Here is a 114043-nt window from a genome sequence, read left to right on the forward strand (position 1 = left end):
CAGCGCGTCCAGCTCGGGCGAGCAGAAGTGGTCCAGGCCGAACCCGCCGCGGCAGCTGAAGTCGCTGGCCAGGTGGGCGGCGGCGTCGGGCACGTCGACGAGCTGGTTGCGCGAGTACACCGCGGCGTCGAGCTCCCCGGACAGGATCCGCGGCTCGATGCTCCCGGCCGGTTCCTGCACGATCCGCACCGCGAACCCGGCGCGGCCGAGCTCGTCGGCGACGACGGTGGTCAGCGCGGGCAGCTCGGGCCGGTCCGGGTAGGTGCCGATGGTGATCGGGATCGGCGCGCCGCCGCCGACCTCGGTGACCGCCCGGCGCGCGGCGGCCGGGTCGGGCGCGGGCGGCGGGTGCTGGGAGCTCCACGGCACGGCGGGGCCGAAGTAGCGGCTCGCGGCGACGCCCTGGCCTTGCAGGACGCCGCTGACCAGTCCGGCCCGGTCGATGGCGGCGCGGGCGGCGGCGCGCAGCCGCGGATCCGCGAACGGGCCGCCCGCGGTGTTCAGGTGCAGCGCCGTGGTGCGCGGCAGGTCCACCGCGTCGGCCCGCAGCGCCGGGTCGGCGCGGATCTCGCCGAGCTGCGCGACCGGCACCTTGTCGATCAGGTCGAACTCGCCGCTGCGCAGCCCGTTGACCCGGGCGGAGGCGTCGGGGACGAAGCGCACCTCGACGCGGGCGAGCTTCGCCGGTCCGCCGCGGTGGCCGTCGTAGCGGCGCAGCTGCGCGCTCCGGTCGCCGTCGACGGCGGTGATCTCGAACGGGCCGGTGCCCACGCCCTTCGCGGGATCGACCGAGCCGTCGGGGCGGATCGCGGCGGGCGCGAGCACGGCGGCGTTCGCGGCGCCCAGCCGCTGCGGCAGGATCGGGTCGGGGCCGGTGGTGCGGACCGCCAGGGTGCGCTCGTCGAGCGCGGTGGCGCGTTCGACGGTGCCGTTCAGCGCGCGCGGCGGCGCGGGGGCGTGCACGACGCGTTCGATCGAGTCGGCGGCGGCCTGCGCGGTCACCGGCTCACCGGACTGGAAACGCAGGCCCGCGGCGAGGGTGAACCGCCACTCGGTCGGCGCGGTGCGTTGCCAGCTCTCCGCGAGCCCGGGGCGGGCGCCGCCGTCGGCTCCGGCGTGCACGAGGGTTTCGGTGACGCCGAGGCGCTGCAGCAGCAGCGCGTCGTCGGAGGCGGGCGACCAGGCCGCCCGGGGCGGGATCGTCACCGCCACCTCCAGCGCGTCCTCGTCCGCGCCGCCTCCGGTGAAACCGCACCCGCCCAGCAGCAGCGCGAGCCCGAGCACCAGGAATCCACCAGCACTTCGCAACAGCAAGCTCCTTGCAACAGACCGCTGCGGATCTTTGCACGGACAACGGCGCCGGAACCACGCCGGGCGGCCCGAACGTGTTCTCCGCCTCCCGGTGCGCCGGGGGAGGACTGCTCCGCGCGGTGGAGCGGAACTCGGCGACCGGCCGAGCCGCCGCCACGCGCGGTCGCGCCCGGGATCGGGGGAAATTCCCACTTGTCCGGTGCCTCCGCGGTCCTGACCAGGGCAGCGGGGGTGCGCGCCCGCTCCCGCCGGCGTCCGCGGCTTGACCCCCTCGGCAGGTCCCGGTTGGCTCATCGGTGCCGGTGAGCCCCCCCGACGCTCACCGGCACCGAACCCCGAGAAGGAGCCGAGGACATGGCCACCACCGCGAAGCCGCTGCTCCGGCTGCTGGTCGCCACCGGTGTCGCCGCGGGCGCCCTGGGCGCCACCGCGCTGCCCGCGCTGTCGGCGGCTCCCGCGGCGGCCCCGGCGACCGCTCCCGCGGTGCTGCGGGCCGCGCCCGCCGCCGACGGCGACCTCGCCGACCCGCGCACCAAGGACATCGCGATGCAGCTGGTGTCGAGCGCGGAGAACTCCTCGCTGGACTGGCGCGCCCAGTTCGGCTACATCGAGGACATCGGCGACGGCCGCGGCTACACCGCCGGGATCATCGGCTTCTGCTCCGGCACCGGTGACATGCTCGCGCTCGTCGAGGCCTACACCGCGGCGAAGCCGGACAACCCGCTGGCCGAGTACCTGCCCGCGCTGCGCGCGGTCGACGGCACCGACTCGCTCGAAGGGCTGGACCCCGGGTTCACCGACGCCTGGGCGGAGGCCGCGGAGGACCCCGACTTCCAGCAGGCGCAGGAGTCCGAGCGCGACCGGGTGTACTTCGACCCGGCCGTGCGGCAGGCGAAGGAGGACGGGCTCGGCGCGCTCGGCCAGTTCGCCTACTACGACGCGATCGTGATGCACGGCCCCGGCCAGGACTGGCCGAGCTTCGGCGCCATCCGCCAGGCCGCCCTGGACCGCGCGACCCCGCCGTCCGGCGGCGGCGACGAGACCGCGTACCTGCACGCGTTCCTGGACGCCCGCGTGGAGGCGATGAACGAGGAGGAGGCGCACAGCGACACCAGCCGCGTCGACACCGCGCAGCGCCGCTTCCTCGACGAGGGCAACCTGGCGCTGACCACGCCGCTGCACTGGGCCGTCTACGGCCAGGACTTCAGCATCGAGGAGTGAGGACCGGCCCCGGCGGCCACCGGACCAGCCGATCGGGCGCGAACCGGACCAGGAGCGCGGGGCGTCGCGGCACTAGCGTCGGAGGCATGTCCTACGAACCCGAGCACACCCCGCGGCTGAACCTGGCCGAACTCGTCCCCGACGTCTACAAGAGCATGCTCCGGCTCGACGCCGCGGCCCGGAAGGGCCTCGACCCGACGCTGCTGGAACTGGTCAAGATCCGCGCCTCGCAGCTCAACCACTGCGCGTTCTGCCTGGACATGCACAGCAAGGACGCGCTGGCCGCGGGCGAATCGGTGCAGCGGATCATCCAGCTCTCGGCGTGGGAGGAATCGCGGCACTTCTACACCGCGCGGGAGATCGCCGCGATCGAGCTCACCGAGGCGATCACCGTGCTCACCGACGGCTTCGTGCCCGACGAGGTGTACGGGCGGGCCGCCGCGCAGTTCGACGAGACCGAGCTGGCGCACCTCATCGCCGCCATCACCGTGATCAACGCGTGGAACCGGTTCGCGGTCACCAGCCGCAACGTGCCCGGGCACCACACCCCGGGCTCGCACTGATCGTGCGCCGCCGCCCGGTCCCGGGCGGCGGCGTCACGCGACCGGTCTCGACTTCACGTGCATCCGCTCGCCCTGCGGCCCGAACAGCACCAGCAGCTCCACCGGGTCGCCGGTGGCGGGGCCGAACCAGTGCGGCACCCGGGTGTCGAACTCGGCGGCCTCCCCGGCCCGCAAGGTCAGGTCCTGGTCGCCCAGCACCAGCCGCACCGCGCCGTTGAGCACGTAGAACCACTCGTAGCCCTCGTGGGTCTGCGGGTCCGGTTCGGCGCGCGGCCCGCCCGGGATGATCATCTTGAACGCCTGGACGCCGCCGGGACGCCTGGTCAGCGGGATGAAGGTCCGGCCGTGGCGCACGATCGGCTTCGCGTGGATCCGCGGATCCCCGGTGGCGGGCGCGCCGACCAGCTCGTCCAGCTGCACCTGGTGCGCCTTCGCCAGCGGCAGCAGCAGTTCGAGGCTGGGGCGGCGGCTGCCGGATTCGAGCCGGGACAGCGTGCTCACCGAGATGCCGGTGGTCTCGGACAGCGCGGCCAGCGTCAGGCGGCCGCGCTTGCGCAGCGCCCGCAGCCGCGGACCCACCTGGGCCAGCGTCGCGTTCATCTCCGCGGACGGGGTTTCGGTCATCCCGCCATTGCAGGATCGGCAACGGGAGTTGTCAACGCGGCGGCCGAACACACCCGTGCGCAGGCTCGGCCCGGACCACCTCGGCCAAGTAGGGTCACCGCTCGGGAGGGGCACCTACAGAAGGAGGAAGCGATGATCGGCAACATCATCGGCTGGATCGTGCTCGGCCTGATCGCCGGGTTCATCGCCAGGGCGGTCGTGCCCGGCAAGGACGACATCGGGGTGCTGCGGACGATCGTGCTCGGCATCGTGGGGTCCGTCGTGGGCGGCTTCTTGCTCGGGGCGCTGACCTTCGGCCTCCGCGGGTTCCAGCCCCTCGGCTGGATCGGCTCCGTCATCGGCGCGATCATCGTGCTGGTCATCTACAACAAGGTCACCGGCCGCAAGAGCAAGCAGCACGACTGACGCACCGGTCGCGCGGGTCGTTCCGGCCCGCGCCCCGGCTCCCCACCCGCGGGCGGTTGGCGGGTGGGTCGAGCTCGTGGCACCGGCTCGTCGGACCGGCCGCGTCCCCGCCTGATGTCGCCCCAACGGGCGACGCCGCGGCGCGCCCGGTAGACGTGTGGCATGCCTGCTGAGCCCGGACCGCTCTCCGCCCGGCCCGATTCCGCCGCGCAGCTCGCCAAGGCCGCGGTGCTGCCGCTGATCGCGTGCGCGCTGGTCCTGGCGCTGCTCGTGCTCGGCGCCCTCGTCCCCGCGGTGCCGGTGGTGGGCGCGCTCGGTTCGCGGTACGTCGGCCAGTGGGCGCTGCGGTTCGTGCTGCTGGGGCTGCTGTGCTGCCTGCTCGCGGTGCTCGCCCGGCGGTGCGGGTCGCGGCGCGGGGCGACGGCCCTCGGCGGTGGCGGCGCGTTCGCGCTGCTCGGTTCGCTGGTGGTGCTGGGCGCGCAGCTGTCCTTCGCGCACGACCGCGGGGCGGACCTCGGCCCCGCCGAGCTCATCGGCACCGGCACGCCCGCCGCACCACCGGACCGCACCGAGGTGTACGCCGAGGTGGGCGGGACCCCGCTGCGGGCCTCGATCTGGTCCCCGCCGACTCCGGGGGCCGACCGGCCCGCCGTGCTGTGGGTGCACGGGGGCGGGTTCATCACGGGCAGCCGCTACGAGCAGCGCGCCCTCTACCGGAACCTCGCCGACCACGGCTACCCGGTGATCTCCATCGACTACCGGCTGGCGCCGCCGGTGCGCTGGCGCGACGCGACCTCGGACGTGGTGTGCGCGCTGAACTGGGTCACCGGGCACGCCGGGGAGCTCGGCGTCGACCCGTCCCGCGTGGTGCTGGCGGGCGGATCCGCCGGGGGCAGCCTCAGCATCAACGCCGGCTACGCGCTGGCCGACCACGACGCGGTGAGCAGCTGCGGGGGAGCGCCGCCCGCGCCGCCGATCGCCGTGGCCGGTTTCTACCCGGCCGTGGACCTCGCGGGCGCCTACGACGACAACGGGGTCGCCGGGTACGCGCGGCGGGTGGCGATCAGCTACCTCGGCGGCTCCCCGGAGCGGTACCCGCAGCGCTACGAGTACGCCTCGGCGCTGGACCGGGTGCGGCCGGGGCTGATGCCGACGTTGCTGGTCACCGGTACCTCCGACCACCTGATCTTCGAGGACCGGGTGCACGGCTTCGCCGAGCGGCTGCGCGCGGCGGGCGACCAGGTGGTGTACGCGGCGTTCCCGTTCGGCGAGCACGCCTTCGACGCCGACTTCCACAGCATCGGTGGCGCGGTGAGCCGCGCGGAACTGCTGCGCTTCCTGGACGAGCACGCTCCGTTGCGGTGAACCGGCCGACACGCCGCGATCCGTGATCGCGCCGGAGGTCGCCCCGTGTCGGGTGGGCGCAACCCCTCTGTGGGCAGCGACATCGGACGCGGTGTCCGAATTGGTCTGAATAGGTGCTTTGTGTCGACTGTCCGGCGTGCCGCGTGCAAGGGTCGGGGACGTGAGCGAGGGAGATCGCCGTCCGCGCAGCGGGAGCTGCGGCCGGACCAGGTACGGGGAGCGCGGCACCGCCGCACCCCGCCGCGACTGACACCACTTCCCCCGCAGTGGACCGAGATCCGTCGACCCGCGCGCCCCGCGGGCGATGACCCCTGGGCCGCCCCGGTGACCGGCGCGGCGAGCCGAGGCCGGCGCACGCAGGCCATTCCCGTGAGGAACGACCGATGAACCTGGGCCAGAACTCCGCCGAGCCGCCGTTGTCCGAAGCCGAACTGGGCATCTGGATCGCCGAACGCGCCGCGACCGGCACCCGCTCCCGGTACCTGTGGGGCGAGTGCACCGACCTCACCGGGCCGCTGGACGCGGAGCTGCTGGCGGCGGCGGTGCGCCGCGCCGCGGGTGAGGTGAGCGCGCTGCGCGCGACGTTCACCGCCGACGCCGACGGGCTGCCGCGCCGCCGGTCGCAGGCCGTCGACTTCGCGGTTCCGGTGCTCGACCTGCGCGCTGAGCCCGACCCGTCCGCCGCCGCGGCGGCGTGGACGCGCGCCGAGCTGGACCGGCCGGTGGACCTGGGTGCCGGGCCGCTGTTCGGTGCCGCGGTGCTGCGCGTCGCCGACGACCGGCACCTGCTGTTCCAGCGGGTGCACCACATCGCGCTGGACGGGGTCGGGATGACCCTGCTGTCGCAGCGGATCGCGCAGGTCTACGGGCACCTCGTCGCCGCGGAGCCGGTCCCGGAGCACGGCTGGTCGGAGCCGGACGCGCTGCGGTCCGAAGAGGACGGTTACCGCGGTTCGGCCGAGTTCGAGGCCGATCGCCGGTGGTGGCTGGAGAACCTCGCGGGCGGGCCCGGGTTCCTGAGCATGGCGGCGCGACCGGAGGCCGCGGCGGAACGGTCGCTGCGGCTGACCTCCACTGTGGACGAATCGGGGTTCGCGGAGTTGCGGGCCGGTGCCGACCGGCTGGGGCAGCGCTGGTCCCGGCTGGTCGTGGCCGCCGCCGCGCTGCACGCGCACGCCGTCACCGGGAGCCGGGACGTGGTGCTGAGCCTGCCGGTTCCCGGCCGCACCACCGAGCTCGCCCGCAGCACGCCGTCGATGTCGGCGAACGTGCTGCCGCTGCGGGTGCGGGTGGACCCGGCCACCACCACCGGCGAGTTCACCGCGCACGTCGCCGCCGCGATCGCCGAGGTGCAGCGCCACCAGCGGTACCGCGGCGAGCGGCTGCGCCGCGAACTGGACTACCCGGAGGACGGGCGGGCCTTCTTCGGGCCGGTGGTGAACGTGCAGAAGTTCGCCTACGGACTGGAGTTCGGCGCGTGCACCGCGACCGTGCACAACCTGCAGGCGCCGCCGTCCGAGGACTTCTCGGTCGTGGCCTACGACCGCGGCGACGGTGGGCTGCGGTTCGACTTCGACGCCAACCCCGCCAACCACGACGAACCGCTGCTGGCGGCCGCGCGGGACCGTTACCTGCGGTTGTTGCGGCAGCTGGCGGCCGCCCCGGCGGAGCTGCCGCTGGCGCGGCTGGACCCGCTGTCCGAGGGGCAGCGCGCGCAGGTCGCGGCCGCGGGCGCCGGAGCACCGCCTGCGGCGCCGATCGAGGACGTGCTGGACGTGTTCGCCGCGCGGGTGCGCAGCGCCCCGGACGCGATCGCGGTGCGCGAGGCGGCCACCGGCCGGGCGTTGACCTACCGCGAACTGGACGCGCGCGCCGCCGGGCTCGCGACGCGCCTGGTCGAAGCCGGGGCGGGCGTGGCGACGCCGGTGGGGCTGCTGCTGGAGCGCTCGGCGGACCTGGTGGTGGCGGTGCTGGCCGTGGTGCGGGCGGGTGCGCTGTACGTGCCGCTGCACCGCGGTGACGCGCCCGGCCGGTTGCGGGGCATCGCGGAGCGGGCGGGCCTGGCGGTGCTCGTCGCCGACGCCGCGGACGAGTTCTCCGCGTGGTTCCGGGACATCGGCCCGGTGCTCGCCCCGGGCTCCGGCGCGACCGGCGCCGAACCGCCGAGGCTGGAACCCACCAGGCTGGAACCCCTCAGGCTGGAACCGGAGCACCTGGCCTGCGTCATGTTCACCTCCGGCTCGACCGGGCAGCCGAAGGGCGTCGCGATCACCCGCGGCGACCTGGTGCGGCTGGCCGCGGACCGCTGGTGGGCGGAAGGCGCGGCGCGGCGGGTGCTGCTGCACTCCCCGCACGCGTTCGACGCGCTCACCCTGGAGCTGTGGGTGCCGCTGCTCACCGGCGGGGAAGTGGTCACCGCGCCACCCGGCACCACCGACCTCGGCGTGCTGGCCGAGACGATCGCCGCGCATCGCATCACCGGGTTGTGGCTCACCGCGGGCCTGTTCGGCGCGCTCGCCGCGGAGAACCCGGGCTGCCTGAACGGGGTGCGGCAGGTGTGGACCGGCGGCGACGTCGTCTCGCCGGAGGCGGCGCGGCGGGTGCGGCAGGCGGTGCCCGGCCTGACCGTGATCAACGGGTACGGGCCGACCGAGACCACCGTGTTCGCCACCCGCTACCCGGTGCCCGCCGATCCGCCCGCGGTGCTGCCGATCGGTGCGCCGCTGGACGGCAAGCGGGTGCACCTGCTCGACGACGCGTTGCGCCCGGTTCCACCCGGTGTGGTCGGTGAGATCTACCTGAGCGGTGCCGGGCTGGCCCGCGGCTACGTCGGCGATCCGGCGGGGACGGCGCACCGGTTCGTGGCCTGCCCGGCGGGCAAGCCGGGGGAGCGGATGTACCGCACCGGGGATCTGGCGCGGTGGAACGCGGACGGGCTGCTGGAGTTCGCGGGCCGCGCGGACGGGCAGGTGAAGCTGCGCGGATTCCGCATCGAGCTCGGCGAGGTCGAGGCCGCGCTGCTCGCCGCGCCCCGGGTGCGGCGAGCGGCGGCGGTGCTGCGCGAGGACCGGCCCGGCAGGCGGCGGCTGGTGGGCTACGTCGTGGGCGCGGAGCCGGACGCGGCCGAGGTCGCCGCCCGCGCGGCCGAGCTGCTGCCGCCGTTCATGGTTCCCGCGGTGGTCGTGCCGGTTCCGGAGTTGCCGTTGACCCGCAACGGGAAGCTGGACCGGGCCGCGCTGCCCGCACCGCCGGACGTGGTCCCGGTTCCGTCCGAGCCCGTGGCGCCGGACGAGTCGGCGGGGCGGGTGCTGCGCGGCCTGCTCGGCGACGTCCTCGGGGTGGCGGAGGTGCCGCCGGACGCCGACTTCTTCGCGCTCGGCGGCGACAGCATCACCGCGATCCAGTTCGCCAGCCGCGCCCGCCGCGCCGGGTTCGAGCTCGGCACCGCCGACGTGTTCCGCCACCCGTCCGTCGCGGAGCTCGCGCGGCACGCGGGAGCTCCGGCAGCGGCACCCGCACCGGCGCGCCCGGCCGCGGAGCGCGGGCCGCTGCCGCTGACACCGATCATGCACTGGTTCCGGGAGCTGGGCGGTGCGGTCGCCGGGTTCGCGCAGTGCGCGGTGCTGCGCACCCCGGCCGGGCTCGACGAGCAGCGGCTGCGGGCCGTGCTGGACGCGGTGCTCGCCCGGCACGAAGCGCTGGGCATGCGGCTGTCCACAACGGACGGGATCTGGTCGTGGGAGGTCGACGGCCCGGCCCGGTGCGAGCCGCGGCGCGTGGACGTGCGAGAGCTCCCCGCATCGGAGCGGACCGCGCTCGCCGTGGAGAACTCCGCTGCGGTGCAACGAGAACTCGACCCCGAGTCCGGCATCGCGGTGCGTGCGGTGTGGCTCGACGCCGGTGCGGAACCCGGTACCCTCGTGCTCGCCGCGCACCACCTGGCGGTGGACGGCGTGTCCTGGCGCATCCTGCTCGACGACCTGCGCGCGGCGGGAACCGCGCTCGCCGCGGGCCGGGAACCGGAGGTCGCACCGGTAGGCACCTCGTTCGCCGACTGGGCGCACGCGCTGGAACGCCGCGCCCGGCATCCCGAGGTGCAGGCGGAATTCCCGCTGTGGCGGGAGATCGCGTCCACCGCGCAACCGCTGCCGCTGCGGCTGGACGCGGAACGGGACCGGGAATCCACCCGGGCGCACCGCTCGCACGCGTTGCCGGTCGAGGTCACCGGGGAGCTGGTGCGCCACGCCGCCACCGCCTTCGGCTGCCCGCTGGACACCCTGCTGCTGGCGGCGTTCGCGCAGGCCGCGGCCGGGCTCGGCGGCGACGGGCCGGTGCTGGTCGACGTCGAGCGGCACGGGCGCGAGGAGTTCGAACCCGGGCAGGACCTGGCGCGCACCGTCGGCTGGTTCACCACCGCGTTCCCGCTGCGCCTCGACGTGCGCGGCGCCGGACTCGACGAGCTGCCGGACCGGGTGCGCGCGGCACTGGACCGGGTGCCGCGCAACGGGATCGGGCACGGGCTGCTGCGGTACCTGAACCCGCAGACCGCGCCGGTGCTGGCCGCCGGCACCCGGCCGCTGCTCGGGTTCAACTACCTCGGCCGGTTCGACACCGCGGGCGACCGGGACTGGGCGCCGCGCCCCGAAGCGGGCGTGCTGGGGTCCGCGATGCCCGCCGACCTGCCGCTGAGCCACGCCGTCGAACTGGACGCGCTGATCACCGACGGGGACGGCGGACCGGAGCTGACCGCGAACTGGTCGTGGGCGGGCGAACTCGTGCCGCGGCGGCAGGTGGCGGAGCTCGCGGACCGGTGGTGCGCGCTGCTCGCCGAGTTCGCCGCCGAATCCCGCCGGCGCCGCGAGCAGGACGGCGGCGAGCTGCTGCCGGTGCCGCCGCTGGCGCAGGGGCTGCTGTTCCACTCGCTGTTCGACCGCGCGGGCACCGACCCGTACCTGGTGCAGTTCGCCTTCGAGCTCACCGGTGCGCTGGACGCGGCGGCGCTGCGCGGTGCGGTGCACGCGCTGCTGCGCAGGCACCCGCAGCTCAGCGCCGGTTTCCGGCACGGGGCCGACGGCGTCCCGGTGCAGCTGTGGCCGCACCGGTTCGAGGTCGGCTGGACGGAGCGGGACGCGCCCGCCGAAGCCGACGTCACCCGCTACCTGGAAGCCGACCGGGTGCGCCGCTTCGACCTGGCCGAGCCGCCGCTGCTGCGGGCCGCGCTGCTGCGCACCGGGCCGGACCGGCACGTGTTCGTGCTGACCACGCACCACGTGCTGCTCGACGGCTGGTCGATGCCGGTGCTGATCCGCGACCTGTTCGCGCTGTACGCGGGCGAGCCGCTGCCGGAACCGGTGCCGTACCGCGACTTCCTCGACTGGTTGTCCGCCCAGGACTTGGACGCCCACGAAGCGACCTGGCGAACCTTGCTGTCCGATGTGGACGAACCGGCGCTGGTCGCCGCACCCGGCCCGAGCACCGCGCCGCACCGGCGGACGCACCGCGAACTGGACGAAGCCGCCACCGAACGGCTCCGCGCGACCGCCCGCGCCCACGGCGTCACCACCAACGCGCTGGTCCAACTCGGCTGGGGCGTGCTGCTGGGCGCGCTGACCGGACGGGACGACGTGGTCTTCGGCGCCACCGTCTCCGGCAGGCCCGCCGAACTGCCCGGCGTGGAGGAGATCGTCGGACTGCTGATCAACACGGTGCCGGTGCGGGTGCGGCTCGACCCGCGCCGCGGCACCGCCGACGCGCTCGCCGCGCTGCGCGCGCAGCAGTCGGACGTACTGGCGCACCAGCACGTGGACCTCACCCGGCTGCAGGCCATCGCCGGGCGCGGCGAACTGTTCGACACCGTCGTCGTGTTCGAGAACTACCCGCCGGAACGGGAGGACGCGCCGCACGGGCCGCGGATCACCGGGATGCGGGTGCACGACGGCACGCACTACCCGCTGTCGCTGATCGTGTTGCCCGGCGAGCGGCTCGGGTTCCGGCTGGACCACCGCACCGACGTCGCCGACGAGGCGGCGGCGCGGCTGCTGCTGGACCGGCTCGCCGCGGTGCTGGACCGGATCTGCGCCGCGCCGGACGCGCCGCTCGGCACCGTGGACCTGCTGCTGCCCGGCGAGCGCGGCATCCCGGCGCCGCTGCCGGACCACGGTGCCGGGACCCTAACGGAGCTGTTCGAGCGGCACGCCGCGGCCCGGCCCGGCGCCCCGGCGGTGTCCTGCGGCGAGCAGCGCCTCAGCTACGGCGAGCTGAACGCGCGGGCCAACCGGCTGGCCCGGCTGCTGGCCGATCGAGGTGCCGGGCGCGGGCGGGTGGTGGCCCTGGCACTGCCTCGCGGCATCGACCAGGTGGTGGCGCTGCTGGCGGTGCTCAAGACCGGCGCGGCCTACCTGCCGCTGGACCCCGACCACCCGGCCGAACGGCACCGCGAGGTGCTCGCGGACGCGGCACCGGCCCTGGTGGTCGCCTCCCGAGCCACGGCGCCCGCCGGGGACCTCGCGGTGCTGGTGCTCGACGACGTCGACGACGCGGAGTTCTCCGGCGCCGACCTGGGCGTGCCGATCCGCCCCGGCGACCCGGCCTACGCGATCTACACCTCCGGTTCCACCGGCAGGCCGAAGGGCGTGCTGGTCGCGCACGACAACGTGCACCGGTTGCTGGCCGCGGGCGACCGGCACTTCGGGTTCGGGCCGGACGACGTGCACGCGCTGTTCCACTCCTGCGCCTTCGACATGTCGGTGTGGGAGCTGTGGACCGCGCTCGGGCGCGGCGGGCGGCTCGTCGTGGTCCCGTTCGACGTGAGCCGGTCGCCCCGCGAGTTCCGCGAGCTGCTGCGGCGCGAGCGGGTCACCGCGCTGTCCCAGACGCCCTCGGCCTACTACCAGCTGGTCGAGGCCGGGGCCGAACCGCCGTCGGTGCGCAGCGTCGTGCTCGGCGGCGAACCGCTCGACCCGGCGCGCATCGCCGGGCGCATCGCCACCGACGGTCTCCGCGTCATCAACATGTACGGGATCACCGAGACCACCGTGCACAGCACGTTCGCCGAGCTCACCGACCCGGCGGAGACCCGCGGCGTCGTCGGCGCCGGGTTGGACGACGTGCGGCTGCACCTGCTGGACCACGCGCTGCGCCCGGTGCCACCGGGCTGCCCCGGCGAGATCTACGTGGCCGGGCGCGGCGTGGCGCTCGGCTACCTGGACCGGCCGGGGTTGAGCGCGAGCCGGTTCGTCGCCGATCCGTTCGGCCCGCCAGGTTCCCGGATGTACCGCTCCGGCGACCTGGGCCGGGAGCTGCCGGACGGGTCGCTGGAGCACCTCGGCCGCACCGACCAGCAGGTGCAGGTGCGCGGTTTCCGCATCGAGCCGGCCGAGGTCGAGCACGTGCTGGAACGCCACGACGCCGTGGAGCGCGCCGTCGTGCTGCCGCAGGCCGGCCCCGGCGGTCCGCGGCTGGTGGCCTACGTCCGGCTCGCCGGCGACGCGGCGCCGAACGAGCTGCTGGCGCACACCGCCGCCGCGCTGCCCCGCTACATGGTGCCGTCGTTCCTGCTGCCGGTCGACGAGATCCCGTTGACCCCCAACGGGAAGCTGGATCGGCGGGTGCTGCCCGCCCCGGAGTCCGGCCGCGCACCGGGGCGGGCTCCGGCCACCCCCGTCGAGCGGTTCCTGCGGGAGGCGTTCGCGGCGGTGCTGGACGTGCCGGAGATCGGGGTGGACGAGAGCTTCTTCGACTGCGGCGGGCATTCGCTGCTGGCCACCCAGCTGATCAACCGGGTGCGCTCCGGGCTGGGCGTGGAGCTCGACGTGCGGACCCTGTTCGACGTGCCCACCGTCGAGGGCATCGCCCGGCACCTCGCCGAGCGCGGCGAGACCGCCCGGCCCCGGTTGCGCCCGGGACGCCGCCCCGAGCGGGTGCCGCTGTCGCCCGCGCAGCGCCGGTTGTGGTTCACCAGCGGCTTCGACGAGTTCGACGACACCTACAACCTGCGGTTCGCGCACCGGCTGCGCGGACGGCTCGACGTGGCGGCGCTGCGCGCGGCCTGGCAGGACGTGGTGACCCGCCACGAGGTGCTGCGCACCACGATCGCCGAGGCGGACGACGGCCCGTGGCAGCACGTCCTGCCGCCCGGTGCGGTGCACTTCGAGCACGTCCGGCTGTCCGAAGTAGACATTCGCGAGCGGATGGCCGCGGACGCGGCGCACCGCTTCGACCTGGCCGCCGAGGCACCGCTGCGCGTCACCCTGTACGAGACCGGGCCCGAGCAGCACGCGCTGCTGGTGCTGCTGCACCACATCGCCGCCGACGGCTGGTCCTTCGCACCGCTGAGTCGCGACCTGTCCACCGCCTACCGCGCCCGGCTCGGCGGTCGGGCTCCGCAGTGGGACCGCGAACCAGTGCAGTACGCGGACTTCGCGGTGTGGCAACGAGAACTCGACACCGACTCCGACCTGGAGCACTGGACCGAGGCGCTGCGCGGCGCACCGCAGCTGCTGCCGCTGCCCACCGACCACCCGCGCCCCGCGGTCTCCGCGCACCGCGGCGAGACCATCGAGGCCGAGTTCGCCGCCACGACGCACCAGGCCGCCGCCCGGCTCGCCCGCGACCACGACGTCAGCCCTTTCATGGTGCTGCACGCCGCGCTCGCCGCCCTGCTGCACCGGCACGGCGCCGGCGCGGACATCCCCATCGGGACCCCCGTCGCCGGGCGCGGGGACGCCGCGCTGCACGACGCGGTCGGCTGCTTCGTGAACACCGTCGTGCTGCGCACCGACCTGACCGGGCGGCCCACCTTCCGCGACCTGCTGCGGCGGGTCCGGGCGGTCGACCTGGACGCCTTCGACCACCAGGACCTGCCGTTCGAGCGGCTCGTCGAAGCGCTGCGGCCGCCGCGCTCGCTGGCCCACCACCCGCTGTTCCAGGTGATGCTCGCCTTCCAGGACACCCCGCCCGCCGAGTTCGACCTGCCCGGCGCCGAGGTCGCACCGCTGGACCTGCACGGCGGTTCCTCGCGGATGGACCTGCTGTTCAGCCTGCGCACCCGGCACGACGCGGCGGGTGATCCCGCGGGCATCGGCGGCGTGCTCGAGTACGACACCGAGCTGTTCACCCCGGACACCGCGCGAGCGCTCATCGGCAGGCTGGAACGGCTGCTGCTGTCCGCCGCGGCCGACCCGGGGCAGGAGGTCGCTGCGCTCGCCGTGCTCGCCGAACCGGAACGCGCCGCCCTGCTGCGCACCGGCGCAGGGCCGGGTGGCGAAGCGCTGCGAGCGGCGGCGCACGAGCTGTTCGCCGAGCACACCGCCCGGAACCCGGCCGCCCTCGCCCTGATCCACGAGGGCCGCGAGCTCACCCGCCATGACCTGTCCGAGCTCGTCGAGCGGATCGCCGCCGACCTCACCGCCGCCGGAGCCGGCCCGGGCGAGCTCGTCGCGCTGCGGCTGCACCGCGGACCGGAGCTGGTCGCGGCGGTGCTCGCGGTGCACGCGACCGGGGCCGCTTACCTGCCCTGCGACCCGGACCTGCCGCCGCGGCGCGCCGCGGACCTGCTCGCCGACGCCCGGCCGGGGCTGCTGCTCGACCACGACGGGACCGGCGCGGTGCGCTGCTCCCGCCTGGCCGGCACGCCCGCCCAGGTGCCGCTCGGCACCGCGTACGTGCTGCACACCTCCGGCTCCACCGGCAGGCCCAAGGGCGTGGTGGTGCCGCAGGACGCGGTGCGCAACCTGCTCGCCGAGCTGCGCGACCGGCTGCGCTCCGGACCGGGGGAGCGGGTCCTCGCCGCCGCGCCCGCCGGGTTCGACATGTCCGTGCCCGAACTGCTGCTCGCCCCGGCCACCGGAGCCGCCGTGGTGCTCGCCGGGCGTGACACCGTCCGCGACCCGCGGCTGCTGCTCGAACTCCTGACGCGGCAGCGGGTGACGATCGTGCAGGCCACGCCGTCGCTGTGGCACGCGCTGCTGGCCACCGACGGCGCCGCGCCCGCCCTCGACGGGCTGCGGGCCGTGATCGGTGGCGAGTTCGTGCCCGGTCCGCTCGCCGAGCGGCTGCGCGCGCTCGGCTGCGAGGTGCACGCCTGCTACGGGCCCACCGAGACCACCGTCTGGTCCACCGCGCACCAGGTCACCGGCCCGCAGCCCGCGGGCGTGCCGCTGGGGGCACCGCTGCGCGGCACCCGCTGCCTGGTGCTGGACTCCCGGCTCGAACCGGTGCCGCCGGGCGTGGTCGGTGAGCTCTACCTCGCCGGGCGCGGTGTGGCCACCGGCTACCTGCACCGCACCGCCCGCACCGCGCAGCGCTTCGTCGCCGACCCGTTCGGGCCGCCCGGCGGCCGGATGTACCGCACCGGTGACCTCGCCTCCAGGGACACCGCCGGAACGCTGCGCTTCCACGGCCGCGAGGACGACCAGATCAAGATCCGCGGGCACCGGGTGGAACTCGGCGAGATCGAAGCGGTGCTCGCCGGGCATCCGCAGGTGAGCGCCGCCGCCGTCGCCGTGCACGACCACGACGAGCAGGACCGCAGGCTCGTCGCGCACCTGGTCGCCCCCGGCGCCGACCTCGGCTCGGTGCGCGCGCACCTCACCGGGCGGCTGCCCGCGCACATGATCCCGTCCCGGCTGCTGCTCATCGACCGGCTTCCGCTGTCGCCCAACGGGAAGCTGCTCCGCGACCGGCTGCCCGCGCCCGAGCGCGCCGCGCGCACCGGCGGCTCCGGGACCGCGCTGAGCGCGGTGTTCGCCGAGGTGCTCGGCGTGGCGCACGTCGGGCCGGAGGAGAACTTCTTCGAGCTCGGCGGGCATTCGCTGCTCGCGGTGCGGCTCGTGGACCGGGTAGCGGAGCGGCTCGGCACCCGGCCGAAGCTGCGCGACGTGTTCGCCGCACCCACCCCCGCCGCGCTGGAACGCGTGCTGCACACCGGCCCCGAAGCCGCCGGGCACCTGGTGCCGCTGCGGCCGGGCGGCACGGCCGCGCCCGTGGTGTGCGTGCACCCGCTCAGCGGGCTCGCCTGGCTCTACGCGGGACTGCTCGCCCACCTCGACCCGGCGCACCCGGTGCTCGGCGTGCAGGGCATCGGCGCGGGCGGCGTCACCGACCTGCCCGGCAGCATCGACGAGATGGCCGAGCGCTACCTCGCCGAGCTCCGCGCCGCGCACCCGCGCGGGCCGTACCACCTGGTGGGCTGGTCGTTCGGCGGCGTGGTGGCGCACGCGATGGCGGCCCGGCTCGGCGCCGACGCCGGACTGCTGTGCCTCATCGACCCGCCGCTGCCCGAACCCGGTGGCGCGGCGGACATGATCGACCCGGCGCGCATCCACCGCGTGCTGCTCACCTCCGTCGACCAGGACGTCACCGGTGAACCGACCTTCGCCGAGGTGTCCGCCGCGCTGCGCCGGGAGGACAGCGCGCTCGCCGCCCTCACCGAGCAGGACGTCGCCGACGTCGTCACATGCTCCCGGCACAACGCGGCGCTGCTGCGCGACCACCGGATCGGCCACCGCAGCGGCGACACCGTCCACATCGGAACACCCGAGGGGCCCGGCCCGCTGCGCTGGCGCGCCCACCTCGACGGGCCGTTCACCGGCTACCAGCTGGACCACCCGCACCACCGGATCATGCAGCCGCGCCACGTCGGCGAGATCGGCGTCTTGCTGCGCGACCACCTGCGCCACCACACCGCGACCGAGGAGGAACGGCGGCCATGACCAACCCGTTCGACGACGAGGACGGCACTTTCCTGGTGCTGCGCAACGAAGAACTCCAGCACTCGCTGTGGCCCGCGTTCGCCGCGGTGCCCGCGGGCTGGGACGTGGTGCTCGGCGCGACCAGCCGGGACGCGGCGCTGGAGTACGTCGAGCAGCACTGGACCGACCTGCGTCCCGCCTCGCTGCGCGGCGGAACGGAGCCCGCGCGATGAACGCCCGGCCCGAACTGGCCGAGCTGCCCGTCGGTGCGCGCGTCGTGATCCGGCTGCCCAACGGGCCCGAGCTCGCCGCCGTGCTGCTGGACTGCTTCGACCGCGAACTGGTCGCCGTGCCGCTGGCACCGCGCGGCACCGATCTGCCCGAGATCGTGCGGCGCGTGCGGGCGAGCGCCGTCGTCGAGCAGCACGCGGGCACCACCACCGTCCGGACCACCGGGTTCGCCGCCGAGCACCCGGAAGCCGCCGGGCTCGCGTTCATCATGTTCACCTCCGGTTCCACCGGGCGGCCGAAGGGCGTGCGGCTCGGGCGGGCCGCCGTGCTCGGCAACGCGGCGAAGACCGCCGCGCTGCACGGAATCGCCCCGGACCGTCCACATGGGACGTGCCTGCCGCTGTACCACTGCAACGCCTTGGTGCTGTCGCTGCTCGGCACCCACCTCACCGGGGCACCGCTCGTGCTGCACCCCCGGTTCGACCCGGCCGGGTACTTCGCCGACCTCGCCGCCGCGGGAGCCCGGACCGCCTCGATCGTTCCGGCGCTGCTGTCCGACCTGGTCGACGCCGCACCGGAGTGGCCGCCGGAGCTGGAGTACCTGATCACCGCGGCGGCCCCGCTCACCGGCGACCTCGCGCACCGGTTCCACCGGCGCTACGGGCCGCGGCTGCGGCAGGGCTACGGGCTCACCGAAGCCGTCAACTTCAGCTGCACCGCACCGAGGTTCGGCGGTGCGGACTTCACCGCGCACTACCTGGACCGGTTCCCGCCCGTCGGCGAAGCGCTGCCCGGCACCGAACTGCGGCTCGACGCGGGCGAGGTGCAGATCCGCACCCCCGATCTGATGGACGGCTACTGGGAGGACCCGGCCGCCACCGCGGAAGCGCTCACCCCCGACGGCTGGCTGCGCACCGGCGACCTCGGCGAACTCCGGGACGACCGGCTGCTCGTGCTGCGCGGACGCACCAAGGAGCGCATCGACCGCGGCGGCGAGAAGCACTACCCGCTGGAGGTCGAGCGCGGCTGGCGCGCCGACGGGTTCACCGGCAGGTTCGCCGCCGTCGGCGTGGCCGAACCCGCGCTGGGGCAGGAGATCGGACTCGTCACCGCCGACGCCGGCGTGGACGAGGTGCGGGACCTGTGCGCCCGCACCGCACTGCGGCCCGCCGTGCTGCGGCTGGGCGGCTACCGCGCCACCGCCACCGGCAAACCCCGCCGCTCCGCGATGGGCGCGACGCTGGCCGCGCGGCGGCAGCCCCCGGACCGCTACGCGCGGCTGCTCGCGCACGCGGGCGCCACCGCCCGCGCGATGCTGCGGGAAGCACCCCGCTCGGCCGACGAGGAACTGCGCAGGCTCGTCGCGCACGCGCCGCGGACCCCGGTGCTCGGCGACGACGACGCGTTCGCGGCCTGGGACTTCCTGCGGGAGCACTGGCTCGACGAGGACGACGGGGCGGCCGCGAAGTCCGGATGGCGCGCCCGCCTCACCGGCTCCTGGCCGCTGTCCGCGCACGTCGACCTCGCCGCCGCCGTGGCCGCCGCCGAAGGCGCCCCCGCCGTCGCCGTCCCGTTCGGCGAGGAGACCACCGTCGAGGACGGCCGGCTGCTGCTGCTCCCGCACGCGAGCCCGGCCACCACCGCCGCGACGCCCTGGGCGCTCGGTCCGGTGTGGACGTTCCTCACCGGTGGCACCCGCCACCGGGTGGACCGGTGGAACCGGATGCGCCGGCTGCGGCACGACGGGCACGCCCTCGTGGGCTGCTCCGTGCTGCGCGCCGGACGGCACGATCTCGGCGGCGTCGTCTGGGCCCGCCCGAAGGACGAGGAGTGAACGTGGAACACCCGCTGCAGATCACCGACTGGGCGAAGAACTCCATCAACGACGACCACACCGAGTTGCGCGTGGAGCACGCCGAGCTCGAAGTCCCCATGCACGGCACCGCCGCCGCCAGCGGACGCGAGCTGGCCACCAACGGCGACATCGGTGCCGACCTGATCCGGTTGCCCGCCGGGCAGGGATTCGTGCCGCACACCCATCCCGGGCACCACGTGCTCACCGTCGTCGCGGGCATCGGCACCATCACCTACGGCGGGCGCATCCACGAGACCCGCGCGGGGCAGACGTTCCTCGTCGAAGGGGAGGTGCCGCACGCGGTCGGCGCCGTCACCGACCACCTCATCGTCGCCGTCGGCGCCCCGCACAAGCGCATCGACTCGACGGACCGGATGACGCCGGTGCCGTACGAGGAGATCATCGCCGATGACGGGGAGCTCACCTGCCTGCTGTGCGAGAAGACGGCGGGGGCACCGGAGTACCTGCACTCGGTGGGCTGCCCGCACTGCCCGTGCCGGGAGTGCGCGGGGATGTGAGCTCGTCCGCCCGGGCCGCTGCGGGGGCTCGGCGTTCCGCTCCCGGCGACGGACGAGAACGCCGAGGCCCCGCCCGCCCGGCGGCGGCGCCGTGCAGCGGCCACCCACGACCCCGGCGCAGCGCAGCTCCTTCCCGGTGACGACGACCCCGCGGTGAGGACGCCGCCGAGGCCTCGCCGCCCCGAGACAGGAGGGGACGGCCGGTTCGCAGCGTCGTCGTCGGGGTACCGGGTCAGAATGCGGGTGGACCCGAACCCGATGCAGAGGACGCCCGTGGAACTCACCGCCGCTGAACAGCACCGCCGCGCCACCACGTTCGCCGAGCTGCACCGCGGACCGGGGGCGTTCGTGCTCCCCAACCCGTGGGATGCGGGCACCGCGCGGATCCTGGCCGGGCTCGGCTACCCCGCGCTGGGCACCACCAGCGGTGGGCTCGCGAGCCGGTTGGGCCGCCGCGACGCGGCCCGCCAGGTGGGCTTGGACGAGGCGGTGGACAACGTGCGGGAGATCGCCGAGGCCACCGGGCTGCCCGTGTCCGCGGACCTGGAGAACGGCTACGGCGACGAGCCGCGCGATGCCGCCGACGCGGTGCGGGCGGCGGCGCTCGCCGGTGCCGTCGGCGGGTCCGTCGAGGACGCCACCGGGCGCGCCGACGACCCGATCTACGAGCACGACCGCGCGGTCGAGCGGATCGCGGCGGCCGCGGAAGCGGCGCGGGAGCTGCCGTTCCCGTTCACCCTCACCGCCCGCGCCGAGAACTTCCTGCACGGCCGCGCCGACCTGGCCGACACGATCCGCCGGTTGCGGGCCTACGAGGAGGCCGGGGCCGACGTGCTGTACGCGCCGGCGCTGCCGGACGCCGACGCGATCCGCGCCGTGTGCTCCGCCGTCACGGCACCGGTGAACGTGCTCGCGGTCGGTGCGGCCCGCGCGCTGTCGGTGGCCGAGCTGGCGGAGCTCGGGGTGCGGCGGATCAGCCTCGGTTCCACGTTGGCCCGCGCCGCGCTGAGCGCCCTGGTGCACGAGTCCCGGGAGATCGCGTCCGGCACGTTCCCCGACGCGGCCGGGGTGCTCTCCGGCGCCGACCTGGCGGAGCTCTTCGAGCGCGGCTAGCGCCGGATCACCCGGCGAGCCGGGCGATGTCCGCCGCGCTCCAGGCCCCGCGGGCGCCGGGCAGTCGCGCCAGGTGCTCGGCCGCGGTGCGCACGTCCCAGCCCTGGCCGGCGCGCAGCCCGCCGAGCAGCATCCGCAGGTACTCCGCCGACGGCGCCAGCAGCGGCACCTCTGCCGCGGACCACGGCGCGGTGAAGGTCAGCACCGGGTGCCCGTCCCGCTCGCCGACGTGCAGCAGCGTCTCGTAGCGGCCCGGCCCGAGCACCTGCCGCCCGGTGCGCAGCACCTCCCGCAGGTCCAGGTCGCCGCCCGGCTCCCGGTACATCTCCTGGGCCACGACGTCCGCGAACTGCCCGGGCGTCACCAGGTAGGCGCGCAACGCCGCCGAACCGGGCAGCTCCGGATCGAGGAACGCGCGGCCGCCGCCCCACACCCGCGACTCGGTGGCGAAGTACACGCCGCCCGGCACCCGGTGCCCGGTGGTGCGCCGCGGCGGGCGCGGATCGCGGCACCCCGGGCAGGCGCGGCGGCCACCCGGCGGCGTGCCGCCTTCCAGGTAGTGCCGGAACCGGTCGGCGTGCATGTTCGAGCCGTAGCTCGCGTACCAGACCAGCTCGGGCGCGGAATCGAAGCCCATCACCCCATGATCCCGGCCCCTCGGCGAGCGGCGGTCGTCAGGAGGCTCCGGCGGGTGCGGGGGACGGGTCCTCCGGCTGCATCTCGGGCGGCGGATCGCGGAACAGGCGGGTGCGGTAGGCGAGGTAGCCGACGCCGAGCACCAGCCAGCAGCCGCCGAGCAGCAGCGCCGCCGGGTCCAGGTTCACCAGCAGCCACAGGTCGATCAGCGCGCCGATCGCGGGCAGCAGCAGGAACGTCCACGGGGACGGCGCCTCGCCGGCCTTGCGCCGCCGCACGAACAGCCCGATCACGCTCAGGTTCACCGAGGTGAACGCGACGAACGCGCCGAAGTTGATGAACGAGGTGGACGTGGACACGTCGAGGAACATGGCGATCAGCCCGATCGCGCCGGTCAGCGCGATGTTCACCGCGGGTGTCCGGAACTTCGGGTGCACCCGGCCGAACAGCCTGCGCGGCAGCACGTCGTCCCGGCCCATCGCGAACAGCAGCCGCGCCGCCCCGGCCTGCGCGGCGAGCCCCGAGGCGAACTGGGCGACGATCAACCCGGCCAGCAGCAGCGCGGCGACCGCGTCCCCCGCGATGGTGCGGGCGATCTCGAACACCGCGGAGTCCGGATCGGCGAACGCGGCACCGGGGTGCGCCAGCTGCGTCGCCCAGGAGACGACGACGAAGATGCCGCCGCCGATCAGCGTGATGAGCAGGATCGCGCGCGGCATGGTGAGCCGCGGCTCCACCGTCTCCTCGGTGAGCGTGGTGACGGCGTCGAACCCGAGGAACGAGTACGCGGCCAGCGCGGCTCCCGCCGACACGCCCGCCGCGGTGGTGCTCGGGTTCAGGAACGGTTCCGCGCTCAGCAGTGCGCCTGCCCCGGAGGTGGTGAACACGTGCCGCAGCGACAGCACCACGAAGATCGCGATCACCAGCACCTGGAACGACATCAGCACCGAGTTCGTCTTGTCCGCGACCTTGATCCCCAGCACGTTCAGCGCGGTGGTGGCGGCGATGAACAGCACGATCCACAGCCAGAACGGCACGTCCGGGAACTGCGCGCGCAGGTAGGTGGCGCCGAGCAGCCAGATCACCATCGGCAGGAAGAAGTAGTCCAGCAGCACCACCCAGCCCACCAGGAACCCGGCGCGGGAGTCGAGCGTGCGCCGGGCGTAGGTGTAGGCGGACCCGGCGACCGGGAAGGCGGCGGCCATCCTTCCGTAGCTGTGCGCGGTGAACAGCATCGCCACCATCGCCAGCAGGTACGCCGTCGGCACCGATCCGCTGGTCTCCTCGGCGACGACGCCGAAGGTGCCGAGCACGATCATCGGCGCCATGTAGGCGACGCCGAACAGCACGACCGAGTGCAGTCGCAGCGACCGGTTCAGCACCGGTGCGTTTCCGGACATGTGCGTTGCTCCTAGTCGTGCGCGGCGGGGTGCCAGCGGTGCGGGTCGATGCGGCCGTCGTAGAGCGGCAGCGCGATGGGGGAGTCGGCGGCGGTGAACTGGTCCCAGACGCGGTTGAGGCCCGCGGTGCCCTCGGTCCGCACCCGCCGCACCTCGTCCAGGTCGACCGTCGCGGCGAGCGCTCCGGGGGCGGGGCCTTCGGCGTGCGCGAGCACCTGCCCTTCCGGGCCGACGAGCAGGCCGTCGCCGGTGCCGACGGGGGCGGCGGCGTTGACGCTCGCCACGAAGACCTGGTTGGTGATGGCGTTCGCCCGGGCCAGCACCAGTTCCTGCGCCCGGTCCGGGGTGGTGGTCTGCACCGGGTTGAGCACGAGCTCGGCGCCCATCCACGCCAGGTGCCGCGCCACTTCGGGGAACCAGGCGTCGTAGCAGATGCTGAACCCGATCCGGCCGATCCCGGGGGCGTCGAACACGACGAACCGGTCGCCGGGGTCGTAGGGCTCGTAGGGCCGCCACGGGAAGACCTTGCGGTACCAGGAGACCAGTTCGCCCGCGGGCGAGAACACCAGCGCCGTGTTGAACAGCTCCCCGCCCTCGCCGCGTTCGCAGACGGTGCCGGGCGCGAGCCACACGCCGAGGTCCCCGGCGAGCTCGGCGAGCCGCCGGGTGCGGGGGCCGTGCAGCGGTTCGGCGGCGTCGGCGAGCTCCGCGTCGCGGTCCGGGCCGGTGACGCCGCACAGGTGCAGCTCCGGGTAGGCCACCAGCCGGGTCCCGGGGTGCTCGGCGAGCAGCGCCTCGACCTGGGCGGTGAACGCGTCGGGGGACGCGGTCGCGGGCAGCGGCGGTTCCTGCGCCAGCGCGAGCGGCAGTGGTCGGGGCATCGGGTCTCGTTTCCGGGTGGCGGGGCGGCGTCGGCGGACGGTGGCCGGGACGACTGGAAGAAAATAGGTCAGCCCCCTCCCCGCGGGCAAGAGTGCTCAATTTGACCACTTTGTGCTTGACGTGCGATTACGCTGTGGTTCATGGCGAGTTCTGACCCGGACGAGACCGCGGACCCCGGCGCGGCGCTAATCTCGCCCGCGCTGTCCGGAATCCGCAGGCTGTCCGCCGTGGACACGGTGCGCGCCCGGATCTCCCTCGCCGTCGACCTCGGGCTGCTCGCGCCGGGGGAGTGGCTGCCGGGCAACGCCGCGATCGCCGCCGCCCTCGACGTGTCCCAGATCACGGTGCGGCGGGCGCTGGTCGCGCTGGGCCGGGACGGCGTGCTGGAACGGCGACCGGGCCGGGGCGGTGGTACCCGCGTCGTGGCGGAACCGGCCCGCAGCGCCGTCCGCGAAACCGACGCCTACCGGGCCGCTGCCGACGAGGTCCACCGGCTGGTCGACCAGCGGCTGGTGCTGGAGTGCGGCCTCGCCCACCTGGCGGCGCGCGCCGCCGATGCCGACCGGCTCGCCGAACTCCGGGAACTCGCCGAGCGGATGGAGCGGGCCGCGGACTGGGCGGAGTTCCACCGGCTCGACGAGGTCTTCCACCGCACCGTCGCCGCCGCCACCGGCGTCCCCGCCGCCGCCGCGGACTACGAGCCGGTGCTGCGCGACCTGTACCGCTACTACCTGCCCTACCCGGTGGAGCGGCTGCGCGAGTCGAACCGGGAGCACCACGAGCTCGTCGCCGCCCTGCGCGCCCGCGACGCCGCGGCCGCCGCCGACGTCGCACACCGCCACGTCACCGCGTTGCACCGGGACATGTTCGTCGGCCTGGACGCGCGCTGACGCCTGCCGCCGAGCGCGGAGCTAGTCGCCGTCGGCCGCCCGTGCGGCCCGGTTCGCGAGCACCGCGCCGTGCAGCGCGAACACCAGCAGCAGCACCAGACCCGCGTTCGGCGCCACCAGCGCCACCGGCAGCGGGAGAACGCCCTGGACGTGCGCGATCGTGCTCATCGCGGTGAGCAGTCCGGCGGCGTAACCGGTGCGCGCCGCCTGCAGCAGCCGCGGCTCCGCGGCTCGGTGCCCCGCCGCCCACGCGGCGTCCGAGGCTTGCGTCGCCCGCGTCCGGATGCCGACGAAGTGGTTGCGGCGCAACGTTCCGCGCGAGCTCAGTCGCTGGATCAGGTGCATCGCCCAACCGGTGAACACGAGCGTCACCGCGTACAGGGCCAGTGCTGCGGCGTCCGGCAACGCGGCCCCCTCCGCTCGACGTCGGTCCCCGGTCACCCAAGCCGACGGCGGGCGCGGACGTCAACCTCCGGTCAGCCGGTGCGGGCGAACCGGCGGCTGATGGCGACCAGCGCCAGCACCGAGAACCCGAGCACCACGGCGATCTCCACCGGTGGCGGGACTTCCCAGCCCGCCCACTCCACCGGCGAGAAGATCACCGAGGAGTGCTCCTGCCCGAGCCGCCCGAGGACGGCGTGGCGCATCGCGTCCACCGCGTAGGTCAGCGGGTTCACCACCGTCAACGCCACCATCCACCCGGGCATCGCGCTGATCGGGAACATCATCCCGGACAGGAACACCAGCGGTGTGATCAGCACGGACAGCACGGTGTTGAACGTCTGCACCCGCTTGATCGCGACGGCCACCCCGGCGGCGAGCACCGTCAGCGACAGCGCGGCGATCGCGATCTCGGCCAGCAGCACCGCGAACAGCACCGGGTCGTAGGGCACTCCGACCAGCCCGGCGGTGAGCAGCACGACCGCGCTCTGCGCCGTCGCCACCGTCGCACCGCCGAGGCACTTGCCGAGCAGCAGCGTGCCGCGGAACACCGGCGCCGCCAGCATCTCCCGCATGAACCCGGTCTGCCGGTCCCACACGATCGACGCCCCCACCGAGATCGCCGGCGCCTGCGCCGCCATCACCAGCACACCGGGGAACAGGAACACCAGGTAGTCCTCCGCCGTCCGCGCCCCGCCCGCCCCGTCGGCCAGCAGCCGGGACAGGCCGATGCCGAGCACGTACAGGAACAGGAACGGCGGCAGCAGCGACACCGCGACCCGGGTGCGGTCCCGCAGGAAGTGCAGCAGTTCCCGGCGCCACACCATGCTCCCGGCCCGCCACTCCCGCGCGAGCCGGCCGCTCCGTTCGGCGTCCTGTTCGGACGGTGCTGCGGTCCGGGGCGGTGCGGTGCTGGTCACGCGGTCTCCTCAACGGCCGTGGGGATCAGGGGGCGGGCACGCCGGGGACGTCCCGGATGGCGCGGCCGGTGTAGTGCAGGAACACCTCGTCCAGGCTCGGCCGGGTCACCGTCACCTCGAAGATCGGCACGTCCAGGCCGGAGCAGAGCACCGGCACGAACCGCGCTCCGTCGGACACCTGCACCTGCACGCCGCCGTCCGCGGTGGTGGCCTCCAGGTCGAAGCGCTCGCGCAGCACCCGCACGGCCGCGTCGTCGTCGCCGGTGTGCAGCGCGATGCGGTCCGCGCCGATCACCGACTTGAGCTCCGCCGGGGTGCCCTGCGCGACGATCCGGCCCGCGTCGATGATCGCGATCCGGTCGCACCGCTCCGCCTCGTCGAGGTAGTGCGTGGTGAGGAAGACCGTGGTCTCCTCCTGCTCGGCGATCCGGTGCAGGTAGGTCCAGATCTCCGCGCGGGTCTGCGGATCGAGGCCCACGGTCGGCTCGTCGAGGAACAGCACGCTCGGCCGGTGCAGCAGGCCGCGCGCGATCTCCAGCCGCCGCCGCATCCCGCCGGAGAACGTCGCGACCCGGTCCGCGCGCCGCTCCCGCAACCCGACCAGGTCGAGCATCGAGTCGACGCGCTCGGCGACCAGCGCCCGGGGCATCGCGTACAGGTCGGCGTGGAAACCCAGGTTCTCCGCGGTGGTCAGGTCCGGATCGAGCGTCGATTCCTGGAACACCAGGCCGAGCCTGCGCCGCACCTGGTGCGCGTCGCGCACCACGTCGTACCCGGCGATCTCGATGCGCCCCGCATCGGGCAGCGCCAAGGTGCACATCATCGCGATCGTGGTGGACTTGCCCGCGCCGTTCGGCCCGAGGAAGCCGAACGTCTCGCCGCGGGCCACGGTGATGTCGACGCCGCGCACCGCGTGCGTCCCGCGGTAGGACTTGTGCACGTCGCGGGCCACGATCGCGGGTGCGTCCTCGGGGCGGTGGTGGTCGTCGCCTCGCCGGAGTCGTCGCACGGGTGCTCCTCGCTGCTGTCGAACGGCCGGGGTGCGCGGCGATCCCGTCACGCGGCGCGCAGGCTGCCCAGGTGGTCCTGCCAGTCCTCCGGCACCACGAAGCCGAAGCTCCAGCGGTGCCGTTCGGTCGGGTTCACGATGCAGTGCCAGAACAACCTCGCCGGGTCCTGCTCGGCCTTGAAGAACCGCACGATCCTCCGGCGCTCCGGCAGCGTCACGATCTCGCCGGTGCCCGGGTTCTGGTAGCGGAAGAAGGAGGTGCCGCCGCCTTCGGGGAAGTCGTCGTCGAGGTCCACCACGTACATCCGCCAGCCCGGCTGGTTCTCGTTGGTGTGCCACAGCCGGTAGCTGTTCGGCGGGTACCACATCGAGCCGGACAACCGGATCTCGTCGCCGAACACGCCTTCCAGCAACCGGATCGCCCGCGTCTTGGCGGCGAAGTACGCGGGGTAGCCGGGGTGCTCGACGTGCTCGTCCAGGTTCACCAGGTGGAAGTCCCGCCGCGCGCCACCGCCGGCCGGGTCCTGCCAGTGCGCGGCCATCATCCGGCGGTTCCACTCCTGGAACTCGGGATCGGACGGGGACTTCGAGGTCGATTCCAGGTCGTCGGCGCGGAACCGGGCGCGGAACGCCGCCAGGTCCACCGGGGGACGGACCTTCAGCAGCGGCAGCTCGTCGATCAGCGGCGCCAGCTCCGGCACGTCCGCCAGGTCGTACTCGTGGTGGTAGAAGGCCGTTCCCCGTGGCGGCGCCGGTTCGTCGGCGGCCGGTTCGGGCGTGGTCTCCGCGCCGAGCTCGGCGGATCCCGCGGCCAGTTCCTGGGCGGTGAAGTCGAACCCGTGCCTGCCGCCGAGCGCGATCATCTCCTCCATCCCGGTGACGGCCTTGAGCTGCTGGCCGAGTTCCGGCTGCTGCCTGGTCGCGCGCAGGAAGCTCTTGCAGGCTTCGACGGTCATGGCGGTCTCCTTCGTCCGGTGCGGGTGGCGGGTCGCTGCCCGCCGGGTCGCTGGGATGCCGGGATTCGGTGGTGGGGCGGGAGGTTCGGGGAAGCGGCGGGCGGTGCTCACGGTCGCGGCGGGTCGAGCATCAGCACCGAGGGCACCCGTTCCGGGTGCGCGAGCCGCAGGAAGTGCATGCCGTAGCCGGAGATCCCCATCATCAGCCCGGGGAAGAAGTCGGCGCTCTGCTCGCCGAGGCCGTGCTCGGCGTCGTCCAGCGAGCGCCACATCTCGCGCACCTGCACGTTCGCCTCCAGCCGGAACGCGGGTTCGTCGCGCAGCAGCGCGTAGCGCAGCAGCAGCTCCGAGTTGCCGGAGGTGCCGTGGCACAGCGTGTGGTTCTTCAGCCGGGAGAAGTTGCGCACGGTCGCCCCCAGCGCGTGCCGCGCCTCCCGCAGCAGCTCCTCGTCGTCCGCGCCCAGCAACGACCAGGCGGCGATGCGGCTCAACCCGATCCCGGCGGCCCCGTTGCACCACGCGTTGGAGTAGTGGTGGCCGTTCTTCGCGACCTGACCCGTGTCGTAGCGCAGGTCGTACCAGTCCTGCTCGTCGAGGTCGAAGTGCCGCGCCTCGTAGGCGAAGGCGCTCCTGCCCGCCGCGACGCACTCGTCCCGGCCGGTGCGGGTGCCCAGCAGGACCAGCGCCCAGCCGATCCCGGCGGCGCCGTGCGCGAACCCGGTCATGTCGTCCCGGGCGTGTTCCGGGGTGTTGGACGGCCAGCTCACCGCGCCGTCCCGATCGCGGGCGCGCCGCAGCAGGTGGTCCGCGCAGCGGTGCGCCAGGTCCAGCGCCTGATCCCCGAGCAGCGGCTCCAGCGCCAGCAGCACCGGGATCATCCCGGCGGCCCCGTGCAGCAGGTCCAGGTGGGTGTCGGCGTCGATGAGCTCGGCCAGGCCGTCGCACGCCCGCACGGCCTCGTCCACCAGTTCCTGCTCGCCCCACAACCGGTGCAGGTGGGTGAGCAGGTACAGCCGCCCGCCGACGTCGGCGAACGCTCCGGTGCGCTGCGGCGGGGTGTCGAGGACGTGCCGCAGCGCGCGCCGCGCGGCCCGCCGGAACTCGGGGCGCGGCACCACGTCGTCCAGGTAGGCGAGGAACAGCGCCACCCCCGCGGTGCCGGTGTAGAGGTCCGCGTCGATGTCGACGGACTCCAGCACGCCGTCGACCCGACCGAACGACTTCCACGGCGCCGGAGCCGGCGGTTCCAGCTCCATCGAGCACAACCGCTCGCCGGCCCGCACCGCGTAGTCCAGCGCGGTGGCCACGAACGCGGGGCTGCTGATCTCGTCGCTCGACAGGCTGGCGGCGATGTAGCGGGCCTGCTGCGCGCGGTTCTTCGCGGTGAGCGAGCGGATCCGCTCCGCGGCGCGCTCCAGCGGGGAACCGTCCAGCGCGGTCGGCAGCCGTTCCGCGCGGTCGTGCACGAGGTGGTCGTCGCCCACCTCGACGGTGAAGACCGGCACGTCCAGCCGCCACATCGACGCCGTCTCCCGCGCCGAGAGCACGGCGTCGCGGTCCCATTCGCGGGGGAAGGTGCGCACCGTGTTCAGCAGCAGGTCGACCTCCAGCGGGTCGGCCAGGCACTTCGGGTGCCGCGCGGACGCGATCAGCTGCGCGTAGATCTGGGTGCTCCAGTTCAGGAACCGGGCGGAGGCGCCGCGGAACGCCTCCGAGACCAGGGCGACCGCCTCGTCGGCGTTGCGCTCCAGCCACTCGTGCACCCGGTCGAAACCGTCCACGATGGACTCCAGGTGGTCCTGCGGGTGGACGAGCTCCCCGTGCAGGAAGACCCGGTTGGTGGCGTCGAGCTCCACCCGCACGCCCGACCGGTTCCGCACCGCAGCGCCGAAGCCGAGGCGCCCGCCGACGATCTGCGGCACCGGCATCGGGATCTCGTAGCTCTCGCCGCCGCTGCACCCGCTCAGCCGCATCTGCTCCGGGCCGTCCGCGGTTCCGGCGCGCGGCCACTCCAGCAGGCCCGTCTTGAACACCGAGTCCTGCACCGTTCCACTGCCGCCGCGGCCCAGCGGCGACGCGTCGAACACCGTCTCCCCGTCGCACACGTGGACGTGGCCGTCGGCGACGATGATGTTCTCGAAGTGCAGGTCGCTGCCGCCGAGCACGTAGAACAGGGCCAGGTGGCCGCCGAGCTCCCGGTACACGTGCGCGGCCGCTTCGGCGGTGCCGGTCTCGTTGCGCCCGGTCGGGATCGCGGCCTCGTAGCCGTAGCCGTCGCGCACCAGCACGGGCCGGGAGGCGAACTCCACGACACCCCGCTCGCGCAACCGGTCCAGCACGGCCTGCACCCCCGCCTCGGAACGCAGGCAGCGCGGCTTGCAGTAGAACGTCCCGGTCCCGCCGTCGTCGAGCTCGGCGGTCACCACCGCGACGCTGCGCCCGCCCGCGTGGTAGTCGCCGGTGCCGAGCCGCAGCGAGCGGAACGCGACGATCGACCGGCCGAACAGCTCCGGCCCGAGCCGCGCCGCGTCGGCCGCCAGGTTGCGCAGCAGGTCCGCGCCGTAGCCGGCGATCAGCCCGGTCAGGTGGGCCAGCCAGCGCCCCAGCACCGGGTACTCCAGGAAGAACTCGTGGTAGGCGGCGGAATCGGCGAACGTCGCGTCCAGGTAGGCGAGGTAGTCGTCCTCGCCCGCCCGCTCCCGGTCGATCCCGCGCCGCGCCCGGTGCAGGTTCGCCTCGGCCTCCACCACCCAGGCCAGCGCCAGCGCGAACCTCCCGTGCAGGTGGCGCTGGAGGTCGTCGACCAGGTCCGGCCCGATCGACTCCGGCAGCTCCGCGCGCACCTTCTCCAGCCTGCGCCCCAGCTCCACCAGGAACGGTTCGCAGGCGGTGGCCAGCTCGCCGTAGTAGACGTCGGTCTCCCGCCACGTCGCGCGCGGGTCGGAATGCGCCGGGTCCCAGCCGAGCACCGCGTCGCGGTAGGTCGGCAACCAGGCCGCGTGCAGCTCCTCCAGCAGCTCCGGCAGGCCGGGGCCGGCCGGGTCCAGCTCGACGGCGCGGTAGGCGGTGAGCACCGCGGCGAGCTCCTCGGCGGTGTGCCGGGCGGGCCGCGCCCGGTTCTCGGCCTCCTGCGCGAACTTCCCGGCGAGCCGTCCGGCGACGCGGTCCAGCCGCCACCGCTCGACCGCGTCGGGCGGTGCCGCCGCGAGCGGCCGCCCCGAGTCGCGCAGCGCGGTGACGACGTGCAGCCGCTCGTCCAGGTTGCTCGCGCGGGCGGCCAGATCGAGTGCTCGGTCGGTCTGCATCAACACCTGTCCCGGTCGGTGGTGGGCGAGGAACGCGGCGAGCCCGAAGGCTCACCGCGTCGATGCTCAGCTCACTTGGTCGAGCCGTCGCACGCGAACGTGAACGGGCCGGCGCTGCAGGTGCTGGCGCAGGCGACGACCTCGTTGGCCGCGATCCCCTTGGTCCAGAAGTCCAGGGACTCCTGGTCGACGGCCTCGACCGCGTCGGGCAGCTCGGCAGGCTCCACGCCGAAGGCGGCGGGGTCCGCGATGAGCGCGGAGCGGAACTCGGCGTCGATGACGGCTTGGCGAAGAATGGTGTCGGACATGATCTCCTCCTGGATGCTGGTGTGCGTTCGGATCATTCGGACTTCTCGGCGGGCAGCTGCGCCACGAGGGCGAAACCCAGCTGCGCCTCCGCGTTCTTCAACTCCACGAGCGCTCGGCCCATGTTGTCGTTCTCGTTCTGCCAGGCGACGACCTCCTTCTCCTGCTCCGGTAGTCCCTCCGGCGACCACAGCTGCTCCAGCCACTTGTGGGTCGCGAAGGGGTGCAGGTCGGTGACCGGCGTGAGCCGGGCCAAGGTGGGCTCCTCGTTCAGCGCGAGGGCGAGCTGCAGCACCTCGCGCAGCTTGCCGTCCGGCGGCAGCAGCGAGCACAGGACCACGAGTTCCTGGATTCGCCGGATCACGTCCACGTCCGGGTAGATGACCGGAACATCCGAGTGCTGCATCGACCGCTCCCAATCCGTCGGAGGCCCAACGCGACCGACGCTAGGGGGCGGTGGTTTCAGTCCGCCTTCAAAGCTGTTTCACCGCAGGAGAACCGGCGTGGCGGCAGCGGGATCCGCCGCCGCGGCAGGAGGCTCGCGGTTCCGTCAGCCGGACTGGTCGGCCGCCCAGGCGCAGAGGGCGGCCTGCACCCGGTTGCCCACGTCGAGCGCGGCGAGGATGCGGCTCACGTGCGCCTTCACCGTGCTCTCCCGCATGCCGAGCGCGCTCGCGATCTCGGCGTTGCCGTCGCCCGTCGCCAACCGGCCGAGCACGTCCCGCTCCCGGGGGGTGAGGCGTTCGATCTTCGCGCGCGCCGCGGCGGAATCCGGTCCGCTGCCCCGGTGGTAGTGGTCGACGAGCCGCCGCGCCGCCGCCGGGTGCAGCATCGCCTGCCCGCTCGCGACGACCTGCACGGCGCGCACGATCTCGGCGGGTTCGCTGTCCTTGAGCAGGAACCCGGCGGCGCCTGCGGTCAGCGAGCCGTACACGTACTCGTCGAGGTCGAAGGTGGTGAGCGTGACGACCTGCGGCGGGTTCGGCAGCGCGCGCAGGCGCTCGGTGGCCTGGATGCCGTCCAGCTCCGGCATCCGCACGTCCATCAGCACCACGTCGACCTGGCCGGCCGCGGCCTCCCGGACCGCGCTCAGCCCGTCCCCGGCCTGCCCGACCACGGTGATCCCCGGTGCGTCGGCGAGGATGTCGGCGAGCGCCAGGCGGACCAGCGTGTCGTCGTCCACGATCAGCGTGCGGATCATGCTGCTCCCGAGGAGTGGGCGGGTGCCGGGATGCGCGCCGACAGCCGCCAGCCGCCGGTGCCCGAAGGGCCGTGTTCCAGGGTGCCGTGCAGCGCGTCGACCCGTTCGGCCAGCCCCACCAGGCCGTAGCCGCTGGGCGAGTCCCGCTCCACCGGCGCGCCCACGTCGTTCTCCACGTCCACGGTGGACTCCGGCGGACCGTGCCGGACCCGGACCCGCACGGCCGAGCCCGGTGCGTGCTTGCGCGCGTTCGTCAGCGCTTCCTGCACCAGCCGGTAGATGGCCAGCCGGTGGCTGAACGGCAGCTCCGCCGCGTCACCGGAGACCTCGGCCGCCACCGGCTGCCCGGCCGCCCGCGCCTCCGCGAACAGCGCCTCCAGATCGCGCATCCGGCGCGGCTCCGGAACCCCGCCGCCGTCCGGCGAGCGCAGTCCCGCCAGCACGTCCCGCAGGTCGCGCAGCGCCTCCGTCGACGTCGCCCGCAGCAGGTCGATGCGGTCCGCGACCTGCGGGGGCAGCTCGGCCGAATGCCGTTGCAGCGCACCGGTGTGCAGCGCCAGCACGCTCAACGAGTGCGCCAGCGAGTCGTGCAGCTCGGCCGCGACCCGGCCGCGCTCGGTCAACCGCGCCTGCTCCGCGCGCAGCTCCCGCTCCACCCGCAGCTGGTCGACCTGCGCGGCCAGGCTCGCCACCAGCCGCCGGTGCCCGCCCGCCCACATGCCCAGCGCCACCACCGCGACCAGCAGCAGCAGCGGCCCGTACACCCGGGTGCCCCACAGCGAGTGCTGCGGCTGCAGCAGGTTCCCGCCCATCGCCGCGACCGCGCACACCGCCGCCACCACCAGCCTGCCGCGCTTCGCGCAGGAGTACAGCACCACCAGCAGCGGCAGCACCGTCCCCAGCACCGCGGCCACCAGGACCGCGGGTACCGCCGCGACCGCCAGGTTCCGCCCGCGCCACGCGAGCGCGATCCCGGCCAGCAGCACCGCGCCGACCTGCGGGCTCAGCACCACGCCGCCGGCGCGGACGTAGGCCTCCTGCCCGGACAGCAGCGAGACCGCGACGAGCAGCGCCGCCTCCACCCACCATCGCGTGCGCGGCTGTACCGCGGTCACCGGGTTGCTCCTCGTCGCCACGACGGACGAGCATAGGGAGCCGCCGCCCCCCTACTTTCGTACCGGATCTCCGTGGCCATGAGACCGATGGTGCCCGTTGATCCCGCCAGTAGCGTGCAACGACGTGGACCCAGTGCAGACCAGCAGCAGCACGTCGCCCGGACGGTTCGCCTTCTCCCGCGAGGCGTTCCGCAGCTTCCGCGTCACCGGGGCGATCGCCCCCAGCAGCAGACGGCTCGCCGCCCGGCTCGCCGCGCCGCTGCTGCCGCCGCAGCACCGGCCACCGGCCAGGGTGCTCGAAGTCGGGGCGGGCAGCGGGGTGGTGACGCGGGAGCTCGCCGACCGGATCGGCCCCGCCGACCGGCTGGACGTCGTGGAGATCAACCCGCACTACGTGCGGATGCTCGACACCGCGCTGCGCACCGAGTTCGCGCTCTCCGCCGTCGCCGACCGGATCGCGCTGCACGAGGTCTCGGTGCTGGACGCGCCGCTGGAACCGCGCTACGACGTGGTCGTCTCCGGGATGCCGTTCACCAACTTCGAACCCGAGCAGGTGCGGGCGCTGCTGGACCGGCACCTCGAACTGCTCGTTCCGGGCGGGCACCTCACCTTCTTCGGCTACCTCGGCACCCAACGGGCCCGCGCCCTGGTGAGCGGCCCGACCGAGTCGCGGCGGCACCGGGCCGCGATGGAGGTGGAGCGCGAGTTCGTCGAGCGCTACGGCCTCGGCCGCTCGACGGTGTGGTGGAACCTGCCGCCCGCGCACGTCTGGCACCTGCGCGCACCCGCGGCGGAGGACCGCTGATGCCGTCACCGGCCGACTGGCTGGCGCAACTGCCGCCGCTGGCCGCCTACGGGTTGCTCGCCGGGCTGGTGTTCACCGAAGGGATCCTGGTGATCAGCCCGTTCGTGCCCACGCTGGGGCCGCTGCTCGTCGCGGGCGCGCTCGTCTACGCGGGGGTGCTGGAACCGTGGGCGGTGGTGCTGGCCGCTTCCGCCGGCGCGGTGTGCGGGGACGCGCTCGGCCACTGGACCGGGCGCCACCTCGGCCCCCGGCTGCGGGAGACCCGGTTCGCGCGTCGCGTCCCGCGCGCGTGGGACCGCGCGAGCGAGCTGTTCCGCCGCAGCGGCGGGCCCGCGCTGGTGCCGTGCCGGTTCGTGCCGCTGGTGCGGTCCGCGGCCCCGCACCTGATCGGCGCGTCCGGCCTGCCCTACCGCCGGATGGCGCCGTGGAGCGCGCTCGCCGGGGTGGTGTGGGCGTGCGGGGAAGGCAGCGTGGGCTACCTGGCCGGGGCGTCGTACTCGCGGCTGGCCGGGGCGTTCGGCGCGATCCCGGCCGTGGCGGTGCTCGTGCTGGTGGTGCTGGGGGTCGTGTACTGGCGACGGCGCGGCTCCGGTGGGGCGGACGGCTCGGACCGGTCGGCCGATGCGGCGGACCGCGCGGCTCCGGAAGGCGCGGAACCGAAAGGCGCGGGTCCGGAGGGCGCGGGTTCGGAAGGCGCGGCTCCGGACCGTGCGGGTCCGGAGGACGCTGATCCGGAAGGCGCTGGGCCGGCGGGCACGCGCCCGGACCGGGCCGATCCGGTCGGAGCGGGCACCGGGGCCGTGGAACCGGGCGTCGCGGACGCGGGGGGAGCGGACCGGCCCGGCCGCGCGGAGCCGCGGTACCGCGCGCAGCGGCGTCCCGGCCGCTACGACGCGGTGTGAAGCGGCGGCACCTGGTCGTCGCGCAGGATCGCCAGGTGCAGGTCGCGCAGCTGCGGTCCGGGCTCCACGCCGAGGCCGTCGCGGATGCGCGAGGTCAGCTCGGCGTAGGCCAGCAGCGCCTCCACCTTCCGCCCGCAGCGGTAGAGCGCGAGGAGCAGCTGCTGCCAGAACCGCTCGTGGAACGGATGTGCGGAGGTCAACGCCCGCAGTTCGCCGATGAGCTCGCGGTGGTGGCCCAGTTCCAGCTCCAGTTCGCCGCGCCGCTCCAGCGCTTCGATGCGCTGCTGGTGGATCCCGGGCACCACGTCGCGGTGCAGCGAGTCCGAGGCCACGTCCGGTAGCGCGCGCTCCCCGCGCCACAGCGCCAGCGCCTCGCCGAGGGCGGCGGATTCGCGGACCCGGTCGTGGGCGGCCTCCGCGGCGCGCGCCTGCTCCAGCAGCTCGGTGAAGCGGGCGAAGTCGAGGGTCTCCGGGGACGCCTGGAGCGTGTACCCGGCGCTGGAGGTGCGGATGAGGTCCGGCGCGCCGGACGCGTCCGCGATGGCGTGCCGGAGCCGGGTCAGGCAGGTGTGCAGCGCCCGGCGCGGCCGGCAGGGCGGCCGGGAGTCCCAGATCCGGTCCACGAGCTCGTCGACGCACACCACCTGGTTGAACTTGACCAGCAGCGCGGCGAGCAGGATGCGCTGCCTGGATCCGGGTACGTCGAGACATCGCCCGCCGCTCCCGACGGTGAGCGGGCCGAGGACGTGGAACGACAGCGGTTTCGTCACGTGGAGCCCCCAGTTGTGCGGTGCGGTCCCGGCATGCCGGTCGGCTCCCGGCGGTGCGCGGGCTGGGTCGCGTTCGACCGGCGGTCGGCGCGGCGATTCCCCAGATCGCGGCCGGGATTCCCGAGTCATCGGCGGCGCGCGAGCGGCCGGCCCGGGAGTTGATTTTCACTTTTTAGCATCGATCTTCAACGGCCGGCAATGCTGCGTACGGGGTCTTACGAAAGTAGGTGGGCGTCCCCGGATCGGGGGTTTTTCCCCGGATCGGCGGAACTGCGCGCGCAATTTTTCGATAATCGTGTTAACGGGTCGAACCGCTGTGCGGAGACTTCGACCACGGTTCGCTCAATCACTGTCCGTGCAACCGGCTCCGCCGGTGGGTGACCGCTATGCGAATCTCGGTTCGAATGTCCGAGTCCCCAGGTGGCGGCGAGTAAAGTGCAAATCGGACTATTCGAACGAATGCGCGGATGGATTTCGGTCGGTGGATTTCGGTTGACCCGTTCGGGGCACTAAGGTGTCTGCCCAAGGTCGAAAAAGAGTTGTCGAGCAGGAGCCTCGACGGGCCGCCCCGGGGGTGGGTGGCCGAGAATGGATAAGAGGGGTGTTCTCCTTGTCAGGGGCAAGCTCGTCCAACGCGGAATCGGACGACTTCTCGGTATCGGATGTGACGGTCACCGAGCCGGGCGTGATTCGCCGAGCCGTCGGTGCGGCCGCGATCGGCAACGTCACGGAGTGGTTCGACTTCGGCGTCTACTCCTACCTGGCCGTGAAGATCGAGAGCGTGTTCTTCGCCGGCCTCTCGCCGACGATGGGCACCATCGCCACGCTCGGCACCTTCGCCGCGGCGTTCCTGGTGCGGCCCTTCGGCGGGCTGTTCTTCGGGCCGCTCGGCGACCGGATCGGCAGGCAGAAGGTCCTGTCGCTGACCGTCATCATGATGGCGATCAGCACGTTCATCATCGGCATCCTGCCCGATTACCACGCCATCGGCGTCGCGGCGCCGATGCTGTTGTTGCTGGCCAGGCTGCTGCAGGGCTTCTCCACCGGTGGTGAGTACGGCGGCGCGATGGCGTTCATCGCGGAGTACGCGCCGGACCGCAAGCGCGGTTTCCTGTGCAGCTTCCTGGAGTTCGGCACGCTCACCGGCTACGCGCTGGGTGCCAGCTTCGCGACCGGTCTGGAGCTGCTGCTCAGCGAAGAGGACCTGCTGGCCTGGGGTTGGCGCATCCCGTTCCTGATCGCCGGTCCGATCGGCGGCATCGGGTTGTACCTCCGGATGAAGCTGGAGGAGACCCCGGCGTTCGCGAAGATCGCGGCGGAGTCCGAGGGGCGCGAGGGCAACCAGACGCTGGCGGAGTTCCGCAAGATCTTCGTCAACCACTGGCCGGCGATGCTGGTGTGCGGTGGCATCGTGCTGGTCTTCAACGTCACCAACTACGTGCTGACCAGCTACATGCCCACCTACCTCACCCAGACGCTGCCGGACAACGGGCACGCGGGCACGGACTCCACGACGTCCCAGGTGCTGCAGATCGTGGTGCTGCTGGTGTCGATGGTGCTGATCACGTTCATCGGGCGGCTCAGCGACAAGATCGGCCGCAAGCCGGTCATGTACACCGGGTGCGTGCTGCTGGTGGTGCTGGCCATCCCGTCGGTCATGCTGCTGAAGGCGGGCGGCACGTTCGCCACGTTCAGCGGCCTGATGCTGATGGGGTTGATGCTGCTGTGCTTCAACTCCACCTCGCCGTCGGTGCTGCCCGCGCTGTTCCCGACCGATATCCGCTACGGCGGGCTGTCGATCGCGTTCAACATCTCGGTGTCGCTGTTCGGCGGCACGACCGCGACGGTGATCGCGGCGCTGATCGCGCTCACCGGGAACCTGGACATCCCCGCCTACTACCTGATGGGTGCGGGTGTGATCGGTGCGGTCGCGGTGTACTTCGCGAAGGAGTCCGCGGGCAAGCGGCTGCCCGGTTCGCCGCCGGCCGCGGTGGACCACGAGGAAGCGAAGGTGCTGGTCGGCGCCAAGGACTGACCTCGGAACTGACCTCGGACGCGGAAGAGCCCCGTCGCCGTTCTCGGCAGCGGGGCTCTTCTGCGTTCGCGGACGGGGTTTCAGCGGGGGCCGGCCCGCAGGACCGAGCGGGTCCACGCGGTGATCGCCCCGGCGATGGCGAACAGTCCGACGGCTTCGACCGACAGCGCGACGATGATGTGGCTCATCCGAGTCTCCTGTGACAACGCGACGTGATTCTTGTCCGGGGGAACGTCGCTGGAGGCTGATCAAGGCTCCGAACCGGCCTCTCGTTGCCACTGCTTGACCTTCTCCCGCCCGGTGAATCGCCACACCGGAGCTGTGTATTTCACGTGGCCTCGAAGTCGTTCTGTGATGTGCGGCACAGAACGACATGCGCTCCGACCTGCGGTTCTCCGGAACCTTGACCGCGGCTCCGCCGTGCTCGTACGGTTATGCCGTCACAGACAGGTCGTGCCGTGCGGCGGCACAGATCGGCGGGCAACGATGACGTTCGCGCTGGAGAACCTGACCGTGCTCGACCTGACCCAGGTCATGGCCGGGCCCTACTGCTGCCAACTGCTCGGCGACCTCGGCGCCGACGTGATCAAGGTCGAACCGGTCGGCGGCGGCGACGCCACCCGCCAGGCCACCGGGCACCGGCTGCCCCGCGGCACCAGCGCCGCCTTCCTCGCGGTGAACCGGAACAAGCGCAGCATCGCGCTCGACCTCAAGACCGATGCCGGGCTCGACACCTTCTACCGGCTGGTCCGGGACGCCGACGTCGTGGTGGAGAGCTTCCGGCCCGGCGTCGCCGCCCGGCTCGGCGTGGACTACCCGGCGCTGCGCGAGCGCAACGAGCGGATCGTGCACGCCTCCCTGTCCGGATTCGGGCAGACCGGGCCGTACGCGGGGCGCCCCGGCTACGACCTCATCGCCCAGGCCATGAGCGGGATCATGAGCGTCACCGGCGAACCCGGCGGCCCACCCACCAAGTCCGGGGTGCCCGTCGCCGACCTGTCCGCCGGGCTGTTCTGCGCCGTCGGCATCCTCAGCGCCTGCCTGTCCCGGGCCGCCACCGGGCGCGGGCAGGCCGTGGACACCTCGCTGTACGACGCGGCCCTCGCCTTGTCGATCTGGGAGACCTCCGAGTTGTGGGCCACCGGCGAGGCACCTGGCAGGCTCGGCTCCGCGCACCGGGTCAACGCGCCCTACGAGGCGCTGCCGACCCGCGACGGGCACCTCACCGTCGGCGCCAACAACGAACGGCTGTGGCAGCGGCTCTGCACCGTGCTCGACCGGCCCGAACTGCCCGCCGACGAGCGGTTCGCCACCAACACCGACCGGGTCCGCCACCGCGCCGAGCTCGCCGCCGAACTCGCGACGACCCTGCGCACCAGGGACACCGAGGAGTGGACCGGGCTGCTGCTGGCGGCGGGGGTGCCCGCCGGACCCATCCGGGACTACGCGCAGTCCTGCGCCGACCCGCACACCCTCGCCCGCGAGATGGTCGTCGAGGTCGACCATCCCGACGAAGGCCCGGTCCGCGCGCTCGGCGTCCCGGTGAAGCTCAGCGGCACCCCCGGGCGGATCCGCAGGCCCGCGCCCGCGCTCGGCGAGCACACCGACGAACTGCTACGCGCCACCGGCCGCACCGACGAGGAGATCCGCGCCCTGCGGGCCGACGGAGCCGTCGCATGAGCGGGCGGGTGCGCGTCGAGATCGACGGCGCCGTCGCCACCGCCACCTTCGACCGGCCCGAAGCCCGCAACGCCATGACCTGGCGGATGTACGACGAGCTCGCCGCGTTCTGCGCGCGCGTCGCCGCCGAACCGCAGGTGCGGGTCGCGGTGCTGCGCGGCGCCGGGGGCGAGGCGTTCGTCGCGGGCACCGACATCGGCCAGTTCCGGGACTTCGACGGCGCCGCCGCCGGGCACGACTACGAGCGGCGGGTGGAAGCCGTGCTGGACGCGGTGGAGCGGATCCCCGTGCCGACGATCGCCGTCGTCGACGGCTACGCCACCGGCGGCGGACTCACCATCGCCGCGGCTTGCGACCTGCGGATCTGCTCGGAGCGGGCGAAGTTCGGGATGCCCATCGCGCGCACCGTCGGCAACTGCCTGTCGATGCGCAACCACGCGCTGCTGGTCTCGCTGATCGGCGCGGGGCGCACGATGCACCTGATCTGCACGGCCGGTTTCCTCGACGCCGAGGCGGCCGAACGCGCCGGGCTGGCCTCCGAGGTGCTCCCGGAATCCCGGGTCGACGCGCGGGTCGCGGAGCTGTGCGAGCGGATCGCCGGGCACGCGCCGCTGACCATGCGCGCCGGCAAGGAGGCGGTGCGCAGGCTGCGGGAGCACGCGCTGCCACCGGGGGACGACCTGGTGGAGTCCTGCTACGGCAGCGCGGACTTCCAGGAGGGCGTGCGCGCGTTCACCGAGAAGCGCCGCCCGCAGTGGCTCGGCCGGTGATGCCGTATGGGCGGCTCAGCCGGGCAGGACCGCGGGGCGGTGGCCCAGCGTGGCGCTCACCCGGGCGGCGGCCTCGGCTACCAGCGCGCCGTAGCGTTCCCGCAGCTCCGGGGTGATGCGGCCGGCCGGTGCGGAGATCGACAGGCCCGCGACCGGCTCCCCGGTGTCGTCGAAGATCGGCGCGGCGACCGCGGCGATGTCGGCGCGCCACTCGCCGGTGTTCGCGGCGTAGCCGAGCTCGGCGACCCGGTCGAGCTCCGCGAAGAACTCCGCCCAGTCCACGATCGTGTTGTCGGTGTAGCGGACCAGTTCCTCGCCGAGGATGGGGCGCACCGCTTCCCGGGGCATCGCCGCCAGCATCGCCTTGCCGTTCGACGAACCGTGCAGCGGCACCGTGCTGCCCAGCGGCACCACCGCGCGGATCGGGTGCTCGGTCTCGACCCGCTCGATGAGCACCGCGTGGTCGCCCTCGCGGACCATCAGGTGCGCCGTCTCGCCGGTCTCCCGGCGCAGCTCGTGCATGACGGCCGCCGCCGCGTCCCGCACGCCGATGTCGGCGATGGCGCGCTGGCCCACCTGGAAGGCGCGGGTGGTGAGCACCCAGCGGGTGACGTCCGCGCCGTCCGGGCAGATCCAGCCCGCCGTCCACATCGTCCGCAGCGCCCGCTGCACGGTGCTCTTCGGCATCCGCAGCCTGCGGGCGAGGTCGCCGACCCCGGCCGGCTGGGTGTGCGCGACCTCTTCGAGCACCCGGAAAGCGGAGAGCACGGTGCGCATTCCTTCGCTCATCCCGGAAGCCTAACCGGTCCGCCGCGCCGATCCGGTGCTCGCCGCGGCCGGCGCTCACAGCCACCCCGGCAGCACGAACAGCGCGCAGGACACCACCGGCCCGACCGCGATCATGCTCAGGCCCCAGACCATCAGCCGCCGGAACACGCCCTCGCGCAGCTCCGGCGGAGCGCCCGCCACGACCAGCGCACCGCTGGTGGAGAACGGCGAGGAGTCCACGACGGACGCCGACACCGTCAGCGCGATGATCATGCCGATGGCGCCGACCTGTCCGGTGAGCAGGAACGGCACCGCGAGCGGGATGAGCGCGCCGAGGATCCCGGTGGTGGAGGCGAACGCGGACACCGCCGCGCCGATCAGGCAGATCACGAACGCCGCCAGCAGCGGAACGCCGATCCCGGCCACGCCGTCGCCGAGGAACTCGATGGTGCCGATCCGCTCCATCATGCTCACGTAGGTCACCACGCCGCAGATCAGCAGCACCGTCGGCCACGCGACCTCGGCGACGCAGGACTTCGCGGTGCCCGGGTGCAGCACGCACAGCACGGTCGCGATGCTCAGCGCCAGCAGGCCCACGTCGAATTCGAGGGCGAGGGCGCCGACGGCGAGGACGAGCAATCCGGCGAGCGTGAGGATTCGTTGCGCATCGAGCCGAACCGTGGTCCCGGTGGTCCCGCCGTTGGACAATTCCGCGGATTCTGGTTCGGCTGTTCGGCCGAGGAGTTCGCGTCCGCCGAAGAGGAAGAACACGACGACGCTCAGCGCCAGGTTGAACGCGAATTGGCTCGCCCACAGCAGCAGCGGATTTCCCGGGAGTCCGCTGCGTTCGACGACTCCGTTGGTGATTCCGCCGAAGATGCTGATCGGGGAGAACCCGCCCGCGGTGGCGCCGTTGATGATGAGCAGCCCCATCAGCATCGGGTTGATCCGGTACCGCGCGGCGAAGTTCAGCCCGATCGGAGCCATGATCGCGACCGCGCCGGGCACCACCGCGCCCACCATCGTCAGCAGGCTCGTGACCAGGAACATCACCCACGGAACGAGGGCGATGCGGCCGCGTACGGCGCGGACTCCGGCGTGGATCATCCAGTCGACGGTGCCGTTCGCCTTGGCGATGGCGAACAGCATGGTGACCCCGACGAGGACCGCGAAGAGGTCTCCGGGGAATCCGCCGAACAGCTCGTCGGCGCTGTCGCCGACCAGGAACGTGCCGATGAGGAATGTTCCGAGAAATGCCACGGCTCCCATGTTCACCGAGCGCAGCGTGGCGAGGAGGAATATGAGGACGAGCCCGATGATGGACCAGATCTGTACGGACATGGTGCTCCTGGATTCGAGGCGGTCGTCGGCTCGGGAAGGGAGCGGAATTCATTTCCGTGATGCGAGATCAACGTCTCGTGCCGGGGAAGTATGACCCCGCGCACATTTCACGGTCAAGGCTTCTGAATAGAACACGGGAGATTCCGATGGCGCAGCCGATCGGCCGGCACTTCCTGCACGTTCCCGGCCCCACCAACGTTCCGGACCGCGTTCTGCGGGCCATGTCCGCACCCACCATCGACCACCGCGGCCCCGAGTTCGCCGCCCTCGCCGCGGAGGTGCTGGCGGGGTTGCGGCCGCTGTTCGGCACCACCGGCCCGGTGGTGGTCCACCCGTCCTCGGGCACCGGGGCGTGGGAGGCGGCGCTGGTGAACACGCTCAGCCCCGGCGACCGGGTGCTGGCCTTCGAGACCGGGCACTTCGCCGCGCTGTGGCGGGAGATGGCGGAGAAGCTCGGCCTGCGCGTCGACTTCGTGCCCGGCGACTGGCGGCACGGGATCGACCCGGAGGTGGTGCGGGAGCGGCTGGCCGCCGACCCGGACGGCGAGATCCGGGCGGTGTGCGCGGTGCACAACGAGACCTCCACCGGCGTGACCAGCCGGATCGCCGAGGTGCGGCGGGCGCTCGACGCGGTGGGGCATCCGGCGCTGCTGCTGGTGGACACCATCTCCTCGCTGGGCTCGGTGGACTACCGGCACGACGAGTGGGGCGTGGACGTGACGATCGCCTGCTCGCAGAAGGGGTTGATGCTGCCGCCGGGGCTCGGCTTCAACGCGATCAGCGCGAAGGCGCTGCGCGCCACCGAATCGGCGCGGCTGCCGCGGTCCTACTGGGACTGGCGGCCGCAGCTGGCGGCGAACGAGCGCGGGTTCTTCCCGAGCACTCCGGCGACGAACCTGCTGTTCGGCCTCCGCGAAGCGCTGGCGCTGCTCGACGAGGAGGGCTTGCCCGCGGTGTTCCGGCGGCACCTGCGGCACGCGGCGGCGACGCGGGCGGCGGTGCGCGGCTGGGGGCTGGAGGTGCTGTGCCTGGACGAGCGGGAGCACTCCCCGGCGCTGACCGCGGTGCTGCTGCCCGACGGGCACGACGCCGACGAGTTCCGGCGGGTGGTGCTGGAGCGGTGCAACACCTCGCTGGGCGCGGGGCTGGGCAAGCTCGCGGGGCGCCTGTTCCGCATCGGCCACCTGGGACACCTCAACGACGTGGGCCTGGCCGCGGCGTTGTCCGGGGTGCAGCTGGGGCTGGCCGCGGCGGGCGTCCCGTTCGACGAGCGCGGCATCACCGCCGCGCTGGCCGAGCTCGGGGAGGCGTGATGGGTGACCTGGAACGGCGGTTGCGGGCGGACCTGGCCGGTGAGGTGGAGTTCGACGACTACACGCGGCACCTGTACTCCCGCGACGCCAGCATGTATTCGATCACCCCGCTGGGCGTGGTGTTCCCGCGCGAAGCGGCGGACGTGGCGGCGACGGTGGCGGCGGCCGCCGAGCACGGCGTGCCGGTGGTGCCGCGCGGCGCGGGGACCAGCCTCGCCGGGCAGACGGTGGGGCCGGGCATCGTGCTCGACTTCTCCCGCCACCTGCACCGGATCGTGGAGCTGGACCCGGAGGCGCGCCTCGCGCGGGTGCAGCCGGGCGTGGTGCAGGACCAGCTGAACCGGGCCGCCGCCCCGCACGGGCTGATGTTCGGGCCGGACACCTCCACCAGCAACCGCGCCACGCTCGGCGGGATGATCGGCAACAACTCGGCGGGCAGCGGTTCGGTGCGCCACGGCATGACGATCGACCACGTGCGGGAGCTCTCGGTGGTGCTCGCCGACGCCTCCACCACCCGGTTCGGCCCGGTCGACGAAGCGGAGCGGCTGCGGCGCGCGGCGGGTTCCGGACTGGAGGCGCGGCTGCACCGGGAGCTGCCCGGACTCGTCGCCGACGGCGCGATCACCGACGGCTTCCCGGACTTCTGGCGGCGCGCGGGCGGGTACCGGCTGGACCGGCTGGCCGCGCCGGGACCGTTCGACCTCGCCGAGTTCGTGGTCGGTTCGGAGGGCACGCTGGTGATCGCCACCGAGGCGGTGGTGGGCCTGGTGCCGAAACCGCGCCGCACGGTGATCGCCGTCGGGCACTTCACCTCCACGCAGGCCGCGATCGCCGCCACCGGCGACGCGCTGTCCTGCGACCCGTCCGGGGTGGAGCTGATGGACCGCACGATCCTGGACCTGTCCCGGCAGCGCATCGAGTACGCATCGCTGGGCACCATCCTCGAAGGCGACCCGGATGCGCTGCTGTTCGTCAGCTTCACCGGCGACGACGAGGACGAGCTGGTGGGCAGGCTGCGGCGGCTCGGCGCGCTGTGGCGCAGGCACGGGCACGGCTACCACACGCTGGAGGCGGTCACCCCGGCCCAGCAGGAGTCGCTGCTGAAGGTCCGCAAGTCCAGCCTCGGCCTGCTGATGGCCGCGGGCGAGGGCACCCGGCGGCCGCTGGCGTTCGTGGAGGACACCGCCGTGGATCCGGAGCACTTGCCGGAGTACACCGCGAAGTTCGCGAAGATCCTCGACCGGCACGGCCTGACCGCCGGGTTCTACGGGCACTGCTCGGTGGGCTGCCTGCACATCCGGCCGTTCGTCGACCTCGCCGAACCCGCCCAGGTGGCGACGATGCGCGCGGTCGCCGAGGAGGTGAAGTCGCTGGTCGCCGAGTACGGCGGGGTGAACTCCAGCGAGCACGGCGACGGGCTGGCCCGCAGCGAGTTCAACCGCGAGCTGTTCGGGGAGGAGCTGTACGCGGCGATGTGCCGGGTGAAGCACCTGTTCGACCCGGCGGGCACCCTCAACCCCGGCAAGATCGTCGAGGCGCCGCCGATGACCGAGCACCTGCGCGACGCCGAGCAGCCGGTGCCGGGCCCGTTCCGCACCAGGTTGTCCTTCGAGGTCGTCGGCGGCATGCGCGGCGCCGCCGACCGGTGCATGAACATCGGCCTGTGCCGCAAGAGCGCCACCGGCGTGATGTGCCCGTCGTACATGGCCACCACCCGCGAGCAGGACGCCACCCGCGGCCGGGCGAACGCCCTGGTGAAGGCGCTGTCCGAGCCGGATCCGAAGCGGGCGCTGGGCGACGAGCGGCTGCACGAGGTGCTGGACCTGTGCCTGATGTGCAAGGCGTGCAAGAGCGAGTGCCCGCTGGGCGTGGACATGGCGAAGCTCAAGAGCGAGACCCTGTCGCACCACCACGACCTGCACGGCGTGCCGCTGCGCTCGCGGGTGTTCGGCGCGATCCGGGCGTTGAACCGGCTGGGGGCGGCGACGGCGCCGCTGTCGAACCTGCCGGGACGGATCCCGCTGCTGCGCAGGCTGGCCCGGCGCGCGCTGGGCATCACCGAGCACCGGCCGCTGCCGCGGTTCCAGCGCCGCCACCTCGCCTCCTGGTTCCGGGGTCGCGGTGCGGCGGGTCCGGCGCCGCGCGGACCGGTGCTGTTCCTGGCGGACTCGTTCACCACGTTCACCGAGCCGGGCATCGGCCGGGCGGCGGTGGAGCTGCTGGAGCGCGCGGGCTACGAGGTGCGGCTGGTGAACCGGGGCTGCTGCGGACGCTCCAGCCTGTCGAAGGGGCTGGTGGACGACGCGAAGGCGAAGGCCCGCGACCTCGTCGCCCGGCTGTCCACTTCGGACGCGCCGATCGTCGGGTGCGAACCGTCCTGCGTGCTGACGCTGCGGGACGAGTCGCTGTCGCTGCTGCCGGACGACCCGGCGGCCCGCGACGTCGCCGGCCGGGTGCGCCAGCTGGAGGAACTGCTGTCGGAGGCGATCGACGCGGGCGACCTGGAGCTCTCCGCCGACACCTGGCCCGCGGGACGGCGGGTGCTGTTCCACGGGCACTGCCACCAGAAGGCCGAGGTCGGCACCGCCGCCACCGTCGGCCTGCTGCGCCGCATCCCCGGCGCCGAGGTGGCGGAGCTCGACGCCGGGTGCTGCGGCATGGCGGGCTCGTTCGGCTTCGAGGCCGAGCACTACGAGCTGTCGATGGCGATCGGTTCCGACCGGTTGTTCCCCGCGGTGCGCGCCGAACCGGGCACCACGCTCATCGCCGCGACCGGGGTGTCCTGCCGCCAGCAGATCGCGCACGGCACCCCGCGCGCCGCGCACCACCCGCTGGAACTGGTCCGCGCCGCGCTCGCCGGCCGCTAGGCTGATCGAGTGATCGACCGGCGTTCCGGGCCGTCCGGCGGATGTGCCTGGAAGGCTGGTCGAGCGGACGTGTCGAGCTGGTCGGAGGAGTGGCCGTGGTGATCGAAGGAGCCGGAAGGTGAACGGGGACGTCCTCGACCCCGACGCCGCCCGCGAACGCCTCGCCGCCTGGCGGCAGCGCGCCGAGCAGGTCGCGGCCAACACGCAGGCGATGAGCGAGCGGATCGGCGAGATCCGGGTGACCGCGGGCGATCCGCAGGGCCTGGCGCAGGTCACCGTCGACTCCACCGGGTCGATGGTGGACCTGCGCCTGACCGACGAGATCAAGCGCAAGTCCCCGGACGTCGTGTCCCGGGCCGTGCTCGCCGCGCTGGCCGCCGCGCGCAACCAGGCCGCGGACCGGTCGCAGGAGATCGTCACCGACACCCTCGGCGCCGATTCCGCGGCCGGGCAGGAGATCGCGCAGCGCCTCGGCGACCGGCTGCGCAGCGGACCGGACCCGGCCGAACCCGCCGAGCGGCCCGCCCGGCCGCCGCGCGACGAGTACGACGACTACGACGTGACGAAGGACTTCCGGAGCTGACCATGGCGGACGGGTTCGGTGTTGAAGCCGACCAGCTGCGGGCGCACGCGCAGAAGGTCGAGGCGCTCCAGGCGCGGTTCGGCGCGGTGAAGTCGGCGAGCGCGAACATCGCGCAGGACGACCAGGCCTACGGCGTGCTGTGCTCGTGGATCCCCGGCGTGCTGGAAGGCCGGCACACCAAGCAGGACGAGCTGCTCGCGTTCGTGGAGGAGAACTTGGCGCAGGCCGCGCAGGCGCTGCGCGCGACCGCGGAGGACTACGACCGCCGCGAAGTCGAAGCGGGCGAGGGCTTCGAGGCCGCCGGAGGTGGCCTGTGAGCGACGATTCGCTGGTCGCCCCGGTCGAATCGACGCAGAAGGCGTGGACCGGGGCCGGGACGGCCGACAGCATCGAGGGCCTGGTCACCTCGATCCAGAGCGGCGACTGGACCAGCGGGGTGCTGTCGGGCGTCGGAGTCGGGCTGGAGGTCGCCTCCGCCGTGCTCGACCCGTTCGGCACCTTGCTGTCCAACGGCTTGGGCTGGGCGATGGAGCACTTCGAGCCCCTGCGGGAAATGCTCGACGAACTCACCGGCATGCCCGACGTCGTCACCTCGCACGCGAACACGTGGACGAACATGGCCGCGGAACTGGCGTCGATGTCCGAAGACCTGAAGGCGGACCTGGAACGCGACCTGCCCGGCTGGGAAGGGGAGGCCGCCGACGCCTACCGCGAGATGATGGGCGCGAACGTGGACGCGATCGGCGGTCTCGGCGCCACGTCCGCCGCGATGGCCGCCGCGACCGAGGGCGCCGGCGGCCTGGTGCAGATGACCCGCGACATGGTGCGGGACCTGATCGCGGACCTGGTGGCGCGGGTCATCGTGTGGGCGGCCGAGGCGATCTTCGTCGTGACCATCCCGGTCGTGGCCGCGCAGATCGCGTCCGCCGTGGTCAAGTGGGTCGGGAAGATCACCGGCTACATCGGCGACCTGATCGACAGCCTCACCAACCTCACCAAGCTCATCGACGGCTGACCGGGATTCGCACCGGACCTACGTTAAGGCGGGATTGTGGCCAGGAGACCTCGCGGTGGGAACGGCGATGGTGGTGGTGATGCGCCGAGCAGGCCGTCGCAGCGGCACGGGAACATCGACGCGAGCAGCAGCGTCTCCGGCGCGCAGGACAGCATCCGGCAGACGGCGCAGGCCGGACGGCCCGGTGGGGGTTCGGGCCCGGCGTCGACGTCGAGCACGAGCGCGCCGCCCACCTCGGGCCGCCCGACCGGGCCGGAGCTCGGCGGATCCGACGTCGACTCGCCGAACGGCACGTCCCCGGCGGGCCGCAACGGCGCCCCGGACGACTCGTCGATCAACGGCAACAACCGCGGCGCCGACCGGGAACGGGTTCCCGCGGACCAGAAGAACACCTGCGGCGACCCGATCGACATCGCCAGCGGCGACATGGTGCTCGCGCAGACCGACGTGGAGCTGGCGGGCGTGCTGCCGCTGGTGCTGCACCGGACGCACCTGTCGTCGTACCGGGTGGGGCGGCACTTCGGCCCGAGCTGGTCGTCCACGCTGGACCAGCGCTTGGAGGTCGAGGGGAACGAGGTGTCGTTCGCCGCCGACGACGGCACGCTGCTGTTCTACCCGCTGCCCGCCGACGATTCGCCGGTGCTGCCGCGCACCGGCCCGCGCCGCGCGTTGACCCGCACCGCGGACGGCTTCACGATCACCGATGTCGAGCAGGGCCGCACGCTGCACTTCGGCGTCGGCCTCGGGCGCGCGGTGCTGCCGCTGCTGGCGATCACCGACCGCAACGGGCACCGCATCGACGTCGACCGGGACGCGGCCGGAACTCCGCTGGAGATCCGCCACAGCGGCGGCTACCGCATCCGGGTCGACTCCGAGGACGGCCTGATCACCGCGCTGCACCTGCGGGAGGCGGCTGACGGCGACGACCTCCAGCTGGTGCGCTACGGCTACACCGGCCGCAGGCTCACCGAGATCACCAACGCCTCCGGCGTGCCGCTGACGTTCACCTACGACGACGCGGGCCGGATCACGAGCTGGACCGACCGCAACGGCGCCTGGTACCGCTACGGCTACGACCACGAGGGCCGGGTCGTGCAGGCCGACGGTTCCGGCGGCTTCTTCAGCGGCACGATGTCCTACGAGGACGGGGTGACCCGCTGGACGAACTCGCTGGGGCAGCAGACCACCTACCACCTCAACGAACGCGGCCAGACGCTCCGCGAGATCAATCCCGCCGGCCACGAGGTCCGCTCCGAGTGGGACGAGTTCGACCGGCTGCTGTCCCGGACCGATCCGCTCGGACGCACCGTGCGCTACGAGTACGACGAGGTCGGCAACCTGCTGGCCGCGACCCGCCCCGACGGTTCGCAGACCCGCTTCGAGTACAACGAGCTGCGGCTGCCGACCACGGTGATCGCCCCGGACGGCACCGTGTCCCGCCGCGAGTACGACGAGCGCGGAAACCTCACGCGGGTGCTGGACCCGATGGGCGCGGTGACGACCTACGCCTACGACGAGCACGGCCACCTCACCGCGATCACCGACGCGCTGGGCGGGGTGCGGCGCGTTGAAACGGACGCGGCCGGGCTGCCGCTCTCGATCATCGATGCCGCGGGGGCGACGACCCGGTACGAGCGGGACGGCTTCGGCCGCGCGTCGGCCGTGGTCGATCCGCTCGGCGGCACGACCCGGTTCGGCTGGACCGTCGACGGCAAACCCGCGTGGCGCACCCTGCCGGACGGCGCCACGGAGCGCTGGATCTACGACGGTGAGGGCAACCTCCGCACCCACGTCGACGCGCTCGGCCAAGCCACCCACACCGAGGTCACCCACTTCGACCTGCCCTCGGCGGAGGTGCGTCCCGACGGCACTCGCCTGGAGTTCGGCTACGACACCGAACTGCGGCTGACCAGCGTCACCAACGAGCAGGGGCTCGTCTGGCGCTACGACTACGACGAGGCCGGGAACCTCGTGCGCGAGACCGACTTCAACGGCCGCCAGGTCGCCTACCGGCACGACGCGGCCGGGCAGCTGCTGGAACGCACCAACGGCGTCGGCGAGACCACCACGTTCGTGCGCAACGTCCTCGGCGACGTCATCGAACGCCGCACCCCCGGCGCCACGACCACGTTCACCTACGACCTGGCCGGGCGCCTCGCCGAGGCGATGGACGGCGACACCCAGATCCGCTTCCAGCGCGACGCGACTGGGCGGGTGCTCGCGGAGAGCGTCAACGGCCGCACCGTGCACTCCGCCTACGACGCCCTCGGCCGGCGGGTGCGGCGGAGGACGCCGTCCGGGGCGGAGAGCGCGTGGGAGTTCAACGCCGCCCACCAGCCCACCGCGCTGCACGCGGGCGGCCGGACGCTGCGCTTCGACTACGACGCCGCCGGGCACGAGACCTCCCGCGCGCTCGGCGCGAACGCCGTGCTCACCCAGGACTGGGACGCCAACCACCAGCTGCTGTCGCAGCACATCACCGGAGCCACCGGGCACCAGGTCCAGCAGCGCTCCTACCGCTACCGGGCCGACGGCCTGCTCACCGGCGTCAACGACACCCTCACCGGCCCCCGCACCTTCGAGCTGGACCGCGCGGGCCGCGTCACCGCCGTGCAGGCCGGCGGCTGGACCGAGCGCTACACCTACGACGCCGCCGGGAACGTCACCGACGCGGCGTGGCCGGTGCCCGCGGGTTCGCCGGACGCCGATGCCGTCGGCGATCGCGAGTACTCCGGCACCCTGGTGCGCCGAGCGGGTGCGGTGCGCTACGAGCACGACGACCAGGGCCGCATGATCCTCCGCCAGCGCAGGCGGCTGTCGCACAAACCCGACACCTGGCGGTACTTCTGGGACGCCGACGACCGGCTGACCGGAGTGCTCACCCCCGACGGCTCCCGCTGGCGCTACCGCTACGACCCGCTGGGCCGCCGCGTCGCCAAGCAACGCCTCGGGCCCGGCGACCGGGTGCTGGAGCAGGTCGACTTCACCTGGGACGGGGTGGTGTTGGCCGAGCAGGCGCACAGCGGTGGTGTGCCCGGCGGTCCTCGGTTCGCCGACCTGCACGTGACGGTCTGGGACTACGAGCCCGGCACGTTCCGCCCGCTGGCCCAGCGCGAACGGGCGCCGCTGCGCCACGCGCCGCAGCAGTGGGTGGACCAGCAGTTCTACTCGATCATCACGGACCTGGTCGGTTCACCCGCGGAGCTGATCAACGATCAGGGTGGAGTGGCGTGGTTCCACCGGACGACGTTGTGGGGCAACACCCTCGACCACAGCCGCACCGGCGCCTACACGCCCTTGCGCTTCCCGGGCCAGTACGCCGACCCGGAAACCGGCCTCAACTACAACTTCCACCGCCACTACGACCCGAGCACGGGGCGGTACGGCAGTGGGGACCCGCTGGGGTTGGCGGCGGGGCCTAGGCCCCACGGTTATGTATTCAATCCTCAGGCCCTCGTTGACCCCTTGGGGTTGACGGCGGAGGATTCTACTAGGTGGGTTGACCCAAACACGATTAACTTTTCCCAGCGCACCATTTCCGGCAATGACTACGCTGAACTGATGCGGCAGAATAAGTGGGATTGGAATCGGTCTGATGCTGCGCTGCATGTGCTTGAGGTGGACGGGCAGCTGGTAACGTATGACAATCGAAGGCTTGATGCTGCTCGTGAGGTGGGCACTCCACTTGTTCCAGTGCAGCAGGTCAACCCCAATGCTCCTCATCCTGACAGCAGTAAGGGGATGACTTGGCAAGAAAAGTTTGAGCAGCGATTCAACGATCGAAGAAACAAGAAGGCTGGTGGCGTGGTTCCTGACACGGGCCTTCGGGAAAGGCCAGCGAAGCCGGGGTGTAACAAGTGACCAAGATTCAAGATCTGTGGAACCAGTGGATGCTTCCGATTAGAGATGGCATCTATGGTGCCAGTGGTGAAAGCTTCGCTGCAAGGTTGAGCTTCTCGGGGGGTTCGAAAGTTGAGGTGCTGGAGGAGTTTAGTCTCGATGAGATGATGGAGAACGACCCCGAGGAGGTGACCTCTATCGATATTACCAATAAGGTGGAGTGGTCTGGGGCGTACTTCTTCGCGGGGGAAGGGTCGTACGGGTCGGAAGGATTTTTCGGGCGAGAAACATCCGATGGTGAACTGATGTGGGTTGCCTATTTTGAAGAAGGTAATCCATTTCGGGATATCGAAGTTCGCGACGGCGTGGTCGGGTTTACCTCGACCGCGGGTTTTACGGTATACGCCGATGCTGATTCGGTCAGATTTCGTCCCGTGTCCGTTGATGAAGGGTCGGCCTGATGAAGTTCGGGCGGCCCGACCTGTCGGTCGATGTGCAGGGGTGATCGTGGGACACCGCTGCCACGCACCTGGTGCAGCGGTGTTCGGTGGGTGGGTTGTTGAGGAGGCGGCGGTGTACCGGGCCGGTGAGGAAGCGGCCGCAGGCGCAGGGGATTCGGAACGTTTCGTAGTGCGCGGGCACCAGGTGCCATCCGGTTTCCAGGACCGAGGTCATCCACGTGCAGCCCGCTACCGGGTGGTGGTCGGGGAGCGGGACGACTGATCCGCACCGGTCATGAACCGGCATCGCCGTCGCTCCGGGCGAGGGCGGCGAGCGCCTCGTGGATTCGTTCGCACTTGGTCGCGTCCACGGCGGCCCGGTACGGCTGGCGGCAGTAGTAGCAGGTGCGGATCGTCCGTTCCAGCGGTGTCCAGTCGGACGTCTCCGCCGCGTCCGCGCGGTGTTCGATCATTGATTCGGGTGGGTCGTGACGCTGCATTGCTCAGCCCCCTGCTCGGTCAGGTGAATCCGCGACGCCACTTCCGCTGCGACCGGGCCGTTGCCGAATCCGCTGGTAGCTTCGCTCCGTTTTGGTAATGGCGATCTTCGTAGGAGCATGGTGATCGCCTCAACCGAGTTGCCGGCTGCGCAGCGGGTGAACGTCGGGCGAGCGCCGTGCGGACGAGAACCGGGGAGTGAGCAGGTGGCAGCGACTCCGAAAGCACGTGCGCTGGGCATCGCCGTGCGCAAGATCCGCAACGAACGCCAGGTGACGTTGCGCGAGTTAGGGGAGCGGATCGGACGCCACTCCGGCGAGATCTCGCGCTGGGAGAACGGGGAGCGCCCGTTCACCCCGGAGCGGGTTGCGCAGATCCTCGGGGCGTTGGACGTCAACGGGACGCGGTTCCAGGAGATCGTGTCGCTGGCTTACGAGACGAAGAATCCGCCGTGGGTGGCGACGGCGTTGCCCGAGCGGGAGCAGCAGCTGTCGGCTTTGATCGACTTCGAACAGGCCGCGACCCGGATCACTGCGGTGTCTCCGTTGTTGGTGCCGGGTCTGTTGCAGGACACGGGCTACATCCGGGCGATCATGGGCGCGGGCGGAGTGCCGTCGAGCGAGGTGTCCGCGCGGGTGGCGCTGCGGCTGGGGCGCCGCGAAGTCCTCACCCGCACGGATCCGGTGGCCATGCGGGCTTTCCTCGGCGAGGCGGTGCTGCACCAGATCGTCGGCGACGCCGGGACCATGGCGGCGCAGCTGCGGCATCTCGTCGACAGCGCACGGCGTCCGAACGTCGAGCTGCGCGTGGTTCCGTTCCGCAGCGGCTGGCAACCGGCGCTGGAAGGCGCGTTCACACTGCTCGAATCGGAGGTGTCCACGCCGATCGTGCAGTTGGAGAACCGCCGTTCCACCTTGTTCCTGCACGAGGACGACGACATCAGGGCGTACCGTCAGGCCGTTGACCACCTGGACGACATCGCCCTCGGTGCGGCGGAAACGAGCAGGGCCATGACCCGACGGATCCAGAGTCTGGAGCGAATGTGATGAGTGAGCAGCGGCGTTGGTTGAAGTCCAGCCGGAGTCAGAACGGTTCGGACTGTGTTGAGGTGTCGGCGGATCTTCGTCGGGTGCGGGATTCGAAGGACCCGGCGGGGCCGTTCTTACAGGTCGACGTGCCCGCGTTCACGGAGGCGGTCAAGCGAGGTCGCTTCGACCGGCGGTGACCAGGGGCGAGCGCCCGGAACCGACCGCGGGTTCCGGGCGCACCGCCTCAGTCCTCGCCCGACTTCCACGGGAACACGTAGGACATTGCGAACCCGAGCAGTCCGGTGACTCCGGCCGCGATGGTCGTCGGCGCGCCCAGCACGTCGACCGCGCCGGACACCAGCGCGGCGTTCCCGACGACGATGCCGACGGCCTGGGCGAGCACCAGCGCGACACCGAGCACCAGGAACACGACGAGGCAGACCTTGAACACCGGCATGCTGATCCGCTGCGCTAGCACGTGGGCGGTGCGGGGCTGGTGGGATTCGGTCGACATGGTTTCCCTTTCGCTCATGCGGGAACGGGGAGCAGGCCGGTCGCGACGAGCACGCCGATGGCCAGGACGGGCAGCACGAACCAGAGGATGAGCCGCAGGAACGTGCGGGACGGGTCGACGCCTGCGATGCCGGTGGCGATGTAGATCGGCGCGGCACCGGGCGGCGACGCCCCCTCGGTCGAGGCGAAGATGAGGACGGCGGTGGCCGCGGCGGCCGGGGGTGCTCCGGCGGCGGTCAGAGCGCTGAAGGCGACGCCGCCGACCGCGGCGATGGTGGCGGTGCCGGTCAGCGGTGCCGCGATCACCACCAGCAGCAGCCCGACGACCGAGGCGACGATCCACAGTGGAGCCTCGAACCCTTCCATGATCGCGGTGAGCTGCTCGACCAGTCCCAGCTCGCCCAGGCTGGCCGACGCCGCGAAGGCGAACAGCAGGGTGGCGCCGATGACGGCGTAGCGCGAAGCCATGTTCCCGAGGTGCGCGCTCCACTCGCGTCCCGTGCGGGGCAACCGCCGCCACGCCACGAGCAGCGTCGCGAGGATGGTGAGCACCGGGATCCACACGATCACGCTGATGTCGCCCGCCGCGTCGCCGACGCGGGATTCCAGGAACCGCACGCCGAAGTCGAGCGTCAGCACGACCGGGATCGCGATGCCCGCGTACACCAGCAGCGAGCTGAACCCCTCCTTCAACGCGATCCGCAACGGCGCGATGTCCTCCCCGGAGATCTTCTCGATCCGGAACCGGCGGACCCAGATGAACACCACGACGAACCGGTACAGCACCGTCCACAGCCCACCGGCGAACGCCGCGACGATGAGCTGGTCCGCGCTGAGCACCGGCGCCACCGCCGCCGAGCCCAGCAGCAGGAACATCGACGAGCTCGGCGGGATGGAGATCCCCAGCCCGGCGTTGCCCGCCACCAGCGACGCCGCCAGGTCGGGCCGCCAGCGCGACCGGATCATCCACGGGATCGTCACCGATCCGACGGAGGCGGCGATACCGGAGCCGGAGCCGGCGGGGCCGCCGAGCAGGGCCGCCGCCGAGGTCGACACGTACGCGGAACCTCCCCGGAGCCTGCCGAACACGGAGTTGAGCAACGTGACCTGCCGGTCGATGAGGCCGAGCTCGGTCATCAGGTAGCCCATGAACACGAACGCCAGCGCGGCGAACACGACCTCCTCGGAGAGCGCTTCGTCCAGCCCCGCGCGAGCGAGTTCCAGCGCGTCACCGCCGCCGAACAGGCACACGGCGACGAATCCGACGAGCATCGCTTCGCCGATGTTGCGCTTCAGGACGGTGTTCCAGACGACGATGATCGCGATGTAGGTGATGAGTGCCCACACTGCTACGCCCACGACGAGCTCCTTCGAACCGTTGCGGGTCACCGGGACGGTGAGCTGATCGGACGGGCGCGTCGTCGGGACCTGCGACGGCGGCGCCGGACTTCGGTGGCCGGCTCCGGCTTCTCAGCCGCGTTCGCCGAGCCGGTCCGCCAGCGCGAGGACGCTGCGGGCCTTGGCGATGACGGGCGCGTCGACGAACCGGCCGTCGGGCAGCGCCAGCGCGCCCTCGCCGCCGTGGTGCTCGGCCGCCGCGACGACCTCACCGGCACGGGCGACCTCCTCGGGCGTCGGCCGGAACGCGTCCCGGATGACGGAGACCTGGCGGGGGTGGATGGCGGAACGCCCGAACATGCCGAGGGATCTGCCGTGCGCGCAGGACGCCCGCAGCCCCGCCTCGTCGTGGACGTCCGCGTGCACCGACATCGCCACCGGGGGCAGGCCGGCCGCCGCGGCGGCCAGCACCAGCTGGAGCCGGAGGTGGTCGAAGGCGCGTTCGTCGGTGATGGACAGCTCCGCCGCGAGGTCCTGCTCGCCCAGCCCGACCCCGGCGACCCTGGGGTGCGCGCAGATCGCCGCCGCGTCGGCGAGGCCGCGCGCGGATTCCAGCAGCGCCTGCACCGGTGTCGGCCGGGTGCCGAAGGCCTCGTCGACGACGGCGAGGTCCCGGGCGCCGTGGATCTTCGGGACCCGCACCGCGTCCAGGCCCGGGCACTCGGCGAGCGCGGCGAGGTCCGCGCGACCGCGTTCCGTGGCGGGATCGTTGATCCGCACGTGCAGCTCCGGACCCGGCCTGCGCTCGGCCAGGTGCGCGCGGACGTGCTCGCGCGCGACGTCCTTGTGTTCCGCGCCGACCGCGTCCTCCAGGTCGAGGATCACCACGTCGGCGCCGCTGGCCGCGGCCTTGCCGAACCGCTCCGGACGATCGCCGGGCACGTAGAGGGAGCACACCGGCGGCGTCATGCCACGACCCCGCTCTCCCGCAGCTCGGCGATCCGCTCGGGCGAGTAGGACAGTTCGGCGAGCACGTCGTCGGTGTGCTTGCCCAGCGGTGGGCCGAGCCAGCGCACTTCGCCGGGCGTGTCGGACAGCCGGAACAGCACGTTCTGCACGGTGGTGGCGCCGAGTTCCTCGTCGTCGAGCTCGACGAAGGTCTCCAGCGCCGCGTACTGCGGGTCCTGCGCGATGTCGGAGACGTCGTAGACGAGCGCGATCGCCGCTTGGGCCTGCTCGAACGCGTCGATCACCTCGCCCGCGTCCCGTTCGGCGATCCAGGTGGCGACGGCGGAGTCCAGCTCGTCGACGTGCTCCACCCGCCCGCGTCCGTGCTGGAACCACGGTTGTTCCGCCAGGTCCGGCCGCCCGACCAGGTGCATGACGCGTTCGGCGATGGCCTGCGCGCTGGTGGAGACCGCGACCCAGCGGCCGTCGCGGGTGCGGTAGGTGTTGCGCGGAGCGTTGCTGCTGGATCGGTTGCCGGTCCGCGGCGGGATGGTGCCGAGCATCTTGTACGCGGTCATCTGCGGGCCGAGGATGCTCACGATCGGCTCGATGATGGCCATGTCGATGACCTGGCCGTGCCCGGTCTCGTCCCTGGCCCGCAGCGCCACCATGATCGCGTAGGCCATGGCGAGCCCCGCGATGCCGTCGGCCATCGCCAGCGGCGGCAGCACCGGTGGCCCGTCCGGTTCACCGGTGGACGCGGCGAACCCGCTCATCGCCTCGGCGAGCGTGCCGAAGCCGGGCTGCCGCGACATCGGGCCGTGCTGGCCGAACCCGGTCATCCGGGCGACCACCAGCCGCGGGTTGATCGCTCGGAGGTCGTCGGGGGAGAGCCCCCACCGTTCGAGGGTTCCGGGCCGGAAGTTCTCGACGAGCACGTCGGCGTCGGCGCAGAGCTCGCGGATGATCCGCTGGCCCTCGGGGGTGGAGAGGTTCACGGCGGCGGTCCGCTTGCCGCGCGCCAGGGTCTTCCACCAGAGGCCGACGCCGTCGGCGGAAGCTCCGTGGCCGCGCGCCGGGTCACCGCGGGTCGGGTGCTCGATCTTGTCGGGAGTTCTACGACGTGCGGGCCGTCGTCGAAGGCCTCGGCGCCAAGCTCGCCGCCGAGCGGATCACCGCCGACCAGCTCGACGAGCTCCGCCGGATCCACCGCTCGATGGTCGAGGACGCCGAGCGGGGCGGCCACGAGCTGCTGGGCGAGCAGAGCCGCCGGTTCCACCTGCTGATCACCGACATCGGCGGCCCGGCGTTCCTCGGCAGGCAGGCCCGCGCCATCCGCAACAGCTACCCGGTGCCGGCGAACGCCTCGCTGTGGCTGGAACCGGAACGCGCGCGCGGCCACCTCGACGCGCACCGGCGGATCATCGACGCGCTGGCGGCCCAGGACGGCGCGACCGCCGAGCGGATCATGATCGAACACGTCCGGTTCAGCGGCGGCTACCGGGCGGACCGCCAGGGCTGACCCGGCGCCCGGAGCGGTGAACGTTCGGCCGGGGCCGGGTGGCCGATCGGCCGAGGCCCGCGGCCGGTCCGCTCCGGCAGGCTGAGCCGCCGAGGGGCCGGGAACCGCGCGGCCCGCCGTCCGCTGGAGGAGTCCCCGTCGTGCTGCGCAAGAGCTTCCGCACCGCCCTCGTCGTGCTCCTGGCCGGAGCGCTGCTGGTGGTGCTGGCGGTGGTCCTCATCGGACCGTCGTCGATCTCCTTGCAGGAGGAGGTCCTGCACGAGGAGCGGTCCCAGGACTCCGGGATGACCTACGTGTACGGCGGCGAGCACTACTCCAGCGACCTGCGGCTGTTGCGGGTCGTGCGCCCGACCGGGGTGGCGCACGAACTGCGCCTCGGGCCGCACGTCACGGACTACTACTACCCGGTGCTGCTCGAACTCGGCGCGGGCCGGGAACCGCGGGTCCGCGACGTCGGCTGGCTACCGGACCGGGTGGTGGTGCGCTTCGAATCGGGCGAGTCCCTGGAGGTGCCCGCCGACAACTTCCGCAGCGTGCGCTAGGAACCCGCCGCGGCGAGGAAGTCGCGGACCGACCGGGACGCCTCCGCGCGGAACTCGTCGAAGTAGGCGTGCCGGGCGCCGGGCAGCACGTGCAGCGCGGCGTGCGGGATGCGCTGCGCCAGCAGTTCCGCGTTGACGACCGGGGCCAGCAGGTCCTCGTCGCCGTGCAGGACGAGGGTGGGCGCCTGGATCTCGGGGAGCCGGTCCCACGCGTCGTGCCGCGCGCTCATCCGCAGGTGCCGTCGCGCGGCGGCGGCCGTCATGGTCGGGTCGCCGAGCACGGTGCTGTCCTCCGGGGAACCCGTCCACGCGCCGGTGTACATCAGCTCGAACAGCGCGCGCCGCCGCTGCGCCGGGTCCGGGTTCAGCAGCGAGCGCCGCACCTGCTGGTCGCGCTCGACCGCGTGCTCGCCGCCGGGCGTGGTGCAGCCGAGCACCAGCCGGTCCACCAGCTCGGGCCGGTCGATGGCGAGCCACTGCGCGATCCGGCCGCCCATCGACGTGCCGTACACGTGCGCGCGGGCGACCCCGGCGGCGCGCAGCACCTCGGCGGCGTCGGCGGCGAACGAGCGGGTCGTCCAGTCCGCATCGGGTGCGGCGGTATCCCCGGTTCCCCGGTAGTCGACGGTGATCGTCCGGTAGGTGTCCTCGAAGTCGGTGCGCACCTCGTTCCACCACCGCTGCGAGTTCGCCTGGCCCTGCAGCAGGAGCAGCGCCGGTCCGCCGGGGTTCCCGGCGAGCCGGTAGTGCAGGCGGGCGTCGGCGAAGTCGAGTTCGGGCATGCCCGCAGTATCGTCCTCGGTTCGGCCGAAGCCGACGGTGGCCTCGCGTGCACGACGTCCGGGGCGCCGCGCACCGCGAGCCGCCGGGACCCCTGGCGCGGCGGCGGAGTGCGGAAGTGCCCGATTGCGCGCGACTTCCCGGGTTCTTCGCGCCGCTGCAGCAGGCGTCTTCCGGGCCGGGTTCGGTGATCGGGCCGCTACCCGCGCACGTGCTCGTCGAGGCCGGGCAGCGCCGTTGCTCCTGCCCAGCCCGGGGACGCGGGCGGCGGTGAGGTCAGGCTTCGATCCAGTTGTGCCTGCGCGCGATGTCGGTCACCTTGCGGCGCACCTGGACGATCTGCGCGGCGGTGAGGGTGGGGGCGGCTTCCAGCAGCGCCTCGGTGAGTTCGGTGCGGAACTCGGGCACGGACAGCACGTCGCACAGCCCGTCGTCCTCCTGCTCGCGGCGCGGCGCGCGGGATTCCGCGTCGGCCGCCGGTTCGAGCAGCCGCACCTGCGAGGCCTTCAGGCCGCGATCGCCCGCTTCGATGGCGAACTCGACGCGGGCGCCCGGCCGGAACTGCTGCTTGGAGTCCTGGATGTCGTTCGCGTGCACGAAGACGTCCTCGCCGCCGTCGTCGGGCGCGAGGAAGCCGTAGCCGCGATCGTCGTCGAACCGGACGACCTTGCCGTTCACCATCGAGTGGACCCCCGGGAGTCGAGTGCTGAGCGGAGCTGGTGCGGCTCGCATAGTAGTGACGGCGACGCGAGCGGCCGGAACCGGCTCCGCCGATCGGCCGCCGCGGATGGTTCTCGCGGCAGACGCGGGACCACATCAGTCCACAGTAGACTTGCTGGGACGGGCCCTGCTCGATGGAGATCAGCATTGCTGATTCGATATCAGGGCTCGCGATCGCGCGGGCGGCGCGGACGGAACTGCCGCGGAGGTGACATCATGACGCGGGTGAGCAGCCGAGCAGAGCGATCCGGTGCGGCCGACGGGGCCGACGCCGCGATCCCGCGTCCACCGTTGACGTTGTACCTGGTCAAGCGCCTCGAACTGGTGATCCGGGCGCTGCTGGACGACGTGCTGCGCCCGCTCGGGCTCACCACGCTGCAGTACACCGCGCTGACCGTGCTGCAGAACCGGGGCGCGCTGTCCTCGGCGCAGCTGGCGCGCCGCTCGTTCCTGCGGCCGCAGACGATGCACGAAATGGTGCTGACGCTGGAGAAGCGCGGCCTGATCACGCGCGGTCCGGACGTGCACAACAAGCGGGTGCTGCTGGCCTCGCTCACCGAAGCCGGCTCGGAGCTGCTGGCCGAGTGCGCGCCGGCCGTGCTGAAGCTGGAGGACGAGCTGCTCGCCGATCTCAGTCCCGGGCAGCGCGAAACGTTCCGCGAGGGCTTGGAGCACGGGATCACCGCGCTCGCGGCGGTGTCCGAGGTGCGCCGCGCCTAGGTGTGCCGCGGTCGGGTGCCGGAGGTTGCGCCGAGCGCTCCTCGTTCCGCGGGCCGACTAGTACGATTATCAGGAACCCTGAGCAACGAAGCGGACGGGAGCGGACCATGGCACTGCTGGACGACGCGGACTGGACCGGCCGGATCTTCACCGGTAGCTGGACCACCGGAACCGGAGGAGAACCGCGGCAGGCCGTCGAACCCGCGACCGGCGACGTCCTCGGCGAAGTCGGCCGGGCCGCGCCCGAGGACGCCGCCGAAGCGGCGAGCCGCGCCGCCCGAGCGCAACGCGACTGGGCCGCCACCTCCCCGTTCGAACGCGCCGCGGTGCTCTCCCGCGCCGCCGCGCTGTTCGAGCGGCACGCCGCCGAGATCGGCGACTGGATCGTGCGCGAATCCGGCTCCACCCGGTTCAAATCCGGCATCGAGACCGCCGCCGCCACCGCCGAGTGCACCGAGGCCGCCGCCCTCGCCACCGCGCCGCACGGCGAACTGCTGCACTCGCCGATGCCGCGGGTCAGCGTGCAGCGCCGGGTGCCCGCGGGGGTCGTCGCCGTCATCTCCCCGTTCAACTTCCCGCTGATCCTGTCCATCCGCTCCGTCGCGCCCGCGCTGGCGCTCGGCAACGCCGTGCTGCTCAAGCCGGACCCGCGCACCGCGATCTGCGGCGGCGTGGTGATCGCGCGGATCTTCGAGGAGGCCGGGCTGCCGCCGGGCGTGCTGCAGCTGCTGCCGGGCGACGCGGACGTCGGCGGCGCCCTGATCGACGCGCCCGAAGTGCGGATCGTGTCGTTCACCGGGTCCACCCCGGCCGGCCGGGCGATCGGGGCGCGCGCCGCGCGGACCTTCACCCGCACCCACCTGGAGCTCGGCGGGAACAGCGCGCTCGTCGTGCTCGGCGACGTCGACGTGCCCGCGGCGGCCTCCTGCGGCGCGTTCGGGAACTTCATCCACTCCGGACAGGTGTGCATGGCCATCGGCAGGCACCTGGTGCACGAATCCGTCTACCAGGAGTACGTCGAGGTGCTCGCGGCGAAGGCCGACGCGCTGCGGGTCGGCGACGGGTACCGGGAGGACGTGCAGCTCGGGCCGATCGTCGATCGCGGGCAGCTGGACCACGCCCAGGACCTGGTGCGGCGCAGCGCCGGATCCGGGGCCCGGCTGGTCGCGGGCGGCACGCACGAGGGGCTGTTCCACCGGCCCACGGTCCTCGCCGACTGCACCGGCGACACCCCCGCCTACGCGGAGGAGGTGTTCGGGCCGGTCGCCTGCGTCCGCCCGTTCTCCGACGTGGACGAGGCGGTGGCGCTCGCCGCGGACAGCGAGTTCGGGCTCAGCCTCGGCGTGCTCGGCGCCGATCTGGGGGAGGCGATGGCCATCGCGGGCCGCATCCCGTCCGGCCAGGTGCACATCAACGACCAGACGTTCAACGACGACGCGGGCGCGCCCTTCGGCGGGGTCGGGGCGTCCGGCTCCTCGCGCGTCGGCGGCGCCCGCGCCAACGCCGAGGCGTTCACCGAGACCCAGTGGCTCACCCTCCGCCGCCAGGCCCCGACCTACCCGTTCTGACCCCGGCCCACCCGTTCCGATCGCGATCCGGCGTTCCGCCGGGGTGTGCGGCCCGCCCGCCCGCGCGGTTCAGCCGCCGTGGCGGGCGCGGACCTCCGCCTTGCGGACCTTGCCGGACCCGGTGGTGGGGAGTTCGGCGGCGAAGCGCACCGACCGCGGCACCTTGTACCCGGCGAGCCGCCCGCGCAGGTGCGCCAGCAGTTCCGCCGGATCGACCGAGGCGCCCTCCTCGGGCACGACCACGGCGCGGCCCACTTCGCCCCACCGCTCGTCCGGGACGCCGATCACCGCGCAGGCGGCGACGCCCGGGAAGGCGTGGATCTCGTTCTCCACCTCGGCCGGGTGCACGTTCTCCCCGCCGGAGATGTACACGTCCTTGAGCCGGTCCACGATCCGCACGCAGCCGTCCTCGTCCACGGTCGCCACGTCGCCGGAGTGGAACCAGCCGTCGCGCAGCACTTCGCCCGTCTCCGCGGGCAGTCCCCAGTACCCGGGCATCACGTTCGGCCCGCTCACCACGACCTCGCCGCGCTCGCCGGGCCCGACCTCGGTCCCGTCGCCGTCCACCACGCGCACGTCGGTGAAGAACGACGGCACCCCGGCCGAGCCGATCTTGGTGGTCAGGTGCTCGCGGTCCAGCAGCAGCGCGCCGGGCGCGGTCTCGGTCATGCCGTAGCCCTGCACGAAGCTCAGCCCCCGCGCCAGGTACCGCTCGATCGTCCTGGTGGGCACCGGGGATCCGCCGCACAGCAGCGTCCGCACCCCGGACAGGTCGGTCGCGTCCCACCGCTCGTGGGCGGCGAGCGCGTCGTACATGGCGGGCACGCCGAACATCAACGTCACCCGCTCGCGCTCGATCGCGGCCAGCGCCGCCGCCGGATCGAAGGACGAGTGCAGCACGACCGTCCCGCCCTTGAGCAGCGTCGGCAGGCACACCATGCCGAGCGCGGCGGCGTGGAACAGGGGAGCGGCGACCAGCGCGCGCTCGTCGGCGGCCAGGTCGGTCTCCACGAGCACGTTGACGCAGTTCCAGGTGAGGTTCCCGTGCGTGAGCACCACGCCCTTGGGGCGCCCGGTGGAACCGGAGGTGTACATGATCAGGCACGGGTCGTCCGGGCGCACCGGTTGGTCGACCGCGTCGGTGCCGCCCGCGTGCTCGACGTTCCCGTCGGCGTCGACGGGAACGCGGCGGGCGCGGGTGCCGAGCGCGGCGGCGGTGGCGGCGTGCTCGGCGGTGTGCACGAGCAGCACCGCCCCCGCGTCGTCGAGGACGACGTCCAGTTCCGGTGCGGTGAGCCGGAAGTTCAGCGGGACGAACACCGCGCCGATCCGTCCGCAGGCGAACAGGACCTCCAGGTACGCCGGGTGGTTCGGCCCCAGGTAGGCGACCCGGTCGCCCTGGCGCACGCCGGCGCGGCGCAGGCCGTCCGCGAGTCGCCGCACCCGCTCGGCGAGTTCGGCGTACGTGGTGGTCCGGTCGCCGTGGCGCAGGGCGATCCGGTGCGGTGTCATCCTGGCCCGCCGGTCGGGCCAGGACCCGAGCCCCTGGTTTCGCAACGGTGCACCTTTCGCCGAGCGCCCACCGGACGCGGGAGGAGGATCTCGCGCCGCGGTGGGCGAGTGCTACCTGTTCGAGTCGAAGGCGCCCAGGCCCGGCCGGTACGCCTTCTCGTCCAGGAACTGGCTGAGCCCCTGCGCGCGCGCCCCGGCCTGGTCGGCGAACTGGGACTGGTCGAGCTTGGCGTAGAGGTAGTCCTCGGCCTGGTCCCACGGCATGTCCGCGGCGACCTTGTAGCCGACCTTCGCGGCGTGCAGCACCACCTGGTTCATCGAGGCGAGCTTGAGCGCGAGCTCCCGCGTCCGCTCCCGCAGGCGTTCCGCGGGCACCGCCTCGTTGACGAGCCGCATCCGCGCCGCCTCGGTGCCGTCGAAGGGTTCGCCGGTGAGGATGTGGTACAGCGCGTCGCGCTGGCTGACGGTGGCCGCGAGCGCCCTGCTGACGACGCCGCCGGGCGGAATTCCCCAGTTCACCTCGGAAAGCCCGAACTTCGCCCGTTCGTCGGCGATGGCGAGGTCGCAGGCGACGAGCGGCGTGAAGGCGCCGCCGAAGCACCAGCCGTTGACCATCGCGATGGTCGGCTTGATCCAGTGCGCGAGCCGCTTCCACTGCCATTCGGCGCTGGCGCGGCGGACCTTGGTCTGCATGGCGGTGCTGCCGGTGGCGTCGACCTCGCGGAAGTACTCCTTGAGGTCCATGCCGGCGGAGAAGGATTCCCCGGCGCCGGTCAGCACCAGCACGCGGCAGCGCTCGTCGCCTTCGAGGTGGTCGAGCACCCGCACCATCTCGTCGTTGAGCGCCGGGTTCATCGCGTTGCGCTTGTCCGGCCGGTTGAGCGTCACCCAGGCGATGCCTTCGTCGAACTCCACCAGGACGGTGTCGCCCCAGGGTTCGGGGGTGCCCGGCCGCTGTTCGTCGTCCACCGCTGCGCTCATCCGCCACCTCACATGAATCAGGGTTCCTGATTCATGTGTAGCAGCGCCGCGGAAGGCCGGTCAAGGTGGTCCTCGTCGTGCGCCGTGTTCAGGATCACGGTCGTCGGCCGGTGCCGCGGGGGAGATCCGGCCGCGCGGTCACTTCGTGCAGAAATTGCTTCCTCGAAAGATGTCCGCTTCGAGTCCACAGTGGATGCCAGCTCGACCGCCGCCGCCGAAGCCTTGATCGACTGGCGGGCTGCGGCTGTAATCAGCCGCGAACTCGGGTCGCCGGCCAGCCGCGAGCAGGTACCGGCGGACCGAGCGCGTGCCCGCGTCCAGTGCGAAGGAAGCAGATGACGGTTCCCGACCAGCAGTCGGCCACCCGGACGGACCCGGTGCAGACCGAGGTGCTCATCATCGGATCCGGCCCCGCGGGCGCGTCCGCGGCGCTGTTCCTGTCCACCCTCGGGGTGGACAACGTGATGGTGACCAAGCACCGGTGGACCGCGAACACCCCGCGCGCTCACATCACCAACCAGCGCACGATGGAGATCTTCCGCGACGTCGGCATCGAGGAGCAGGTGATCGCCGAGGCCACGCCGCACGAGCTGATGGGCGACACCGTCTTCTGCACCGCCATCGCGGGCGAGGAGCTCGGCCGCATCCGCACCTGGGGCACCCATCCCGCCCGGCACGCCGACTACGAACTCGCCTCCGCGTCGTGGAACTGCGACATCCCGCAGAACTACCTCGAACCGATCCTCGTGGAGAACGCGACCAAGCGCGGCACCCAGACCCGGTTCGCCACCGAGTACCTGTCGCTGCGGCAGGACGCCGACGGGGTCACGGCGCGCGTCCGCGACCGGTTCACCGGCCAGGAGTACGACATCCGGGCCCAGTACCTGATCGGCGCCGACGGCGCGCGGTCCCGGGTCGCCGCCGACGTCGAGCTGCCGATGCGCGGCGAGCTCGACATCGCCGGATCGCTGAACATCACCTTCACCGCCGACCTCGCCGAGCACGTCGCGCACCGCCCCTCGGTGCTGTACTGGGTGGTGCAGCCCGGCACCAACGTCGGCGGCATCGGCACCGGCGCGGTGCGGATGGTGCGGCCCTGGAACCAGTGGATGATCGTCAGCGGCTACGACGTGCGCGGCGAACCACCGGTGCTCGACGACGCCGGCGCCACCGCCATCGTGCGCAAGCTGCTCGGGCTGCCCGAGCTGGACGTCGAGATCACCGGAACCTCGTTGTGGGGCAACAACGAGCAGTACGCGACCCGGTTGCAGTCCGGCCGGGTGTTCTGCGCCGGGGACTCGGTGCACAAGCACCCGCCGAGCAACGGGCTCGGCTCCAACACCTCCGTGCAGGACTCCTACAACCTCGCCTGGAAGCTCGCCGCCGTGCTGCGCGGGCAGGCGGGGGAGCGGCTGCTGGACAGCTACACCGCCGAGCGCGCTCCCGTCGCCGAGCAGATCGTGCTGCGCGCCAACAAGTCCGGCCGCGAGTTCGCGCAGTTCTTCGAAGCGCTCGACATCGCCGAACCCGGTCCGGAGGAGCAGCTGCTCGCCAACATGGAGCAGCGCAAGGACGCCACCCCGGACGGCGCCGCCAAGCGCGAAGCCCTGCGGCGCGCGATGGAGGTCAAGGACTACGAGTTCAACGCGCACGGCGTGGAGATGGGCCAGTTCTACGAATCCGGCGCCGTGGTCCCGGACGGTTCCCCGCGGCCCGAACCGGACCGCGACCCGGAGCTGTACTACCAGCCCTCGACCGTGCCCGGATCCCGGCTGCCGCACGCGTGGGTCGGGGACCGGTCCCGCCGGTACTCCACCCACGACCTCGCGCCCGCCGGCCGTTTCACGCTGCTCACCGGCATCACCGGGCAGGCGTGGAAGGACGCCGCGGACAAGGTCGGGCACGAGCTGGGCGTGCCGGTCGAGGCGGTGGTGATCGGGCCCGGGCGCGAGGTCACCGACCTGTACTTCGACTGGGCGCGGCTGCGGGAGGTCGCCGAGGACGGGGTGCTGCTCGTGCGGCCGGACAAGCACATCGGCTGGCGCGCGCACCGGCTTCCCGCCGACCCGGAGGCCGCGCTGCGGGACGCGCTGCGCGCCATCCTCGCGAGGTGAGCGCCGGCTGAGCGGGGTGCGGGAACCCGGTTCGCGCCGGATTCCCGCACCACCGCGGGGAGATCACTCCTGCATGGACTTGGCGAGTTCGCCCGCGATGCGCAGGTCCAGCCCCAGCCGCTCGCGCAGCAGCCGCACCACTTCGATCTCCGCCTTGTGCTCGATCAGCGGCCGCAACCGCTGGGCGAGCTCCGGTTCGCGCTCGCGCAGGTCCCGCACCACCTCGGCGTAGCTCGTGGGGTGCTCGTGCTCGGCGAGCCGGTCCACCAGCAGCTTGCCCTGCAGCAGCGACACCGCGGGGATCGCCTCGCGCAGCACCTTCACCGCCCGCACCCGGTCGTCGGCGCGCACCAGTTCCCGCACCGCCTGCTGGATGTCCGGCGCGACCGGGATCGCCCACAGCAGCTCGCGCTGGCGCGGCGCGCTGAACCCCTGCCGCCACCGCAGCCACTTGCTCAGCACCACGAGCACCAGGGCGATCCCCAGCAGCACCAGCACGAGCACGAACACGACGCGCATCGGATCGATCGGCGCGGCCTGCGCGACCGCGGGCGGCGCACCGGCGAGCACGCCGGGCGCGAGGAAGATCGGCATGGCCGGGATCATGCCCGAGCGCGCTCCGCGACGGCGGAACGGGTCCCGGCCGCTGGGCCGATCGCGGCGGGCCTCGACGACCGGACGGGGGAGCGCGTTCAGCGCCGCGCGAGGCCGTCGATCAGCAACCGCACGGCGAAGTCGAACCGCTCGTGCCCCGTGCCGGCGGTGAGCTCGGCCGCGTGCCGGGTGGTGTGCGGGAATGCGGCGGCGGGCAGCGCGGTGAGCCTGCGCCGCAGCGCCGAACGCTGGCCGGGGCGGGTGCGCGCGGTCCCGGACGGTCCCGGTGCGCCCGCCGGCGCGCTGGTGCGTCCGGACGGGATCGTCGTCTGGGCCGCGGACGACGCCGGGGCACCCGGCCTGCCGGAAGCGCTGCACCGGTGGGCGGGCGACCCGGAGTAGCGCGAGCGGCCCGCGACGCGGCCCGGGCCTGCCGCGCGGGTGCGGCAGGCCCGGTGCCGGCGGCTCATCGGTTCGCCGTGCGGCGCCTCACCAGTCCGCGTCGGTGTAGCGGACGATGCCGCGCAGGTTCTTGCCCTCCCGCATGTCCTGGTAGCCCTTGTTGATCTCGTCCAGCGAGTAGGTGCGCGTCACCAGCTCGTCCAGCTTCAACCGCCCCTGCCGGTACAGCTCCAGCAGCCGCGGCACCTGGGTGCGCGGGCTCGCGCCGCCGAAGATCGCGCCCTGGATGCGCTTCTGCAGCAGCGTCAGCTCGAACATGCCGATCTTCGCGTCGGTCGCGGTCATGTCGGCGAGCGCGGTCACCACGACCTGCCCGCCCTTGCCGGTGATCGCCAGCGCCTCGGCCAGCTGATCGCCCTGCAGCTCGCCGACGGTGAGGATCGTGGTGTGCGCGAGGCTGCCCCAGGTGATGTCCCGCAGCGGCTCCAGCGCCTCCGCCATCGAGGCGAAGGTGTGCGTGGCGCCGAACTCGACGGCCTTCTGCCGCTTGAACTCCACCGGGTCGACCGCGACGACGAACCGCGCGCCCGCGGCGGCGGCGCCCTGCACGGCGTTGATGCCGATGCCGCCCGCGCCGACGATCACCACGGTGTCGCCGGGGCGCGTGGCGCCGATCTCCGTCGCCGACCCCCAGCCGGTGGACACGCCGCAACCCAGCAGCGCCGCGGTCTCCAGCGGGATGTCGTCCTCGATCCGGATGACGCTGGACTGGTTGACCGTCACGTACGGGGCGAACGTGCCCAGCAGGCACATCGGCGCCACCGGCCGCCCCTGGTGCGTCACCCGGTGGGTGCCATCGGAGATGGCCTGCCCGGTGAGCAGGCCGGCGCCCTGGTCGCAGAGGTTCTGCATGCCCGCCGAGCACGGCCGGCACACCCCGCAGGCCGGGATGAACCCGAGCACCGCGTGATCGCCCTCCCGCAGGCCGGTGACCCCGGCCCCGACCTTCGTGACCACCCCGGCGCCCTCGTGCCCGCCGAGCACCGGGTACACCGGCACCGGCATCGCGTTGGTGCGCAGGTGCTCGTCGGAGTGGCAGAGTCCGGTCGCCGCGAGCCGCAACTGCACCTCCCCGGCGACCGGATCACCCACCTCGATCTCGTCGATGGCCCAGTCCTGGCCCGGTTCGTGGAGAAGAGCGGCCTTGGTCTGCACGATTCGTTCCTCCCGCGGGGCGTCGGCGGACAGCGCTGCTCCGCCGGAATGCGATGGCGTCGTCGGCATCGGGCCGGCGCAGGACGGTGCGCGCCGACCACGGGTGACCTGAATCTCATGCAGACCGTGTCATGGGTCGTAGTGGCAGGTCAACCGGTCAGCGCTGACTTCGTTGGGTGAGTGGAACCCCGTCGTGGCAGGCGGGATCCGCCCGTTCGGCGCATTGCTGATCCGCGATCGGATGTGCTGGCCAGGCCGGAGGGGCGGGCCGTGCGCTGGTCCGAACGGCGGCAGGCCCGTCGCGCTCCGCAACCGCGCGCGGCCGCCACGTCCCGCCCGATCGTGATCGCGCCCACCGCGGTGCGCGCCTGACCTCGGGTAGCTTGCTGCACATGCCCTTCAACGATCCGGACTCCCCGTCCCAGGCCCTCGATCTGCTGATCCAGGGCAACGCCCGCTTCGTCGGCGGGGAGCGGCTGCACCCGAACCAGGACGCCGATCACCGCGCCGCGCTGGCTCCCGGCCAGACGCCGTTCGCCGTCATGTTCGGCTGCTCCGACTCCCGGCTCGCCGCCGAGATCATCTTCGACCGCGGGCTCGGCGACCTGTTCGTGGTGCGCACCGCGGGGCACGTCGCGGGCGCCGAGGCGCTCGGCAGCATCGAGTACGGCGTCGGCGTGCTCGGCGCCCCGCTCGTCGTGGTGCTCGGCCACGACTCGTGCGGCGCCGTCACCGCCGCCTCGCAGGCCTACGTCGACGGGAACTCGCCCACCGGTTTCGTGCGTGACGTGGTGGAGCGCGTCTACCCGAGCGTGCTCAGCGCCCGCGCCGCGGGCACCACCGAGATCGACGACATCGTCGACGAGCACATCCGCAAGACCACCGAGTTCCTGGTGGAGCGCTCGGCGGTGCTGGCCGCGAAGGTCGCCGACGGCAGCTGCGCCGTGGCCGGGCTGTCCTACCGCCTGCACGAGGGCACGGTGCGCCTGGTGGCCGCGCACGGCGAGCTCGGCGAGCACCTCGTCGCGAACTAGTGCCCGCGGGGCGCCGGTCCGCAACCGGCGCCCCGACCGCGCTGTCCCGCCCGGACGTCGATGCGGCATGATCGTCCCGGGAGGGGATCCTGATGAGCGAGAGCCGCGTCGTGCAGGCCGCCGAAGGCACGTACCTGGTCCGCGGGAGCAGCAGCAACTGGGTGATCCTCGTCGAGGACGACTCGGTGACGCTGATCGACGGCGGCTACCCGGACGACGCCGACGCGGTGGAGGCCTCCGTCCGCGAGGTCGGCCACCGGATGCGGGACGTGGAGGCGGTGCTCGTCACCCACGCGCACGTCGACCACATCGGATCGCTGCCGCACCTGGCCCGCAAGTACGGCTTCCCCGTCTACCTGGACCGGGTCGAGGTCGCGCACGCGAAGCGCGAATACCTGCAGCAGGTGTCGCCGAAGCAGATCCTGGCGAACGCGTGGCGGCCCGGCGTGCTGCCGTGGGCGGCGCACGTGGTGCGGGCCGGGGCCTTGAAGCCGTGCGCCGTCCCGTCCGCCGAACCGTTCCCGCGGGAGGGCGCGCTGGACCTGCCGGGGCGGCCGGTGCCGGTGCCGACGCACGGCCACACCTCCGGGCACAGCGCGTTCCACCTGCCGCAGCGCGGCGTGGTGATCAGCGGCGACACCGTGATCACCGGGCATCCCACGTCGCGGGTCGAGGGGCCGCAGCTGCTGCTGCCGATGTTCCACCACGACGGCGCCCGCGCCGTGCAGTCGCTGGACGCGCTGGAAGGGCTGGGCGCGGACGTCCTGCTGCCCGGCCACGGCCCGATGCGCACCGGATCGTTGAACAGGGCGCTCGGCGAGGCCCGCGAGAACGCCGCCCGCACCCTCCGCTGACCGGCCGAGTCCGCACCCCCCGGCTGCGTGCGCGGCGCGGTCGGCGGACCGCGCGCGGAAGCCGCGGTGGATCAGCTGACGTAGCGGAGGACGGGCAGCATCGCGTAGTCGCCGTGCTCGGCGGGAGACCCGGCCGCGCAGGCCGCGAGCCGGGCGCGTAGGTCGGCTTCGTCCAGCTCGGTGCCGATGAGCACCAGCGCGGTGCGCGGCGCTTCCCCCGCGGGCCACTGCGTCCGGTGGAAGCGCACGTAGTTGCCCACCGTCTGGAGCAGGTACGGCTGCCGGTACCCCGGAATTCCGAAGTGGACGGTCCCCTTCATCCGGTACAGCCCGGCGGGGCGCGAGTCCAGGAACGCCATCAGGGCCCCCGGATCCACCGGATCGTCGAACTCCACGGCCACGCTCCGGTAGGCGGCGTGCGCGTGCTCGGCGCAGTCGTGCTCGGCGAGCAGGTCGGTGAACGACAGCTGGCGCGGCCCGGTGTCGGCGGGCCGTTCCGGGCGGTCGAACAGGAACGCCGGATCGACCTGGCCGCGTTCGGCCTCCAGCAGCGGGATTCCCGGCGCCTCGGCGGTGATCCGCTCGCGCAGCGCGGCGAGCTCGCCCGCGCCGACCCGGTCGGCCTTGTTCAGCACCACCGCGTCGGCGAACCGCAGGTGGGTGGCGAACTCGGGGTGGCGCCGGACGGTGCCGTCGAACTCGGCGGCGTCGACCACCTCGACGAGCCCGCCGTAGCCGGTGCGCGGGTTCTCGCCCGCCAGCAGCATCCGGATCAGCTCGCGCGGATCGGCCAGCCCGCTGCACTCCACGACGATCACGTCGATGCCCGCGCCCGGCTCGGCCAGCCGCTCCAGCATCGCGTCCAGCCCGCTCGCGTCGACCGCGCAGCACAGGCAGCCGTTGCTGAGCGAGACCATCGAATCGACCTGCCCGGCGACGTTCATCGCGTCGATGCCGATGCTGCCGAAGTCGTTGACCACGACCCCGATCCGGGTGCCGCCCGCGGTCGCCAGCAGGTGGTTGAGCAGGGTCGTCTTGCCCGAGCCCAGGTAGCCCGCGACCAGCACCACCGGGATCCGCCCGCCCGCCACCGGCATCGACCTCCTCCGCGTCCGTCCGCCGCGAACCTACCGGCCCCGCGCGACCCGGCCGCGGACGGTGCCGTTGTCAGCATGTGAGAACGGGCCTTGGGCGGTGGCGGTCGGTCGCGCAGCATTCGGTTCGCCGGGTCGAGTGACCTGGGACACGAACACGGAGGTCTGCACATGAGCGACCAGGCAACGACGCCGCGGAACGCACTGGTGACCGGCGCCGGGCAGGGGATCGGCAAGAGCATCGCGCTGCGGCTCGCCGCCGACGGGCTGGACGTCGCGATCAACGACATCCCGGCGAACGGCGAGGCCGCGCGGGCGGTGGCGGCGGAGGTCGAGTCCCTGGGCCGCCGTGCGACGGTCGCCCTCGCCGACGTGTCCGACGCGCAGGCCGTGGACGGCATGGTGGCGCAGGTCGCCGCCGACCTCGGCTCCCTCGACGTGATGGTCGCCAACGCGGGGATCGCGCACGTCAAACCGCTGCTGGAGGTCACCCCGGAGGAGTTCGACCACCTGATGTCGATCAACCTGCGCGGGGTGCACCTGTGCTACGGCGCCGCCGCCCGGCGCATGATCGAGCAGGGCGGCGGCGGGAAGATCATCGGTGCGTGTTCGATCGTCGGCTACCGCCCGTTCCCGCTGCTCGGACCGTATTCGGCGTCGAAGTGGGCGGTGCGCGGGCTCACCCAGGCGGCGGCGATGGAGTGGGCGCAGTACGGCATCACCGTGAACGCCTACTGCCCGGGCATCGTGGGCACCGCCATGTGGGACCACATCGACGAGAAGCTCGCCGAGAACGAGGGGCTGCGCAAGGGCGCGGCGATCGAGAAGTACTCCGAACTGATCCACCTCGGCCGGGTGTCGGTGCCGGAGGACGTGGCGAAGTTCGTGTCGTACCTGGCATCCCCGGACTCGGACTACATGACCGGGCAGTCGGTGATGATCGACGGCGGCGTGCAGTTCTCCTGACGCGGGGGACTCCGGCGGGCTCCCGGTGGGCCCGCCGGAGTCACGCCGCCCTGGCGATGCCGCGGCGCCGCGCCAGCCGGTCGATCCACCACGCGTAGACCACGGTCAGCGCGGTCGTCGGCAGCACGTCCCAGGCGGCGAAGTCCCCGGACTGCTCCAGGCTCGGCACGCCCTGCGTGCAGGCGACCAGCATCCCGAACGCGTTGTTCACCACGTGCAGCGCGATCGCCGCCTCCAGGCCGCCGGTGCGCACGGTCAGCCAGCTCATCGCCAGCGCGAACACGAACATGTCGGCCAGCACCAGCGGGTCGTCGTACCCGTGCAGCGCGACGAACAGCACCGAGGTGAGCACGGCACCGGGCCACGGGGTGCGCCACCAGGAGGCGAAGGACTGCAGCAGGAACCCGCGGCACAGGTACTCCTCGGCGGCGGCCTGCAACGGCACCACCGCCAGCGTGATCAGCGCCAGCAGCGCGTACCGGGCGAACCCCGGCCACTGCGCCGCGAGCCACGGCTCGCCCCGGGTCAGGCCGAACGCCGTGACCAGTGCGAAACCGCCCAACGCCCAGCCGGTGCAGTGCGCCAGCCACCGCAGGCGCAGTCGTCCATCCACACTGGACAGAGTTCCGGCGGGTCGGCCGTGGGCCCACCTCGCGGTGAGCAGCACCGCGGGCAGCAGCGCCGCGACGACCAGGAATCCCGCGGTGTACTCCCACACCGGGTCGGCGAAGGTGCCGTCGTGCTGCTCCACACCCGCCAAGGCGGCCAGCCCGAAGACGGCGCCGGTCACCAGCCCCATGCACACCAGCGCGAGCAGGCCCAGCAGCGGGAAGCCGAGCAGGGTGCGCCACCAGCGGTGCCGCGAGCCGCGCTGCAGCAGGTGGTACGGGATCCCGCTGCCGGGGCGGGGCGTCCTGGTGTCCTGGGTGGTCGGGACCATGCGGATCCCCTCCTGGGGAAGTCTCGTCGGCTGTTGCTCGGAACCTCGGCGCTCGCCGCGCCGCGGGATCGGTGGCGCCGCGGCCCCGCGGCGGTGCGAGCCGCTCCGGTGATCGCCCGTCCTCGGCGTCGCCACCGAGCGGGGCACCGGCACGGGAACCGGCTCGAAGCTATGCGCTGCTCCCGCACCCGATCGTCGGCCGACCGGATGCTCGTGCCGGTCGATCGGCCACGAAGTCGTGGCCATCCGGTGCTTCCGGCCGCCGGGCGTCGGGCACGATGATCGGGTGGTGTCATCGGGGAAGAGGGTGCCGTCGCCGCGCGAGCTGGCGGCACGGGTCGCCGCGGAACCGCGGCTCGTGCGGGAGGCGGTGCGGGCGGCGCCGCGCCGCGTGCGGCTGGCGGAGTCGGTGTGCTTCGTGCTGCTGGTCGCCGCCGGGCTGACGATCCAGCTGAACATGCCGCCGGAACTGGTCCCGGCGCCGCGACCGCCGGTGCCGGTAGCCGTGCTCTCCGCGCTGTGGGCGGCGGTGCTCGTCCCGGCGCGGCGCCGCTGGCCCGTCGCGGTGCTGCCCGCGCTGGTGTTCGGCGAGGCGGTGCTCAGCATGCTGCTGCTGCCGGTGCTGGCGTTCTCCGCGGGCAGGCGGACCCGCAGCCCGGCCCTGCTGTGGACGGCGGTGCTGGGCACGGTGGTGCTGGGGGCGGCCTACGACGCGCTGCTGCGCCCGGCCGTCCCGATGAGCGGCGCGGACTTCGCGCTCACTCTGGTCGGCTCCGCGGTGCTGCTGGGGGTGCCGGCCGTCGCCGGGCAGCTGCTCGGCACCCGGCAACCGCTGGTGCGGCTGCTGCGGGAGCGCAACGACTATTTGGAGAGCGTCCGCCACCTCACCGCCGAGCAGGCCCGCAGCGCCGAACGCGCCGACATCGCGGGCGAGATGCACGACATGCTCGGCCACCGGTTGTCGTTGTTGTCGCTGCACGCCGGTGCGCTGGAGCTGTCGGCGGCGAAGAAGGCGCCCGAGGTCAGCGAGCAGGCCGAGTTCGTGCGCGCCACCGCGAAAGAGGCGCTCACCGAGCTGCGCGGCATCCTCGGCGTGCTGCGTTCCGGTGCCGCCGACGCGGGCCGCGACGACAGCAGCGGCCGCCGGGCCGACGTGGAACGGCTCGTGGCCGAGTCGCGCACCGCCGGGATGGCGGTGCAGCTGCACTGGCACGGCCCCGACTTGGACGAGGTGGATCCTCGCGTGCGGCACGCGGTGCACCGCATTGTCCGGGAGGCGCTCACCAACGCGCACAAGCACGCGCCGGGCGCCGCGGTGGTCGTCGAGGTGTCGGCCGCGGACCCCGTGTCGGTGCGGGTGCGCAACGCGCCGGTGGCCGCTCCTGATTCGCCGGCGCGCGGGCTGCGCAGCGGTCTCGCCGGGCTGGAGGAACGGGCCCGGATGCTCGGCGGCACGTTCACCGGCGGTCCGGGCGCGGACGGCGGCTTCGCGGTGCGCGCGGAGCTGCCCGCGCACCCGCCCGCGGCGCCGCCACCGGAAGCGCCGGTGCGGGAACGGCCGCCGGTGCGGGAAGCGGAAGTGCTCACCAAGCCGCGGATGGTCGGCGCCGGGGTGCTGCTGTTCGTGCTGGCGGTGCCGATGCTGCTGCTGGTGTGCGTGCTGGTGTTCGCGCTGATGTTCAGCTCTGGCGGCGTGCCGCTACCGTAGGCGCATGATCAGAGTGCTCATCGCCGACGACGAGACGTTGATGCGCGCGGGGATCCGGCTGATCCTGGACAACGCCGACGACGTCGAGGTGGTCGCGGAGGTCTCCGACGGGCCCGCCGCCGTCGCCGCCTGCCGCAGGCAGGAGGTGGACGTGGCGCTGCTGGACGTGCAGATGCCCGGCGGGGACGGCATCACCGCGGTCGCCGGGATCGCGCGGGAATCGCCGCGCACCCGCAGCGTCGTGCTCACCGCGTTCGGCGACGACCGCAACGTGGCGCGGGCGCTGCGGTCGGGGGCGAGCGGGTTCCTGCTCAAGGACACCGGCCCGGCACAGCTGATCCACGCGGTGCGCGAGGTCGCGGCGGGGGAGCCGATCCTCGCGCCGCAGATCACCCGCGGCCTCATCGAACGGCACCTGCTCACCCCGGACGCGGGCGAACCGGCGCGGCGGCGGCTCGCCGAGCTCACCGAGACCGAGCTGGAAGTGCTGCGCGAGGTCGGGGCGGGCCTGTCCAACGCGGAGATCGCGACGCGGCGGCACATGGCGGTGGGCACGGTGAAAGCGCACCTGAGCAGGCTGCTCACCAAGCTGGACTGCACCAACCGCGTCCAGGCCGCGATCGTCGCGCACGAGGCGGGGATCCTGGACGGGCGCTGACCGCGAGGTCCGCGTCGAACCGGTACCCGGCCCAGAACCCGGCGAGCCCGGCGGTGATCAGGGCGGCGATTCCCACGAGGTGCGGCATGTCCGGTCCTCTCCGCGGAAGGGGTGGACGTCCAGTCTCGGCCCGCCGCATGTCACCGCCGTGACGGGCCGGTTTCCCGCTCGGGTCAGCCGTTGACGCCGGTCTCGGTGACGCCGCGCACCAGGTAGCGCTGCAACCCGGCGAACAGCAGCACGATCGGCAGGATGGACAGCGCCGCCGCCGCGAACAGCAGGTTCAGCTGCGGGTTCTGCGCGGTGAGCAGCGCGGACAGCGCCACCTGCACCGTCCACGACGACGAGTCCTGCGCGATGACCAGCGGCCACAGGAACGAGTTCCAGCTGCCGATGAACGTGATCGCCCCGATGGCCGCCAGGAACCCCGTCGAGTTCGGCAGCACGATCCGCCGGAACACGCCCCACCGCCCGAGCCCGTCGATGCGCCCCGCGTCTTCCAGATCGGCGGGGAAGTCGAGGAAGAACTGCCGGAACAGCACCGTGTTCAACGCGCTGAACAGGCCGGGGACCACGAGCCCGCGCAGGTCGGAGAGCCAGCCGAGGCTGGACACGAGCACGAAGCTCGGCACGAACGTCACCGAGGTCGGCACCAGCAGCGTGGCCACCACCGCGCCCAGCACCTTCCCGGAATGCCGGTAGGGGATGCGCGCCAGCCCGTACCCGGCGGCGGCGCAGAGCACCAGCGATCCGGCGGTCTGCAGCACGGCGATCACCAGCGAGTTCAGCAGGCTGCGCGCGAACGGCACGTCGCTGGCCGACAGCAGTTCGGTGATGTTCTCCCAGCGCGGGTGGGCGGGCCAGAACGTCCAGTGCGGGGAGGTGATCTCCTCGCGGGTGGCGAGCCCGTTGCGCACCAGCAGGTAGAACGGCAGCAGGAACAGCGCCGCCGCGAGCAGCAGCGCGCTCCAGCGGACGGCGGCGGCCGCACCGCGCCTCACCGCTGCCGCCCGGTGCCGAAGCCGAACACCTTGCCCTGCACCAGGGTCACCACGCGATCAGCGCGGACAGGATCACCGCACCGGCGCTGCCGCGGCCGAGGTCCTGGCCGCCGGAGCCGAGCGCCGTGTAGTACAGGTACACCAGCGGCGGCCGACCGTACGGCGGGTAACCGCGGGCGTCACCGAGGATGTTGTAGAACTCGTCGAACGCCTGGAACGCGCCGATGAGCAGCAACAGGAGCACGGCGACGCTGGTGCCGCGCAGCTGCGGCAGCGTGATGTGCCGGAACACCTGCCAGCCCGGTTTCGCCCCGTCCAGCCACGCCGCCTCGTACAGGTGCCGCGGGATACGTTGCAGCGCCGCGATGAACAGCAGCATGTAGAAGCCCAGCTGCAACCACAGCCGCGCGGTGATGAGCACGATCCAGTACAGCGGCGGGTCGGCGGTGCCGGTCCAGGCCACCGGTGCGACGCCGAGCGCGCCGAGCGCGCTGTTGACCAGCCCGGAGCTCACCCCCGGGAACAGCGAGGTCTTCCAGATCAGCGCGGCCACCACGTAGGAGCAGGCGAACGGCAGGAAGAACACGGACCGGAAGAACGCCTTCGCGATCGGCAACCGGTCCACGGCGAGCGCGAGGGCGAGCGCGGCCGCGTAGGTGAGCGGCACGATGCCCGCGGCGAACGCGGTGAACGTGCCGAGGCTGGCGAGGAACGCCTCGTTGCCCAGCATCGCGGTGTAGTTGTCGACGCCCACGAACACCTCGGGCGTGACGGTGTTGCGGGCGTCGAAGAAGCTCAGGTACAGGCTCCACCCGATCGGCACGTAGGCGAACACGACGAGCCCGAGCAGCAGCGGGCCGACGAACAGCCAGAAGTCGCGGGCATCGCGGCGGGTGCGGGCGCTCACCCGTGCAGGCGCTTCAACTCGGCGTCCGAAGTGGACACGACCTGCCGGGTCTCCGCCACGGGATCGGCGCCTTGGCGGGCGATGCGGAACAGCGCGTCGGACAACGCCGAACCCGCCGCCGAAGTCCACATCGGACCTCCGACGAGGTGGGCGTGCTCCCGGGTGTAGCGCACCGCGTCGGCGGCCGGACCGGTGCGCAGGGCGGACGCCCGTCCGGTGAGGCTGTCGCGCGCGGGCAGGTGGAAGCCGAACGCGGCGGCGAACTCCAGCTGGTGATCGGTGCGGTCGACCCACAGCCAGCGCACGAAGTCCTTCGCGGCGGCCACGTCCGAGCTGCGGGCGTTGACCATCGCGCCGTACGCGCCGATCGGCACCGACGGCGCGCCCTGGTCGTCGAGGCGCGGGAACGGCAGCACGCCGAAGTCGTCGCCGAGAGCGGCCGCGACCTTCGGGATGTTCCACAGCCCGGTCCACTGCATGGCGGCGAGCCCGTCGATGAACGCGCTCGGATCGGACCAGTCGGCGGGCGCGCCGAGCAGCAGGCCGGAGTCGCCCAGTTCGGCGAGCTTGCCGAACGCGACGGCGGCTCGCGGATCGTCGAACCCGGTGCTCCGCTGATCGGGGGTGAGGTAGTCCAGGCCCGCGGACCACAGCAGCGGCCCGGCGAGCACGCCGACGCCGCCGTCGTTGCCGACGAACAGGCCGCGGGAGGTGGGGGAGTCGAGGCGCTTCGCCGCGTCGATCAGCTCGTCCACGGTCCGCGGCGGGCGCACGCCCGCGTCGGCGAGCCTGCTCTTGCGGTAGAACAGCACCTGCGTGTCCACGGCCTGCGGGATCGCGTACAGCCGCCCGTCGACGGTGGCGGTCGCCAGCACCTGCTCCGGGAAGTCGTCGCGGGCGTCGCCGAGCACGTCGTCCAGCGGTACCACCTGGTTCTGGCGCACCCAGTCCACCTTGACCTGCGCCTCGAACACGTCGGGGACCGCGCTGTTCTGCAACGCGGTGACGATCTTCGAGTCGTAGTCGCCGGGGTTCCACTGCACCGAGACCTCGCCCTGCGGGTACTCGGCGGCGTAGCGCTGCACGGCCTCGTGCACGCCGTCCTCGCCGTAGGCGTGGTACCACTGCTGCAGCGAGCCGGGCGCCGAGCCACCGCGCCCCGTGTTGGAGCCGCAGGCGGCGGCGGTCAAGCCCACCGCGCCCAAGCCGATGCCGGCCAGCAGCGACCGCCGGGTGAACCCCGGTCCGCCGAGCCGCGCCGAGGACACCCCCGAAGTCGTTCTGCGCACGGCGGATGACGCTAGGACGCAAGATCGCGCAGGTCAACCGCTCCCACACCGTGGTCGTCGGTCGGTCCTGCGCCGCTCACCAGCACGACCACCCGATCACCACGCCGCTCACCCGCCCGATCCGTCCCCCGATGGAGTGGCGGCCGTCCCGGCCGCGTCCAGGTCACCGCTCGCCCTCGACATCGCCGAGCACGGCGCGCAGCAGCTCCGGCGTGATCGTTCCTTCCTCGGGCACCGCCTGCATCGCCGCGCGATAGCTCGTCCACCGCACGCACTGCGGCCGCACCCCGGTCGTCGCGAACTCTTCGGGCCCGAGAACAGGAGGGTGGGCAGTTCTTGCACGAACTTGCCGATGTGTCCGCATGTGTCGGTGCGGTCGCTACGATCGAGGACTTGGCGTGTGAGGCGAGATCCGGCTCGTCGCGGACATCCTCGACCAGCGGGAGGCGTCGTGAGTGCACTTGGTTGGCGCAAGTCCAGCCGCAGCGTCAACACGGACAACTGCGTCGAAGTCGGGCGGTCGGCGGGCGGTGCCGCGGTGCGGGACACGAAGGACCGGGCCGCCGGGTACTTCGCCGTGCCGCGACCGCGGTGGTCGGAGTTCCTGGCGGCGCTCAAGTCGGGTCGCCTCGCCGCTGAAGCACGGTGAACGGCCCGTTCGGCCGAGCGGATCGGACGAACGGGCCGTTCACCCGCGGTGCGTCAGCGAGAGGTGGACTTCTCCGGGCGGCTGCCGAGGGCTTCGCCGCGGCGGCAGGCCAGGTACCAGCGGTGCCCGTTGTCGTACCAGCGCATTCCCTTGCGCACGGCCGGAACCTGCGTCGCCTGGTGCATCCGGTACTGCCACGGCGACTGGGCGCCGCCGCGCGCGGCCATCGCGTACGCCACGTCCACCGCCTCCCGGTCGAGATAGCGGTCCGCCCGCTCGAACCAGGCCATGCTGGTGCGCCCGGCCGCCTGCAGCGGGCGCAGCGCGCTGCGGCCCTGCTGGTCGAAGTCGCGCAGCGCGGTGTCCAGGTGCTCGTGGTCGTGCAGCTTCTGCGCCAGGATCATCGCGTCCATGATGGCCAGCCGGGTGCCGGAACCGATGCTGAAGTGCGTGGTGTGCGCGGCATCGCCGAGCAGCATCACGTTCTCGTAGCGCCAGCTCCGGTTGAGCACCTGGGTGAACCGCTGCCACCGCGCCGGTTGGCCCCGGGAGCGGCTGATCAGCGAATGCCCTTCGAGGGGCTTCTCGAAGATCTTCTCCAGCAGCCGCACGGCGTCCTCGTCGCTGCGCTCGTCGAAGCCGAGCGCCTTCCAGGTCTGCTCGGTGGTCTCCACGATGCAGGTGCTCACGCCGGCGCTGGACGGGTAGGCGTGGAACCAGATCCAGCCCGCCGAGGTCCGCTCGAACGCGAACGTGAACCGGTCGAAGACCTTGTCCGTGCCCAGCCAGATGTAGGGGTTGTTGCCCGTCTCCACCCGGGTGCCGAACTCGTCCTCGTGCAGCGAGCGCACCTTGCTGCCCGCTCCGTCCGCGCCGATGATCAGATCGCTGTCGGCGAGCTCGTCGAGGCTCTGCACGTCGTGCTCGTAGCGGATGTCCACGCCCAGGTCGGTGGCGCGCTCGGCCAGCACGTCCAGCAGCGTCGCCCGGTTCACGCTGAACCCGTAGCCGCCGAGGAAGCCGAAATCGGTGCCGCCGAGCACCACCTGCTGCTCCTGCCACAGCGTGGACGCGGACCGGATCTGCTGCGCGCTCTCCGCATCGTTGGCGTACAGCGGATCCAGCAGGTTGTCCCAGTACACGACGCCCCACCCGTAGGTGGCGCCCGGCGGATCACGCTCGATGACGGTGATGTCGTGCCCGGCGTCGCGCAGCTTCGCGGAGATCGCGAAGTACAGCCCGGCCGGTCCAGCACCTACGCACGTGATCTTCATGGGCACCTCCTGGACGAGGACGGCGGTGTGCCGCCCGGTTGTCGTTGCGCTGTCACGTGTGCTCCCGCGTGCCGCCGTTGCGCTGCGCGGGCGCGCCGTGCACCACTTCCTCCGACGGGTGGTGCAGGTGGTACAGGTGCGCGTAGCCGTTGTTGCCCGCCAGCAGCTCCGAATGCGTGCCGAGGCCGGTGACCCGCCCGTGGTCCAAGTAGAGGATCTTGTCCGCGTCGGTGACGGTGAGCAGGTTGTGCGAGATGACGATCGTGGTCCGCCCCGCCATCAACCGGTTCAGCGGACCGAGGATCCGTTGCCCCGCCTCGGCGTCCAGGCTCGCGGTCGGCTCGTCCAGCAGCAGGATCGGCGCGTCCCGGATCATCGCGCGGGCGATCGCGATGCGCTGGCGCTGCCCGCCGGAGAGCAACCGGCCGCGCTGGCCGACGCGGGTCTCGTAGCCGTCGGGCAGCGCGACGATGAAGTCGTGCGCGTCGGCGGCGCGCGCGGCGTCCACCAGTTCCGCGCGGTCCGCATCCGGTTTGCCCGCGCGGATGTTGTCCTCGATCGTGCCGTCCAGCAGCAGCGTCTCCTGCAGCACGATCGCGATGTGCGAGCGCAGCTCCTTCGGATCCAGCTCGCGCAGGTCCGCGCCGTCCAGCGAGATGCTGCCGCGGTCCGGGTCGTAGAACCGCAGCAGCAGCTTCGTCAACGTCGACTTCCCCGCGCCGCTGGCGCCGACGACGGCGACGCGTTCCCCGGGCTCCGCGGTGAGGTCCACGTCGTGCAGCACCTCGTCGGCGGTGTCCGGGTAGTGGAACCCGACCCGGTCCAGCCGCACCGCACCGCGCACCCGGTCCAGCCGCTTCGGGTTCCGCGGGGCGGGCACGTGCGGGCGCTGGTCGAACAGCTCCAGGATGCGTTCCGCGCTCGCCGCCGCCCCGTAGATCACGTTCGACAGCTGGCCGAGGTTGCTCACCGGCGAGTACAGCTGCGACAGGTACACCAGGAACGCCAGCAGCCCGCCGAGGGTGATCCGGCCGGACGCCAGCTCCCAGATGCCGACGCCGACGATCGCCATGATCGCCAGCACTTCCAGCAGGTCCACCAGCGGCTCGAACAGGCCGCCGATGCGGGCCGCGGACAGCTCCGCGGACAGGCTGGACCGGCTCTGCCGGGTGAACCGCCGCACCTCCGCGGACTCGCGGCCGTAGGCCTGGATCAGCGGGGCGTTGCCGAGGCTCTCCTCCGCGACGGTGCCGATCGACCCGGTGCGGCCGGCGACCTCCCGGGACGCCGACTTGATGCGCATCGCGAAGAACCGCGCCACCGCCAGGAACAGCGGCACCACCAGCAGCGCCACCACCGTGAGCCGCCAGTCCAGGTAGAACAGCACCCCGGCGAACACCACGATCTTCACCAGCGACGCCACCGTCTGCGTGATGCCCGACAGCACCAGGCTCTCGATGGAGGCCACGTCGGTGGTGAGCCTGCTCAGCGTGTCGCCGAGCCTGCGCCGGTCGAAGAAGTCCACCGACAACGTGTGCAGGTGGGTGAACACCCGGATCCGCAAGCGGTTCAGGAAGTGCTCACCGATCCACACCGTCAGGTAGCTCTCGCCGAACCCGACGACGCCCATCACGATCGTGATCCCCGCGTACGCGACGGCCACCAGCGGGAACAGCGAGAAGTCCCGCGGCGTCAGCACGTCGTCGATGAGGACCTTGAACAACCAGATCGCCGCCGCGTCCAGCAGCGGCGACACCAGCACCAACCCCAAGCTGAGCACCATGTACCAGCGGAACGGTCGCGCGTCCGGCCAGAACCGCCGGAACACCTCCCGCACCCCGATCGATGGCGCGGTCTCCACCAAACCCGCCTCTTCGGCGACCGGTGGGTCGAACAACCACCGAATCGGTCCCCGCACGACTTACCCCCTGTTGCCGACGGGCGTGACGCCCGCACCAGGGAAGGTGCGGGCGTCACCCGGACGTTGAGCCAAGCTGTTACTTGCAGCCGCAGCCGTGGCCCCAGCCGTGTCCCCAACCGTGGCCCCAGCCCCAGCCGTGGCCCCAGCCCCAGCCGTGGCCCCAGCCGTTGCCCCAGCCGTGCTTGCGGCGGCGGTTGTTGTTCACGTACACGAAAACGCTGCTGCCTTTGCCCATCGCCATGCACCTTTCCGTATTGCCGACTTCCCCCGGAGAAGAACGTCATCGTCGACATTCCGCTCGTCGGTCGGTGTCGTCGTTGGACATCGGACCGCTGGTGATGCCGCCCGGGCCGGGCCCGGAGATCGGCGCACTCCTCCAGTGGCTTTCCGAAAGGTAGGTGCCCCCCATGTGGCGGAACAACCCGACCTGACAACGAGTAAACGCCATGTCACCGAGCTTGCACAGAGGACTATCGACCCTGATTTCCCGCTGAACCAACGGGTTCTGCTTTCCCGCGGTGCTGGCCGCACCCGCTCGCGCGTGGTTCCTTGTGGGGGCGCCGGACACGAGGAGGAGCGGATGGACCTGCGCGCGTGGGCGGACCGGGCGGTGGCCGAGATCGGTGCGTGGCAACGGGCATTCGGCGAGTTCGCGCCGCACCCGGACGCCGTCGTGCCCGACGAGGAGTTCGGCCCCGCGTTCGCCGAACTGCTCGACCGGTTGCGCGGCACCTACCCGTTCCACCACCCCCGCTACCTCGGACAGCTGATCAAGCCGCCGCACCCGGCGGCCGTCGTCGGCTACTTGGCGGCGATGCTGCTGAACCCGAACAACCACGCGCTCGACGGCGGACCGGCCACCACCGGGCTGGAGCGGGAGGCGGTGGACCGGCTCGCGGCGATGCTGGGGATGCCGGGCGCGCTGGGCCACCTCACCGGCAGCGGCACCATCGCGAATCTCGAATCCCTCTACGTGGCAAGGGAAACCCGGCCCGGAGCGGCCATCGCGCACAGCGCGGACGCGCACTACACGCACGCCCGGATGTGCCATCTGCTGGGCGTGCGCTCGGTGCCGATCCCGGTGGACGCGGTAGGGCGGATCGACGTGGCGGCGCTGGATTCGCTGCTGGGGGAGCAGGACGTCGGGACCGTGGTGCTCACCGCCGGGACCACCGGGCTCGGTGCCGTCGATCCGATCCACGAGGTGCTGGAGCTGCGGCGGCGGCACGACTTCCGGATCCACGTCGACGCGGCCTGCGGCGGGTTCTTCGCGCTCATCGCCGATGACGCGCCGGACGGGGTGGCGGCCGCGCCGTTCCGCGCCATCGCCGAGTGCGACTCGGTGGTAGTGGACCCGCACAAGCACGGCCTGCAGCCCTACGGGTGCGGGGCGGTGCTGTTCGCGGACCCCGCGGTGGAGCGGTACTACCGGCACGAGTCGCCGTGGACGTACTTCACCTCGGCGGAACCGCACCTGGGCGAGATCTCCCTGGAATGCTCCCGATCCGGGGCCGCCGCTGCCGCGCTGTGGCTGACGCTGCGGGTGCTGCCGCCCACGCCGGACGGCCTCGGCCGGGTGCTGCGCGCGGGCAGGCGGGCCGCGCTGGGCTGGGCGGAGCTGCTGGCGGACTCGGCGGTGCTGTCCGCGTACCAGCGGCCGGAGCTCGACGTGCTCGGCATCGTGCCCGCCGCGCCCGGCATGGCGGCGCTGGACGAGCGCACCCAGCGGGTGCTGCACGGCGGGATGCGCGCCGAGCCCGGCGAAGCCGTGCACTTGGCGGCGATGGAGGTCACCGCGGCCGACCTGGCGCGGCGCGGCCACCGGCTGCGCGCCGACGTGCCGACCGCGCGGGTGCTGCGCAGCGTGCTGCTGAAACCGGAGCACGAGCACTGGATCCGCCGCTGCCACACCGATCTGGAGGCGCTCGCCCGGCGCGCCGCGGAGTGAGCGGTTTGCTCCGCCGGGTGACCGGGCACCCGGGTGGGGCGCTCGCCGGGTGACCGGACGGGCGCCGCACCGTGCCACGTTGATCGAAACCGGGGGTCCCATGTCCACTCGTTCGTCTGTCCGCGCCAGGAGGGTTCGCCCGGAATTCCTGCACACCATGTGGGACGAGTCCCGCCGGATCGCCGACGCCCGCCACCGCTTCCTGCACGGCGGGAACCCCGAACCCCGGCGCGGCCGCACCGTCCCCGCACCGCGCTGATCCGGGTGGGCCGCTCCGAGCGGGCGGCCCGCTCACCGGACGATCTCCACGAGTCGACGCCCACCAGCCCGCGCACGCCGGGCGGGTGGGCGTCGACCTGTCGGGCCGGCCCGGGTGGCACGTCCATCCGGCGGTCCGGACGAGCGGAGGGCTCAGCCGGTCAGCCAGCGGGTCACCGCGGTGGTGAGGGCCTCGGTCCACCGGGCGAGGAGGACCGCGCCCTCGGCGGCGGTCGCGCCCGCCGGGTCGCCTAGGACGCCGTTGGGGCTCACGGCGCGGACGCCACCGGCGCGCAGCCGGTCGATGAGCCGGGGCAGCGGTTCGATGTTGCCCGCGGCGGCGTCCGGGAGGGTGACCTCGGCCGGGTGCAGGTGCAGCATCGCGGAGGTCTCGGTGCGTCCGGCGTGGCTGTCGTCGGCCGGCCCGTCCGGGCACCACGCCAGCACGCGCCTGCCCTCGCCGCGCAGCTGCTCGGCGGCCCGGTGCACGGTGGGCAGGTTGCCGCCGTGCCCGTTCACCAGCACCACCCCGGTGAACCGGTCCGCGGACCGCACCAGTTCCACCAGCAGCAGCCACAGCGCCTCGTGCCCGATGGAGAGCGTGCCGGGGAAGGCGGCGTGCTCCCCGCTGGCGCCGTAGGGCACGGCCGGGCCGACGACGACCTCCGGCAGCCGCCGGGCCAGCCGGGCGCAGAGCGCTTCGGCGATGGCGGTGTCGGTGCGCAGCGGCAGGTGCGGCCCGTGCTGCTCGGTGGCACCGAGCGGGATCGCCAGCACCCGCGCGGCGTCGTCGAGTTCGGTCCAGCGCAGCGCGTGCAGGCTCATCGCGTCGTCCTCCCGGTGAACCGCGGCAGCAGCGGCGCCGCCGACCGCTCCCGCGCGCACCCGGCCCACACCCCGCACCCGTAGGCGAGGTCGTCGAGCACCCGCAGCGCGAACCAGCGCGGCCCGCGCCGGGCCCGCAACGTCTCCCACGCGCAGGGCAGCACCGCCAGCAGCAGCACCGGCCGGGTCCGCCGGGAGGCCGCGGCCAGCGGGAACCAGGCGCGCCGCACCGCCTCCGCCAGCAGCCGCCCCGCGCCGAGGTGCCCGCGCACCGCCAGCCGCCACGCCTCCCGGTCCGGCACGCCGTGCGCCCGCAGCTTCCGCGGCAGCACGGCGGCGCTGCCCGTCGCGAGCCCCGCGGCCAGCACCGGCCGCCCCGCCACCAGCGCCGCCCAGGACGCCGCGCTCCACGGCGACAGCCGGGCGCAGCAGAGCCTGCCCGGGTGGCGGCGGGCCAGCGGGGCGGCGGAGGTGCCGTAGTCGAAGCGTTGCCGCAGCCAGGACTGCAACCCGCTGCGCGGCCGGTGCCGCACCACCGACCCGGGCGCGTAGCGCACCACCGCGCCGGAGTCGACGATCCGCCACACCAGGTCCACGTCCTCGCCGAACCGCAGCGCCTCGTCGAACCCGCCGAGCTCGGCCAGCGCGGCCCGGCGCACCACGAGCGCGGCGCTGGGCACGTAGCCGACCCGGCTCATCGGCCGTACGCCCGCGGGCAGCGCCCCGAGGTCGAGCCCGCCGCGGTCGGCCTCGTAGCAGGTGATCGCCCCACCGCCCGCGGCGCTGCGGACGCGGGGCGCCACCGCGTGCACGGCGGGATCGGTGAACTGGCGCAGCAGCGGCGCGAGCCACCCCGGTTCGGGCAGCACGTCGGCGTCGAGGAACGCGACGAGTTCGGTGCGCGCCCGCCGCCAGCCGGTGTTGCGGGCGGCCGCGGGCCCGCGCGCGACCGGATGCCGGAGCTCGGCGGCGGGCTCCCGCGAGCCGTCGTCGACGACGATCCGGTGCGGCAGGTCGGCGGTCGCGGCCAGCACCCGCGCCAGGCCGGCCGGATCGTCCTTCACCGGCACCACCAGCGTCACGTCGGCGGGCCCCAGCACGCCCGCGGGCGGCTCCGGGTGGGCGAGCCCGGAGTCCAGCAGCCGCCGCGCCAGCGCGCCGCCCTCCCGCACCGGTTCGCCCGCGAACCACCGGTCGACCAGCCGCGCGGCGCGCGCCCCCACCCGCAGCAGCCGCACCGGGGAGCCGCCCAGCAGCACCTGCCCGTCGCGGGCGCGCCGCAGCGACGGGTCCGGCACCAGCCGCGTGCCCGGGGGGACCGGTGCGCTCATGCGGTGAACCCGCCGTCGGCGTGCACCGCGGTGCCGGTGATCGCGGACGAAGCGGGCGAGCACAGGAACTCCACCACGGCCGCCACCTCGTCGGGCTCCAAGATCCGTTCGATGAGCTGGTGCTCCGCGAAAGCGTCCACATCGGACAGACCGTAGATCTCGGCGGTGGCCCGCAGCATCTCGGTGCGCGTCGAGCCGGGGGAGACGGCGGTGGCGCAGATCCCGGTGCCGCGCAGGTCGGTCGCCAGCCCCCGCACGAGCCCCAGCACGGCGTGCTTGGCCGCGTTGTAGGAGGTGAGCCGCCACAGCCCGGTGTGCGCGGCCGCGGAGGCCAGCGCCACGAACCGCCCGGTCCGCGGCTCGGGACGGCGCAGCAGCGCGGGCACGGCGGCGCGCGCCAGGTGCGCGGTGCCGTCCACGCCGACGGAGAACGACGCCGCCCACTCGGACTCGTCGGCCTCCCAGAACGGGCGCCCGCCCGCCATCAGCGCCGCGGCGGCGACGGCGGCGTCCAGGCCGCCGAAGCGCTGCTCGGCGAGGGCGACCGCATCGCGCAGCGCCCGCGGGTCCTGCACGTCGGCGGCCACGTCGAGCACGGCGCCCGGGTGCTCGGCGGCGAGCTCGGCCAGCTGCTCGGCGGTGCCCAGCGGGTAGGGCACCCGGGGGTCGTCGGCGCAGCGGTCCACCGCCACCACCCGCCAGCCGTGCCCGGCGAGCCGCCGCACCACCGCCGCCCCGATGCCGCGGGCCGCGCCGGTCACCACCGCCACCCGCTCAGCCATCGAGGTAACCCTCGGCGCGCAGGAAGGCCAGCAGCTCGTCGGCGGCTTCCGCCGGGTCGTCGGTGACCACCACGCGTGGCGGGTCGGACCGCTGCCCGGCGCCGGTGAGCTCCCGCAGCCGCCGCAGCGGATCGGCCCCGGCGGGCGCGGGCAGTTCCTTGGCTCGCGGCCGGTAGCCGTGCGCGGCGGTGAGCGGTGGCGGATCCGGGGCGGCCCGGGCCGCGACGACCGGAACCTCGGCGGAACGCGCCGCCAGCACGGCGGGGAGCGCGGCGGTGCGCGGGCGCACCCCGGCGGCCTCCACCGAGCACACGGCGGGCAGCGGCACCGCCAGCCGCTCCCGGCGCCCCCGGTCCAGCCTGCGCAGCGCCCGCAACCGGCCGTCGGCGGCGGGTTCGGTGTCGAGGGACACCAGGCCGAGCGCCTGCGCGCAGCCGAACTCGGCGGCCAGCAGCGCCGGGGTGGCACCGGTCCCGCGGTCCGGCGAGTGGTCCCCGGTGAGCACCAGGTCGGGCGCGCCGAACCGCTCGCGGACCGCGGCGGCGAGCGCCACCGCCGTGCCCGCGCCGGAATCGGCGGCCCGCGGATCGGGTTCCCCGGCCGGTTCGACCCGCAGCACCTCGTCCGTGCCGGAGGCCAGTGCCCCGCGCAGCAGCTCGTCCGCGCCCGCCGGGGCGAGGCTCACCGCCGCGCACCGGCCGCCGGTGGACCCGGCCAGCCGCAGCCCCAGCTCCAGCGCCGCCGCGTCCGCGGCGGAGGCGCCCGCGGACCGGTCCGACGTCCGCACCCGGCCGGACAGCGGATCCACCTCGGCCCGCTCGTCCACCCAGCGCAGCGCCACCACCACGAACATCCCGCTCACCCCTTCCGGAACACGACGCCGTGCCCGCCCGCCGGGTACTCCCAGGTGATGGCGCCGCTCTCGTCGCACACCTGGTAGCAGGTGCCGCACTCGAAGCACTGCTCGTAGTTGAACAGGATGCCGCCGTCGTCGGTGGGCACGAACAGGTTCGCCGGGCACGCGGTCACGCACGCGCGGGTCGTGCAGGAACGGCACACCTCGGTGTCCACCGCGATGTGCGGTTTCCCGGACACCCGGAAGTCCACGTGGGACATCCGCTCTTCGAAGGAGATGTCGTGGTACGGATCGACCATCGCCGTCCCTTCCTTCCCGTCCGATCAGCCGAAGGTCCGCAAGCCGGTGAGGGCGTCCTTGGCGAGGTCCCGCATCCGCACCCCGTTGCGCTTCGCGGCCCGGCGCAACAACGCGCGGAATCCGGGTTTCGGCCGCGGGTTGTCCACTGCGAACACGGACTCGGCGAAGTCGCACAGCAGGCCGGGATACCGCTGCTGCATCCGCTCGGAGAGCACGAGCCCCGGCGCGTCGCGCAGTCGCTCGTGGTCGGCGAGCACGAAGGAGCTCCGCAGCGCGGAGCGGTACCCGGCGAGACCGGCCGCCGAGGTGTCGCCGGTGGCGAGCGCGGTGGCCGCGGCGCGGCCCGCGCACATGCCGGAGCCGAGCGCGAAGTTCACGCCCTCCAGCCAGATCCCCGCCGCCAGGCACATCCCGGCCGCGTCTCCGGCCAGCAGCAGCCCGTCGGCGATCAGCGGCGGCATCGTCCGGTAGCCGCCTTCGGGGATGAGGTGCGCGGAGTACTCGACGAGTTCGCCGCCGCGCACCAGCGGCGCGATCGACGGGTGCCGCTTCAGCTCGGCCAGCAGGTGCTCCGGGCGCACCTTCGCCCGCGCGAGCCCGCGCAGGCCGAGGACGAGGCCGATGCTCACCGATTCCGCGTTGGTGTAGAGGAATCCGCCGCCGGGCACCTTCCCGGTGCACCCGAGCATCTCCACGTCCACGCCGCCGCTGCCGGTGACGCCGAAGCGCTCGTCGATGACCCCGCGCGGCAGCGCCAGCGTCTCCTTCACGCCGAGGGTGGTGTGCGAGGCCTGGTCGCCGCCGAGCAGACCGGCCTGCTTCGCCAGGAACGAGTTCACCCCGTCGCAGGCCAGCACGACCCGCGCGGTGAGGTCGCCGTCCGGCCGGTCGGTGCGCACCCCGTGCACGGCGCCGTCGGCGGTCCGCAGCAGCGCCACCACCACCGTGGACGGCACCAGCACCGCCCCGGCCCGCTGCGCGTGCTCGGCGAGCCACGGGTCGAACTCGGCGCGGTGCGTGGTGGCGCCGTTGTGCGGTGCCCGGCCCCAGTTCTCGTTGCGGAAGTCGACGGTCAGCGAGCGCGCCCCGGACAGCACCATCGTCTGCCTGCGGGTCACCCACCGCTGCACCGGCATCTCCTGCTGCCAGCCGGGGATCAGCCCGTCGAGGACGCGTCCGTAGACGACGCCGCCGTAGACGTTCTTCGAACCGGGGAACGGTCCGCGCTCCAGCAGCGCCACGCTCCGCCCGGCGCGGGCCAGTTCCAGCGCGGCGGCCGATCCGGCCGGTCCGGCGCCGACGACGATGGCGTCGAAGTCGTAGCGCTGCGGCCGCGGTATCGGCACGGCGGCGGTGGACGGTCCGGCACCCCGGTCAGACATGGTGCTCCTCCTCGATCCGGGCGAGCCTGCGCACCAGTTCGGCGAGCAGCCGTTGCGCGTCGGTGACGAGGCCGAGATCGGCCATCGCGGTCATGGGGCAGCTGGCGTCGGTGTTCACCGACACCACGTGCCCGGATGCGTCGAGCCCGCCGAGGTGCTGGGCGGCGCCGGACACCCCGAAGGCCAGGTACAGCTCGGGGGACACCACGGCACCGGTGGTGCCGATCTGCCGCTCGGGCGCGGCCCAGCCGGCGTCGGTGACCACGCGGGTCGCTCCGACGGAGGCACCGAGGGCGGCGGCGAGTTCCTCCAGCAGCGCCACCGATTCCGGCCCGGTCAGGTCCCCGCGGGCGAGCCCCGCCCCGGCGCCGAGCAACCGGCGCGCCTCGCCGAGCTCGGCGGTCGCCGGATCCGGTTCCAGCACTTCCAGCACCTCCGCGTCCGGAACCGGCGGGAGCGAAACGTCCACATCGGACACATCGGGGAGTCCGCCCGCAGGCAGCGCCCCGCGCACCCCTGGCACCAGCGACACCACGCAGCGCACCGGGGTGCGGACGGCCGCGGTGAGCCTGCCGTCCCAGCGCACCAGGTCCGTGCCCGTCGCGTCGGTGCGGGTCGCCCCCGCCAGCAGCGGCCGGTCCAGCGCGGCCGCCAGCCGGGGCGCGAGGTCCCGGCCGTCCGGCGAACCCGGCAGCACCACCCGCGGCACCTCCGCCAGCAACGGCGCGAGCGCGGCGGCGTACGCGCCCGGCGCGAAGTTCCCGGTCTCCGCGCACCACGCCCGGCGCAGCGGCGGCAGCTCCGCGACCGCCCGGCGGCAGCCGGAACCGACCAGCACCGCGGCGCCACCGGCCTCCGCGACCGCCTCGTCCCCGCCCACCGGCGGCACGCCGTCCCGCACGAACAGCACCGCGACCACGTCCCCCTTCACAGCGCCACCGCCGCCCGATGTCCTTCCAGCACCGCCGCGTGCGCCCGCCGCGGCGCCACGCAGTCACCGACCCGGTGGACGGGCAGCTCGCCGGAAGCGGACAGCTCCAGCCACAGCTCCTCTTCGGGCTCCTGGTGCGTCGCGCACACCACCCAGTCGAACACCTCCGTGCCGCTCGCGCCGGTGGTGTGCTTGAGCAGCTGCACCCGCACCCGGCCGTCGTCCGCGGCGGAGGCGTCGAGCACCACCTCGTCGGTGGTCTGCTCGATGCTCTTGGCGGCGGCGCGCACCGCGAACGACTCCAGGTCCAGCGTGATGCCGAGGTCCTGGCCGACGACCATCCCGGGGGTGCTGATCCGCACCGCGCAGCCCCGGTCCGCGAGCAGCTCGGCCACCGAGCTCGCCTGGTGGAACCCGAGCTCGTCCACCACCAGCACCTGCCCGGACGGCGCCGCGCGTCCCTCCAGCACGTCCCGCACGTCCACCACGCGCGCCAGGTCGCCGGCCCAGTGCGGGCGCTGCGGCCGCGCGCCCGTCGCCAGGACCACCACGTCGGGTCGCCGCGCGCGCAGCGACTCGGCGGTGGCGTGCTCCCCGGTGCGGACCTCGACGCCGTACCGGCGGCACTCGGCGAGCGAATTCCGCACCACGTCGAGGAATTCGGCGCGCTGCGGCACGCTCGCCGCCACCGCGACCTGCCCGCCGGTGGTGGCGCGGCGCTCCAGCAGCGTCACCCGGTGCCCGCGCTGCGCGGCCGTCGCCGCGGCCTGCAACCCGCCCGGACCACCGCCGACGACCACGACCCGCTTCGCGGCGCGAGGTGACGGCAGCGGCACGGATTCCTTGCCGGTGCGGGGGTTCTCGATGCAGCCGAGCCAGCGGTTCAGGCCCATCCGGCCCACGCACTCCTGGTTGCAGGACAGGCAGGTGCGGATGTCGGCGGCGTGCCCGGAGCGCGCCTTGGCGGCGAATTCCGCGTCGGCGATCTGGCCGCGCACCACGCCGATCAGGTCCGCGTGCCCGTCGGCCAGCGCGCGGTCGGCCTGCACCGGGTCCTTGAACCGGCCCACCCCGACCACCGGCAGCTCCACCGCCTTGCGCAGCGCGCTCGGGATGAACAGGGCGTAGCCGGGCGGCACGCTCATCGACGCCTCGATCATGTGCAGCGTGGCGGTGGCGACCCCGATCGAGGTGTTCACGTAGTCCACGGCGCCGGTCGCCTCGACCAGCCGCGCCACCGCCACCGTCTCGTCGATGGTGGTGCCGCCGTCGATGAGCTCGTCGCCGCACAACCGCACGCCCAGCGCCAGATCGGGGCCGATCACCTCCCGCACCGCCGCGACCAGCCGCAGCAGCAGCCGCGCCCGGTTCGGCAGCGCGCCGCCGTACTCGTCGGTGCGCGCGTTCGTCGCCGGGGACAGGAAACCGCGCACGATCGACGAGTGCGAGCACTGCAGCTCCACGCCGTCGAAGCCGCCGTCCCGGCAGTGCCGCGCCACGGTCGCGTACCCGGCGACGACCTCGTCGATCTCGGCGTGGTCCACGGCCTTCGGCACTTCGCGGAACAGCGGGTCCGGCACCGGCGACGGCGCCCACACCGGCAGCCGCGAGTACATCCCGGACGCCTGCCCGCCGTTGTGGTTGAGCTGGGCGAAGATCGGCACCCCGTGCGCGTGCACCGCCTCGGTGATCCGCCGGTAGCCGGGCACGACCTCGGGGTGGAAGCCGTGGATCAGTTTCTCGTACGGCCAGTCGGTGGGGTGGGTGGAGTGCTCCTCGGTGATGATCAGCCCGGCGCCGCCCGCGGCCCGCGCCGCGTAGTAGGCGGCGTGCTGCTCGGTCGGCAGCCCGCCCTCGGCGTAGTTCGTCAGGTGCGCGGAGAACACGATGCGGTTCGCGACGGTGACCGGTCCGAGCCGCAGCGGCCGGAACAGGTGCCGGTAGCGGCCGGTGGCGCTCATGCCGTCACCGCCAGGTCGCGGGAGAGGGCGAGCGCGGCGCGGCGCCCCTCCCGGATGGCCTCGTGCGCGGTGCGCGGCGCCACCCGGTCGCCGACGGTCGTGCCGAAGTCCGGCGGCGGAGCGGGGTCGGGCAGCCGGTGCCCGCAGTGCACGACGAGCTCGGCGGGCAGGGTCCGTTCGGCGCCGGTGAACACGTCGGCCAGCCGCACTTCGCCGGGCCGCACCGCGCGCAGCAGGCTGCGCTTGGCGAGCACCACCCCGGCGCGCTGCAACCGGGCGTTCGCGTCCGCCAGGTCGCCGGTGCGGGCCAGCTGGGTGCCGATCACCTGGTCCTGGCTGATGATCGAGACCTCCCGCCCGGTGGCGGCGAGCAGTTCGGCGACCGCGACCCCGGTGGCGTCGCCGACCGGGTCGAACACGGCGACCGGGCCGTCCGGCAGCACCTCGTCGAGCCGCTCGTCGCGGACCGCGCGCAGCAGGCCGGCGGCCTCCAGCACCGGTCCGGCGCTCGCGTAGTGCCGCGGCCCGGGTGCGGAACCCGTTGCGGCGACGAGGAATTCCCCCGGTTCGGGTCGGGCGTCCGCGCCGGTGGTAATCGGGACGCCGAGCTCCCGGACTTCCGCGACGAGCCAGTCGACCAGCGCGCCGAGCCGCGCCCGGCCGGGCAGCAGCGCCGCGAGCGCCAGCATCCCGCCGAGCCGGTCGGTGCGCTCCACCAGCCGCACCGGGTGCCCGCGCAGCGCCAGCACCCGCGCGGCCTCCAGCCCGGCAGGCCCGCCACCGGCCACCAGCACCGGTCGTCCGTTCCCGCTCCCGTCCGGGGCCGGGTCCGTGGTCTCGTGCCCGGTGCGCGGCTCGCCGAGGCAGCTCACCAGCGGGTTGCGGTCGTCGCGCACCCGGCACTGCTGGTTGGTGAGCGCGCACGGCCGGATCCGGCGCCCCGCCCGGACCTTCCGCACCAGGGCCGGGTCGGCGAGCTGCGCGCGCGTCATCTCCACCAGGTCCGCCGTCCCGTCGTCCAGCGCGGCCTGCGCCTGCGCCGGATCGACCACGGACCCCTGCAACACCACCGGAGCCGCCCCGGCCACGGCCTCGCGCACCGCGCGGCACAGCTCGCGGTTGAACCCGGGTTCCGCGTGCGCGTCGGGCGTGGTCGCGGCGGTGCCCATCGCGGAACCGCGCACCACGGCCAGGTAGTCCACCTCGGGGGCGAGCGCGGCGGCGAGCTCGGCGCCCTGCTCCGGGGTGATGCCGGCCCACGGCGCGAGCTCGTCGCAGGACAGCCGCAGGCCCAGCACCCGGCCGGCGCCGAGCTCGGCGCGCACCGCGGCGAGCACTTCCCGCAGCAGCCGGGACCGGTCGGTGCCGTACTCGTCGGCGCGCTGGTTCGTCAGGCCGGACAAGAACTGGCGCAGCAGCGAGAACTGCCCGGCGCCGATCTCCACACCGTCCACATCGGACTCGACGGCGATCCGGGCGGCGGTGGCGAAACCCCCGACGAGAGAACGGATCTCGCGGTTCTCCACCGCCATCGGCAGTTCCCGGCTCGCCACGTCCGCGACCCGCGACGGCGCCCACAGCGCCGACTGCGACCGCGCCGACGAACCCTGCGAGCCCGCGTGCCCGAGGCCCGCCAGCACCAGCGTCCCGTGCGGACGGCAGGCCGCCACGACCGCCGCCCAGCCCGGACCGCACTCGGCGGCCAGCGGGGCGCGCTCGTAGGGCCAGTCCGAGCCGTGCGCGCTCGCGACCTCGGTGACCACGACTCCGGCGCCGCCCGCGGCCCGCTCGGCGTAGTGGACGGCGTGGGCGCCGGACAGCGCGCGCCCGTCGCCGAGGTTCGTCTCGTGCGGCCCGAACAGCACCCGGGACGGCGCCGCGCGCCCGGCGAGCCGCACCGGCTCGGTGAGCCCGACCGCAGATCCGCTCATGTGGTGGGAGCCTTCCGTGGGAAGCGGGTGACCGGACCCGCCGGGTTCGTCCGGGCCGCTCGGGTCAGGGGCGGAAACCGGCGAGGGGACTGGTGTCGCAGGCCCGGTCCGGCACCGGCTGCTCGTCCGGCGGGCCCCAGCCGATGCCGACCGCGACCGGTTCCGGCCGCCGCCGGGGCGCGGTGCGGTGCGAGTGGTCCTTGTCCGGTTTCGGCACCGCGGTCCCGACCCCGGCCAGCGCGCGTTCCCCGTTGCCCAGCACGCATTCCGGGTCCGGCCCGTCCAGCGGCAGGCCGGTGAAGAACTTCGCCGCCATGCACCCGCCCTGGCACGCGTCGTAGGCGGTGCAGGACGTGCACGCGCCGCCGGCCTGCGGCGCGCGCAACCGCTCGAACAACTCCGATTCCCGCCACACCGCCCCGAATCCGCCCTCGTCGCGCACGTTGCCCGCGAGGAACTCGGAGTGGATCGCGAACGGGCAGGCGTAGACGTCGCCGATCGGGTCGATCAGGCACACCACGCGGCCCGCGCCGCACAGGTTCAGCCCCGGCAGCGGCGTGGAGCCGAGCGCGTTGAGGTGGAAGAACGAATCTCCGGTGAGCACGCCCTCGCCGTGCGCGATGAGCCAGTCGTAGATCTCCCGCTGCTGCCCGGCGGTCGGGTGCAGCTCGTCCCACACGTCGGCGCCGCGCCCGGACGGCCGCAGCCGGGTGAGGCGCAGCTGCGCGCCGTGCTCGTCCGCGATCTCCTTGAACCGGTCCAGCTGATCGACGTTCTCCCTGGTCAGCACGACGCTGATCTTGAAGTCGCGGAACCCGGCATCGCGCAGGTTGCGCATCGCCGCCATCGCCGTGTCGTAGGAGCCCGTCCCGCGCACCCGGTCGTTGACCTCCGCGGTCGCCCCGTCGAGGGACAGCTGCACGTCCACGTAGTCGGTGCCCGCCAGCCACCGCGCCCGCTCCGGCGTCAACCGCACCCCGTTCGTGGAGAACTTGACCCCCACCTGCTGATCCACGGCGTACTCGACGAGTTCCCAGAAGTCGGCGCGCACGGTCGGCTCGCCGCCGCCGATGTTCACGTAGAACACCTGCATCCGCTGCAGCTCGTCGAGGACGGCCTTGCACTCCGCGGTGGACAGCTCGCGCGGGTCGCGCCGCCCGGACGCGGACAGGCAGTGCACGCAGGACAGGTTGCACGCGTAGGTGAGTTCCCAGGTGAGGCAGATGGGGGAGTCCAGGCCGTGCTGGAAGTGCTCGACAAGCCGCATGTGCGCCTCCTCGCGGGGCGGTTCAGTCGCGGGGCCGGATGGTGCCCGCCTCGCGCAGTCCGGCGAGGGCGGTCAGGTAGCGCGGGTGCTGCTCGGCGGGCACGCCGGCGGCGGTGAGCGCGGCGTGCACGTCCGGCTGGTGCTCCAGTTCGCGGACCACGGCGACGAGTTCCGGCGTCTTCAGGAACGACAGCCGCCGCGTGGTGAAGTCGTAGACGAGCGCCCCGAAGCGCTCCGGGCGCAGCGAGACGGTCGGGCTCAGCCGGTGCGGGCGGCCGGGGTCGAACCCGGCCGCCCCGCCCGGTTCAGTAGACGCCGCACATGCCATCGATCGACACTTCCTCGACGAGCAGGTCGTCCTCCACCCCGTCGGCCGGGGCGGTGCCGGTCGCGTCGTGCTGGGATTCGCTCATGGGATGCTTCCTCCCGATCACTCACTGCGATGTGGTGGCCGCCACACGATATGGGCACCCGGTGTCACAATGGAAGAGGCGATGACCGGACCGACCCGCGACCACACTTCCGGACCAACGACGGGGCCCGGCCGGCGGCGCACGACCAGCCCCGCCGAACTCGAACGCGTCGCCTTCGCGCTGTTCGACTCGGACGGCTTCGACCGCACCACCGTGGAGCGCATCGCGCGGGCCGCCGGCATCGGTCGGCGCACCTTCTTCCGCTACTTCGACTCGAAGAACGACGTGGTGTGGGGCGCGTTCACCGAACGGCTCGACGTGATGCGGGAGCGGTTCCGCGCCCGGCCCGCGGACGAGCCGCCGCTGGCGGCGATCCGCGCGGTCGTCGTCGAGTTCAACCGGGTCGATCCGGCCGAGACGGCGCGGCACCGCCGCCGCCTCGAACTGATCCTGCGGGTGCCCGCGCTGCAGGCGCACTCGACGTTGCGCTACGCCGACTGGCGCGCCGTCGTCGCCGAGTTCGCCGCCGACCGCCTCGGCGAACCGGTCAGCGCGCTGCGCCCGCAGGTCATCGCGCACTCCACCCTCGGCGCGGCGCTCGCGGCCTACGAGCACTGGCTCTCGACGCCGAGGGTCGACCTGTGCGCGGTCCTGGACGACGCCCTCCGCGACCTGTCCCGCGGCTTCGCCTGACCGCGCCGCGCCCGGCTTCGGGGCGAGCGCCGCCGCGTGGTCGGGTCAGGGGAGTTCCAGCGCGCGGTGGCTGGTGAAGCGGCGCGGGGCCCCGGTGATCGGGTCGTCGAAGGCGAGCTCCTTGGCCAGCAGCCGCAGCGGATCGGTGAAGTCCTCCGCGGCCCGCTCCCGGACCTCCGGGTACAGCTCGTCGCCGAGGATCGGCACGCCCAGCGAGGCCAGGTGCACCCGCAGCTGGTGGGTGCGGCCGGTGGCGGGCAGCAGCCGGTAGCGGGCGAGCCCGCCCCGGTGCTCCACGAGTTCCACCCGCGTCTCCGCGTTCACCGGGCCCGGCACCTCGCGGGCCTGGAGCACGCCGCGCTCCTTCTCGATCCTGCTGCGCACCACGCGCGGCAGCGCCAGGGCCGGGTCGTGCGGCGCGATCGCCTCGTACTCCTTGCGCACCGCGCGCTCCTGGAACAGCAGCTGGTACTCGCGCCGCGCGGCCCGGTGCACGGCGAACAGCACCAGGCCCGCCGTCAGCCGGTCGAGCCGGTGCACCGGGCTCAGCTCCGGCAGCTCCAGCGCGCGGCGCAACCGCACCAGCGCCGTCTCGGCGACGTGCCCGCCGCGCGGCGTGGTGGCCAGGAAGTGCGGTTTGTCCGCCACCAGCAGGTGCTCGTCGCGGTGCAGCACGGCCACCTCGAACGGCACCGGCACCTCGGCCGGGAGTTCCCGCTGCACCCACAGGACGGCGCCGGGCGCGAACGGCGTGGTGGCGTCCACGAACCGGCCGTGCCGATCGGCGACGCGCTGCTCGCGCAGCATCCGGTCCACCTCGCCGGCCGGGATCGGCAACCGCTCGACCAGGTGGTCGCGCATCGTCGCCCACGTCCCCGAACCGGGGGTGCGCAGCCGCGCGGCGTCGAGGCCGTCGCGCTGCGGCAGGGGGGATCGGAGCTTGCGTCGCATCACCGGCCAGCGTACGGCGCGGCCCGTGCGCTGCGGTTCCGGCCGAGATCGTCCAGCCAGTGGGATGCCGCCGGGCTCCGTTGACGCCCGGCGGGTGCGGCGCAAGAATCGTGGCGTGGACATCGAGGCGCGGTTCTTCTTCGCTCGCCTGCACGTCGACCTCCGGCGGCACGCGAGTTCGATCTGTGCGCTTGCGCTGCCCTGAGCAGCGACCTCCCGGACCCGACTCGGGTCCGATGTGGACGATTCTGGTCCCCGATCCCCGGCTGCGGCCGCTGATCGGGTCGTGGCGGAGTGACCGAGAGGCCAGGTAAGGGCCTGCAAAGCCCTGCACGCGGGTTCGAATCCCGCCTCCGCCTCCACGATCCACTGTGGACAGGCCGCCTCCCCCGAACCCGAGGGGAGGCGGTGCGTTGGAGGAAGCGATGACCGCGGTACCGCTCTCGATCCTCGACCTCGCACCGATCCCCACCGGCGGCACGGCGGGCGGCGCGCTGCGCGACACCGTCGAACTCGCCCGGAACGCCGAGCAGTGGGGCTACCGGCGGTTCTGGCTCGCCGAGCACCACCTGGTGCCCGGCGTCGCCTCGTCCTCCCCTGCGGTGCTCATCGCCGCGGTGGCCGCCGCGACCCGGCACATCCGCGTCGGATCCGGGGCGGTGCTGCTCGGCCAGCACAGCCCGCTGCAGGTCGCCGAGGACTTCGGCACCCTCGCCCAGCTGCACCCGGACCGCATCGACCTCGGGCTCGGCCGCTCCGGCCTCGCCAAGTACGTCGAATTCGCCAAGGCCGCCACCGGCGACAGCGCACCGGTCACCGCGCCCGAACCCGCCTACGTGGACGGACTTCCGGTGCCGCGCACCGCCCGCGGCGGCAGCCTGTCGAAGGCCCGGTTGGAACAGCTCGAAGGGCATGCCCTGCTGCTCGGCGACACCGGACGCTCCGACTACGCGGATCAGGTGCGGGAAGTGCTGGCCTTCCTCGACGGCACCTTCCGCGACGGCGGTGGGCGCGAAGCGCACGCGATCACCGCCGAGCACGCGGCGCTGCAGGTGTGGGTGCTCGGCGCCAGCGCGGGCCCCAGCTCCCGCGCGGCGGGCGAGCTCGGCCTGCCGTTCGTGTCGAACTACCACGTCACCCCGAGCACCGTGCTCGACTCCGCCGCGTCCTACCGCGACTCGTTCGCGCCCTCCCCGCGGCTGGACCGGCCGCACCTCGTCGTGTCCGCCGACGTGCTCGTCGCCGAGGACGACGCCACCGCGCAGGAACTCGCCACCCCGTTCGCCGGGTGGGTGCACGACATCCGCCACGGCGACGGCGCCCAGCCGTACCCGAGCCCGGACGAAGCGCGCCGCCGCCACTGGACCGAGGCCGAACGCGCCCGGGTCGCCGACCGGGTGCAGACCCGCATCGTCGGCTCCCCGGAGACCGTCGTGGAACGGCTGGAGGTGCTGCGGCGGGTCACCGGGGCCGACGAACTGCTCATCACCACCGTCACCCACGACCCGAAGGACCGGCTGCGCTCCTACGAACTGCTCGCCGGGGCCTGGTCCCGCTCCTGACGCGCACGACGCCCCGGGCGGGGCTCAGCGGCGGTGCCGGGCCGCGTCCGCGATCCGGGGGAGCAGGTGGTCGACGAGGTACGGCAGCGAGAGCACACCGGGCTGGCGCAGCAGCGGCCAGTCCGCCTGCGCCAGCGGCAGGTAGCCGCCGTCCCGCACCGCGTCCAGCGACTCGAACACCGGCAGCGACTCGATCTGCGGCCGCACCGCCGGGTTCGGGTACGCGGTGATGAGCACGTCGGTGTCGATCCGCGCCAGGTTCTCCGCGCTGACCTGCGCGTTGAACGCTGCACCGGGCAGGTTCGCCGCCGCGGGAGACAGCGCCATGCCGAACTCGGTCAAGGTGCGCACCGTGACGTCCTGCGCGGAGCGGATCACCCCGAGGCCGCCGGGGCTGTGCCCGAGGGTGACCGCGACCTCGGCGCCCGCCAGCTGCGGGTGCGCGGCGGCGGCCTCGCGGACGCGCCGCTCGGTGTCGGCGACGAGCCGGTCCGCCTCCGCGGGCTCGCCGAGCGCGCGCCCCACCTGGCGGGTGGTGGTCTGCCACGGTTCCTCGTCCGGTGTGGTCTCGAACGCGGTGGTCGGGGCGAGCCGGGACAGCGCCGCGTACTCCCCGTCGATGTAGTAGTCGCTGCCCGCGAGGATCAGGTCCGGGTGCAGCTGGGCGATCGCCTCGGTGGAGTAGCCCTGGTCGGTGGGCCGCAGCGTCACCGGTTCCCAGCCCGGCCGCCGCTGCCACGGCTGGACCTCCGCGCTCAGCGGCAACCCGATGCCGACCGGTTCGACGCCGAGGGCGAGCGCGGCGTCCACGTCGGCGGGCCCCAGCGCGACGACCCGCGCCGGGTGCGCGGGCGCCGTCGTGGTGCCGAGCGCATGCCGCACCTCGGTCCCGGTGCGCTCCGGGGCCTGCGGGGCGGGCGAACACCCGGCGAGGAGTCCGAGCAGCAGGACGGCGGCCGCGATCCGCTTCACCGCGCGCCTCCCGCCAGCAGCGCGAGGATGCCGTCCTTGATGGGGGGCCGGGACGCGGCGACGAGGGTGAACGTCGCCTCCCGCACCAGCCGCTGCCCGTGCTCGCCGAGCAGCAGCGCGGAACTGCCCGCCGCGGTCACCAGCGCTCCGGCGGCGCGCAGCGCCAGCTCGGCGGCGGCCGCCCGGGCCGGTGCGATGTCGGCGCCGGTGGCGAACGCCTCGTCCAGCCCGTCCCGCACCGCGTCCCGGTCCGCTTCGAGCCGTTCGGCGACCTCGGGCCGCCCGGCGTCGGCGATGAGCCGGGTGCAGCGCCCGGCGATCCCCAGCGGCATCGCCCCGTTGAGCCGGGCCGCCCCGGCCTGCGCGGCGAGCACCGCCGAGTGCGGGACGACGCCCAGCACCCGCTCGGCCGGGACGAAGTGGTCGTCGAACCACAACCGCACCGTCGCGGTGGCCTGCGCCGCGACCAGCCGGAGCGGTTCGACGCGGATCCCGGGCGCCGGGCGCGCGTCGAGGAAGGCGTTCACGACCGAGTCGCCGTCCCGCGCCGACACCTGCAGCACGTCCACGATCCCCCAGCCGCTGACGAACGGTGCTTCGCCGGTGAACCGGTAGCCGCCGTCCACCGGCACCGCGTGCAGCCGCGGCGGCTGCGGGATGGCCCCGGCGAACGACACGCCACCGCGCAGCTTCCCGCGCACCGCGTCGTCCAGGTGGCGGTCGCGCAGTTCGGTCCGTTCGGTGCTCAGCAGCCCGCGCACCACGCCGTGGTGCTGCGCCCAGACGAACGCGGTGCTCAGGCAGCCGCCGGACAGCGCCTCCACGATCCGGCCGGCCTCGTCGAGCGGGAGCTCCGGGCCGCCGTGCTCGCGGGGCGCGACCGCACCGTAGAAACCGTGCTCGGCCAGCAGGTCGAAGTGGGAGCGCGGCACCGCGCCCGCGGCGTCGACCTCGGCCGCCGCCGGGAACAGCACCTCGTCGGCCAGGGTCCGCGCGAGTTCGAAGGAGACCACTGGGTGAGGCTAGCCTGAGATCCACGGGCGGGTGAAGGTGTCACCCCGCGTCGCCGCCGGGCACCACGACCTCCACCTGCCCGTCCCCGGAACGGCGCAGCACCGGGATGCTCCCGCTGACCCGGTCGCCGCTGTCGGAGTCGAACGTGAACCGCCCGCTCGCCCCGGCGACGCTGTTCGTCTCGTGGTTGAGCAGCCGCAGGTGGGCCAGCACCCCGTTGGTGGTGGGCACACCAGGGTGGCGGCCCACCGCGTGCTGCGCGGCGGTGACGGCGGCGAGCGTCGCGTCGTGCCCCAGCACGCTCCAGTTCGACACCGGCGCGTCCGCGTCGAACAGCCGGTGCAGCGCACCGGTGAAGGCCGTGTACAGCGGGCGGTCCTGGTTCCTCGCGTCCGCCAGGGCCGCCGGATCGGCCACCGAGGCGTAGAGCACCGAGACCGGGGCGGTGCCCGGGTCGGCGCTCAGGTGGAGGTCGGTGGATTCGGAGCCGGTGATGATGGTGATGTGGCGGTGGGGGTCGCAGCCGCGCCTGCGGACCTTCTCGACGAAGTCGGGCAGCAGGTTGCTGCGTCCCGCGTACAGCACCACGTTCACCTCCGACGTGCAGATCCGGTCGGCGATGTACTCGAACTGGGTGCCGAGCCCGAACGCGTCCGGTCCACCCGTGTAGGAGCCGGTGGTCCGGCCGCTGCGCTGCCACGCCGCGCCGAACTTCTCCTGGAAGTTCTCCCGCAGGTCCGCGGTGTAGATGTCGTCGCCGTTGCCGTCGCGGACCAGCAGGGCCGTCGGCTGCGGCCCGACCAGCTCGTCCAAGTGCTCCGCGATGGTGCCGAGCTCCTGCTCGATGCTCGGCGACACCCGGTGCAGGCCCGCGATCGCCGGCCCGTGCTCGCCGGGGAGGCTGTTGAACCGGTCGGCGCTGAGGTAGCCGACCATGGGGATGCCCGCCGCGGCGAGCTCGCGCGCGCCGAGCGCGGTTTCGGGGGAGCTGAGCCCGAGACCGGTGACGGCCACCAGGTTCTCCGGCTCCACCATGTCGACCAGCCGCTCCGCGACCTCCTTCCAGGCGTGCTCGTAGCGGCCCTCGTTCGCCAGCGCCAGCCGGACTTTCAGGCCGCGCCGGTCCTGGTTGGCGTTGACCTGCGCCACGTGCGCGCCCTGCAGGTAGGAGCGGATCTGCGAGATGGAGAGGCTGTCGTCCTCCCCGGCGGTCATCGGCATCAGCACGGCGACGGTGACGACGAAGTCGTCGTCGGCGACCCGGTCGTTCTCGGCCGCGATCCGCCGTTCCACGTCCTCCAGCTCGGGCGAGAACACCTCGGAACCGTCGGTGACGCCGACGCACTCGCCCCGCACGTGCGACATCCCGCTGTCGCACGGGGCGACGGCCCAGACGACGGTGACGACGCCGAGCACCAGGACGAGCGCGCTGCCCGCCGCCAGTGCGATGCGCAGACCCCATCGGGGGCGCGGGGGCTGTTCGAAGCTCACGCTGATCCTCTCCTCGTGGCCGCGGTTCAGTCGGTCAGTTCGGACCACCTGCGGTACTTCTCCGATTCGGCGCGCAGCGTGGCCAGGCCGCTGCCGGAGTGCGGTGCGATCTCGTCGTAGCAGGCGGCGATCTCCAGGTAGAGCGCGTGCCGCCTGCTGTCGCCGAGCGGATCGGCGGCGATCCACCGCGCCGCGACCAGCCGCGCGACCGCGGCCTGCGGCGCGGCACCGGGATGGGTCCAGTCGGCCAGCGAACGCACCTGGTCGAGCTGCGGGTCGGCGTGGTCGAGGCGGTTGGGCGCGGCGGTGGCCGCGGCGAGCAGGTCCAGCCAGGTCGGCAGGTCGCTGTAGGCCAGCAGAGTGTTGAGCCGCCGCGCCACGGACTCCACTTCGCCGACCGCGAGCGAGTGGTAGAGCTCGCCGACCTCGTCGCCCTGGTCGGCGAGCGTCTCGCGGAACCAGGTGTGCACCGCCGTCCAGTTCGCGGGTTCCTGCTCGGGCCGCGCGGCGAGCTCCCGCAGCAGCACCCGGCGCAGCACCGGCGGCAGCACGTGGTGCCCGTCGTCGGCGGGAACCCACAGCTCCGGGGCGAACACGGCCCGCGCGCCGTGGGAGGCGGCGAGGCCGCTGTGCGCGACGAGCCGCTCCGCCTCGACCTGGTGGCGCGCGGCCGCGCAGGTCACCAGGTCGTGCAGCGCCTCCTCGGCGAGCCCGGCGCGGAACGGTTCCGCGAGCCCGAACGAGCCGCCCGGCCCGAGCAGGGGCGCGTCGCCGAGCAGCGGTCCCAGGTCCACCGGATCGCCCGGCCGGACCCGGATCTCCTCCAGCAGCCTGCGGGTCGCACCGGGATGCCCGCCGGTGAGGCGGAGGATCGCGGCGCCGACCCGGTTCTTCCGGTTCCCGGCGTACCGGCCGAGCTCGTCGACCATGTTGCCGATCTCGTCCCGGGTGAGGTCGCGCAACCGCACCGGGTACCACGGTTTCCCGCCGTGCTCGGTGAAATCGGTGTAGTACGGCTCGGGCCCGGACGCCTCGATCCGCTCGATGTCGCGCAGCGGCGACGCTTCGCCGGTGGCGATGACGGCGCCGGAGCGCTTCCCCCGGCTGGTGGCCACCACGGTCAGCGGATCGCAGCCGCCGGGCAGGTGCGCGGCGTACTGCCTGCGGGCCCGCACGAGCGCGTCGAGGAGGGGCTTCGCGGCGGGGGAGTCGACGTCGTCGAGCAGCAGCGCGCAGTTGAGCCCGCGCCGCGCGCGCCGCGTCCCGCGGTCGAACTCCTCGCGCAGGTCGGCGAGCAGCGCCGCCCACAGCAGTTCTCCGGTGTCGCGGGCGTCGTCCTGGTTCTGCGGGGTGCGGGCGCGCCGGTTGAGCTCGACGAGCACGTCCAGCGGGTCCCGGCCGAGGTCGCGGTCCTGGTGCCCGAACCAGTCGGCGGCGAGCACCGCCCGGTGCCCGTGCCGCCAGGACACCAGCCCGCGCAGCACCCCGTCGGCGAGCCGCCGCCCGACGTGCTCGGCGTGCGGCAGGAGGCCGCCGAGCAGTGCGCGCAGCCGGTCGGCGCGGCGGTGCTCCACGAGCGCGCGTTCGGCTTCGAGGCGGGCGATGCCGGGGTCGACGTCGAGCTGCTGGGCGGCCACCACCTGCCCGGCGACGAACCGGGGGAACGCGATCGGGTCGGGTGCGTGCCGGTCGAGCTCGACGGCGATGTGCGCGAGGGAGAGCCGGGCGGGGTCGAGCACTTCGCAGTCCAGCCGGGCGTACGGGCCCTGCCCGTGCAGGCGGTCGGCGAGGGCGTCGAGGAACGCGGTCTTGCCGCTGCCGCGCGGACCGGTGAACAGCAGCACGGGTTGCGGCCTGCTGGCGTGTCCCGGCCGGTCGGCGAACTCCCGGACCAGGCGCATCGCGGGTTCGCGGCCGAACAGGTGTCTCCCGTCGCCCGTGCCGGTCGCGGTTGCGCGCAGTGCCACGAGAAGCCCCCCGACTTCATTCAGTTGAACCGACTGCTTCCCCCGGTCAGCCACTCAGCGTAGTCACAAGCGATCACACCGTCAATGAAGGCCGGTCGCGGTGCGGTGGCTGGGTTCCGGCGGCGCGGCACTTCCGAGACCGTCCACTGTGGTCTCGACGGGTCGGGGCGGTTCGCGGGTGGTACGCCTTTCGGGCGTCCTCCCGGCGGTGCTCCGGTGCCGCCGCGCTCACGCTGTCCGCGATCACCGGGCCGCACCACGGGAACGCGGAAACGCCGCCGCAGCACGAGATCCGCCGCTCCGGTCGCGGCGGAACCCGTGCCCGGAGCGCCGGAACCGTTGCGCCGCAGCGGAACCACCGCACGTCCCCGGAGCGGATGAATCGCGCAGCTCCGCCCCGCCGTCGAATGGCCGTCGATCCACCTGGCTCGTACCGTCGGAACCGGCCGATCTGGGGGGAACGGACATGGTTGACGGAGACGTGGAGACGGCGGTGCGCGCCGCCCGCAGCTGGTTGTACGTACCCAGCACCCGACCGGAGCAGTTCGACTCGGCGGAGCGCGACGGCGCCGACGCGGTGATCCTCGACCTGGAGGATTCCGTGCGGCCGCAGGACAAATCCGCGGCCCGCGCCCTCGTCATCGAGCACCTGGCGGCGGCGCTGCCCGGCGAACTGGTGACCGCGGTGCGGATCAACGCCGCCTCGACGGCGGTCGGCCTCGCCGACCTGACCGCGCTGCTCTCCGCGGACGTCGCGCCGGACGTGCTGGTGCTGCCGCGGACCGAATCCGCGGGCGCGCTCGGCGTCATCGAGAACCTGCTGTTCGAGGCGGGCACCCGCACCATGCTGGTGCCGCTGATCGAGACCGCCCGCGGGCTGCGCAACCTGCCGCGGATCCTCGCCTCGCAGACCCGCGTGGTCGGCGTGCTCGTCGGTGCGGCGGACGTGGTCGCCGACCTCGGCACGCCGGGGGACCCGGAGGCCATGCGCTCCGTGCGCGATTCCGCGGTGCTGGCCGCGACGTCCGCCGACGTCGTCGTCATCGACTCGCCGCACTTCGGCGGCGGGGACCCGGACGCGCTGGCGGCCGAGACGCTGCGCGCCGCCCGCGCCGGGTTCACCTCGAAGGCCGCGGTCACCGCGGAGCAGATCGCCACGATCAACGACGCGTTCGCGCCGACCGAGCAGGAGCTGTCCTGGGCGCACGCGGTCCTCAAGGCCAGCGCGGCGCGCGCCGGCGCGGCGGGCGGCACCCCGGTGGACGAGGCCGACGCCGCCCGCGCCCGCCGCTACCTGCAGCGCGCCCGCCCCACCGGAGCGCCGGCCCCGGCCCCCGCGGCGGCCCGGGCGATCTGACAAGGGCCCTGGCGATCTGACAACGGCCCGGGCGATCGGAGAACAGCCCGGCGATCGGACGACGGCCCGGAAGCACGAACGCACCGCCCCGGAGGAGGGCGGTGCGTTCGTCGTCCCCGCGCCGACCGGCAGGTGGCGCCCGAGCGGCCGGGCGGGGTGGCCGGGCGGATCAGCGCTCGATGCGGTCCAGCTTCAGCATCCGGGTGATCACGGCGTCCAGCTGCTCGTCGTCGAAGATCTTCTTCCAGTCGTCCTTGATGATCGACTCGCGGCCGTAGTCCATCGCGATCAGGCACGCGTCCGAGAACGGGTTGTCGCCCTTGAGGGTGTTCGCCAGCGCCACCTGGGTGTGCCCGAGCAGCATCGCGCGCGCCGCCGCCTCCGGGACGCCCACGGTGTGCACCGTCTCGTGCAGCGCCTCCTTGAGCAGATCGCCCACCATGCAGGCCACCGTCTCCACCAGCGTCGGCTCCAGGTAGGCCAGCTGCTTCACCGTCACCCAGTGCACGTCCACCACCGGCGCGTACATCGCGCGGATCACCGACTCGGCGACGGCGCGGCGCTCCTCGTCACCGGACTCGATGGCGGCCACGACCTCCTGCGGCGCGGCGATGCCGCCGAAGGTGTCGGCCAGCTCCTCCGGGGTGCGGCGCTGCAGGAACACCGACGGGTGGCAGGGGTGCGCGACCACGTACTCCAGGTCCTCGCGCTTGGCCAGCAGGTTCGCGTACGCCGCGGCCGGGTCGAGGGTGACCACGACGGAACCGGCGCGCAGCTGCGGCACGACCTCCTCGGACACCTTGCCCAGCACGATGTCCGGGACGGCGAGGATGACCACGTCGGCGTCGGCGATCGCGGCCGAGGTCTCGGTGACCGCGCGACCGGCCTCGGTGACGCGCTCCTGCCCGGCGGGGGAGTTCTCGCTGTAGAACACGGTGTGCTCGGTGCGCTGCAGGTTGTTCGACACCCGCATGCCCATCTTGCCGCCCGCGCCGATGACCGCGATCGTCAGCTTCGCATCCGTCATGTCCGCTCGCTCCTCAGGTAGTCCAGGTTGTGCGCGGTCCACTCCCGTTCGACCGCGCAGGTCGTCGCCGCGTCGCCCTGCCAGGGCAGCCAGTGCTCGACGACCTCGTTGATGCCGCGTTCGGCGGCGCGCACCGCGCGCACCTCGTGCGCCCGGTCCAGCTGCCCGGTGCCCAGCCGGGCGCCGGTCAGCGCGAACCCCACCCACCCGGCGGAGCGGGTGAAGGCGAAGTCCTTGACGTGCACGTTCTTCACGTGGGGGGCGGTCAGCTCGATCACGTCGCCGGGCAGTTCCAGCGCGGCCACCACGTTCGCCGGGTCCAGGCAGATGCCCACGTGCTCGTCGCCGACGCGGTCCACCAGGTCGACGAGCACGCGGGTGGGGACCTGCTCGTAGGTCTCCAGCGCGATCGTCACGCCCGCCGCCGCGTACTCCGGCACGACCTCCCGCAGGTAGGCCTCGGCCTCGTCGGGGGTCGGCCTGCTGTCGGCGGAGTAGAGCATCGACCGCACCAGCGAGGCGTCCAGCCGCCCGGCCAGCTCCAGGTAGCGGCGCAGGTGCTCCGGTCGCAGCCCGCGGGTGCCCAGTTCGAGGCGCACCCCCAGTCGACGCGCCTCGTCCCGCACCTCGTCCAGCTCGGCGTCGGTCATCGACTCCAGCGGCGGGTAGTCGCAGATCTGGAACAGCTCCACGCCCTGCGCCGCGGTGTCCGCGAGCATCCCGGTCAGCGACAGCGGTTCCGGAACCTGGTCGGACCACTGCCAGAAGTAGGCGTAGGTGCTCAGCCCGATCATGCCGACACCCCGCCCAGTGCGACGACCTCGTCCAGGATCCGCTCCAGCGCCGCCGGGTCGTGCGCGAACCGGCCGAGGAACAACCCGTCCGCCGCGTCGCCGAGCGTGCTGAGCAGCCCCGGCCCGGCGCTGCCGCCGTAGATGACGCGGCTGCCCGCCAGCACCGGTTCGGCGTCCAGCGCGTTGCGCAGTTCGCCGCACACCGCGCCGATGAACTCGGGGTCGGCGGGTTCGGCGGCGCCGATCGCCCACTGCGGTTCGTAGGCGATGACGACCGCCCCGACGCGGTCCGCTGCGCGGGCCGCGGCGAGCGCCGAATCCAACTGCTCCAGGCAGGTGCGCACCGCGTCGGTAGTGCTGCCCGCCCGCTCCTCGCCGAGGCACAGCACCGGGATCAGCCCGTTGCGCAGCGCCGCCGCCGTCTTCGCCGCGACCACCCGGTCGTCCTCGCCGAACAGCCTGCGCCGCTCGGCGTGCCCGACCTCGACGTGGCGGCAACCCAGTTCGCGCAGCTCCGCGCCGCTGACCTCGCCGGTGTAGGCGCCGTGGTCCTCCCAGAACAGGTCCTGCGCGCCGACCTCGACCGGGGTGTCCCGGAACAGGTCCAGCGCGGGAGGCAGACCGGGGAACGAGGGCAGCACGAACAGCTCCGCACCGCCGCCGCGCACCGCGGGGTGGCGGCGGGCGATCTCGGCGACGTCCGCGCACCAGTCGAGCGTGCGCTGGTGCCCGAAGTACATCTTCAGGCTGACGCCGATGGTCCGGGTCACCGCTCGGACCCGCTCTCGTAGTCGCTGATCAGGCAGACCTTCTGCGCCGACGCCGATTCCGGGTCGAAGCGGTGGGTGAGCCATTCGGCGGCGAGCTTGCGGGCCAGTTCGATGCCGACGACGCGCTGGCCGAAGGTGAGCACCTGCGCGTCGTTGCTCTTGATCGCGCGCTCCACGGAGAAGGTGTCGTGCGCGGTGACGGCGCGGATCCCCTCGACCTTGTTCGCGGCGATCGCCACGCCCAGCCCGGTGCCGCACACCAGCAGCGCCCGGTCGGCCTCCCCGGCCGCGACGAGCTCGGCGGCGGCGATGGCGACGGTGGGGTAGGGGGTGTGGCCGTCCGCGTCCACGCCGACGTCGCGCACGGACTCGACGAGGTCGCTGTTGTCCAGGTCCCGCTTCAGGACCTCCTTGTAGTCGAACCCGGCGTCGTCCGAGCCGACCACGATGCGCAGCTTGTCGCTCACGCGATTTCTCCTCTCACCGCAACGGGTTTCGGGTTGTCACCTGGCGAGCACGGCGTGCACCGCGCGGGTGATCAGCGACAGCGAGACGGCCCCCGCGTCCGGGGTGCCGAGGCTCTTCTCCGCCAGCGGGCGGGCGCGGCCGCGCAGCGGGCGCAGCGAGGCGGTGGCCTCCGCGGCCTTCGCGGCGGTGGTGGCGGCGGCGTCCCACGCGGTGGCGAGGCCGGATCCGGCGGCGAGCGCGGATTCCAGCTCGTCGGCGAAGGGCACCAGCACGTCGACCATGGTCTTGTCGCCGAGTTCGGCCTTGCCCAGCCGCACCACCGCGTCGGCGGCGGCGCGCACGGCGGCGCCGGTGGTGCGCGGACCGGGGGCGGTCTCGTCGCCGAACTCGGCGCCGATCGCGCGCAGCGCCACGCCCCACAACGCACCCGAGGTGCCGCCGGCCCGGTCGGCCCAGGCGTCGGCGGCGCGGTTGAGGGTGCTGCCCGCGCCCGCACCGCGTTCGACGGCATCGCGGGCGACGGCCACGGCCGCGTCCGCGCCGCGCTGCATGCCGATGCCGTGGTCGCCGTCGCCCGCGACGGCGTCGATCCGGCCCAGCTCCGCCACGTTGTCGTCCACAGTGGACTTCACGGCTTCGAGCGCGGCCAGCGCGCAGCGCGCCGACTCCCGCGATTCGCCGGTGGCGGGCGGGATCACGTCCAGCGCCACGAAGTCCTCGCCCGCCTCGACGTCCGCGGCGGCGACCGCCGGGGTCTTGCGGTAGGCGGCCGAATCGGCGGGGGCGCGCCAGAACCGCTCCAGCTCCTCGTCCAGCCAGCACAGCGTGAGGGAGGCGCCCGCCATGTCGAAGCTGGTCACCAGCTCGCCGACCTCGGGCTCGACGACCTCCACCCCGGCTTCGGCGAGCAGCGCGGCGACCCGGCGGTACACCACGAACAGCTCCTCGTACTTCACCGAACCGAGCCCGTTGAGCAGCACCACGACCCGCGATCCGGCGACCTCGACGCCGTCGGGCACCTCGGCGAGCAGGGTGCGCACGAACAGCTCGGCGAGCTCGTCGGCGCTCGGCACGTCCTGCTCGGCGATGCCCGGTTCGCCGTGGATCCCCAGCCCCACGGCCATCTTCCCGTCCGGCACGGTGAACAGCGGCTCGTCCGCGCCGGGCAGGGTGCAGCCGCCGAAGGCGACGCCGAAGGAGCGGGTGCGGTCGTTGGCGTGCGCGGCGACCCGTGCCACCTCGTCGAGGTCGTAGCCGGCCGCTGCGGCCGCCGCCGCGGCCTTGAACACCACCAGGTCGCCTGCGACGCCGCGCCGCTTGTCCCGCTCGTCGGCCGGGGCGCTGGAGACGTCGTCGGTGACGACCACGGTGCGGCAGTCGATGCCGTCACCGCGCAGCCGCTGCTCGGCGAGGCCGAAGTGCAGCACGTCCCCGGCGTAGTTCCCGTAGCACAGCAGCACTCCGCCGCCGTTGTGCGCCGAGGTCGCCACCGAGCGCACCTGCTGCGCGGATGGCGAGGCGAACAGGTTCCCCATCGCAGCCCCGTGCGCGAGGCCGTCGCCGACCAGGCCGCTGAACGCGGGGTAGTGCCCGGAGCCGCCGCCGATGACGACGGCCACCTCGCCGCTGCGGGCTCGGTCGCGGCGGACCACTCCGCCGGGCACCCGGCGCACCCGGTGCGCCTGGGCGGCGGCGAAACCTTCCAGCATCTCCTCGGCGAACGAGCCGGGGTCGTTGAACAGGCGGGCCATGAGCTCTCCTACGGGAACGGGGGACGGTGGTCACTCGGCGGCGGGCACGCGGCGGTCGGCCCGCTCGGTGCGCGTGAGCAGCACCATCAGCACGGCGGACAGCAGCAGGAACGCGCCGACGACGAACATCGGCACCACGTAGGAGCCGGTCCAGTCGAACAGCGCGCCGGTCACGTACGGCGCGAGGAACCCGGCCAGGTTGCCCAGCGTGTTGATCAGCGCGATGCCCGCGGCGGCGGCCACGCCGGTGAGGAACTTCGTGGGCAGCGTCCAGAAGTTCGGCAGCGCCGCGAAGATCGCGCAGGCGGTGACGGTGATGATCGCGATGGTCAGCACGGGGGAGCCGGCGAACAGCGCGAGCGGCACGCTGATCGCGCCCACGACGGCGGGCACGGTGATGTGCCAGGACCGCAGCCCGCGCCGGGTGGCGTCCCGGGACCACAGGTACAGCGCGATCGCCGCGGGCAGGTACGGGACCGCGGTGATGAGGCCCTTCTCGAACACGCCGAACGTGGTGCCGAACCGCTGCTCGAAGTCGCCGATGATCGCGGGGAGGAAGAACGCGAGCGTGTAGAGCCCGTAGATGAACCCGAAGTACAACATCGCCAGCGTCCACACCCGGCCGTTGCCGAACACCGAGCGGAGGCCGTGGTGCCCGGATTCGG

100 protein-coding genes, 1 tRNA gene and 1 pseudogene (2 of these 102 running past the window's edge) are annotated in these 114043 nt (G+C 73.5%); 43 read left to right on the top strand and 59 right to left on the bottom strand.

Features of this window, described 5'->3' with window-relative positions; genetic code table 11:
- Window positions 1–1308 carry the 5' portion of an ABC transporter substrate-binding protein gene (locus H1226_RS09610; protein WP_258348527.1) on the bottom strand. The gene continues 201 nt to the left of window position 1, outside the view, so the window shows 1308 of its 1509 coding nt (coding positions 1–1308); the start codon lies at window positions 1306–1308; its stop codon lies off the left edge, out of view.
- A gap of 357 nt (window positions 1309–1665) precedes the next feature.
- Between H1226_RS09610 and H1226_RS09615 the strand changes: the two genes are divergently transcribed.
- Window positions 1666–2532, top strand: a complete 867-nt coding sequence (locus H1226_RS09615; protein WP_258348528.1) for a chitosanase — start codon at window positions 1666–1668, stop codon at window positions 2530–2532.
- A gap of 86 nt (window positions 2533–2618) precedes the next feature.
- Complete coding sequence (locus tag H1226_RS09620) at window positions 2619–3095, top strand: carboxymuconolactone decarboxylase family protein (protein ID WP_258348530.1); 477 nt, start codon at window positions 2619–2621, stop codon at window positions 3093–3095.
- 33 nt (window positions 3096–3128) lie between these two features.
- Here the strand turns inward: H1226_RS09620 and H1226_RS09625 are convergent, their stop codons facing one another.
- A complete protein-coding gene (locus H1226_RS09625) occupies window positions 3129–3719 on the bottom strand; it encodes a helix-turn-helix domain-containing protein (protein ID WP_258348532.1) in 591 nt (196 codons plus the stop codon).
- 132 nt (window positions 3720–3851) lie between these two features.
- Between H1226_RS09625 and H1226_RS09630 the strand changes: the two genes are divergently transcribed.
- From H1226_RS09630 to H1226_RS09660, 7 genes are all read left to right on the top strand, one after another.
- Window positions 3852–4124 carry a GlsB/YeaQ/YmgE family stress response membrane protein gene (locus H1226_RS09630; protein ID WP_258348535.1) on the top strand — a complete coding sequence of 91 codons (273 nt, stop codon included), beginning with the start codon at window positions 3852–3854 and terminating at the stop codon, window positions 4122–4124.
- Between the two features lie 162 nt (window positions 4125–4286).
- Window positions 4287–5489 carry an alpha/beta hydrolase gene (locus H1226_RS09635; RefSeq protein WP_258348537.1) on the top strand — a complete coding sequence of 401 codons (1203 nt, stop codon included), beginning with the start codon at window positions 4287–4289 and terminating at the stop codon, window positions 5487–5489.
- 383 nt (window positions 5490–5872) lie between these two features.
- Window positions 5873–17200 (top strand): non-ribosomal peptide synthetase, encoded by an 11328-nt coding sequence (locus H1226_RS09640; protein ID WP_258348539.1) that lies wholly within the window; start codon window positions 5873–5875, stop codon window positions 17198–17200.
- Window positions 17197–17412: an MbtH family protein gene (locus H1226_RS09645; protein WP_258348543.1), complete on the top strand. Its 216-nt coding sequence runs from the start codon at window positions 17197–17199 to the stop codon at window positions 17410–17412. Before H1226_RS09640 ends, H1226_RS09645 begins: the two co-directional genes overlap by 4 nt.
- A complete protein-coding gene (locus tag H1226_RS09650) occupies window positions 17409–19244 on the top strand; it encodes a class I adenylate-forming enzyme family protein (RefSeq protein WP_258348545.1) in 1836 nt (611 codons plus the stop codon). Before H1226_RS09645 ends, H1226_RS09650 begins: the two co-directional genes overlap by 4 nt.
- A gap of 2 nt (window positions 19245–19246) precedes the next feature.
- A complete protein-coding gene (locus tag H1226_RS09655) occupies window positions 19247–19783 on the top strand; it encodes a cupin domain-containing protein (protein WP_258348548.1) in 537 nt (178 codons plus the stop codon).
- A gap of 258 nt (window positions 19784–20041) precedes the next feature.
- Complete coding sequence (locus H1226_RS09660; RefSeq protein ID WP_258348551.1) at window positions 20042–20896, top strand: isocitrate lyase/PEP mutase family protein; 855 nt, start codon at window positions 20042–20044, stop codon at window positions 20894–20896.
- Window positions 20897–20903: 7 nt separating this feature from the next.
- On the opposite strand, the gene H1226_RS09665 is transcribed toward H1226_RS09660, so the two are convergent.
- From H1226_RS09665 to H1226_RS09675, 3 genes are read right to left on the bottom strand one after another with little or no spacing between them, the layout of a single operon-like run.
- Entirely contained in the window at window positions 20904–21533 is a 630-nt protein-coding gene (locus H1226_RS09665; protein ID WP_224955490.1) for a histone deacetylase, read from the bottom strand.
- A gap of 37 nt (window positions 21534–21570) precedes the next feature.
- On the bottom strand, window positions 21571–22932 hold the full coding sequence (locus tag H1226_RS09670) for an APC family permease (RefSeq protein ID WP_258348555.1): 1362 nt from the start codon (window positions 22930–22932) through the stop codon (window positions 21571–21573).
- A gap of 11 nt (window positions 22933–22943) precedes the next feature.
- Window positions 22944–23813: a carbon-nitrogen hydrolase family protein gene (locus H1226_RS09675; protein ID WP_258348557.1), complete on the bottom strand. Its 870-nt coding sequence runs from the start codon at window positions 23811–23813 to the stop codon at window positions 22944–22946.
- A 141-nt stretch (window positions 23814–23954) separates the two neighbouring features.
- Between H1226_RS09675 and H1226_RS09680 the strand changes: the two genes are divergently transcribed.
- On the top strand, window positions 23955–24704 hold the full coding sequence (locus H1226_RS09680) for an FCD domain-containing protein (protein ID WP_258348559.1): 750 nt from the start codon (window positions 23955–23957) through the stop codon (window positions 24702–24704).
- A 21-nt stretch (window positions 24705–24725) separates the two neighbouring features.
- Here H1226_RS09680 and H1226_RS09685 read toward each other — a convergent pair whose 3' ends face one another.
- From H1226_RS09685 to H1226_RS09725, 9 genes are all read right to left on the bottom strand, one after another.
- Window positions 24726–25109, bottom strand: coding sequence for an SdpI family protein (locus H1226_RS09685; protein WP_258348561.1), 384 nt, complete (start codon window positions 25107–25109; stop codon window positions 24726–24728).
- Window positions 25110–25180: 71 nt separating this feature from the next.
- A complete protein-coding gene (locus H1226_RS09690; protein ID WP_224955496.1) occupies window positions 25181–26065 on the bottom strand; it encodes an ABC transporter permease in 885 nt (294 codons plus the stop codon).
- 25 nt (window positions 26066–26090) lie between these two features.
- The gene (locus tag H1226_RS09695; protein WP_224966020.1) at window positions 26091–27074 is read right to left on the bottom strand and encodes an ABC transporter ATP-binding protein; all 984 of its coding nucleotides are present in this window, start codon (window positions 27072–27074) and stop codon (window positions 26091–26093) included.
- A gap of 47 nt (window positions 27075–27121) precedes the next feature.
- Entirely contained in the window at window positions 27122–28030 is a 909-nt protein-coding gene (locus H1226_RS09700) for a Nif11-like leader peptide family natural product precursor (RefSeq protein ID WP_258348567.1), read from the bottom strand.
- Between the two features lie 107 nt (window positions 28031–28137).
- Complete coding sequence (locus H1226_RS09705) at window positions 28138–31335, bottom strand: type 2 lanthipeptide synthetase LanM family protein (protein WP_258348569.1); 3198 nt, start codon at window positions 31333–31335, stop codon at window positions 28138–28140.
- 71 nt (window positions 31336–31406) lie between these two features.
- Window positions 31407–31643: a cinnamycin family lantibiotic gene (locus H1226_RS09710; RefSeq protein ID WP_308011301.1), complete on the bottom strand. Its 237-nt coding sequence runs from the start codon at window positions 31641–31643 to the stop codon at window positions 31407–31409.
- A 32-nt stretch (window positions 31644–31675) separates the two neighbouring features.
- Window positions 31676–32047, bottom strand: a complete 372-nt coding sequence (locus H1226_RS09715) for a DurN family substrate-assisted peptide maturase (RefSeq protein ID WP_224955501.1) — start codon at window positions 32045–32047, stop codon at window positions 31676–31678.
- 144 nt (window positions 32048–32191) lie between these two features.
- Complete coding sequence (locus H1226_RS09720; RefSeq protein ID WP_258348570.1) at window positions 32192–32842, bottom strand: response regulator transcription factor; 651 nt, start codon at window positions 32840–32842, stop codon at window positions 32192–32194.
- The gene (locus H1226_RS09725) at window positions 32839–33957 is read right to left on the bottom strand and encodes a sensor histidine kinase (protein WP_258348571.1); all 1119 of its coding nucleotides are present in this window, start codon (window positions 33955–33957) and stop codon (window positions 32839–32841) included. Before H1226_RS09725 ends, H1226_RS09720 begins: the two co-directional genes overlap by 4 nt.
- 124 nt (window positions 33958–34081) lie before the next feature.
- Between H1226_RS09725 and H1226_RS09730 the strand changes: the two genes are divergently transcribed.
- Both H1226_RS09730 and H1226_RS09735 read left to right on the top strand, forming a co-directional pair.
- Window positions 34082–34762 carry a class I SAM-dependent methyltransferase gene (locus tag H1226_RS09730; RefSeq protein ID WP_258348572.1) on the top strand — a complete coding sequence of 227 codons (681 nt, stop codon included), beginning with the start codon at window positions 34082–34084 and terminating at the stop codon, window positions 34760–34762.
- A complete protein-coding gene (locus H1226_RS09735; RefSeq protein WP_258348573.1) occupies window positions 34762–35664 on the top strand; it encodes a DedA family protein in 903 nt (300 codons plus the stop codon). The genes H1226_RS09730 and H1226_RS09735 overlap by 1 nt, the downstream gene beginning before the upstream one ends.
- Here the strand turns inward: H1226_RS09735 and H1226_RS09740 are convergent.
- Window positions 35649–36434, bottom strand: coding sequence for an AfsR/SARP family transcriptional regulator (locus H1226_RS09740; RefSeq protein ID WP_258348574.1), 786 nt, complete (start codon window positions 36432–36434; stop codon window positions 35649–35651). The genes H1226_RS09735 and H1226_RS09740 overlap by 16 nt on opposite strands.
- 685 nt (window positions 36435–37119) lie before the next feature.
- Between H1226_RS09740 and H1226_RS09745 the strand changes: the two genes are divergently transcribed.
- From H1226_RS09745 to H1226_RS09755, 3 genes are all read left to right on the top strand, one after another.
- Window positions 37120–38469 carry an MFS transporter gene (locus tag H1226_RS09745; protein ID WP_258348577.1) on the top strand — a complete coding sequence of 450 codons (1350 nt, stop codon included), beginning with the start codon at window positions 37120–37122 and terminating at the stop codon, window positions 38467–38469.
- 486 nt (window positions 38470–38955) lie between these two features.
- On the top strand, window positions 38956–40149 hold the full coding sequence (locus tag H1226_RS09750; RefSeq protein ID WP_258348579.1) for a CaiB/BaiF CoA transferase family protein: 1194 nt from the start codon (window positions 38956–38958) through the stop codon (window positions 40147–40149).
- On the top strand, window positions 40146–40919 hold the full coding sequence (locus tag H1226_RS09755; RefSeq protein WP_258348582.1) for an enoyl-CoA hydratase/isomerase family protein: 774 nt from the start codon (window positions 40146–40148) through the stop codon (window positions 40917–40919). Before H1226_RS09750 ends, H1226_RS09755 begins: the two co-directional genes overlap by 4 nt.
- Before the next feature lie 15 nt (window positions 40920–40934).
- Here the strand turns inward: H1226_RS09755 and H1226_RS09760 are convergent, their stop codons facing one another.
- Both H1226_RS09760 and H1226_RS09765 read right to left on the bottom strand, forming a co-directional pair.
- Window positions 40935–41708: an IclR family transcriptional regulator gene (locus tag H1226_RS09760; RefSeq protein ID WP_258348584.1), complete on the bottom strand. Its 774-nt coding sequence runs from the start codon at window positions 41706–41708 to the stop codon at window positions 40935–40937.
- A 54-nt stretch (window positions 41709–41762) separates the two neighbouring features.
- Window positions 41763–43028 carry an SLC13 family permease gene (locus H1226_RS09765; protein WP_258348587.1) on the bottom strand — a complete coding sequence of 422 codons (1266 nt, stop codon included), beginning with the start codon at window positions 43026–43028 and terminating at the stop codon, window positions 41763–41765.
- A gap of 146 nt (window positions 43029–43174) precedes the next feature.
- On the opposite strand from H1226_RS09765, the gene H1226_RS09770 reads away from it, so the two are divergent.
- The 7 genes from H1226_RS09770 (at window position 43175) to H1226_RS09800 (ending at window position 53107) form a co-directional block, all read left to right on the top strand.
- Entirely contained in the window at window positions 43175–44341 is a 1167-nt protein-coding gene (locus tag H1226_RS09770) for a pyridoxal-phosphate-dependent aminotransferase family protein (protein ID WP_258348588.1), read from the top strand.
- Window positions 44341–47208: an FAD-binding and (Fe-S)-binding domain-containing protein gene (locus tag H1226_RS09775; protein WP_258348589.1), complete on the top strand. Its 2868-nt coding sequence runs from the start codon at window positions 44341–44343 to the stop codon at window positions 47206–47208. Before H1226_RS09770 ends, H1226_RS09775 begins: the two co-directional genes overlap by 1 nt.
- Before the next feature lie 118 nt (window positions 47209–47326).
- Window positions 47327–47791, top strand: coding sequence for a YbaB/EbfC family nucleoid-associated protein (locus tag H1226_RS09780; RefSeq protein ID WP_224955514.1), 465 nt, complete (start codon window positions 47327–47329; stop codon window positions 47789–47791).
- A 2-nt stretch (window positions 47792–47793) separates the two neighbouring features.
- Window positions 47794–48108, top strand: a complete 315-nt coding sequence (locus H1226_RS09785) for a type VII secretion target (RefSeq protein WP_224955515.1) — start codon at window positions 47794–47796, stop codon at window positions 48106–48108.
- Window positions 48105–48806 (top strand): WXG100 family type VII secretion target, encoded by a 702-nt coding sequence (locus tag H1226_RS09790; protein ID WP_258348591.1) that lies wholly within the window; start codon window positions 48105–48107, stop codon window positions 48804–48806. Before H1226_RS09785 ends, H1226_RS09790 begins: the two co-directional genes overlap by 4 nt.
- A 36-nt stretch (window positions 48807–48842) precedes the next feature.
- Complete coding sequence (locus H1226_RS09795) at window positions 48843–52667, top strand: DUF6531 domain-containing protein (RefSeq protein ID WP_258348593.1); 3825 nt, start codon at window positions 48843–48845, stop codon at window positions 52665–52667.
- Complete coding sequence (locus tag H1226_RS09800) at window positions 52664–53107, top strand: hypothetical protein (RefSeq protein ID WP_258348594.1); 444 nt, start codon at window positions 52664–52666, stop codon at window positions 53105–53107. The genes H1226_RS09795 and H1226_RS09800 overlap by 4 nt, the downstream gene beginning before the upstream one ends.
- A 272-nt stretch (window positions 53108–53379) precedes the next feature.
- Here the strand turns inward: H1226_RS09800 and H1226_RS09805 are convergent, their stop codons facing one another.
- On the bottom strand, window positions 53380–53559 hold the full coding sequence (locus tag H1226_RS09805) for a hypothetical protein (RefSeq protein ID WP_184478454.1): 180 nt from the start codon (window positions 53557–53559) through the stop codon (window positions 53380–53382).
- Between the two features lie 231 nt (window positions 53560–53790).
- On the opposite strand from H1226_RS09805, the gene H1226_RS09810 reads away from it, so the two are divergent.
- On the top strand, window positions 53791–54630 hold the full coding sequence (locus tag H1226_RS09810) for a helix-turn-helix domain-containing protein (protein WP_258348595.1): 840 nt from the start codon (window positions 53791–53793) through the stop codon (window positions 54628–54630).
- Window positions 54630–54809, top strand: coding sequence for a DUF397 domain-containing protein (locus H1226_RS09815; protein WP_258348596.1), 180 nt, complete (start codon window positions 54630–54632; stop codon window positions 54807–54809). Before H1226_RS09810 ends, H1226_RS09815 begins: the two co-directional genes overlap by 1 nt.
- Before the next feature lie 47 nt (window positions 54810–54856).
- Here the strand turns inward: H1226_RS09815 and H1226_RS09820 are convergent, their stop codons facing one another.
- The 4 genes from H1226_RS09820 to H1226_RS09835 form a co-directional block, all read right to left on the bottom strand.
- Entirely contained in the window at window positions 54857–55144 is a 288-nt protein-coding gene (locus tag H1226_RS09820; protein WP_258348597.1) for a hypothetical protein, read from the bottom strand.
- Window positions 55141–56484 (bottom strand): TRAP transporter permease, encoded by a 1344-nt coding sequence (locus tag H1226_RS09825; RefSeq protein ID WP_258348598.1) that lies wholly within the window; start codon window positions 56482–56484, stop codon window positions 55141–55143. The genes H1226_RS09820 and H1226_RS09825 overlap by 4 nt, the downstream gene beginning before the upstream one ends.
- Before the next feature lie 111 nt (window positions 56485–56595).
- Window positions 56596–57432 carry an HpcH/HpaI aldolase/citrate lyase family protein gene (locus tag H1226_RS09830; protein ID WP_258348599.1) on the bottom strand — a complete coding sequence of 279 codons (837 nt, stop codon included), beginning with the start codon at window positions 57430–57432 and terminating at the stop codon, window positions 56596–56598.
- On the bottom strand, window positions 57429–58514 hold the full coding sequence (locus H1226_RS09835) for a CaiB/BaiF CoA transferase family protein (RefSeq protein ID WP_258349383.1): 1086 nt from the start codon (window positions 58512–58514) through the stop codon (window positions 57429–57431). The genes H1226_RS09830 and H1226_RS09835 overlap by 4 nt, the downstream gene beginning before the upstream one ends.
- Window positions 58515–58534: 20 nt before the next feature.
- Between H1226_RS09835 and H1226_RS09840 the strand changes: the two genes are divergently transcribed.
- Window positions 58535–58933 (top strand): GntR family transcriptional regulator, encoded by a 399-nt coding sequence (locus H1226_RS09840; protein WP_258348600.1) that lies wholly within the window; start codon window positions 58535–58537, stop codon window positions 58931–58933.
- A 140-nt stretch (window positions 58934–59073) separates the two neighbouring features.
- On the top strand, window positions 59074–59475 hold the full coding sequence (locus H1226_RS09845) for a hypothetical protein (protein ID WP_258348601.1): 402 nt from the start codon (window positions 59074–59076) through the stop codon (window positions 59473–59475).
- Here the strand turns inward: H1226_RS09845 and H1226_RS09850 are convergent.
- Together H1226_RS09850 and H1226_RS09855 are read right to left on the bottom strand one after the other, a co-directional pair.
- Complete coding sequence (locus tag H1226_RS09850; RefSeq protein ID WP_258348603.1) at window positions 59472–60257, bottom strand: alpha/beta fold hydrolase; 786 nt, start codon at window positions 60255–60257, stop codon at window positions 59472–59474. The genes H1226_RS09845 and H1226_RS09850 overlap by 4 nt on opposite strands.
- Window positions 60258–60531: 274 nt before the next feature.
- Window positions 60532–60936, bottom strand: a complete 405-nt coding sequence (locus tag H1226_RS09855) for a cold-shock protein (RefSeq protein WP_258348605.1) — start codon at window positions 60934–60936, stop codon at window positions 60532–60534.
- 315 nt (window positions 60937–61251) lie between these two features.
- On the opposite strand from H1226_RS09855, the gene H1226_RS09860 reads away from it, so the two are divergent.
- Together H1226_RS09860 and H1226_RS09865 are read left to right on the top strand one after the other, a co-directional pair.
- A complete protein-coding gene (locus H1226_RS09860; RefSeq protein WP_258349384.1) occupies window positions 61252–61695 on the top strand; it encodes a MarR family winged helix-turn-helix transcriptional regulator in 444 nt (147 codons plus the stop codon).
- A gap of 107 nt (window positions 61696–61802) precedes the next feature.
- Complete coding sequence (locus H1226_RS09865; protein WP_258348606.1) at window positions 61803–63263, top strand: aldehyde dehydrogenase family protein; 1461 nt, start codon at window positions 61803–61805, stop codon at window positions 63261–63263.
- Between the two features lie 69 nt (window positions 63264–63332).
- On the opposite strand, the gene H1226_RS09870 is transcribed toward H1226_RS09865, so the two are convergent.
- Together H1226_RS09870 and H1226_RS09875 are read right to left on the bottom strand one after the other, a co-directional pair.
- Window positions 63333–64820 (bottom strand): acyl-CoA synthetase, encoded by a 1488-nt coding sequence (locus H1226_RS09870; protein WP_258348608.1) that lies wholly within the window; start codon window positions 64818–64820, stop codon window positions 63333–63335.
- Between the two features lie 66 nt (window positions 64821–64886).
- Window positions 64887–65756 carry a p-hydroxycinnamoyl CoA hydratase/lyase gene (locus H1226_RS09875; protein ID WP_258348610.1) on the bottom strand — a complete coding sequence of 290 codons (870 nt, stop codon included), beginning with the start codon at window positions 65754–65756 and terminating at the stop codon, window positions 64887–64889.
- Between the two features lie 335 nt (window positions 65757–66091).
- Here H1226_RS09875 and H1226_RS09880 point away from each other — a divergent pair, with 335 nt between their 5' ends.
- Complete coding sequence (locus H1226_RS09880) at window positions 66092–67870, top strand: FAD-dependent oxidoreductase (protein WP_258348612.1); 1779 nt, start codon at window positions 66092–66094, stop codon at window positions 67868–67870.
- A 63-nt stretch (window positions 67871–67933) separates the two neighbouring features.
- Here the strand turns inward: H1226_RS09880 and H1226_RS09885 are convergent, their stop codons facing one another.
- Window positions 67934–68464 (bottom strand): hypothetical protein, encoded by a 531-nt coding sequence (locus H1226_RS09885; protein WP_258348613.1) that lies wholly within the window; start codon window positions 68462–68464, stop codon window positions 67934–67936.
- Window positions 68465–68725: 261 nt separating this feature from the next.
- On the opposite strand from H1226_RS09885, the gene H1226_RS28285 reads away from it, so the two are divergent.
- Window positions 68726–68866 carry an aromatic-ring hydroxylase C-terminal domain-containing protein gene (locus tag H1226_RS28285; RefSeq protein WP_344931350.1) on the top strand — a complete coding sequence of 47 codons (141 nt, stop codon included), beginning with the start codon at window positions 68726–68728 and terminating at the stop codon, window positions 68864–68866.
- An 87-nt stretch (window positions 68867–68953) separates the two neighbouring features.
- On the opposite strand, the gene H1226_RS09895 is transcribed toward H1226_RS28285, so the two are convergent.
- Window positions 68954–70081 (bottom strand): NDMA-dependent alcohol dehydrogenase, encoded by a 1128-nt coding sequence (locus H1226_RS09895; RefSeq protein ID WP_224977617.1) that lies wholly within the window; start codon window positions 70079–70081, stop codon window positions 68954–68956.
- Window positions 70082–70473: 392 nt separating this feature from the next.
- On the opposite strand from H1226_RS09895, the gene H1226_RS09900 reads away from it, so the two are divergent.
- The gene (locus H1226_RS09900) at window positions 70474–71115 is read left to right on the top strand and encodes a carbonic anhydrase (protein ID WP_224955538.1); all 642 of its coding nucleotides are present in this window, start codon (window positions 70474–70476) and stop codon (window positions 71113–71115) included.
- A gap of 92 nt (window positions 71116–71207) precedes the next feature.
- The gene (locus H1226_RS09905; protein WP_224955539.1) at window positions 71208–71969 is read left to right on the top strand and encodes an MBL fold metallo-hydrolase; all 762 of its coding nucleotides are present in this window, start codon (window positions 71208–71210) and stop codon (window positions 71967–71969) included.
- A gap of 71 nt (window positions 71970–72040) precedes the next feature.
- Here the strand turns inward: H1226_RS09905 and H1226_RS09910 are convergent, their stop codons facing one another.
- The gene (locus tag H1226_RS09910; RefSeq protein WP_373690073.1) at window positions 72041–73060 is read right to left on the bottom strand and encodes a CobW family GTP-binding protein; all 1020 of its coding nucleotides are present in this window, start codon (window positions 73058–73060) and stop codon (window positions 72041–72043) included.
- 174 nt (window positions 73061–73234) lie between these two features.
- On the opposite strand from H1226_RS09910, the gene H1226_RS09915 reads away from it, so the two are divergent.
- A complete protein-coding gene (locus H1226_RS09915) occupies window positions 73235–74029 on the top strand; it encodes an acetoin reductase (protein WP_224977616.1) in 795 nt (264 codons plus the stop codon).
- Window positions 74030–74069: 40 nt separating this feature from the next.
- Here H1226_RS09915 and H1226_RS09920 read toward each other — a convergent pair whose 3' ends face one another.
- Window positions 74070–74969 carry a CPBP family intramembrane glutamic endopeptidase gene (locus H1226_RS09920; RefSeq protein WP_258348615.1) on the bottom strand — a complete coding sequence of 300 codons (900 nt, stop codon included), beginning with the start codon at window positions 74967–74969 and terminating at the stop codon, window positions 74070–74072.
- A 289-nt stretch (window positions 74970–75258) separates the two neighbouring features.
- Between H1226_RS09920 and H1226_RS09925 the strand changes: the two genes are divergently transcribed.
- Complete coding sequence (locus H1226_RS09925) at window positions 75259–76677, top strand: sensor histidine kinase (protein ID WP_258348617.1); 1419 nt, start codon at window positions 75259–75261, stop codon at window positions 76675–76677.
- 4 nt (window positions 76678–76681) lie between these two features.
- Complete coding sequence (locus H1226_RS09930; protein ID WP_258348618.1) at window positions 76682–77335, top strand: response regulator; 654 nt, start codon at window positions 76682–76684, stop codon at window positions 77333–77335.
- Window positions 77336–77508: 173 nt separating this feature from the next.
- Here H1226_RS09930 and H1226_RS09935 read toward each other — a convergent pair whose 3' ends face one another.
- The 3 genes and pseudogenes from H1226_RS09935 to H1226_RS09945 all read right to left on the bottom strand — a co-directional run bounded on the left by H1226_RS09935 (window position 77509) and on the right by H1226_RS09945 (window position 80439).
- The gene (locus H1226_RS09935) at window positions 77509–78336 is read right to left on the bottom strand and encodes a carbohydrate ABC transporter permease (RefSeq protein ID WP_258348619.1); all 828 of its coding nucleotides are present in this window, start codon (window positions 78334–78336) and stop codon (window positions 77509–77511) included.
- Window positions 78333–79243 (bottom strand): annotated as a pseudogene (locus H1226_RS09940) (carbohydrate ABC transporter permease). The gene H1226_RS09935 and the pseudogene H1226_RS09940 overlap by 4 nt, the downstream one beginning before the upstream one ends.
- Window positions 79240–80439 carry an ABC transporter substrate-binding protein gene (locus H1226_RS09945; protein ID WP_258349385.1) on the bottom strand — a complete coding sequence of 400 codons (1200 nt, stop codon included), beginning with the start codon at window positions 80437–80439 and terminating at the stop codon, window positions 79240–79242. Before H1226_RS09945 ends, H1226_RS09940 begins: the two are co-directional and overlap by 4 nt.
- Before the next feature lie 544 nt (window positions 80440–80983).
- On the opposite strand from H1226_RS09945, the gene H1226_RS09950 reads away from it, so the two are divergent.
- Complete coding sequence (locus H1226_RS09950; protein ID WP_258348620.1) at window positions 80984–81181, top strand: DUF397 domain-containing protein; 198 nt, start codon at window positions 80984–80986, stop codon at window positions 81179–81181.
- A 53-nt stretch (window positions 81182–81234) separates the two neighbouring features.
- Here H1226_RS09950 and H1226_RS09955 read toward each other — a convergent pair whose 3' ends face one another.
- The 3 genes from H1226_RS09955 to H1226_RS09965 form a co-directional block, all read right to left on the bottom strand.
- Window positions 81235–82455 carry an FAD-dependent monooxygenase gene (locus H1226_RS09955; protein ID WP_258348621.1) on the bottom strand — a complete coding sequence of 407 codons (1221 nt, stop codon included), beginning with the start codon at window positions 82453–82455 and terminating at the stop codon, window positions 81235–81237.
- 52 nt (window positions 82456–82507) lie between these two features.
- The gene (locus tag H1226_RS09960; RefSeq protein ID WP_258348628.1) at window positions 82508–84316 is read right to left on the bottom strand and encodes an ABC transporter ATP-binding protein; all 1809 of its coding nucleotides are present in this window, start codon (window positions 84314–84316) and stop codon (window positions 82508–82510) included.
- A gap of 136 nt (window positions 84317–84452) precedes the next feature.
- Window positions 84453–84611 (bottom strand): hypothetical protein, encoded by a 159-nt coding sequence (locus tag H1226_RS09965; protein WP_224977615.1) that lies wholly within the window; start codon window positions 84609–84611, stop codon window positions 84453–84455.
- A gap of 345 nt (window positions 84612–84956) precedes the next feature.
- On the opposite strand from H1226_RS09965, the gene H1226_RS09970 reads away from it, so the two are divergent.
- On the top strand, window positions 84957–86324 hold the full coding sequence (locus H1226_RS09970; RefSeq protein ID WP_258348629.1) for a pyridoxal phosphate-dependent decarboxylase family protein: 1368 nt from the start codon (window positions 84957–84959) through the stop codon (window positions 86322–86324).
- A gap of 100 nt (window positions 86325–86424) precedes the next feature.
- A complete protein-coding gene (locus H1226_RS09975; RefSeq protein WP_258348630.1) occupies window positions 86425–86583 on the top strand; it encodes a hypothetical protein in 159 nt (52 codons plus the stop codon).
- Between the two features lie 152 nt (window positions 86584–86735).
- Here H1226_RS09975 and mftE read toward each other — a convergent pair whose 3' ends face one another.
- The 12 genes from mftE to mftA all read right to left on the bottom strand — a co-directional run bounded on the left by mftE (window position 86736) and on the right by mftA (window position 98561).
- A complete protein-coding gene (gene mftE, locus H1226_RS09980; RefSeq protein WP_258348631.1) occupies window positions 86736–87407 on the bottom strand; it encodes a mycofactocin biosynthesis peptidyl-dipeptidase MftE in 672 nt (223 codons plus the stop codon).
- On the bottom strand, window positions 87404–88738 hold the full coding sequence (mftF, locus tag H1226_RS09985) for a mycofactocin biosynthesis glycosyltransferase MftF (RefSeq protein ID WP_258348632.1): 1335 nt from the start codon (window positions 88736–88738) through the stop codon (window positions 87404–87406). The genes mftE and mftF overlap by 4 nt, the downstream gene beginning before the upstream one ends.
- Window positions 88735–89520: a mycofactocin-coupled SDR family oxidoreductase gene (locus H1226_RS09990; RefSeq protein WP_258348633.1), complete on the bottom strand. Its 786-nt coding sequence runs from the start codon at window positions 89518–89520 to the stop codon at window positions 88735–88737. The genes mftF and H1226_RS09990 overlap by 4 nt, the downstream gene beginning before the upstream one ends.
- Window positions 89513–90373: a mycofactocin-associated electron transfer flavoprotein beta subunit gene (locus H1226_RS09995; protein WP_258349386.1), complete on the bottom strand. Its 861-nt coding sequence runs from the start codon at window positions 90371–90373 to the stop codon at window positions 89513–89515. Before H1226_RS09995 ends, H1226_RS09990 begins: the two co-directional genes overlap by 8 nt.
- Before the next feature lie 5 nt (window positions 90374–90378).
- Complete coding sequence (locus tag H1226_RS10000; protein ID WP_258348634.1) at window positions 90379–90675, bottom strand: ferredoxin family protein; 297 nt, start codon at window positions 90673–90675, stop codon at window positions 90379–90381.
- A 24-nt stretch (window positions 90676–90699) separates the two neighbouring features.
- Window positions 90700–92058, bottom strand: coding sequence for an FAD-dependent oxidoreductase (locus tag H1226_RS10005; protein WP_258348635.1), 1359 nt, complete (start codon window positions 92056–92058; stop codon window positions 90700–90702).
- On the bottom strand, window positions 92051–92989 hold the full coding sequence (locus H1226_RS10010) for a mycofactocin-associated electron transfer flavoprotein alpha subunit (RefSeq protein WP_258348636.1): 939 nt from the start codon (window positions 92987–92989) through the stop codon (window positions 92051–92053). Before H1226_RS10010 ends, H1226_RS10005 begins: the two co-directional genes overlap by 8 nt.
- Window positions 92986–94950 (bottom strand): mycofactocin system FadH/OYE family oxidoreductase 2, encoded by a 1965-nt coding sequence (locus tag H1226_RS10015; protein WP_258348639.1) that lies wholly within the window; start codon window positions 94948–94950, stop codon window positions 92986–92988. The genes H1226_RS10010 and H1226_RS10015 overlap by 4 nt, the downstream gene beginning before the upstream one ends.
- Entirely contained in the window at window positions 94947–96881 is a 1935-nt protein-coding gene (locus tag H1226_RS10020; protein ID WP_258348640.1) for a mycofactocin system FadH/OYE family oxidoreductase 1, read from the bottom strand. Before H1226_RS10020 ends, H1226_RS10015 begins: the two co-directional genes overlap by 4 nt.
- Window positions 96882–96945: 64 nt before the next feature.
- On the bottom strand, window positions 96946–98148 hold the full coding sequence (gene mftC / locus H1226_RS10025; protein WP_258348641.1) for a mycofactocin radical SAM maturase: 1203 nt from the start codon (window positions 98146–98148) through the stop codon (window positions 96946–96948).
- 22 nt (window positions 98149–98170) lie between these two features.
- On the bottom strand, window positions 98171–98476 hold the full coding sequence (gene mftB, locus H1226_RS10030; RefSeq protein WP_258348642.1) for a mycofactocin biosynthesis chaperone MftB: 306 nt from the start codon (window positions 98474–98476) through the stop codon (window positions 98171–98173).
- Window positions 98454–98561, bottom strand: coding sequence for a mycofactocin precursor MftA (mftA, locus tag H1226_RS10035; RefSeq protein ID WP_224955563.1), 108 nt, complete (start codon window positions 98559–98561; stop codon window positions 98454–98456). Before mftA ends, mftB begins: the two co-directional genes overlap by 23 nt.
- Window positions 98562–98642: 81 nt before the next feature.
- Here mftA and mftR point away from each other — a divergent pair, with 81 nt between their 5' ends.
- Window positions 98643–99254, top strand: a complete 612-nt coding sequence (gene mftR, locus H1226_RS10040; RefSeq protein WP_258348644.1) for a mycofactocin system transcriptional regulator — start codon at window positions 98643–98645, stop codon at window positions 99252–99254.
- Between the two features lie 45 nt (window positions 99255–99299).
- Here mftR and H1226_RS10045 read toward each other — a convergent pair whose 3' ends face one another.
- A complete protein-coding gene (locus tag H1226_RS10045) occupies window positions 99300–100205 on the bottom strand; it encodes a pseudouridine synthase (protein WP_258348646.1) in 906 nt (301 codons plus the stop codon).
- Between the two features lie 115 nt (window positions 100206–100320).
- Between H1226_RS10045 and H1226_RS28290 the strand changes: the two genes are divergently transcribed.
- The 3 genes from H1226_RS28290 (at window position 100321) to H1226_RS10055 (ending at window position 101767) form a co-directional block, all read left to right on the top strand.
- Window positions 100321–100410, top strand: coding sequence for a putative leader peptide (locus H1226_RS28290; protein WP_373690036.1), 90 nt, complete (start codon window positions 100321–100323; stop codon window positions 100408–100410).
- A gap of 83 nt (window positions 100411–100493) precedes the next feature.
- A tRNA-Cys gene (locus H1226_RS10050) sits at window positions 100494–100567 on the top strand.
- Window positions 100568–100630: 63 nt separating this feature from the next.
- Entirely contained in the window at window positions 100631–101767 is a 1137-nt protein-coding gene (locus tag H1226_RS10055; protein ID WP_258348647.1) for an MsnO8 family LLM class oxidoreductase, read from the top strand.
- Between the two features lie 24 nt (window positions 101768–101791).
- Here the strand turns inward: H1226_RS10055 and H1226_RS10060 are convergent, their stop codons facing one another.
- From H1226_RS10060 to H1226_RS10075, 4 genes are read right to left on the bottom strand one after another with little or no spacing between them, the layout of a single operon-like run.
- Window positions 101792–102739 (bottom strand): iron-siderophore ABC transporter substrate-binding protein, encoded by a 948-nt coding sequence (locus tag H1226_RS10060; protein WP_258348648.1) that lies wholly within the window; start codon window positions 102737–102739, stop codon window positions 101792–101794.
- Entirely contained in the window at window positions 102736–103752 is a 1017-nt protein-coding gene (locus tag H1226_RS10065) for an acyl-CoA dehydrogenase family protein (RefSeq protein WP_258348649.1), read from the bottom strand. The genes H1226_RS10060 and H1226_RS10065 overlap by 4 nt, the downstream gene beginning before the upstream one ends.
- A gap of 40 nt (window positions 103753–103792) precedes the next feature.
- Window positions 103793–105244, bottom strand: coding sequence for an ABC transporter substrate-binding protein (locus H1226_RS10070; RefSeq protein ID WP_258348650.1), 1452 nt, complete (start codon window positions 105242–105244; stop codon window positions 103793–103795).
- A gap of 26 nt (window positions 105245–105270) precedes the next feature.
- Window positions 105271–107211 (bottom strand): ATP-binding protein, encoded by a 1941-nt coding sequence (locus H1226_RS10075; RefSeq protein WP_258348651.1) that lies wholly within the window; start codon window positions 107209–107211, stop codon window positions 105271–105273.
- 466 nt (window positions 107212–107677) lie between these two features.
- On the opposite strand from H1226_RS10075, the gene H1226_RS10080 reads away from it, so the two are divergent.
- Entirely contained in the window at window positions 107678–108568 is an 891-nt protein-coding gene (locus H1226_RS10080; RefSeq protein WP_258348652.1) for an HpcH/HpaI aldolase/citrate lyase family protein, read from the top strand.
- A gap of 169 nt (window positions 108569–108737) precedes the next feature.
- Here the strand turns inward: H1226_RS10080 and H1226_RS10085 are convergent, their stop codons facing one another.
- The 6 genes in view from H1226_RS10085 to H1226_RS10110 are tightly spaced (at most 36 nt apart) and all read right to left on the bottom strand, a layout consistent with a single transcriptional unit that may run on beyond the window.
- On the bottom strand, window positions 108738–109595 hold the full coding sequence (locus H1226_RS10085) for a phosphogluconate dehydrogenase C-terminal domain-containing protein (protein ID WP_224955572.1): 858 nt from the start codon (window positions 109593–109595) through the stop codon (window positions 108738–108740).
- Window positions 109592–110389 (bottom strand): sugar phosphate isomerase/epimerase family protein, encoded by a 798-nt coding sequence (locus H1226_RS10090; RefSeq protein ID WP_258348653.1) that lies wholly within the window; start codon window positions 110387–110389, stop codon window positions 109592–109594. Before H1226_RS10090 ends, H1226_RS10085 begins: the two co-directional genes overlap by 4 nt.
- Window positions 110386–111159 carry a triose-phosphate isomerase family protein gene (locus H1226_RS10095; RefSeq protein WP_258348654.1) on the bottom strand — a complete coding sequence of 258 codons (774 nt, stop codon included), beginning with the start codon at window positions 111157–111159 and terminating at the stop codon, window positions 110386–110388. The genes H1226_RS10090 and H1226_RS10095 overlap by 4 nt, the downstream gene beginning before the upstream one ends.
- Window positions 111156–111626, bottom strand: a complete 471-nt coding sequence (locus tag H1226_RS10100; RefSeq protein WP_258348655.1) for a ribose-5-phosphate isomerase — start codon at window positions 111624–111626, stop codon at window positions 111156–111158. Before H1226_RS10100 ends, H1226_RS10095 begins: the two co-directional genes overlap by 4 nt.
- A gap of 36 nt (window positions 111627–111662) precedes the next feature.
- Entirely contained in the window at window positions 111663–113378 is a 1716-nt protein-coding gene (locus H1226_RS10105; protein ID WP_258348656.1) for a dihydroxyacetone kinase family protein, read from the bottom strand.
- Between the two features lie 30 nt (window positions 113379–113408).
- Window positions 113409–114043, bottom strand: the final stretch of a protein-coding gene (locus H1226_RS10110) for an MFS transporter (RefSeq protein WP_258348657.1). Its footprint extends 712 nt past the window's final position; only the last 635 of its 1347 coding nucleotides appear in the window; the start codon falls outside the window, past its right edge; it ends in the stop codon at window positions 113409–113411.

This window comes from Saccharopolyspora gregorii, from assembly GCF_024734405.1.
Taxonomy (GTDB): Bacteria; Actinomycetota; Actinomycetes; order Mycobacteriales; family Pseudonocardiaceae; genus Saccharopolyspora_C; species Saccharopolyspora_C gregorii.

Bases quoted from the DNA above. Each gene is read 5' to 3' on its own strand.
- H1226_RS09615 (WP_258348528.1), top strand. From the start codon at position 1,666: ATGGCCACCACCGCGAAGCCGCTGCTCCGGCTGCTGGTCGCCACCGGT.
- H1226_RS09620 (WP_258348530.1), top strand. From the start codon at position 2,619: ATGTCCTACGAACCCGAGCACACCCCGCGGCTGAACCTGGCCGAACTC.
- H1226_RS09625 (WP_258348532.1), bottom strand. From the start codon at position 3,719: ATGACCGAAACCCCGTCCGCGGAGATGAACGCGACGCTGGCCCAGGTG.
- H1226_RS09630 (WP_258348535.1), top strand. From the start codon at position 3,852: ATGATCGGCAACATCATCGGCTGGATCGTGCTCGGCCTGATCGCCGGG.
- H1226_RS09635 (WP_258348537.1), top strand. From the start codon at position 4,287: ATGCCTGCTGAGCCCGGACCGCTCTCCGCCCGGCCCGATTCCGCCGCG.
- H1226_RS09640 (WP_258348539.1), top strand. From the start codon at position 5,873: ATGAACCTGGGCCAGAACTCCGCCGAGCCGCCGTTGTCCGAAGCCGAA.
- H1226_RS09645 (WP_258348543.1), top strand. From the start codon at position 17,197: ATGACCAACCCGTTCGACGACGAGGACGGCACTTTCCTGGTGCTGCGC.
- H1226_RS09650 (WP_258348545.1), top strand. From the start codon at position 17,409: ATGAACGCCCGGCCCGAACTGGCCGAGCTGCCCGTCGGTGCGCGCGTC.
- H1226_RS09660 (WP_258348551.1), top strand. From the start codon at position 20,042: ATGCAGAGGACGCCCGTGGAACTCACCGCCGCTGAACAGCACCGCCGC.
- H1226_RS09665 (WP_224955490.1), bottom strand. From the start codon at position 21,533: ATGGGCTTCGATTCCGCGCCCGAGCTGGTCTGGTACGCGAGCTACGGC.
- H1226_RS09670 (WP_258348555.1), bottom strand. From the start codon at position 22,932: ATGTCCGGAAACGCACCGGTGCTGAACCGGTCGCTGCGACTGCACTCG.
- H1226_RS09675 (WP_258348557.1), bottom strand. From the start codon at position 23,813: ATGCCCCGACCACTGCCGCTCGCGCTGGCGCAGGAACCGCCGCTGCCC.
- H1226_RS09680 (WP_258348559.1), top strand. From the start codon at position 23,955: ATGGCGAGTTCTGACCCGGACGAGACCGCGGACCCCGGCGCGGCGCTA.
- H1226_RS09700 (WP_258348567.1), bottom strand. From the start codon at position 28,030: ATGACCGTCGAAGCCTGCAAGAGCTTCCTGCGCGCGACCAGGCAGCAG.
- H1226_RS09705 (WP_258348569.1), bottom strand. From the start codon at position 31,335: ATGCAGACCGACCGAGCACTCGATCTGGCCGCCCGCGCGAGCAACCTG.
- H1226_RS09710 (WP_308011301.1), bottom strand. From the start codon at position 31,643: ATGTCCGACACCATTCTTCGCCAAGCCGTCATCGACGCCGAGTTCCGC.
- H1226_RS09715 (WP_224955501.1), bottom strand. From the start codon at position 32,047: ATGCAGCACTCGGATGTTCCGGTCATCTACCCGGACGTGGACGTGATC.
- H1226_RS09720 (WP_258348570.1), bottom strand. From the start codon at position 32,842: ATGATCCGCACGCTGATCGTGGACGACGACACGCTGGTCCGCCTGGCG.
- H1226_RS09735 (WP_258348573.1), top strand. From the start codon at position 34,762: ATGCCGTCACCGGCCGACTGGCTGGCGCAACTGCCGCCGCTGGCCGCC.
- H1226_RS09750 (WP_258348579.1), top strand. From the start codon at position 38,956: ATGACGTTCGCGCTGGAGAACCTGACCGTGCTCGACCTGACCCAGGTC.
- H1226_RS09755 (WP_258348582.1), top strand. From the start codon at position 40,146: ATGAGCGGGCGGGTGCGCGTCGAGATCGACGGCGCCGTCGCCACCGCC.
- H1226_RS09760 (WP_258348584.1), bottom strand. From the start codon at position 41,708: ATGAGCGAAGGAATGCGCACCGTGCTCTCCGCTTTCCGGGTGCTCGAA.
- H1226_RS09765 (WP_258348587.1), bottom strand. From the start codon at position 43,028: ATGTCCGTACAGATCTGGTCCATCATCGGGCTCGTCCTCATATTCCTC.
- H1226_RS09770 (WP_258348588.1), top strand. From the start codon at position 43,175: ATGGCGCAGCCGATCGGCCGGCACTTCCTGCACGTTCCCGGCCCCACC.
- H1226_RS09775 (WP_258348589.1), top strand. From the start codon at position 44,341: ATGGGTGACCTGGAACGGCGGTTGCGGGCGGACCTGGCCGGTGAGGTG.
- H1226_RS09785 (WP_224955515.1), top strand. From the start codon at position 47,794: ATGGCGGACGGGTTCGGTGTTGAAGCCGACCAGCTGCGGGCGCACGCG.
- H1226_RS09805 (WP_184478454.1), bottom strand. From the start codon at position 53,559: ATGATCGAACACCGCGCGGACGCGGCGGAGACGTCCGACTGGACACCG.
- H1226_RS09815 (WP_258348596.1), top strand. From the start codon at position 54,630: ATGAGTGAGCAGCGGCGTTGGTTGAAGTCCAGCCGGAGTCAGAACGGT.
- H1226_RS09820 (WP_258348597.1), bottom strand. From the start codon at position 55,144: ATGAGCGAAAGGGAAACCATGTCGACCGAATCCCACCAGCCCCGCACC.
- H1226_RS09830 (WP_258348599.1), bottom strand. From the start codon at position 57,432: ATGACGCCGCCGGTGTGCTCCCTCTACGTGCCCGGCGATCGTCCGGAG.
- H1226_RS09850 (WP_258348603.1), bottom strand. From the start codon at position 60,257: ATGCCCGAACTCGACTTCGCCGACGCCCGCCTGCACTACCGGCTCGCC.
- H1226_RS09855 (WP_258348605.1), bottom strand. From the start codon at position 60,936: ATGGTGAACGGCAAGGTCGTCCGGTTCGACGACGATCGCGGCTACGGC.
- H1226_RS09865 (WP_258348606.1), top strand. From the start codon at position 61,803: ATGGCACTGCTGGACGACGCGGACTGGACCGGCCGGATCTTCACCGGT.
- H1226_RS09875 (WP_258348610.1), bottom strand. From the start codon at position 65,756: ATGAGCGCAGCGGTGGACGACGAACAGCGGCCGGGCACCCCCGAACCC.
- H1226_RS09880 (WP_258348612.1), top strand. From the start codon at position 66,092: ATGACGGTTCCCGACCAGCAGTCGGCCACCCGGACGGACCCGGTGCAG.
- H1226_RS09885 (WP_258348613.1), bottom strand. From the start codon at position 68,464: ATGCCGATCTTCCTCGCGCCCGGCGTGCTCGCCGGTGCGCCGCCCGCG.
- H1226_RS09900 (WP_224955538.1), top strand. From the start codon at position 70,474: ATGCCCTTCAACGATCCGGACTCCCCGTCCCAGGCCCTCGATCTGCTG.
- H1226_RS09905 (WP_224955539.1), top strand. From the start codon at position 71,208: ATGAGCGAGAGCCGCGTCGTGCAGGCCGCCGAAGGCACGTACCTGGTC.
- H1226_RS09915 (WP_224977616.1), top strand. From the start codon at position 73,235: ATGAGCGACCAGGCAACGACGCCGCGGAACGCACTGGTGACCGGCGCC.
- H1226_RS09920 (WP_258348615.1), bottom strand. From the start codon at position 74,969: ATGGTCCCGACCACCCAGGACACCAGGACGCCCCGCCCCGGCAGCGGG.
- H1226_RS09930 (WP_258348618.1), top strand. From the start codon at position 76,682: ATGATCAGAGTGCTCATCGCCGACGACGAGACGTTGATGCGCGCGGGG.
- H1226_RS09955 (WP_258348621.1), bottom strand. From the start codon at position 82,455: ATGAAGATCACGTGCGTAGGTGCTGGACCGGCCGGGCTGTACTTCGCG.
- H1226_RS09965 (WP_224977615.1), bottom strand. From the start codon at position 84,611: ATGGGCAAAGGCAGCAGCGTTTTCGTGTACGTGAACAACAACCGCCGC.
- H1226_RS09970 (WP_258348629.1), top strand. From the start codon at position 84,957: ATGGACCTGCGCGCGTGGGCGGACCGGGCGGTGGCCGAGATCGGTGCG.
- H1226_RS09975 (WP_258348630.1), top strand. From the start codon at position 86,425: ATGTCCACTCGTTCGTCTGTCCGCGCCAGGAGGGTTCGCCCGGAATTC.
- mftE (WP_258348631.1), bottom strand. From the start codon at position 87,407: ATGAGCCTGCACGCGCTGCGCTGGACCGAACTCGACGACGCCGCGCGG.
- mftF (WP_258348632.1), bottom strand. From the start codon at position 88,738: ATGAGCGCACCGGTCCCCCCGGGCACGCGGCTGGTGCCGGACCCGTCG.
- H1226_RS09990 (WP_258348633.1), bottom strand. From the start codon at position 89,520: ATGGCTGAGCGGGTGGCGGTGGTGACCGGCGCGGCCCGCGGCATCGGG.
- H1226_RS09995 (WP_258349386.1), bottom strand. From the start codon at position 90,373: ATGTTCGTGGTGGTGGCGCTGCGCTGGGTGGACGAGCGGGCCGAGGTG.
- H1226_RS10000 (WP_258348634.1), bottom strand. From the start codon at position 90,675: ATGGTCGATCCGTACCACGACATCTCCTTCGAAGAGCGGATGTCCCAC.
- H1226_RS10005 (WP_258348635.1), bottom strand. From the start codon at position 92,058: ATGTCTGACCGGGGTGCCGGACCGTCCACCGCCGCCGTGCCGATACCG.
- H1226_RS10015 (WP_258348639.1), bottom strand. From the start codon at position 94,950: ATGAGCGCCACCGGCCGCTACCGGCACCTGTTCCGGCCGCTGCGGCTC.
- H1226_RS10020 (WP_258348640.1), bottom strand. From the start codon at position 96,881: ATGAGCGGATCTGCGGTCGGGCTCACCGAGCCGGTGCGGCTCGCCGGG.
- mftC (WP_258348641.1), bottom strand. From the start codon at position 98,148: ATGCGGCTTGTCGAGCACTTCCAGCACGGCCTGGACTCCCCCATCTGC.
- mftB (WP_258348642.1), bottom strand. From the start codon at position 98,476: ATGGCATGTGCGGCGTCTACTGAACCGGGCGGGGCGGCCGGGTTCGAC.
- mftA (WP_224955563.1), bottom strand. From the start codon at position 98,561: ATGAGCGAATCCCAGCACGACGCGACCGGCACCGCCCCGGCCGACGGG.
- mftR (WP_258348644.1), top strand. From the start codon at position 98,643: ATGACCGGACCGACCCGCGACCACACTTCCGGACCAACGACGGGGCCC.
- H1226_RS10045 (WP_258348646.1), bottom strand. From the start codon at position 100,205: ATGCGACGCAAGCTCCGATCCCCCCTGCCGCAGCGCGACGGCCTCGAC.
- H1226_RS10055 (WP_258348647.1), top strand. From the start codon at position 100,631: ATGACCGCGGTACCGCTCTCGATCCTCGACCTCGCACCGATCCCCACC.
- H1226_RS10080 (WP_258348652.1), top strand. From the start codon at position 107,678: ATGGTTGACGGAGACGTGGAGACGGCGGTGCGCGCCGCCCGCAGCTGG.
- H1226_RS10085 (WP_224955572.1), bottom strand. From the start codon at position 109,595: ATGACGGATGCGAAGCTGACGATCGCGGTCATCGGCGCGGGCGGCAAG.
- H1226_RS10090 (WP_258348653.1), bottom strand. From the start codon at position 110,389: ATGATCGGGCTGAGCACCTACGCCTACTTCTGGCAGTGGTCCGACCAG.
- H1226_RS10105 (WP_258348656.1), bottom strand. From the start codon at position 113,378: ATGGCCCGCCTGTTCAACGACCCCGGCTCGTTCGCCGAGGAGATGCTG.